Below are 115,343 nucleotides of genomic sequence, written 5' to 3' on the forward strand. Positions count from 1 at the left end.
ACCACCATCAACTTCAATAAATTTGTATCCTGCGAACTTGTCATTTTTTGATTGGGTTGGTGTTTCCTCTATTACTGGCTCATCATCCGTAGTGATTGTTTCTTCTTTTCCATTATTATTTGTATTAACTGTGGTTACTTCTTGTGAATCTGTTTCTTTATCTGCAACGGATGCATCTTCTACGTTAGTACAACCAACTATAAAGATGGCAGTTAAAAGTAAGATTAAATAGTTTATTTTCTTTTTCATTTTAGGACTCCTTATAGTATTTTTTACTGTTCATTCTAGAGCTCTTTGAATAAAACATAAATTAACATTGTTAACCTATTTATAATAGTATATTACAATATTAATTTTATTAGAGTAGATAATTAGTTCGAAGTATGTAGTATTAAATTCCAATAAAGATTAGTAGAATCCAATGCATTATATTTTTCAAATATAAAATTTAGTATGCAACTCAATGATCTTCAAGTAAAGCACCCGTTAGCTTAAGTACATTAGTTCACAAAGACTTCTTATAAGTAACAAGAAAAGGTGCCAACAAAGAACCAATTATAAAAATAAAAATAGCTATGCCAAGTATCACAAGACCATTGCTAAAAGGGGGCAGGGAATAACCAAAAATGAGCATTGGAAGAATAGTGAATGAGACAAAGATTAATCTGCTTGGTATTGTTATCTTATGCGTTGTATCGCATTCGTTACATTTGATCGGTTTATAATTCCTCCAAAAGGATTTATAGATTTCACTCCAACTAAAATGTGCATTGCATTTCTCGCATTTTTGCAAAGCTAATCACCTCCATTATAATTTTTAAATCTTCTTAGCGTTGATTTATTAACCTGCACCGTTAGCACAAAGAGAAAAAAAGAGCTGCATTGCAACTCAATGTTCTTCAAGTAAAGCACCCGTTACTTTAAGTACATTTCTTCACATTGTCTATAAAGTAAAATACATCTTTTGATTTTGTTACTATTTTTTCTTATTTGATAGTATATAAACACATACAAGTAGAACTGCAATGATTGAAGTGATTATAGAATATCTAAAAATATTAAAGAAAAACTCTGGATAAGGTGTTACAACAAATGAAGTCATCCCCTCTACATCAGTTGTGCTTTCTTCTATTTTCATAAAAACTACTAATAAGAAGAAAGAAACAACAAATGAATATATCCCTGTTTTCACTAAGATTTTCTCCATTTAAAAACCCCCTAAATAATGCACTTGGTTCAATAGAGGAAGTTGAACAAACTACGTTTAAGTTATTGTTTCTTTCAATTTTACTAAACCTTACCATATTTATACTAATATAGCTTATTAAACTAAACTGCTCCATTAGTTTAAGTACATTCTTTCACAATCTCAACCTTCCCTCCTACTCGGGTCAACGCAAAAGAATTACTGGCTTCACTGGATATGCAATCTTATAATCGCTGGGGCATTGTACGTAAAACACATGGAGTCATGGCAGACGATGAAATTTGGATTCGTTTTAAAGGTGAAACACTCACCCATCGAGATGTCTGCTTACGTAAAGATCTATATTATCCTGAGGAACCCAATTATTTTGAAGCTAATAAGTATTAACAGAGGCTCTGAGCCAAGCACTCTCATACTACCTTATTTCATTAGAAACAAGATGAATAACTTAAAAATCTTCAACTACAGAAGTAAGATATTTAGTAAAACAAAAAGGAGAGGGATATAAATTTTATCAAGACCTAATTTTTAAAAAAATAGAAAAATTAAAGGGTTCTACATATTAGATATGACTAATATGTAGAACCCTTTCTTCTTTTACTAAAGCCCCCGTTAGTTCAATAACAAAAATTAGTTTTTATTGGTTAACACCAATATTTACACCCCATAGTCTTTGAACATTCACTAGTTCCTGTTCATTGAATTCCATTCTATAAATATCAGGTTTTGATGTGCTATGTAAAAAATTCAAGTCATAAGTGCTATCGAAATGTCCCATCATCAAGGTCATAACTGCCCCGTGAGTACCTATCACTACTTTTTTATCTCTAAAGGTATCTAATAGTTCTTTTAAGACTTTGATAGCTCTTCTTTGACAATCAGCATTTGATTCTCCTCCCTCTAAAGAGAAATTTGTTTCGGAAAATGACTTCTCCAAAAGTGGAAACAATTCCTTATCAGATACTCTATTGTCTTCAGAAGAAAATATCCTCTCTTTTAAATCTTCAAACACTAAAACTTTTCGCCCTATTTGTTGAGCTAACTTTTCAACAGTTAAAATTGAGCGTACGTATGGACTTGAAACAACTGCATCAACTTCTTCATCTTTCATTATGTCAGTTACTCGTTGAGCATCTAAATAACCTTTTTCGGTTAATCCTCTTGTTCTTTCATTTCCTTCTTTTGGCGACTCACCGTGTCTCACCATATAAACAAATGTACTCATACTATATTTTCCCCCAATGATAAATGTATTGTATTCATCCTTTTGTGAAATATTGAAAATAATGAAGAATAAAGAAGCCTAATTCCTCCTTCTTTTAGAGAGAAATTAGGCTTCCGTATAGGATCTGTAGATTTATAACTTTTTAAGTTTACATACTTAAAAAGGGAAAGATTACTTATACGGAATATTAAATTCAATACGTGCCCCCGATAACACTAAGGGATCTACAACTTCAATGTTTCCGTATAGTTCATCAACAAGTTTTTTAGTAATAAACAAACCTAAACCAGCGTTACCCAACGAATTAGATCTTGATCTATCTTCCCTAAAGTGTTTGGAAAACACCAAATCACGGTGTTCCTTTTCTATTCCCACTCCCGAATCCTCAATGGCGAAATGAATGTAATTGCCTTTTTCCTTAACAAAAAAACGAATTTTTCCATTTTCCGGCGTATATTGAATAGCATTGGCAAAAAGATTCTCTAAGATTCGATTGACCTTTAGGTAAGGAATTTCCACGTGATTATTTATTTTCAAATTATGCTCATATTGAATATTTTTCTTTTCCATTAAGTGAATAAAATCATTTTCCACGTCTTTGATTAATTCATCAATAGATGTAACATCATAAATCAGTGTTGGATCCTTGATATTACTTGCTTGTCCCATACTTTCTAATATATTATTTACCTTTAAGACGTTTCTATTTATAATATCTATCTGTAATTGTTGATTAGGTGTTAAATCGTCCACATTATTTAACATTTCAGTACTTAAAGCAATGAGTGTAGCAGGTGTTTTTAGATCGTGTGACAAGCTAGACATCATAACTGCCCACTCTGAGTCGTGTTGCCAATTTTTATATAAGGACTTCTTTAGTTCTCCTTGCATTTGTCTAAATGACTGTGTTAATTCGCCAATTTCATTATTACTATTATAACTAAGGTTAAATTCCAAATTTTTATTTTTAATCATAATCGACGCATTTAATAACTCCTCCAAAGGAGCTTTTACGGAATAATAAAGCTTATTAATAAAGGATCTCGAAAATATAATGAAATAAATAATCGGTGATATTAAAGTGATACTTATTAACCCAAACATAATATAGCGAGAAACAGAATGCCGACTTTTTATCTGATAAGAATAAACCCAAAGTCCTTTAATTTGATTTTCAATTACTATTGGCTGGACGAGATGATAGTAATCTTTGTAAAAATGAGCACTATTAAACATATCAACAACATTTACTCCCTGAAATAAACCACTGAAATTTTCACTACCATCAATAAACTCACCATTGGGGCTAAATTTGTTTAGGATGATATCATTCTTTTTCAAATTCCTTTTCATCTCATTGAATTTAGACGACTTCATATATTCGGATGGATGATCCGTCATGCTTTTGCTCTGTTTATGAACTAGTTTTTCACTATTATTAGCTGTCCGTTCAATAGTTGCAAAAATAACCAAAATTGAAATAATAATTGTAAATACACTCATTATAATAGTCCATATTATGCTTTTGATATATAACCTTCTTATATCCTTGATTATTGACTGTTCCATTGGTACCCTATTCCCCAAACTGTTTGTAGATAATTTTCAGGAAAACCGGCAGACAATAATTTACTTCTTATATTTTTAATATGCTCCACTACAGAACTTGCATCTCCTTGTCCATCAATTCCACTTATACGCTCATATATATGTTCTTTGGTAAAAACCTGCTTTGGCGATGAAAGCAACAAGACCAATAAATCAAATTCTTTTTTAGTAAAGGGGATCACCTTTTTATTATGCATAATCTCTCGTGAAGTTATATCAACAACTAGGTCGTCAATCAATATTTTTTTTCGTTTACTTTCATCATGTTTTTGCAGAAGACGTTCTCTCATTTTAAATAAGGCTTCAACCTTATATGTTAACAGCTTCAAGGAGAAAGGTTTAGATATAAAGTCATCTCCTCCTAAAGAAAATGCCTTCATCTTATTCATATAATCTGAAGCAGCACTAATGAATATTATTGGGCAAATTACTTGATTACGAATTTGTTTGCACACTTCTAATCCATCATACCCTGGCATCATGATATCCAGCAGAATTAAGTCAACATCTGCTTCTGCTTTATCAATCGCTTCTATGCCATCTTTTGCTTCCGAAACTATATACCCCTTGGAAGTCAGATGAAGCGAGAGTATCTGTCTCATATCTTCTTCGTCTTCCGCAATCAATATTTTCTTATTCACTAATTGTCCTCCCCTCCCATTTATTAAACCATATTACAAATGCTACGAATAAAATCACACTCACACTAGTATATAGCCCCCACACCAAAGTGGAATATCCATAGTCACCAATGGTTAGCAGATGTAAATATCTTGTGCCATACAGTAAAGGTATGTACTGCCATATGGAATCCCCTAAACTGTTTGCACCAAAATAGATAATAAATATACTGAAAAAGATTCCCATACCGAGACATACACTTGTATTTATTTTTATTGCTATGAACCATAAAATAATTATAACAGGTAAAGAAAATATCGTTGTTAAAATTGAATATAATAAAATATCCCCTGTGAAATGATTACCAATAAGCATCCATAATGGTATGCAACTAACTAATGTACTGAACATAACCGAACCTAAACTTACCAAGATTAAATCCGTACTCCACTCTTTTCTGCTTCGCAACTGTAAAAGGTGATTGAAGTGTCCTATCTGTTCTTCGTATCTAACATACAGACTTATCATGAGCGAAATACCAAATGGTATTGCACTATTAAAATAGACCGTATAGTCAACGAATATATGGTTTAGAGAATCATACCTCTCAAGATATAAATATAAGCTAACACCATATATAATAGGAGCTAAAATCATTATAAGAAACCAAAAGGATTTTGCCATTTTATAAAGCATAACATTTAAATATTTCATATATACATCTTCCTTTTAAAAATTTTATTGGATAACCACATTAAAATTAGGAAATATACCACACTAACTCCCATAGCTATAGCTAAAACATGAAAGTCTGGTACTAAATTGAAGTTTTCAATGGGTGTACCATTAGGATGGATTCCCATTGTTTCCGCTGGTACCCTTAACATACTTCCACCAGGAAGAACCCAAAAATAAGATTTTAAAGCGATAAACACTGAGCCGACGGCACCAATCAGGTTTATTAGAGTCGTCATAAGTACACCGATATACTTGCTTACAATTAAACTGAAAGGAATTAATGGTAAAGCAACAATCATTATGAACGCTGTTGTCATAATTACTTGGGGTATGATTGGCAATTCATTATATATTAGCAATGAACCCAATATAGACGCAGCAGCTATCAATACTGCCGAGATACATTGGTAAATTAAAATTACAACAACTTTAGAAAAAAACATTTTGGATAAAGATATGTTGTTTGACAAAACGTTTTTATAATCACCAATTTTTTTCTCTTGATTAATATTCATCCCACATGCCATAGCCAAACCCACAGGCAGGAAAAATATAGGCCAAAGATTATAAATAATTGTTAAAAAAACATTTGTAGACGGCTGTTGCTCCGCATATATATTTGAAAAAATAGCAAAGGCTAGAAAGAAAATTGGAATAGCTAAAAGTAATTTCTTCGATAAAGATGATTTCATTTTTAATAATTCAGCTTGAATAAAATTAGACATACTTATACGTCCTTTCTAATGCCTGAAGTAATTTCAAAGAACAAGTCTTCAAGGCTATCTTGGTGATTAAATTTATTTTGATATTCCAACTTGCCATTATGAATAATACCAATGGTATCTGATAAGATTTGTATTTCATTTAAAATATGACTAGAAATCATGGTTGTAACACCATCTTTCTTTAACTCGTTCAAAAGGTGTCTTAATTCTCTTATTCCTGCCGGATCTAATCCATTTGCTGGTTCATCCAAAACTAGAAATACTGGTTTTTTTATTAAAGCTAGAGCAATTCCTAACCTTTGTTTCATTCCTAAAGAGAACTCTTTTGTCTTTTTCTTACCTGTATTAGAAAGATTTACTTTTTTTAAAACTTCACTAATTTCCTCAAAAGGAATACCTTCCTGTAAACAAAAGATTTTTAAATTGTCGTACGCACTTAGATTGCCATATATAGCAGGACCTTCTATGAGTGATCCAATCTTTTTTAAATCATCTCTTTTCCACTTATCACCCTCAAATAGCACTTCACCATTTGTTTTTTGGAAAATTCCACTTATTATTTTCATTAGTGTGGATTTACCAGCACCGTTTAGTCCGAGAAGACCATAAATTTCTCCATAATTCACATGCAGGTTTATGTCTGACAGCACTTTTTCGTTTTTGAATTTCTTTTCTAAATGTCTTGTTTCTAAAATGTAATTAGCCATTATTACAACCCCTTATCTTTATTTAATACAAGTATAGAAAATAAATATCAAGAAACTATAAGGAATGTATTTTTAATAAGGACAAATAAGAAATGACTTATCATTTTTCAGTTAAGCTCAAATTTCAGCATGAAAAAAATCCATCTTGAAAAGATTGATCAAAATGGATTTTAATTCTGAAATTATATATGACTTTAAATAAGTCCTATTTTCGAGTATGTTATTCAGATTCTGCAATACAAAACGCATTTCTTTATTCCAGATATGCGCCCTTTAACGGAATAAGCAGCTCTTCCATTTGTTAAAATCACCTTGCCTTGATGTCCATCCGAAGATTCACCAATCCGAATGGCTTCACTTATTTCCGATAAGTTGCAATATGATTCAGGTCTCATCAGCCTTATTTTTTTATCTCTAATCAATGTAATTAAGTGGTTAAATGTCTCCTGCCATTCATTTGCTGAGACTCTTTTATTCCAATGCCGTAAATGAAATAATTTTGCATTCACTTTTGTCTCATTTGTAATCTCGGCCAAATCCACTTGGATTCCTGATAAAAGACCTAAAGTTAAGAAAGCACCTTTAGAACGAACGCAAAATGCTAAGTCGTTACCATCTGGTCCTCCAATTGAATCAATAGTTGCATCGACTCCATCCCCACCAGTCAAAGGTATTAATCACACAAGAAGCACCGAGCTTTAGTAAATCCTTTGAATATTTATCATTCCGGGTTATCGCAATTAATCGGAAGCCCAGAACTTTTGATAACTGAGCAAAAATGTGTCCAATAGCTGAACCGCAAGCATTGACCAAAAGGACATCATTTAAATCCTTTTCATTTACTGATCCTATATCATAAAATTGAATATTCATTTTTTGCACCTCAAATTTTATGGTTACTATTACTTTAAATAAGTTCTTTACACTATAGAAGTATCCTTTAAATTTAGCAGCATTTTCTTCCCTTCTTAAACTAACCTGCCCCGTTAGTTCAAGAAGAAAAAGGCTCTACTCCTTATTGAAGTAAAGCACCCGTTAGTTTAAGTGCGATTCTTCACAAATTCTTAGATATTCACAATTAAAAGCGGCTTACACCATATTTATTAATCCTCAAAATGTTCAGTAGATCACTCATCATTTTAAACTTTTTTTCGCTGATCCATCTAAAAAAAGCTTTTATTTTTCTTTCATTTACTTTAACATCGATAAGGGCACCCCAAAAAAAGAGATAGAGGTGCTAAATGTACGGTATTATTAATTATGAAATGTTTTTATTAACTGGGATTTTATTGAATCTAATCCCTGGTGCGGACACTATGTATATTGTTGGTAGAAGTATTTCACAAGGTAGAAGAGCTGGTATTTATTCTGTGTTTGGTATTATTACTGGCTCCTTAGTTCATACGTTATTAGTTTCTTTTGGTTTATCACTCATACTTACAAAATCTATTGTATTATTTAATACCATTAAGATTATTGGTGTTATCTATCTCGTTTATTTAGGAATTAAAATGATACTTGATAAATCAAACATAGGTTTTGAAGCGTCATCAACTAAATTAAACTTAAGAAGAATTTATATACAAGGACTTTTAACAAGTCTAACGAATCCCAAAGTTTCGTTATTTTTTATTGCTTTTCTTCCGCAGTTTATAGATGTTAAAGCATCAGGTCCTATTCCTTTCTTAATATTAGGGCTTACTTTTACTACAACTGGACTACTGTGGTGTTTATTTGTTGCTTATTTCTCTTCTTACATTACTAAAAAACTAAGAGGAAACCAAAAGGTGGGAATAGTCCTGTATAAGATAACAGGAATGCTATTTATTTGTATGGGATTAAAGCTACTTCAAACTAAAGCTCCCCATTAAACTTGTAAAATAAAACAATGCCCCCAAATAAAAAGTCCTTTCAAATATGAAGGGACTTTTTCTTAATTAATATTAGTTCTTTTACTGCACAATATCTTTCAGATATTCATTCAATGTAGTGATAAAATTTAAAATTCCGCATTGGTATATCTGTTTAAAGTAACCTTTTTCTTCAAGTAAAGTACTCGATTGCTGAAGAAAGTTCTAGAATTTTAATATGAAATTACTTCTTGAATCTGGTCATGAATATTTCCCTTACTTAACCCTCCGTGGTAACAAACTTGCTGTTAGTCTCACTAACTCTTAAGAGTTAGGCAAGTTTCCTGTTTGTATAGACAGCCCATGTCATAAGAGTTTTCTTTCCTTATGACAAAAGGTGTATAATAGTATGAAGAAATTTTATATTATCGGAGGGTAATGAAAATGAAGATTTTGTTTGATGAAACATACACTTCAAATGACGGAAAGCGAACAAGCAGGAATATTTGGTATGGATATGCTGATATATCTGATGTTGGTGAGTATGGAAAAAACATTAAGCTTAATGAAGATTTTATGGATAATTTATGCGAAATAATAAAAAATGACTTATCTAAGAATGCAGCAAATGCCCCTACTGAAACTAACTGGTATTTCTATGGAAGTGCTGTAACTCAGGACGCTATTGGAGACAATATCCGTCCGACAATTATGGTTCGTGAGCGATCTGACGAGTTTATTACTAATTTTAATATCAGTGACCACGATTTTGCTGTAAATATTGATGCTATTCTGTTGTTTAAGGCGGATTTTGAAAAACGTTTAGCGCGTCATTGATGAGTAATATCAGTATAAGCATTTTCAAACTTTGAGGGGATGATTTCATAATGAATTCATTCTCCTTTTTCATGTGGGGTGAGTATTTTTGTGTGGAGGATAAGGACTTTTAAAAATACAGATAGTGAATAATTACACTTAAATTAAACTGCCCCGTTAGTTTAAGTACATTCTTTCACAATCTCAATATTGATAGTAACAAAAATCCCTAATATAAAATCAAGCTTTTTTACAAATCTACACTTTATTCAGGTTCAACTCGAGCGAAAACCGCTTTATCTTCATTTATTCCTTCTAATTTGCTCGATTTTCAGTCGTTTTTGCGTTAATCCTTCTTTAAGTTCCAATATATCACAACAAAAAAAGCGCCTAATCCCTTTTGTATCAAGGGATTAAGCAGATTTTAAACACTATAGTTTTAGTATAGTTAATTGTTATTTTGCGAACAATGACATTCACTCATTATTCACTATGTATAGTTTCCACAACATGAATCACTTTTATCCCTAAGGCTTCCCCTTTAGTTGAATGAAAAAAACTGTTTGAATAGCTCCAAGATCTTCAACTAAAGCACCCGTTAGTTGAACAAGATTTATATAATTAGTCCTTCATTTCCACCATAGTAATCAACGATTTCTTTTAATTCGGCTAACGTAGAAATCAAATAACTTTGTTCACTTTCAAATTCAAATTCTAAAAAATTCTCCACAGATAAATACTCTTGGAAAATACCTTGGATTTTAAATTTACCTAACCCAGTAAATTCAAGCACTAATTTAAGTTCTGATGAATCAGTATTTGGAAAATTAATAATGCCTTCTAACTCTTCGTAGCATTTAAGTAGTTGTTTATAGAATTCATATATTTGACCTGTTGAAAACCAAAGTTCGGCATCTTTTACGTAATAGTTCCCACTTTTAATTTGAATTTTCCCTTTAACATCATAGCCACCCAAATAACTTGTTTCTTTTGGGAAACCAAAAACTTCATTTAATTCAATTCTTATAAATCCTTGTTTGCCTTTAAGTTCAAATGCATACACTCAAATCATCTCTCTTCATTTAATTGCCTTGTTTCAACCATATCAAAATACAAGTTATTTTAACAGATTCTTATTCCACTAAACTGCCCCGTTAGTTGAATAAGACAATCGAGTATATTTTTTAAAATAAAGGATTCTAATAAATTATGTAGAATATTTACATTAATACTAAAAAAAGGTGTGATAAAATGTTGAATCAGGTTTGTGTTATAAGTATTTACGTGCCAAATTTAAACAAAGCAATTGACTTTTATACCAATACTTTAGGTTTTGAATTAAACAAGCAGTATGGACCTAATATTGCATCACTTGTACACGGAGAGTTACCAATTATTTTAGAGGAGAACAATAATACAACCTTTAATCAAGATAATAAAATTACAGGAGTTGTATTAGGTTTGAGAACTGAAGATATTTATGAAACGGTTAAATTCTTAAAAGATAAAGAAGTTGAATTTATTGTAGATGAACCAACTAATTGTCCTCCAGGAAAATATATTAGTTTCAGAGACCCCTTCGGAAATATTTTAGAATATCTCCAATTTGAAAATCTGTAACAAGCATTAAAAGTTCAACATAATTGTTGAACTTTTTTTAATCTCCTTTTATAACTAACCTGCCCCGTTAGTTCAATAAAGAAAAAAAGTGCTGCATATACAACTCAATGATCTTCAAGTAAAGCACCCGTTAGTTGAAGAAGAACCTTTTCTTCTAATGCACATTTTTTCGATTTCGGAATACGTCTCAGATTCCTAACAGTTCGTATTAACAATAAGCTTCTTCATTAAAAATAAAAAGTTCAAAATCGAAACTTAACTACATTATTATTCGTTATATTATAAATAGTCTGAAAATAAAAAGGAGCCTAGCTATGAAACATTTATCAATTTATGTTTTTATCTTTAACTTACTTTTTTATGCACTAACCTTGTTTAATATTGATCTTGTTCCAGGTATAGTATGGCGAAGTGTATTAATTACAGGACCTATAATAGGGATTATCTTAGCTTTGTTGTATTCTAAAGGAAAATTGAAAGTAATAGGATTATCAGGAAATTTGTTCGTTTTTGTCATTGCCATACTTATGCCGTATATTGTTACAACATTTATTTGGAACCGACCATAGCAAGTTCACTTCTACAGAGCCAATATCTAAGAGATGTGCTTAGATATTGGCTCATTTAATTTGAAATTCATTAATTATTCTCCTAAGTTTTCTGCCATCTGTATTACGCCGTATGTTCGAATTGTCTATTATCCTTCAATTTCAATTTTTTCTAATTCCAAGTGTTGAACAGTTTTATTCCATTCGTCATACTTATAGCTGCATTTATACATTTACAAATACTGCTTTTTTTATGAAATCGAAGAAATTCTCTAGATAGAAATTGACTTATCACTTAGATTGTATTGCATCTTAGTTTGTAGCTAAATATTCACTATTTCGGTATTCTCCAACTTTTCACTAATGCGATATAAAAACAAGGGAATTTATCAAATTTCTTATTGAACTAACCTGCCCCGGTAGTTGAAGAAGACAATCGAGTATATTTTTTAAAATAAATGATTCTAAATAACATCTGTAGAATATTTACATTAATACTAAGAAAAGGTATGGTAAAATGGTGAATCAGATTTGTGTTATAAGTATTTACGTGCCAAATTTAAACAAAGCAATTGACTTTTATACCAATACTTTAGGTTTTACATTAAGGCTGTTTTCGTAAACTTTGTTGTTTTGGTTAAATAGTGTTATTCAACAATCGGGCCAGATTGTTGAGGTGCTATATGTAAAGTGAACTTACCAAAAATTATTCTTATGGAGGTTGTAGAATGAGAAATGGTGTTATCTTAATGACCATAATTTCGGGGCTACTTTTCTGTTTTATAATGATTGCAGCTTCGCTATCTCCCTTTCCGGATCCTGGTGGATTCAATTCTTTAGGTATGTGGCTGAATATTATAATGTTTCTTGTCTTTTATATTCTGTCTTTAATTTTGTATTGGGTAGGAGTTAAAGGAATGAAATATGTTATGGCAGTTTTTTGCGGAGTAGGGTTACTTATATCACTTTCAATAATTGTACTGGCATTTGTAATGGGAACGGTTACTTATAATGTTTCTGATTTTCTATATGTGATCGTTCTTTGCATTATGTCACTAATTGCCAATATCGTTTGGTATATTGTTGCATTTAAAAAGTAGCAGATTTATAACGTTCTGTTTTATAAGGATGCAATGTATACAACAATCGGGCGCGATTGTTGTATAGCCAAACTTTTCTTTATAGCAACAATCTTTGAGAAAACAGCCTACATTAAACAAGCAGTATGGACCTAACATTGCATCACTTGTACACGGAGAGTTACCAATTATTTTAGAAGAGAACGATAATACAACCTTTATTCAAGATAATAAAATTACAGGAGTTGTATTAGGATTACGAACTGAAGATATTTATAAAAAGGTTAAATTCTTAAAAGAGAAAAAAGTAGATTTAATTATAGATGAACCAACTAATTCCTCCAGGTAAATATATTAGTTTCAGAGACCCTTTCGCAAATATTTTAGAATATCTCCAATTTGAAAATATGTAACATGAATTAAAAGTTCAACAATTATGTTGAACTTTTTTAATCTCCTTTTATAACTAACCTGCCCCGTTAGTTCAATAAAGAAAAAAGAGCTGCATATGCAACTCAATAATCTTCAAGTAAAGCACCCCGTTAGTTGAAGTTGATTTAACTATCTTCGACGTTTATAACTATTTCATCAAATAATTTATCATTAAAATATATTTCCAATTTCCATAATCCACTTGTAGGGAACAACATATTCGATGGGATATGGGAATCGGCACCGTTATTAGGGCTAATGGAAGTATTGGAATATTGCCATACTGTATCATTGCCAGATACCAAAACGGGATGTTCTTTCCCTTCTTTGTCAGTTCCAACTACTTTAAAATCACCACTGATACTATCTTTGTCTCCCCAAAAATGCCACATATACTTATTTACTTTATTAGCAATAATCTTTTCTTCTACTGCTTCACCTTTTTTACCAGAGCCAACCAAGAAACCAACTTTCCCTTCTTCACCAATCAACAAAAACTCACCTTTTGTCCCATCACCAAAAGTAACTTCAACCGATTGCGCAATTTTTTGCACATTGTTACTAATTTGTTTCGCAATATGGCTCGGTATCACTTGAAACGTAATAAATATCGCAATACATAAGCTAATCGCCAGCGTAATAATAAAGTTTAACAATAGGCGTGTCGTGAGATTATTCATGGCGTTCAACTAAGCGATAGCCGATATTACGCAGCGTCTGAATTTCGATTGGGATAGCGAGACTCTCTAAACGCTTGCGAATTTTCCGAAAGCATATCGACTGTACGCTCCGTTCCTTCGTAATCAAGGCCCCATATTTTTTCGAGTAAATGGTCGCGTGTAAATACTTGCTCGCAATTCGTTGCAAATAAAAATAATAACTCAAATTCTTTTAGTGGCAATAAGATTCTTAAGTAAATATATCCAGCGTTCATGTAGACAATCTTTTTTTTCAAACAGTACGACTTTATTTCAAAGACACAACGATCTTACTACCCACTTTTTATTTATCCCACACTCTCATCTGCTAGTACTACTATTTTTTATTACCAAATTAGCCGTTTCACTCGGATGGTTAAGAGGAAAATGATGACCATATGGAACAAAATCAACCTTACCAAGATGCGAAGGAGCAGAATAGCCTCTGTCATAATCCCCCCAAATAATGCGAAGATTATACTTTGTTACTTCATTGAAATCACCTTGATCGTTTTTCAATAGTAAACTGTTAAGCTGAACCGTAGTATTTAAAATTCTAGGAGAAGTAAAACTGCTACTTATTTTTTCAATATAATGTTCAGGGATGTTCTCCGTACTTTCAAATAAACCATTACTTAATAAATAACGCTCTATTAAATTAGTAGTTGCCAATTTCAATGTCCATTTGTTCATAAATTGAGGAACATTTATCGATTTAGCATTTTTTTTAGCAACAGGTGGCTGAAGTAAAGTAATTGTATACTTCTTATCTATGTACTTTTGTACTAATGCTTCCAAAAGAATATACGCACCAAATGAATGGCCAATTAGATGGGCACCATTAGTAGCTTTCTCCAATAACTTTTTCACTACATTCAAATAGATATTTAAAAGGTTTTTCTCTCGTTTAAAAGGAGAACGTCCCAAACCTGGAAGGTCCATGATCCATACAGGTCGACCCGTTTTTTCATGAAGCTCTTTTCCTAAAGGAAATAAATCCTCTCCATCACTTAATAAACCATGTAATAAAATAAACGGTTTACCCTCTCCTTGTGATTGGTAAATGGTAGTATTATTACATAATGTTCGTTTAAATAAATGACTGTGCTGGCCATTTTGATACATCATACGATAATCCAGATCAGCTATTACGGCTGGGAAAAACTTCATTACATTTGTCTCCTTAAACCAATCTTCTCCCATAACCTTTTTCGCTGAACCATTTGAAAATGTTCGATTTGTAATAAAGTTCAGCCCATCAGCAGGAATTTGGGTTATTTTGCTTACGCCACTATTCATAAGTGCTTTCATAAATGGCAATGGGGCAGAGATTTTAGGTGCAGTCATATTCATACTTTCTGACATAGCATCTAATAATTCTGAAATATTCTGATCATGTTGTTTATCTTCAACAAGTGTATATGTTTGTATAGTTGGTTGCTCCAATCTGAAAACCTGCACAATAAACTTTGCTAGTTCATCGTTTGCAATAAGTGGTAATCTATATTCCTTACCTCCAGGAATCACTGGCATGAGCCCTTTTCGTATACTCATCACAAGCAAGCCTAAGCCTCCTGTTTGCTCCGTACTCCCTGTTTTACTACTACCAACTACAGTTGGTGGATTAATTACTGAAAGCGGATAACCTACTGTTGATGCCTGCTGACGGATATAAAGATCTGCTAAAAACTTTGTTCTCTCATATGGATTTTTTATTTTCAAAAAATTGTTTCCTTCTTTAAATACATCTATCGCAATCTTGCTATTTTTATCATCAAAGGGACTCATATAGCCTACAACATGAATAAATTGTTGCAATCCCTTCAATTGATGAATATTTTTAGCGAATTCACTAATATGTTGGGCACCATTCAAAAATACGGAAGCTGCCTCTTTGCTTGTCGCTTGAATATCCATGGGGCCTCCTGCGTGAATAATCACATCCGTTTTCAATACCCACTCCTTATCTTCAGCACTTAGACCTAAGTCTATTTTCGTCAAATCACCTTCAATAAAGTGCATAACTGCCTCTTTTAAGATGCCTCTTTCTTGATAAATGCGTGTTGCTTTACTTTTCGATCTCACTAATAGAAGAATTGTAACATGCTCTTTGGCTAATTCCTTCACTAATTGCTTTCCAATAAAACCTGTTCCACCAGTTAAAAATACTGTTCTCATATAAATCCTCCTTTTAGTACTATTCAGTACTAATTTGATGTAAAAAAAATGCTTCTTTTATCGAAGCAAGTTAAAAAAATGATCTGCTGTTTTCATGATTACAGTTGCATCCTTCAGTGTTTCTGAAATAAATAGCGCTCCTTCAAGATTTGTAATAAAAAGAGATGCAACCTCGTCAATATTAATTGTCTTTCTAAATTCACCATTCTCTACCCCTTGTTTAAGTAATAGAGAAACTTTCGTTTGTAATCCTGCAAAAAAAAGACCTATTTTTTCTTTTACTTTTGTGGCATTTGTAGGGCTTTGAATATAAAGCGTAATAAATGGACAGCTCCCCTTATATTCTCTCGTCTGAACTCCTTGTGATAATTGCTTTAAAAACAGTTGGATACGATCTTCAACTAATAATTGGTTTTGAGATAGTAAGCCATCAATTGCAGATTGATACATTTCAATCCAATAATCAACGACCCCTTCCAACAATTCTTCCTTATTAGAGAAGTGATAATACACATTAGACTTTGAAACTTTGCTTACACGAACTAATTCATCCATGCTTGTATAAGCAAACCCTTTTTCTAAAAATAATGTTGCAGCTACTTCAATCACACGTTTTTGATTCATTAATTTTCCTCTTATCATAATTAGTACTGTACAGTACTATAATAGGTGTTGCAAGTATTTTTGTTAGTTTAATAAAAAAATTGATCAAAAAAGCTATACTTGCTCTTTGTCACCAAAATAAGCCTATTTTGTTAGATATAGATTTTTAAATTAGCGACATCCTTAAAGTTATCCTTATTGAACTAAACTGCCCCGTTAGTTGAAGAAGAAAAAGATGGGACCTGTTAAATCCCATCTTAAAGTAAAAGCCCCGTTAGTGTTTACGCTTTACGCATCCTAATTTTTTAATTGTTTGGTATTTATAAAAAATGCTGTTCCCATTATAAATATACCTAAACAAACGAACATAGCAATCCCTGAATATTCACCCTCAAAAATTGTTGTGTTAACCAAAATAACAAACATCATTAGTACAAGTGATACATATAAGCCTTTAATGTATTTCATAAGTTTTACCTCCACCTTAATAGTAGTCCTGTTCTTTTACTATTTAAATTATTGGCGATATTAATATTAACATTAATATCCTTTGTTAGAAATTAACATAGAAAAGTGCCAACGCTTATTCAACTAAACTGCCCCTTTAGTTCAATAAAGAAAAAAGAGCTGCATATGCAACTCAATGATCTTCAAGTAAATCACCCGTTAGCTTAAGAAGAACAGCGACGTTATTAAACAATCGCGCCTTGTTGTGGTATTAGTGCTCTTACAATGTAGTAATAATCGGTCCTTCCTTGGTAAGGATAATCGTATGTTCGTATTGAGCCACAAAGCTTTTATCGGTTAGGCAGGTCCATCCATCTTCGGATTGGAAAACTTCCTCTTCAAATGTAGAGATCATAGGCTCAAAGGCAATTACCATACCATCTTTTAATATTTCGTTATCCCAGTGAGAGAAGTAATTTAAAATGTGTTTTGGTTCTTCATGAATCGAACGCCCAATACCGTGTCCAGTAAGGTTTTTTATGACTGTTAAGCCATGCTGTTTTGCTACATTGTGTGCAGCTTTTCCGAGCGCGCTTATTTTTGAACCTGGCATTGCCTTCTTAAGTCCAGCATCGAATGCTCCTTTAGCAACGTCACATATTTTATGTAAAATTGCCTCTCCTTCCCCTACTACAAAGGAAATTCCGGTATCTGCGAAATACCCGTTTTTTGAACCTGAAACATCAATATTTACAATGTCCCCTTCCTGAATTGCCCGTTTCCCCGGAATTCCGTGCGCTACTTCTTCATTTATGCTAATGCACGTATAACCAGGAAAATCGTATTCACTTTTCGGGGCAGATTGAGCTCCTGCTTTTTCAAACATCTTTCTCGCAATTTCATCGAGTTCTTTTGTGGTAATTCCAGGTTTCGTACTATGGACTAATTCATCTCGAATAGCAGAACAAATTTCACCAATTACCTTTAATCCAGTAAAATCCTCTTTAGTCTTTGCAACCATTATATTGTATATCCTCTCTTTTTAACGTATTTTATGATTAGTATATCATTTAATTATTTGCAGCAATGGATTTTTCTTCAAAAATCACTCTTGGACTAACCTGCCCCGTTAGTTCAATAAAGAAAAAAGAGCTGCATATGCAACTCAATGATCTTCAAGTAAAGCACCCGTTAGATTAATAACAATTACTCATCTTTTTCGTAAATGTGAAAAAAATAAGGGTATGGATTTTCTTCATCAGTAATCCCTTTTTGTACATAAATTTCATTCCATTTTTCATAGTCTAATTCAGGAAAGAATGTATCCCCTTCAAATTCAAAATCAATTTTTGTAACGTACAGTTTATTAGCATATGGCAAGAATAATTTATAAATCTGTTCACCACCAAAAATGAAAATTTCTTCTTCATTTTCACACATTTTAAATACAAATTTTTTTCTTCCAATGATAAGTGAATGTCCTAAAGTAGTTTTCTTTACATACTCCAATTCTTTTGGCAATTTCCACGGAAGCTTATTGTCTTTGCCAATAACCCTATTGTTGTCCATAGCTACAATAAGTGAAATAATCATATCTTCACAGCCTTTATTTTCGGTTTTAATCCATTTTAAATCTTGTTTGTTGTTGGTTCAATCATTATTCCTTCTTCAACTAACCTGCCCCGTTAGTACAATAACAAATCTACTTATTTTAAGACATTCCAATCTTCATAAGCTTTAGCATCAATACCTAAACTTTTGGTTCTTAACCATTCAAAGGCTTTTAGAACAAGTGGTGAAGCATTATCCAAAGAAACGTCTTTTTCCGATACCCATAATGCCCCAAGTGAATCTTGTCCATCGAATTGTTCAGGAACGCTTAATTCTCCGCCCATTTTTTTAACAGAATAGTAAACTGCAATATGGTGCACATCCGTAAAATCTCTCCACAACCAAGGGAGTATGAAATCGATAACACCAATATTTTCTTCAATTTCAATTTCAAGACCCGTTTCTTCAATAAACTCTCTTTTCATTGCCTTAGATAAAGTTTCACCTTTTTCTAAGCTGCCTCCAGGAAGGTCATATCGGTTTATATAAGGACCACCGTTTTTATTTATCACCAATAGTTTTCCATCTTCCACACACATTCCATATACACCAAAAGCCCTGTGATATTTTTTTTCTGACACAAAAAACTCCCCCAATACTTCTAAAAGATTATTCAAGTAAATGCCTCGATAGTCCAAGAAGAAAAAGCTACCCTAAAGGCAGCCTTGTTCTGCTAAAGCACCCGTTACTTCAATAAGAAAATTACAATCTCTTTTCAAAAAAGGTTAAGGATAGTTGTTCATTTACAATGACCTCTTTAATATTTCGAAATCCATTCTTTTTATAAAAACTAACTGCTGGAATATTTTTAGAGCCTGTTGCTACTTTTATTGTTTCAATCTGGAACTTAGTTTCAATGAAATTTAAAAGCAACTGTGCAATTCCTTTTCTAAAATGGTTTGGATGTACGATTAACCTATGTATATCAACATCATCGTCTACTTTTATAGATATTACTCCGCATAATTCTTCATTTTCATAATAACCAAAGAAAGTTTCTCCGCAATGTTGCAAAGTATAAACTGTATCCTTTAATGGTGGTATTTCATATGAACCAATTATTTCTGCCTCTACCTTATATGATGGTATTTGAATGTTTAAAACATCTTCAGCGTTTTTACTATTACTAATGTCAATTATTTTAATCAATGGATCCACCTCATTCTGCTATTTTCTTCTTTAACTAAACTGCCCCTTTAGTTTAAGTACGTTTCTTCACAATCTTCATAACGACATTAACATAAATATCCAAAAATAAAGTCATCTCACTTCTAAGAAATCTATAGAGGAAAGATGATTTTAATCAAAATTTTTTATAAATCTACAGTTGGTTTGGAATAAAGTTTGATTATTTTTAGTAGTTCTTGTTCAACTAAAGTACCTCGTTAGTTCCTAGATTCTTCTTTAGTGAATTTTTTTATTTTTATTTCAAACACCCTACAATGGGTAAAAAACTAGACCTTTTTGTTATCAGTATGATAATATAATCATGTCGATAATATTTGGAGGTGAATATAAAATGGATATTAGCATTAAAGATATGATGGACTGCATTGTCAACCCTGTTAAAAATCAAATTATTCTTGCGATTCAAGCAAAGGGTGAGTGTACCGCAAAAGATTTATTATCATTACAATACGACATCCCACAGGCTACCCTCTATCGCACATTAAATCGTTTGGTAGATAGTGGCGTTATAAAGATTGTTGAAGAAAAAAAAGTTCGAGCCTTAACGGAGAAAGTTTACGCATTGAATGAGAGTTTTTTAAATGTCAACCAATCTATCATTGAGCAGAACGATGGTGGAGCATATTTTAAGTTATTTACGAACTTTTTAATTGTATTGATGAAAGAGTTTCAAAATTACACAGAAAAATCCTCTATAAATATTGTTGAGGATGGTTCAGGTTTCAGCGCAACTCCTATCTATGTAACCGTTGAAGAAATGGTGGATATAGGAAATAAATTCAAAGAAATAATTGCCCCTTATCAAACAAGAAACACATCGGTTGAGGAACAAAAAATGCATATTCTCGCAACTATCATTACGCCCCCAAACGATAAATAAATATGAGGTGACTGTTATGAAAACAAAGAATAAGAGGAGCAATCTTCGTATGATACTCATTAGCATTATTGGAATATTAATACTTTGTATCGGAATTATAGCCTTACGATTCGTATATTTATCGAGTGCCACAAAGGGCGACTCAATCGCCAAATATGATAGCCCCAAAAGCGCACTTCTGGTAACAGATATCCAAAATGATACCTTAGGTATATCCGAATACGGCAACACGGAACCGTTAATGGCTAACATCAATACAGCTATCAAATACGCAAATGACTCTGAAATGGAGATTATTTACGTCAAACAAGAGTTTATGAAAAACTCTTTGGATTCACTGCTTTCTGGTGGTATGTATGAGGCTGATAGTGATGGAGCGGACTTATATAATGAATTATCCGTTCAATCAGATAACATTTTTAGCAAGCTCCGCTCTGATGCTTTTTCTTCGGATCATTTTGAAAATTATCTCATAGAAAACGAGATTGATACCCTTTTTATTGTTGGTGCAGACGCCAGTGGTTGTGTTTACAAGACAGCTTTGGGCGGCATAAACAGAGGTTATCGCGTTATTGTTTTGGATGATTCCTTATTTTCTGTGAAAGAAAACGCACTGAATAAAATGCTTGTGAAATATCAGACAAATGGTATCGAGATAACTAATATTAAGGATTTTATCCAAACACGAGACTAATAGTTAGATTGTGTAACAAAGAACGGAACCCCTTTTACATATGTGTAAGTTGAGTAAGTAAATAACTTTTAAAGCACAATACTAAATTAACACTTGTAACATTGTTTTAAAAAAGCCAACAAAGGCTATAAACTAACCTTTGTTGGCTTTTTTTAATTAGATACTTGTTTCTTTTTCAAAATAACTTTTGTTGGTTTGGAATAAAGTTTGATTATTTTTAGTAGCTCTTATTCAACTAAGCACCCGTTAGCTTAATAAGGAATAATAACTTATAAACTAGGTTTAATGTATTCTCCTGTTGAAGCATTAAAGCCCGCTGCTTTCATTTCTGTCTGGTCACTATTCCAACCTATCACTAATATTAGGTTAATATTTCTCTCTGTGTCTTTTTTAAGCATAAAATTATAACCTTTCGCCCAATCTTTACCAGGATAAATACTACCCATTTTCAGTGCTGTTTTAAGCAACTCTGGTGAATCATACTTAATATCTTTTATTTGTATAAACTCCTTTTTGGGATAAGGAGATGCATCATGCGTTGTTAAATCATCTGCTAAATCAATTTTCCCATTATGAATGATTACCAAAAAAAACTTATTAGTATCTGGTACTCCAAAAGCAATATTCCAATATTTTCTTTTTCCGTTACTTCCAATAGACTTCTCAGCTTTATCTTCTAAATCTATATTTACTGCATGTAATAATTGTGCATTTTCATCCCATTTCAAAGCAGAAGGATATGCTAATTCAATCGCTTGCTTTATTGATAATTCTTGGTGTTCATCGATTTCAAATTTATCTTCAGTTGATTGTAACGAACGAGCAGATAATTTCTCAACAGCACCAAATGAAATTAATAAAAGTAATGCTACAAAAACTGTTTTTTTCATTTTCTCGAACCCCTTTTAGGGGTAGTTTTTCCAAACCTTGTTCAATTATCCTGCTCCGTTAGTTCAATAAGAAAAAAGATCTGCCTATGCAACTCAATGATCTTCAAGTAAAGCACCCGTTAGTTGAATAATACTACTTGTGAGATAAAGGTTTTTCTGGTCTATTAGGGCAATATTTGCAATTAGGATCACTACATTTAGATTCAATCCAACTATTACATTTAGGACAAAAATACGTTTCAAAATCATCATAATAAACTAAATTAAACTTGCATTTAGAACAATATTTCTCTTGTTCAATTTGACCATAAAATTCAAAGTCATCTATTATGACTTTGCTATCTACTTCTTTTATTTTCATAAAAAACCTCCATAAAATTAATGAACCTGTTGCGTTAGTTCAATAAGAAATAGACTCCACTCCTTCTTGAAGTAAAGCACCCGTTAGTTGAATAAGAAAAGCGATGCTTCTTCCACAATCGCGCCCGATTGTGGAAGATAGTTTTTCAACTAAAGCCCCTGTAATTGTAGTATAGGAGGAAAACTCAAACTTTCATAATTAAAGCTCAAAAAATTGTTTTTATAGTATGGTTGTGTGTTATTTTCATCACATAACGCACGAATCCAAGTACACCATTTTAATTATTGCTGTGTCATTAGAGAAAGTTATCTAGTTTTTGCGATGCAATAAAATCGTCTCCAAGGTAAAAAACGCCCTCTTTACTTTCCTTAAATAATACTATAACATAGTAAAAGTTAAGTGCTCTAATTAGAGTACTTTGAATGGAGTATATTTCTAGAAGGGAAGTAAAGTATGAAATTTAAACAGTTTACAAAGTTACAAGGCTTTGGTGCGTCTATCTTTATGGGTGTTTTTTATGCGGTCGCAATGCTATTAATCTTCTTACTAGGTTACACAGCATTACCAGGAAATATGGACGAGCTTAAAATTGCGCTTGTGAATGATGACGAGGGCGAAGCAGGAACTCAAATTGCAGATCAACTAGCAGAAAGCTTACCATTTGAAATCACAACGAATATTTCAAATAAAAAAGCGTTAGATAGATTAGGGGACAACAAATATTCGTTAGTGATTCATATTCCAGAAAACTTTTCTGAGAATGCACAATCAGGTAAGTCAGCTCAAATTGATTTCACAGTGAATGAAGCAAGCGCCACAATGGTATCTTCTTCAATGAAATCAGTCGTAACAGAAATTAATAATCAATTAAGTGCAATCTTCTCAACACAAACAGCGAAAGGCGTTCTTTTAAATATGAACGTACCTGAGGAGCAAGCAGATGCGATTGCAACACAAATTGAACAAGCTTATGTAGGCAACTACGTTATCATGAACGATGTGCCAGACGGAATGCAAAACAACATGTTACCAATGTTCTTAACGATGGCTTGTTACGTAGGGGCAATGATTGCAGCGATGCAGTTAGTACAAGCCTTCAATCAAAGCAAAGGAAAAACATCAAGAGCGAAACTTTTCGGTTATGTACAATTATCAGCCCTTATCATTGCAATTGTTTCATCTATTTTCGCAGTAGGTATTGCGGTCTTAATTGCAGACTTAGATACAGATGCTATTTTCAAAGTTTACGGTCAACAAGTATTGTTATACATGGTAGCGTTTAACTTCTGTGCAATCTTCACATTCTTAATCGGTGAAGCGGGAATGATTTTAAATATTCCAGTATTACTGTCACAAACTATTGCCAACGGTGCAACAATGCCACGTGATATGATGTACAGCTACTTCGATGTAGTAAGCTATATCACACCAATGTATCATTCGGTACAATCTTACTTTGCTGTGATGTTTGGTTCAACTGAACAAGCACCATTCCTATGGGGCTTAGTATTAGTAGGTGTAGTTGCAGTACTGATTAATGCGTTAATCGTTACACTTGTACACAAAAAAGTACCTGTAGAAGCATCTGAAGATGTACCTGTAAATGTACCTGTAAAAATACAACACCAATCTTAAAAGACTAGAATTGAAGGCTTCAATCATCGCAAGAGGTTGAAGCTTTCTTATTTGTTCGGTACAGTAAAGGAGGAGGTGCCTCATGTCAATCCAAATATATATTTTAAGTAAGTTATTAGAAGGAGAAAATTATCCTTATAAGTTGAAAAAGGAATTATCAAATCCTATTCCATTCGATAAAATGGGCAACTTAACTGAAAGTAAGCTCTATTACCATTTTGAGTCACTGACAAAACAAGGACTAGTCGAACCAGGTGAGATTATTAAGGAAGAAAATCGTCCAGACAAGCAAGTTTTTGCGATCACTGTCAAGGGCCGTGAACAGCTGCCGAACAAGATTTATGAGCTATTTAAAAAGGCGAATAATATTCGGGAAATGGTTGTAGGCATCATGTTTTTACGACATGTAGAAAATGCTCTAGTTATCCCGATTTTAGAGAAAAAGCTAGAATCTTTACAAGGGAAGCAAGAACAATTACAGGCAATTTACAACCAAATCCAATTAGATGATTCAATGAAAGAAAACGCGTATTTTATCCAATCATATTATTCAGAAAACATTGCGAATGAAATTCAATGGTTAGAAAAGCTTATTAGGAAATTGAAGGACATTAAAGAATAACGGCATTTTTCATAATTATCTTTATCAATCTAATAAGCGAAGATCAAAGCAAAATACCAACTCTGATGTCAGACATTATATAGTATAAAAATAAGGGATAGAGGAGCATAATAGGAATTGCTCCATCTATCCTTTTTTGTACTACAAATTACTTCATTTACTTCAACAAATTGATTATTTAAATAGGCTGTTTTCTCAACGATTGTTGCTATAAAATAGTGGGTCTTATTCAACAATATGGTCCGATTGTTGAACAACAAGTTTAAACACTCTTCAACTAAACTGCCCCGTTATTTCAATAAAGAAAAAAAGAGCTGCATATGCAACTCAATGATCTTCAAGTAAAGCACCCGTTAGTTGAATAAGAGTTGTAATATCATTACTAATCAAATTTATCTTTATTTAGAAAATACAATTAAATCATTCAATTACAATTACTTCTCCATCCCTTTCCCGTTTTTTTGTAAGAGCCCCTCTTATTGGTTATACTAATTTTATTAGGGAAAGTAGTGTTGAGAATGAAAAGAAAAATCTTATTCGGTCCTGCTGCTATTGCCGTTATACTTATTGCCACACTTGGAGTTCGTGAATATGGGGCTCTTAAATATTCAAGCGACAAAGATGACTCAACAAATAGCAACATTGTAGAAGCATCTGAATCCCAAATTTATAATGCTGAAATCGGAGAATGGGTTTCAAAGATGAACGTATTACTTTCCGAACCGATGAACGACCCAAAATTGAAAAAAGCGAGTAACGATGAAGGTTTCGAGTATTACTTGAAGTCACTAGTAGTCAATGAAGAAGCACCAATCCATTTAATTAAAGGAAATAAAGAATTGGAAAAAGATTATATAAATTTGTTCCTTTTAACAAGTTATAAATCTAATAAGCAAGCTGCCCGTACGGTACATTTAGATCCTAATGGTGAAGCAATGGAATCAACAGATTTAGTTAATCAATGGGCACCTACTGATGAAAATACGCGTATTGCATTCGAATACATGAAGCAAATTATCAATGATTTAGACTTTGCAATTAATCATAATGGAAAAGGTGAACTATATGGTGTGACGCATGTATTGAACACGCGTTTGGCTTCGAACAAACGAAAAAAAAGCCAGTCCTATTCGCTGTAGGACTGGCTTTCGTGTTGTCTTGCTAAATTTCATAACGTTTCGCACTTAAAGTATATCATGATTTAATTTCTCAATCAAAAGTATTGAGTATTCTTTTATCATACTTGTTACGTAAAAAAAGAACCTCTAAGCATACAAGACTTGAATAATATTTTTGTATATGAAAGATTAGTTCTTTTGAAAAGTTTTTTTAATGTATCATCATATTGTGTAGTGTAGAATGAAAAGAAACCTTATCTAAGGAGAACAAAATGAAAATAGAACGTATGTTAACCATTATTGTGATGTTACTTAATAGAAATCGTGTAACAGCCAATGAATTGGCTCAAAAATTTGAAGTGTCGGTTCGGACTATTTACCGAGATATTGAAACAATCAATCTAGCCGGAATTCCTATCATTTCCCACTCTGGAAACAATGGTGGATTCAGCATTTATGAAAATTATAAATTAAATCATCAAGTACTGACTCTTAATAATCTGTCCTCCCTTCTTTCTGTTCTCAAAGATATTAATTCCACGGTTGACGACATTGAGCTAGAATCATCCATAGAAAAGTTAGAAAATATCATTCCTAAAAACAAGGCAGATGAACTAAAGCTGCATATGGAACAAATCATCATTGATTTACATCCTTTTGGAGAATCTCTAGAACAAAAGTCATTAGTTAAAACGCTAAGAAAATCTATTACACAGACTGATATACTGATGATTGACTACAGAAATTATAATAATATTGTCAGTAAAAGACGAGTTGAACCTATGTCACTCATATTTAAAAATTATACTTGGTACTTATTTGCTTATTGTCTTTCAAAAGAGGATTTCAGAATATTTAAAGTTTCCCGTATAAGTGATTGTTATATCGAAACTCAATCATTTGAACGTCGAGAAAAATCGTATCATGAGATTAGGACATTATTAAATGAGCAAACAATAATGACAACAATTGTCTTAAAAATTTCCTCTATAATGCAGTCTCGTGTGGAGGATATTTTTAATAAAGAAGATATTTCGGTGTTAGAAACAGGTGAACTTCTTGTTAAAGCTACACTCCCCGAAAAAGAATGGTTGTTCTCTCTCATATTTAGTTTTGGAGAGCATGTAGAGGTCTTAGCTCCAAAAGAAATGCGTGAAGCAATTGCTTCAAAACTCAGATTGATGGCTGAAAAATATCGTTAATTGCGTTTCTCAAAGTTGACAGACTGTTGTCAAATCACCGTGATAATATTGTTGTTGTAAGACACATTTATTTTAATTAGGAGGAACGTTAAATGACAAACAATTATGAATTTCCAACACCAACACTTATCTCAGTTAACGGTGTGAAACTAGAAGTTTTTGAAGCTGGACAAAAAAATTGGGGGCGACCTATCGTTCTCTGCCACGGATGGCCAGAACATGCCTATTCTTGGAGACATCAAGTGACTCCTCTTGTAGAAGCAGGTTATCACGTTATTATTCCCAATCAACGGGGATATGGAGAATCTTCTTGTCCCAAAGAAGTTACAAAATATGATATTAAACATTTAACCGGTGATCTTGTTGCTCTATTGGATCACTATCAGTACAAAGATGCCATTTTTATGGGGCATGATTGGGGTGCAAGTGTTGTTTGGAGCATTGCTTTGCTGCACCCAGAACGTGTTCGTAAAATGATTAACTTATGCTTGCCCTATCAAGTTCGTGGAGAGAAACCTTGGATTGATTTTATGGAAGAAGTTTTTGGAGACGATTACTATTTTGTTCACTTTAACAAACAACCAGGTGTTGCAGATGCTATACTAGATGAAAATTCATCACAATTTCTTAATAACTTATACCGAAAGAATGCTCCATCACAAGTTCCTGGTAAAGGAATGGAAATGATTAATCTAGCTAAAGCAACCAAGCCATTAGGTGAACCTGTTATGAGTGATGAAGATCTTTCTGTTTATATCTCAGGGTTCAATAAGACAGGTTTCACTCCAAGCATCAATTGGTACAGAAATCTAAATCGTAATTGGTATTTATTAGGTGACGTCTCTCCTATTATTCATCAGCCAACATTGATGGTATATGGCGAGAAAGATATTATTCCGCCACTTCAAAATATAAAAGATTTTGTACCTAATATAGACGTTAAGAGTTTGGACACTGGTCATTGGATTCAAGAAGAAAGACCTGAAGAGCTTAATCAAATGATTTTAAAATGGCTGATAAAATGAGTGAAGCTTTATTTTTTATTAATCAAGCCTCTGGAGTAAAGTTAACGTGCAAAAGGTGCATAAATTAATAGAACTTAATCAAATGAAGCCTGAAGGATTGACTATTTTTAATCAAAGAAATGATCAAACAGGTTATTCTTCCGCTAATAGGAACGTTACTTTAATAAAAGAATATGAGGATGAAATTAAAAAAAATCAAAATTCTTGGAAATTCTTTAATAAGCTTCCATCTTCTTACAAAAGAGATTCTATTTGGTGGGTAATGAGTGCCAAAAAAGAAGAAACTAGGCTAAGAAGATTGAATCGATTAATCGATTCATGGAAAGAGGGAGACATGTTAAGACCGTAGTTTTATCAATCAACAGCATTAATTTATATATACCTGGATTGTTTAGAGAGAAGAATATGTAGCTTTTGAATAAAGTTCGATTAAAAGTAAGTTGCAAACGCTGATTTTATACAGAAAGAAACCAACTGTTTTGAAACAAAGTTTGATCAAAACAGTTGGTTCTTTATTTATCTAGATTGGTTTTTATAATAAAGATTGATTATTTCTGGTTGCGAATCTTCAATTAAAGCACCCGTTAGTTCAATAAGAAAGTTAAATGTTTTTCTGTAATAATTCTACCAGACCATTGGGATAAAGTATTTTCTTCCCATCAATAAAATCTTCTAAGGATATCCATTTCGCGAATGTAGTTTTACTCCCTTCTACAACTTTAAAACTTTCTTTTTGGTATAGAGTTTGGTCTATAAATTCCACCAAGTAAATCTGAGTTATTTCGTGCCCTATATTTCCGTCTATTCTAAAGATGTTTTCTAAGCAGGAAATATAACGTTTAATCTCTATACCCACTGCTATTTCTTCATTGTATTCTCTTATAATAGTTTCACTAGATTTCTCACCAAGTTCAATTGTCCCACCTATTGGTCGATAATATGTACCTGTTCCCTTTGAATGCTTTCCCCCTTGTACTTCTAAAAGAATTTTATTATTGTGTATTATTATCCCTAAAGTATTTGCCCTTGGATACACATGATTCCCCCCCTTTAATATTACCTACCACAAAATAACATTCTGCATAATTAAATCTTCTTAAACTAAACTGCTCCGTTAGTTCAATAAGAAAAAAGAGCTGCCTATGCAACTCAATGATCTTCAAGTAAAGCACCCGATAGTTGAAGAAGAAAAAAGAGACGCTTATCCTTGTTCAAGGATATCGCCGATTACAGAAAAACGTAAAAAACCACACTTCCTAGAATTGTTCAATCTCAGCTATTACACTTTTCAATACATCAATTGATTCCACGGCGTTTCCGTCATATTCCAAACTATGATTAACATTTAGAATTAACTTTGAGGTGATATTTGGATTTTCTATGACTTTAGAATATCTTTCCTCGGTGTAAAAACTATCTTTATCTCCAATTATGCACAAACCTTTATTCTTACTTCTTACCATCGCACCCAAAACATCTTCCCTTTGTATTAAAGGAGTCAACCAAATTGCTTTTGCATTCTTAAAGCATTCTCTGTTCAATTCATAACTCATAGCAATTGTCCCAAGTGATTTTCCGATCAGATAGAAATTTTCATATGTTTTGTTGGTTAAAACATCATCAAAAACAGTCTTTACATCCAATTTTATTGCTTCACTTATTTCTTCAATAGTAAAATCATCATAGACTTTGTTTTTGTATTGATAATTAACTTGCAAAACATCATACGCTTTATGTAAAAATACCCCTGTTGAGTAATGAAGAAGAGGTCCCTGCGTGGTATATCCCTCACCTGGTAGTATTATTGCTAAGTTCTTAGAATCTTCATTTCTGCTCAGTATTGTAAAAGGAATATCTAACTCCTTATACCCTTTAACTGTCCGCGTTTTAACATTAAACATTAAAATCCCCCCTGTTTCCCAAATATGTATTTGCTCGTTATTTGCATAACTTAAACTTTCAACGTAGGCCATCTAATTTCCTTTTTTCTTCAACAATCTGGCCCGATTTTTTATCACAAGTTAAACAACACTGTTCAACTAACCTGCCCCGTTAGTTAAATAAGAAGGCTGTTTTCTCATAGATTGTTGTTTTTAAATTAAAATTTCTGACTCCTTTAATTTTTTGTTAAAATAAGGATATCAAAAACAAAGTAGAGAAGAGAACGGGGCTGATTATGTTGAAATTATTATTAACTTCTAATGGTTTTTATACTGACGCTATTAAAAACCAATTTTTAATACTCATTGATGGTGAAGTTAACGAAATGAAGGTCGCTATTATCACAACTGCTTCACCACACAAGGAGAATAATAGGTATGCACAAAAGGCAAAAGAAGATTTTAGGGAGATGGGGTTCCAAAACATTGATTTCATTGACTTGGAATTTGATAATCCAGAAAGTCTTACACAGAAAGATGTCATATACATTAACGGTGGAAATCCATTTAACTTGCTTTTTCATACTAAACAGAGTGGTGCAGATAAAATCCTAAGACAGTTAGTTTCAAAAAATGTAGTTATTGTAGGTGTTAGTGCTGGTGCTGTTCTACTTGGTCCCAACATCAAAGTCGTTCATTCCTTTACTCCGCAAATGGATACACTAAATACTAAAGATTTTTCAGCATTAGGATTAACAGACCAACTTGTTTTCCCTCACTACGACAGAGAAGATTTGTTCAAGGATAGTACAAGCAAGACAATTGAAGATAGACTGAAAGAATTTGAAACCCGTGAAAATTGTGAAATTACGAGACTTAAAGATGACGAATATATCACAGTAGAAAAGTAATTTATTGACCTCTATTTTTAGGTCTCTTTATGCACTTCGCAACATCTCAACCGTTGTATAGTTCGACTTTTGACACGCTGTAATAAGCATTTGCTCTACTCTTTTATCAAATGCTAAATTCTTGCCTAATTCGAGCCAAAGGAACCAATAGAGGTAGTTGTCCTATAAAAGGAATAGCTCCACAATCTGGCCTAATTGTTGGACACAAGTTAAACAACGCTCTTCAACTAACCTGCCCCGTTAGTTCAATAAAGAAAAAAAGAGTTGCATATGCAACTCAATGATCTTCAAGTAAAGCACCCGTTAGTTGAGGAAGTAAGGGATTAATTCGTCAAAATTTCACCTAACAGCTTGATTTAGTTTATGTTCTTCGATTAAGTCAATGTTTCTACCGTTAGTGGTATAACTCTGTAAATAAGAACCAATATTAGCATAGATTTCAACATTTTGTAACTCTGATATAGGTAGCCATTTAACATATATTTGATTCGAATCTGGATTTTCTGGAAATTTTGGAGTCGTGTGATTTATTATTTTGCATTCAAACATCATAACTAATGTATGTATTTTCCCAAACTTTTCAAGATTAAGATGTGGTGTATATTCATAAACAAAGGCTAAAGGACCTACTTCTACATCTATACATGCTTCTTCTTTGGCTTCTCTTTTAACTGCATCAGTAATAGATTCATTTGGTTCTGTTCCGCCAGCAGGTAAATCATAGACGACACCTCTTATCGGGTCATTATATACTGTTAATAATATATTATTATTTTCTATGATAATTGCACCTGCTCGTACTCTGATATGATACTGCATTTAAAAACCCCCTATATTTAATTTCAATAAGTTACATTACATCGATGAAAGTGCACTTGATTAATTTATATAATTCAACGTTAAATAATTAAATCCTTTATTTGTTGTTATTCAACTAACCTGCCCCGTTAGTGTTAGTTGAACAACACAAATCCTTGAGAAAACAGCCTTAAATAAATTTAAACTAAAAAACTCGACCCATGGCTAATGGATCGAGTTTCTTATTTGATTTCATTTTATCTGCACTGTTTTGTTAGTTGAACAAGGAAGTTACTCTTACGCTGGACTTCTACATTGATTATTTTTTTCGGGGTCAAACTTCCTCACTTTGTATTCCTTAATTATCCAATCATTTGAATCCCAATCTTTTTTTAACGTAACAGTAAAAACATCTAAAGAGTTATGAGCTCCTGTAAATGTTGTAAATTCCAGCTTAGTTTGAAAAAGCCAAGACCCTGGATGGTCCAGCTTTTTTATATCAATAATTCTTTCACAGAAAGTTCCAATTTCAAAGGTTGTTCCATAATTGTTTTCTATCACTTTTCCAATCTGTGGTCGTAAAAGGTCAATTACCGCATCTTCTAACAAATTTTCTCTTGTAGCTTTTGTATTTGTAGGAAGGTTAGCAAACGCTATAGCCGATGTTGTAGTTAAAATAACAAAGATAATAAATGTAAACATTTTTTTCATTTAAACACCTACTATTTATTTTATAGGTATCTTGTTCATTGACATCCATAATTATTCTTATTCAACTTACCTCCCCCATTAATTGAATAAGAAAAAAAAGAGCTGTCTATGCAGCTCAATAACTTTTTGTTAATGCACCCGTTAGTTTAAGTGCAATTTTTCACAATGTATTAAAATTTTGTCAATCAGCCTTTTTTTGCACTAACTACTATATCTGGTTCGTTATTCTGTATATAATGGGTACTATTATCACCATTTGAGGATATTTCAAGAATCTCTTTTTCATCTCATTCCATAACCCTTGTGATTCCTCCTGCTTTCTTGCCCGGATTTAAGAAGAGAGTTAGTTTCCTAACTCTCTTGTTGTATGTGTGTAATCATATAACTTGTAAAATAGTTCTTTACTTTTTCGAAATTTAGTGAAGTGTATAGGATAATCCCTTGTGCATCATGATCGAATGTTAAAACCATTTCATCACCTGATTTGAAAATTCGATTACGGCCAGTTCGGATATCCAGCTTATTTTGAGACACGATGAATGTATCGTTTTGATAGGCTAAGTAAAATAGCTCTTCGAACACAACTTTTAATTCATCTGTGTTTTTTACTGTTAAAAAGAAGCCTGGGACTTCCGCATGATACATTCCTTTTGAAGAAAGGGTAAACACACGCTGCCCGGAGTCTATATATTCTACAGCATACTTCGCCCAATCCTTTTGCATTTGATGCTGCTCTCCATCGTGCGTTTCAATATAGATAGACAATGGATAAAAATAAAGGTTTTCAATTGTTTCAAAAGCAAGTTTCTCGATACAATCATATTCCGTACTAATATAATACGATTTAGCCTGGTCTTGTAAATCTACATCACACTCTCTATCTTTTTCACGAATATAAATTTCAAGTTGAATTGGTAGCTCTTTCACCGGCAACACACTACATGGCAAAGGCACTTTTTCATAAAACGACACATGTCTATAAAAATCCGCAATCGCTATGTCATTTTGATCATATATAACGCTTGTACATTCACTTATACTATTTGCTAAAATCCAACTTCTTGCTGCGTCATCTAAAAAGAACTTGTAGCATTTACCATGATGACCTATTTTTACTCGCTTATTTTTCATAAATTTCTTCATTTGCTTTATCATCTTCTCTTCATTTAAACCTTGGTATACCAATATATTCACAGAAGAGGCCTTCATAATAAAATAATCAAAAAGCATTTCCCGTTGATTTTTAACTTCGTCATTTCGCACATCGAACTCAGGTAAATTGACATCCCATTCGTTTGTTTGATCTAAAATATACACATCTTCACCTCAAGTTCCGTTCAAAAAAAATTTTTATTACATCTTCACATACCTATAAAGGTCTTTTTATTATTGAGTTATTCTCTACTCTTTATTGCAAATCCTTGTTCAACTAACCAGTTGCGTTAGCACAATAAGAAAAAAGAGCAGCCTAGCAACTTAACGATCTTTCACTAAAGTACCCGTTAGCTCAATAAGGTTTCTCTAAATTAAAGTCCCATTGTTCAAAAGTTAAATAGCATTTATCAGGGACCGACTTAGCAATCTTCATAAACCTTTCCGAGCAAAGCAAAATCCAGGTGCTTTGTATTACAAATAAATCCCCTGGAGGAAGATTTTTTACTATGTGAATTCCTTTTTTATCATTCCAGCCTTTCGCATTACATTGATTACACTTAATAACAGGACCAGGACCCTTTTCACTGTTTAATTCAATTTCATAGTTTGGTTTTATTCGAAAGTAAGGTTCTATAAAACCTCTTCTTCTATAGCTTACGACAGCCTCTTCTATAGAAAATCCGTGTAAATTATTATCCCTAAGATACTGAATGGCTTCCTTTGAACCAATAATTCCTCCAAGTGGTTCTATTAATCCGAAATTTTTATTAAATGTAGGTAAATAGGCTCCTAAGACACTTATATCAGTTTTATGTCTTCCGCATTTAGTACATTCTTCTGAACTGCTATAAATGGTATTACTATCATATATGGAAGGTGTATTTCTATTAGAGATTTTAAACAATTTGTCCATCAATATTCCCCTTTAACTATCTTACATAAAAAAGTTTTCGCTATCTAACATTCAAAACCCTTCTTCCACTAAACTGCCCCGTTTGTTCAATAAAGAAAAAAGAGCTGCATATGCAACTCAATAATCTTCAAGTAAAGAACCCGTTAGTTGAAGTAATACTTTGCTAAAACTGAAATGTAGCGCTGATTATAATAATCCACACGATTAAAAGAAATGATGTTATCATCAAAAATGTATTTATTGAAGTTTTTTCATCCGTTTTTATCTTTTTCAATATCCTAACTAAGTTTAAACAGAAAACAATACTCAAAACCCACAAATTCTTCTGCTTTAGTAGATCCAGTAAAGACACTAAAGAATGAGAGCATGACAATTGAAACTACCAAACTCAATTTCACTAAAATGTTTTGCGAAAATTCCATCAATTATTCCTCCTTATGTTAATAAGGATATAACATAATTTGGTAATAAATTAATGTGATTAAATGTCGTTTTTTTGTCTGTTATCATTCATTACACTTGTTAAAAACATAAAAATTACAGTTAAAAATAAAGTGATAAATAGATTTCTAATTAGATTAGGCTCTCCCCAATAAAAAATAACAAAAAAAAGTACGAAGTATACTACACTAGATATTATTTTCCTTAAATGATTTTCAAAGAATTTTTTCATTAAAAAATCTCCCTTTTAGCAAATTAAAGTTAAGCATCCATTAGTTCAATAAAAATTGATTAGAAATATAAGAAATATAAGAAATATAGAAATATGATAAAGAAAAAACTAAAACCATATACACACTATTTCTAATCCAAATGATTTTTTTACTTATTCCAGCTTTTTTTCTATGTAATTGATATAGTTAATCGTTAATAAAAATCCAAAAAATATCATTAAGTATCCCTTAGGTTCATTTAGCTTAACAAGATACCCTATTATACCTAAAGCAATGAGTATGGTTCCGATTGAGACCAAAATCATATAAAAATAAAGAACTTTCTTATCATTTTTCAAAAAACAACCCCTCAAAGTTTACCATATAAACCTAATTACACTAATCTGCCCCGTTAGTTCAACAAGAAAAAAGAGCTGCATATGCAACTCAATGATCTTCAAGTAAAGCACCCGTTAGTTTAATAAGAGTTTATTAACAAATATTGCATATCACTTTTATTTTTTCTAGTACATTGAAAATTAATTAACTACCTTTGATATTTTTATTGCACTCTAATTGTTTTTGAATTCCTGATCTATCAATTTGAATCCAATACTCTGAAATTTTTTCATTTTCTATTCTATACACCGCACTTGCCATTTCTATTACTGGAAGCCCTGTGGGTTTGTATCCATCGATTTCTCCTACGTGTGTACCTGTTTGTTTCCAACGTACATATACTTTATTTCCGTCTACTAATAATTCTTGAATTTCTATTAAAAAATCACCATATGCTTCAATCATTTCTCTTACGTGTTCAGCATAATCTTTAGGTGTCCTCAACACTATTTGTTCTTCTTCAGATACAATTTGATGTGCCAGTACTTGTTCTGCCATCAATTGATTTGAGTAATCTGGATTATTACCTGAACGTACTTTTTCAAAAAATTCTCTAACAATTTGTTCTGGTTTCATTAAAAAGCCCCCTTATGAATAAGCCCTTTGCTAATCATATCATAGTCGATTTTATTAAACTAACCTGCTTCGTTAGTACAAGAAGCGATTGTTCAAATAGACCAATCGCCTACGATAGTGAATAATGATTTTTAAAAATGATTAGAATTAGTATTCTGGGGTTACCTTATCAAAACTTTTTTATCAATACCGAACATACACTCCCAAACATCTCTTTCAAACACCTTTAAACAGCTAATTTCAAATCAGTAAAAATCTACGGATAATAAAACATGTTCTGAACAGACTAAATTCGGGAGGTGAAATCCATGCCAAATAATAACAACAACAAATACGTCAACCAAATCAAACAACAAATACAACAAGCAGAAGCTAACAAAAATCAAGCTTCAGGTCAATTCGCAACTCCGAATGCAATGAACGAAGAATTCGGGACTGAGACTGATGTTAACCAAGTCAGACAACAAATACAACAAGCAGAAGCTAAAAAAAACCAAGCTTCTGGTAATAATCCAAATAATAGTTAATAAAACAATACAAATTAATTTGATTGATCCAAAACCGGCAGCCTTTTTTCTGCCGGTTTTTTTGTTTTCACCTGCTGAACATTATCCTCATATGTGCAGTAAACAAATTAATCGAGACAGATTTAGACATACCTATGCCAATATTTATAGTTAATGATTCTAGGAAGTATTTTATTTACAACAAGTATATTTAAGTAATTTGGAACAAATATTATACCTGTTGCAAACCCAAAGGAGGTGGATAAAATGAACGCACAACGAGCAGAAGAAATTGCTTCTTCACCAATTATGGCTAATGTAACCTATAATGAGGAAAGTATCTACATTGAGCACGTGGATAAACAAAATGGAACAGCTACAATCCATCCCCTTGTTGACCTATCCTGCCCCGTTAGTTGAAGAAGAAAAAAGAGCTGTCTGAACAGCTCATAGATATTCTACTAAAGCACCCGTTAGTTCAAACAGGAGTTTCATTATTAGTAGGTTATATTATTTATACTTCCTTGAATATACAAACTCTGTAATCGGAAGTGTCACAAATGTAAGACCGACCACAATAAGCAAAGGATAATTCTCAATATCATTAAATTTAGTTGCTCCTTCAGAGATAAACAGAATTAAACCTGACAATATCATTAATGCAAAGTAACCTATCTTAGCACTTTGGGTTTCAATATGCTTATCTAATTCGTCCTTCTCTTTAGGACCTTCGTGGCTGCCCCAAGTAAGAGAATTAACAAAGTATGCTAAGGCAAGAAAACTAAAAAATATTAACCCACCATCTATAGTTCCCAATCGTACCCATCTGTATATAGTGATCCCCGCAAGCGTACAAAATAAAGTAAATGTTAAAACAACGATGATTTTTTTTGATTTATCCACTCTTTTTTCCTCCATTCTCCAATGGTATAAATAAATCCTCCATAGTGATTCCTAAATACTTCGCTATATCAAATGCCAACTGTAAACTTGGGTCATACTTGTTGTTCTCGATTGCGTTAATCGTCTGCCTACTTACATTACATAACTCTGCTAATTTCCCTTGTGAAAAACTGTTTTTTTCTCTGTATTCTTTAATTCTGTTTTCCATTCTATATGCCACCGCCATATCCCTAAGGTGTAAAAAACCTTTTACACCTATATAATAAAATAAGACAAAGGAAGTGTCAAACGTTTTTTACACCTTCTTTGTCTTGTGATTATAGAACTTGACTCTTATTCAACTAAACTGCCCCGTTAGTTTAAGTACATTCTTTCACAATCTCAATATTGATAGTAACAAAAATCCCCAATATAAAATCAAGCTTTTTTACAAATCTACACTTTATTCAGGTTCAACTCGAGCGAAAACCGCTTTATATTCATTTATTCCTTCTAATTTGCTCGATTTTCAGTCGTTTTTGCGTTAATCCTTCTTTAGTTCCAATATATCACAACAAAAAAAGCGCCTAATCCCTTTTGTATCAAGGGATTAAGCAGATTTTAAACACTATAGTTTTAGTATAGTTAATTGGTAATTTTGCGAACAATGACATTCACTCATTATTCACTATGTATAGTTTCCACAACATGAATCACTTTTATCCCTAAGGCTTCCCCTTTAGTTGAATGAAAAAAACTGTTTGAATAGCTCCAAGATCTTCAACTAAAGCACCCGTTAGTTGAAGAAGAAAAGTGAAGCTTATTCAACAATTGCGAGGGGAAACTTCATTTCACTTTAATATAAATATGCATTAAATCACTTATCCTTCAAAGCTCTTTTAACAAGTAAGTAATCTGTTACGAAAAAAAATATTATCGTTATAGGTATTAAAAATGAACTTATACTATGAGGAATCGAACTGAAATATGGCATCATTAAAAATAAAAGTATAAGCAGCGTACTTACTATTTTGAGAAATAAAAACTTACCTTGATAATATCTTCTACCCAAACTTTCCACCCCTTAATAAGTTATTCCGTTAAATGGCCCGATTGTTGAACACAAGTTATACAACACTCTTCAATCAATGATCCTCAAGTAAAGCACCCTTTAGTTAAATAATATTTTTAATCCAAGTCATCATTCGGAGAACTTGGAATGGTTCAAACCAAGTAACTAAAAATAATATAATGAAAAAAGTAGTAAGTGATATATATTTTACACTTCCTTTTTCCCTTTTAGAGATAGCAAAAAAACAAAATACAGTCCCTAGTATTATAAAAATAACTCCAGTAAGTACAATAGGTTCAAAATAACCGTCTATTAACCAGTTTAATGTGAAGAAAAGAAGCCCTAAAAATATAAAGACTATTGAGCTTATACTGAATCGTTTCATATACGTACACCCCTATTAGTTCAATTTATATATATGACTTTGAAATTCCATAAAAGTTCCAATTACTGTTCAACTAACCTGCCCCGTTAGTTGAATAATATCTATTTCTTTAATGGCATAAATAAGGAAGGATTTAACTCGACACTTTCAATTACAATAGCAGTTAATCCTTTATCTGATTTTGTTTCATGCCATTCATCTTTTTCCCAAAATACAGCATCTCCAGACTGAACTTTAAAATATTCTTCGCTATCATTACGAACATACCCTTCTCCTGTTATTACTACCAAAAGTTGAGGTACTACTGCTTGATGGAACCCTACAATACCATTTTGGTCTAAGTGCATACATCCTATATTAGTTGCTTTATCTGTTTGAATAATACGAGACATAATAAAATTCGAATCAAATTTTGAAATTCTCTTACCACTATCTTTACTAAATTTATAAAACTCCATTATGTACCCCCAATGAATTAGTATATATAATACTTATTCAACCACATTGAACGATTGTCCTTTAATTCTTCTTCAACTAACCTGCCCCATTAGTTGAAGAAGAAAAGTGAAGCTTATTCAACAATTGCGCCCTTTAATGGAGTAATGTAGGATAATCTATTAGCTCGGCTAGTAAAAGAAAAGATGTTTTTCAGGTATAAAAAATTTTCGATAAAATAAATCTCAAGCTATACTAGCTTAAATAAAAACAAAAAGGCTGTTCAATTGGAGAACGTTTTGAACAGCACTCTTCTTATTCCCTAAGCCATTTCAGTTTTACATCATCCTCTAAACAACCGAATTGATCGAAATGGCTTGCTATAATGCCAAAATACATATTTTCATCTGCGCTTACATCGACGTTACGTAGCGCATCATTAACGATATATGCAGCATCCTCTCCTAGTGCAAAAATTGTGTTGAAGGCACGTACTCGTATATTTTGGTCTAAATCAAACATAGCAAATAACAACTCATCAGTCGGAATAGGCTCACTAAAATGAGCATATGGATCTTCATAAGTAGCACAATAAATTCGCTCTCTTGCCTCCTCAAAGGTATCACCAAGTAATACCCCTCCAGCAAAAATCCCATTATCCGTTTGCGAAAGATTAGCCAAATCAATCTCTACAAAGTGCATATCTTTTACAATATAGTAATTGTCATCTAGATTTAGCGCAATAACATAATCATCCCACGTCGCGACTTCTTCCGGTTCAATATAAACTGCAGGACGATACAAGTATTTTGCTGTCACATCTTTAAAGAAAATCGTCCATTCAGCATAAGGGCTACCAAAACTAGATAAAACTCGTAATGCAAATCTACTTTTGATCTTTATTAGTTCGTCATACACGTAATAGCCTTCAAGATTACCTTCTGTTTGTGCATCATGAAAAACTAACTGCACAATTGACTCGACTGTAAACCCTCCACTCATATCTAATAGAAGCGTAAAATTATTTCCTTGTTGCTCAGCATTCAAAATTTTACCATCATGAAATGATTGTGAAAAAACGGTTTGTGCAGACGGATTAAAGCGTTCAACAATTGCTTCACGCTTTTCATAAATAGCATTACTCTTAGTTGTGAACTGCTCAATTGTCACATTGCACCATTCTTCAAACACTTCCATTAAAGTATCATTTCGAAATAAAGTTCGTTCAATAATTCCCGACTGAAACTTTTGTGGTAAAACATCTATATACTCGGCTAAATGCTCATATAAATGATTTTCAAATTCAGCATCGAACTCTTCCTCAAATGGATATGTATGTGCTGCGTTGAATACTTCCTGTCGTTCACGTGTTAAGAAAAACATCATTCCACTCCTTTTTAGTAGTATAGCGAATAATAATGAATAAATATTATAATAGATACTTCCGTTTATTCTTCTAAACTCTAAGGACTTGAACTTCAGAATCTTGTTCAACTAACCTGCCCCGTTAGTTCAAGAAGAAAAAGGCTCTACTCCTTATTGAAGTAAAGCCCCGTTAGTTGAATAAGAAAAGGGACGCTTATTCAACAATCGCGCTCGATTGTGGTAGATACATTATCCTCAATTACTTCTTTGAATTAAAAAAAGTTCATAATTAACCTCCTCGCATTATTTTTCTTTTAATATTGAATACTTTCGATAAGTTTTATAGAAATTGACACCCAAAAAAACAAACAGAAGTGTGGAAGACAACTTCAAAAGGACAAACGGAGTTTCAAATAAAAATGCCTTCCAAAATAATGAACCTTTCATACTCCAAAGACCTTCATGATATAATCCCGAATCCTTGTAAAACATATAAGAATAAGCTAAACACAGCATAACCATCCAAAATGAATAATTCATTAATTTTTTATAATGATTATCCTTTGATTGGCGATCCGAGAAGATTTCATTTTGATCATCATCTTCTTTTTGCCAATACCGTATTCCACTAAGCCAGGGCCCCTTTATATAGTTCCAACCGAAATCCTCATATATCCCTTTGTATTCAACCAACTTTTTCTTAGGTAAATAATCTTGATAATCAAGTCGTATAACATATCCCTTGTCAGTTTTTTTGAAAGTGTATATTCCTAATCCACTAATATTTGTACAACGATAGCCTTTTTGTAATTGCTCGTTCAGCCATTGCTCCTCTTTTTCGATATCAAAAAATATTTTAAATTTCTTCATTCGATTCACTTCCTTCGTACAGGGATAAAATATGCAATAACCTGTTTTGTTCCATTTTCAAAATGGCGCTTCCTTCCGCAGTTATCATATAAACTTTTCTTCGACCTGACTCTCCAACAGGTTCAATCCAACCATGATTATTCAAGTTTTCAATCGCACCGTATAATGTACCAGCTGCTAAAATAACAGTACCATTACTTATCTTTTCTATCTTCTGCATTACGGCATAGCCATGGAGTGGCTCACGCAGAGCTAATAAAATATAATGCATGGTTTCAGACAACGGTAATAATTTATGTTTCATATCCTCACCCTCTATTCAGTTTGACTATATAGTTCAACTTAACACCAATGTAATACAGTTCAACTGAATAGTCAACAACATTTTCAAAATTAGTCAAAGGAACTTAAAGTAAAAAGCCTGATAACAAGGGGGAAATCAATCTAAAAAGTCGCTTTCCTTACGTAAGGGAAAGCGACTTTTTGTGTAGTCTTATTCAATTAAATGGCCCGATTGTTGAACTAAAGTTAAACAACACTCTTCAACTAACCTGCCCCGTTAGTTTAATTTTATTTAGTGGGTTCCAACATAGCAGTACATTAGAGCAAAGATAAAAATAAACGTTAAGACTGCTCCTAAAACATTTTGGTTATGAGTGCTTTTTCCATTCTTTAGGTTCTTCAAAAAAGTAGTAAAATTTAAAAACCATAAAACGCCTAATAATGGTATGACAAGCCAAAGCATAAATAACATAAATTAGTCCTCTCCTTCCCATTAACAAAGTCTTCTTGAACTAACCTGCCCCTTTAGTTGAAGAAGAAGAAGGGATCAAGAATTACTTTTCGATATGTATTTATTTTCTCCTGGCAACTTCTTTATCTCTTTCCAAGCAGCAATAGCATCTTCTCGCTTTTTCCCTTTGTTTTCAGGATCAGTAAAGTAATCTCGTGTAAATTGATTATATTCAAATTGAGAACTAATTGTTGTGATGTATGAAGGGTCTTTCTTACGACCCTCTTCTTCATACCAGGCAGCAATTACTTCTTGATATGTCTTTCCTACATTTTCTTTAAAATAGTTTTGAATATGTGTGGAAAAATGAAATTTAGGAATTTGTGATTTAAAGAATGCCCTTACTGCCTGACTACAACGATGCTCTTCTGTAATAATTGTATATAGGCTCAATTCCTTTGATTTGGAAGACTTTTGGTAAGAATTTTGTTTTCTCGATGGTTTAACGATTTTTCCTGTTTGAAGAAAGAACACAATTCTATCTGTGATTTCAACTTTTGAACCTGAAGTACTTAACCCATTTTCTCTACAAAAAACCTGTAGTTCTTCTTTTAACCAGTAAAAATTTCTGAAATCTTTTTCATTCAAATCCTTTGATAATATGGGTCGCATTTCATTCACCTCTTTTGTATTTAAATCCCATTATAGAATATTGGTTTCCAAATGTCCTTGCTAATATTTTTTTTAACTCTTCTTGTACTAAACTGCATCTTTAGTTGAACAAGAAAAAATGAGCTGTATGAACAGCTCATTAATCTTTTGCTAAAGCACCCGTTTATAGAAGACAAAATCTAGATAATTGGTTGGGATGGTAATGGAGAATAACCGCAATAAATTTGTGGTATCTAATAAAAAATTAATATTAAATTCGTAAAAGTTCTTGAAGTATTTAACAAATTAATGTAATGTATAACTTGCATATGTAATATATAAATTACATCGTTAGGAGGTATATATGGTTAATAAAATTAAATTAGCTAGAATGGAAAAAGGGCTAACTCAGTCTCAATTAGCTGAGGCTGTCGGTGTTACTCGACAAACAATAGGTTTGATTGAAAAAAATGCCTATAATCCTAGTTTGCAACTCTGTCTTGCAATAGCCAAAAAACTTAATAAAACACTAAATGATTTATTTTGGGAGGAATAACATGAATATTTTCAACTTACTTGCGCAAGATGAATATCGTCAACAACGAACTTCAAGATTTATTGTAGAAGGTGCTTTGTTTCAGCTCATTTTATCTTTTATTATGATAGCGTTGTATCTTAATACAGAAATAAAGCCTTTGATTTTACTCGCTATTCCAGTATTTTTCTTTTTAATTTATATTGTTTTGCGTTATATTATATCTGGAATTGAATATTCGGAAGTATTTTCAAAAGATGAATATATGCAAATGAAAAAGAGAAATATCTTTCGATCAATTGGTTTTGCTACAGTATTTGCAGTAATGATGATACTAGTTAAAAGTTCGATTTTTGAAAGTATAGCTGTTGCTTTTATCGCTGGTGTATTGTGGTTAATAATGGATACTATATCGCTTAGTAAGTCCTATCGAAAAAATCAGGAACTTTAAACTTTATATATATGAAGTATGTGATACAAAAAATGTAATAATGATTAAAAGTTTATATTATAAAAAAAGACCACTCCATAACGGGCGGTCTTTTTTTTGTTGTCTTTTATATATGGTAGTGTACAGTAATGGGACAATGTTTACGTGAGGATATTGCAAAGATGTTTGGTAAGTTCCAATACTGCTTGCTGTACATAATTTAACAACCATTCTCAATCCCTTTACTTCTTCACGCTTTTCCATTCTATTCTTCTTTAATATCTAATATTAATCACTTCAAATTAAACTATCCTACCCTAAATTGAATAAAAAAGAGCTGTATAAACAGCTCTAAGATCTTATACTAAAGCACCCGTTAGTTTAAGTACATTTATTCACAAACATTAAATTTTAAAGGGCTATTCAACAATTTTACTTTTTTATAGTCGCAACTAGGAAAAGGTCGGATAATTTTTTTACAACAGTTAGTTTATTTTCAATTATCATTTCAGTCTCTTCACCATATTCATGATTTAATAAATAGACAGGAGGATTATTTCCTTCGTGTATATTTATTGCGTAAGGATTTCCAATACCTATTTCTAATCCAATACAAATATAACCGTTTTTATGTACTGCACATCCAGGAACATATAATGAACATTCTTCAATCATACACTGTGGATTCAAGAATTGTATTCGTAATTGAGCTTCTTCATCTTCCTCATCTAGAGGAACAATCAATTCACTATCACACACTTCTACCGTAGTCATTAATTCTATCAACCATTCTGGTAGTTTAATATCTAGTTTTTCATTTAGGTCATTTATTTCGCCAACTGTCGATATCCTAGTGGATGTTCCAGACCTTTGAATCATTTCTTTAGCATTTTTAATTACTTCATTAACCAACGTGACTCCTCCATACAATTAGATATATTTACTTCTTCTTTAATTAACGTCCCGTTTCTAATTTCTTTCCATAGAATACTTGACCTATCCAATCTTAACAATGTATTTCCTGATTTTATATATGTAATATTTTTCTTATTCAACTAAACTGCCTCGTTAGCACAATAAGAATAAAGTTATTATTTAATCCTTAAATGCCTTTGAACTCCGCAAATGGAGTAGCATAGGGGTCTTTAAACTTCTTAATATGATTTGTTAGAATAGACATATTCTCATCAAGGAAAGGATGTATTTCAGTGGTATCAGCAATACCATACAGTTTAATTAAAAAATAAAGGGTTTGCCATATCAAAAAGTCATCATCTAACTTCAATAAGACCTCAACGACAATCGGAATATAGTTAAATGCTTCGTCAGAAGACATTTCCTTTGTAATTAATTCAAAAGAATTACTAAAATACCACTCATCCTTGTCTAATTTTTCTTCCCATTCCACATATACCGCCAATAATCTGTTATCCGTTTTAATCACGTCCCAATGTTCAATTTGCTATACATATATTATCAATTATTCTTCAACTAAACTACATCGTTAGTTCAATAAAAAAAAGAGCTGCCTATGCAACTCCATGATCTTCAAGTAAAGCACCCGTTAGTTGAAGTAAAAAATGCACCAAAAGCGTGGTTTGGAAAGTTTTCTTCGTAGAGTCACCAAAGTATGATTTGGGAACGTTATGATAATTTAAATATGCATATAATTTACTTTAATCGTGCATGAACAACCATTGAAATACTATTTGCATCAAATAATGCTTTTTTCCATGAGCCATATATACTGATTAACTCAAAGCCATGTTGTTGCAAAACACGTTTTAGCTCTAATGGATACGTATATCGTAGTTTAATACTATCTTTATACTCATTTTTTGAAGATATGTATGTTGAAGTACACTCTAAAATTTGATTCAAAGGATTATATACTTCCTGACTGATAACTTTTGTTATTTCTCCATTTTGCTCAATCGATTCTTCAGAAATATCAACGTTTAAAAGTTCATGTAAAATAGGATTTCTCGTATCAAAAATAAATTCGCCTTTTGTGTTTAAATGCCTTTTGACTGAGATGAATAGGGCATCTTGACTCTCATTAGTTAAGAAATGTTGGAAGGAGTTACCCGTCATATATATAAAGTTTGATTTGATAGGCAAGTTTAATTTTGTACAATCCTGAACGCTTAAGTGAATGTTAAGACCTTCAGCATCAGCTTTTTCTTGTGCATACTTCAACATTCCTGCATCAATATCAACACCATATACTAAGTGTCCTTGTTTTGCTAAAGGTACTGCTAAACGACCTGTTCCACAAGCAAGTTCAATAATTGATTGATTACTCCCACCTAAATGAGCTTCGATGAATTCTAAATCTGCCGTATAACTTTTATAGGTCTCATCATATTCCCCTGGATTTGCATATTTGGACAAATTATCGCTAAATTCATTATTAGTCATAGATTAAGCTCCTTTTTGGATTTTTATGAATATTCATTATATCACTTTCCCAAGCCTTCCCAAAGCGCCGTTTGGTAACAATTCTTTCCTGAACGTTGTAAATCTGCATAAATCTAACGAGACTCCTTATTCAACTAAAGCCCCCGTTAGTTTAAGTGAAATTCTTCACAAACTTTAATTGTTATATTAAATCACATCTAGTATATAAATTAACGCTCACCTGAAGCTTTTAACTAGAACTATTCCAACTATTAGAAGCCTCCACTTTAGAAGGGTATTATCTGTAATAAATATTAGGAGAAATACACTAATGATTGGGACAGCTAGTTCAATAAGACATTGTTATGATATTGAAAATACGTTTACGCTTTTCCCTCCTAATATTATTTTCTTCTCCATTACCATTCCTATATTTTTAGCTACTTTTTGCGAAACGACATTCTCAGGCTGAATTAAAGCGATAAATCTTTGTTTATTTAGATGTTCTTTTCCATATTTCCAAAGTGCAATCGCAGCTTCTGTTGCATATCCTTGTCCCCAATAATCTCGAGCGATCCAATACCCTATTTCTATTTCCTCTTCATTTTCAATTACTTGTGGAACGAGACCAGCGTGCCCAATAAGAACATTGTCTTCTTTTCGAACTAACAGCAATAATCCCAAATTATCACCAAATTTGTATGTACTATATATCCAGCTTAAAAAATTCTTCCCACCGTATATGTTTCTTGTCTCTCCATTTCCAATAAATCGAACCATTTCAGGGTCAGTTAATAAGGACATAAGGAAATCAAAATCATCATCCGTATACGGACGAAATAACAGTCTTTCAGATTCAACAGGCAATAAAAACATCCTTTCTATCAGTAAATTAAGGGAATATTATTCAACTAACTTCCCCTTTAGTACAATCGATTCAACAAAAAGAGCGTTAATCCTTCTTGGATCAACGCACCCGTTAGTTGAATAAGAATAATTTTAAGTAGCAATATTTATAGAAAATAAAATACGGTCTTGTCCCGGACCAGCTTAATCAGTTTTTAAGGATACGGAAAAACCCATTGATTTATGAAATGAGATAGAACCCTCGTTAACTGGTGTAGTAATGCAACGGACAGTACAACAACCTTGCTATTGTTCTATGATTATATAGTCGTCATCTTCGGCAATTGGTGGATTAAATTTTTCGTTCCTCACACTCGAAAGGTTCTTCGCACGAGAAAACTTCATGGAAAAACCCAAAATACGGGATATCATCTTCAAGGCATTTTATTCTATATGACAACTCCTCATCGCACTTCAGCTCTTCACCGTTGTTCCGCATTACCTCGAATGCATCTACAATATTTTCTATGAGGGTTATTTGGATGAATAAGGACAATTTATCCAACATCAAATCCTCGATTTTGGTCTCGGATGTGTATCCCTCTAGTACTGTTCTGAAATAATCATCCATAAAGTTTTTTCGTTTACCGGCGTCTGGCTCAAATTGTATCCAGCCCATTCCGAGTGTCCAGAGATTTGCCAAGTCATACATATACCAACAGAAACATGAATTATCGAAGTCAAATACAGTGATTTGTCCGGTATCAAAGTCAATCATATAATTACCATCACTATAATCAAAATGTACCATCCCGAAAGACTCAGAGTTCTTGTCCAATCGTTCTAAAGTTTTAAGGAGCTCTACCATCTTCTCCTTAAGCAGTGATAGCGTACCAGGTATCAGTTTATCGATATACTCGACATTGTATTTATCGAAAAAACTATACCGGCGATGGACGGGAGCATAGCCTTTCGACAATTGGTGCAGCTTACCCAGAACTTTACCGCAGTTATAATAGTATTCCGTAATAGGAACTCCTTCGCGATACTGATAATGATTTTCTACCAGCCTTTTTCCCCTAGCCTTTTCGAACAGGCAGACAAAAAAGGTGTGATTATTATGAGTAATCTCTTCCAGTAGATTTCCCTTCCGGGAGCTGATTACATTCGAGACACTACCGCCATGCTCGAATAAATATTGGATATATTCAACTTCGCCCAACAAATCCTCTCGGCTCCTGTCATTTAAATAGGCGATTCTGAGTATTTTTGCACTAGCGCCCTCTTTCTCACAGTTATAAACGACATTCCGCCCTCCGGCATGAGCATTAATTAGACTTGTTTCATAGCCTTCCAACACGTACAACTCTGATACTAGTGGACTTAAATAAGCTTCGTATATTTCAGCAACTTCATTATGATTAATAATATCTCCTCCAACTGACTTCATTTTCACCCAAGGCGGGTGTTTGTTCAAAAGTTTACATGCTTTAACTTATTCAACACCTTTCCAAAAAAACCTTCTTATTCAACTAAACTGCCCCGTTAGTTCAATAAAGAAAAAAGATCTGCATATGCAACTCTATGATCTTCAAGTAAAGCACCCGTTAGTGAAAAAGCGACTGTTAGCTGGTTTAGTTTAACTAAGAAGTTATTTTTATCATATATTATAATTATTTTATATAGGGATTTTTTAATGGCATTATGTTGTAATTAATCATTCTTACTAAACCATGTATCAATGGATTTTATCATATTTTCAAATGCTTCTTCTTTAAATGGTGAAGCGATTCCTGAATTATCAAGTAAGTCTAGGAAAGATAAACGTCCCCCTTGTTTACAAATATCCATATATACATTCCAAGCAGTATACATATCTATTTGTGCGATTGACCAAATCTGCAATGCACAAATTTGAGCCATTGCATAGTCTATATAGTAAAATGGAAATTTAAATAAATGAATTTGTTGGTGCCACAAGTTCCCTTTTTTTAAGTAAGGGTGATTATAAGTAGTTTTATATGGCATATATTTTTGTTCAATTTCAACCCATTTTTTCTTTCGCTCCACTATTGATAAGTTAGGATTTGTATAGATAAAATGTTGAAACTCATCAATACTAGCCCTATAAGGCATTGCAAATATAGCATCCTCTAAGTGTGAATATCTATAATTCATTGCGTCATCCCCAAATATTTCTTCCATGTAGGGCCATATAAGAAATTCCATTGCAATTGAGCTAATTTCACAAGCTTCCTTAGTGGGAAGTATATATTCTGGTATAGTGTTATTTTGGTTAAAAATAGCCATCTGAAATGCATGACCAAATTCATGTGCTAGTACCTTTACATCCTTTCTTGATCCATTAAAGTTTGCAAAGATATATGGAATCTTTTCATTACATAAATAAGTAGCATAAGCACCTCTTGCTTTATTTTCTTTAATGGTTAAACCCATATATTTATTCGCATGCATTAACTTAAAAATCTCACCAGGTTGTTCAGATAATTGTTGGAAAATAGTTTTAAATTTTTCTATCATCCAATTAGAATCCCCTTTAAGGATAGCCTCTCCGGTTTTAAACCTCACTTCTTCATCATAGTAGGTTAAGTTCTCAATCCCAATCCGAATCCGTTGCTTTTCTCTTAATTTCTCGGATATAGGAGCCATATATTTCAAAATCATTTTTCTAAAGTCAGCCACCTCTTGTTGACCATAGTCAACCCTAGAAAGTCTAGCATACCCAAGTTCCACAAAAGAATTGTAGCCGAGCTCCTTTGCTATTTGAGTTCTTACTTGAATTAAAGAATCAAAAAGTTCATCAATTCTATTTTCGTATTGCTCCAATAGTTCATATTTTTTTTCGATAGCCTGCTTTCTAAGCATTCTATCTGGAGATGAAACAAATTTGTCTAATTGAGCTAGATTTCTCCCTTCTCCTTTAAATTCAATCTTGGCATTTGCCATCATTTTTGTATATTCACTTATAAGATTGTTCTCTCTTTTTAATTTATCAATAACTGATGAACCAATTGTATTTACATTAATCTCAGCTAGATTCAGTAACTGTTTTCCATACTTTTTACTAATTTGTTCTTTAAATGTGGACCTTATTAAACGATCATAATAACTCGCTACAACTTTTTCATATACTGGCCAATTTTTATTGATAAACTTTTGTTCTTCCTGATACTTCTTATCTGAGGTATCTAATTGCGCTCTTATCTCCGCAATAGTCAACATTGTTAAAACATGATTTCTAAGCGAATTAATCTTATCTATTAGCTTAAATTGCTCTTCAAATGAGTTTACAGAGTCAAACTTTCCTAATAGTTCAAATACCTCTTCTTCAAATTCAACGATGTTAGGCCTCTCATATAAAAGCTGATCAAAAATCATTCCTCTACCCCCATTCCATATTATGGTATATTTTATACAGCGGAATTAAAAGTCTTATAATTCAAAATAGTTTGTGCTATAATAGCAATATAAGATAATAACTACCGTTAACGTATACAAAAGGGCTGCTTTCATTAAAGCGGCCCTTTTTGTTTTCTTAGATATGGTTCGATTCAATCTATACTCTATTTTATTTCTTCAGCAATGGTATATATATTTTTCTACTTAAACTAAACTGCTCCGTTAGTTCAATAAAAAAAGAGCTGCATATGCAACTCAATGATCTTCAAGTAAAGCACTCCGTTAGTTAAATAAGAACAGCAACGCTAATTCAACAATCGCACCTATTGCGGAAGACTGTGGTCAAACTGTGCAACAAATCTTAGGGAACAGTCCTTCGTATAACTACTCCCTTAGGTTTAACAGATTATGTTATTAATTTGCTTCTTCTGGTCTCCCGGGAAAAATCTTTTCAAACAATGAAATCAGAGAAACAGTAACACAGACAATAAGCAATCCAGTTATTAACGATGATGTATTAATCCCGTAATGCGCGAATGCTGATGTTAAGATATAACTTACAACGAAACCGAGTAGTAAAACAGACAGAGAAATACCTATTTTCTTTTCCATAAATTTCACCTCCAATCTATATACGTTTATAAGTAAAACCAAGTTTCAAAAACTTCATTCAGAAATGTTTTTCCGTCGTTAATCCCTCTATACGCCCCGTTAATTCAATAAAGAAAAAAGAGCTGCATATGCAACTCAATGATCTTCAAGTAAAGCACCCGTTACTTTAAGTACTTTCTTTCACAATCCATTTCAAAAACAATTTTTTCAATATAACCACTCCAATATTATACAAAGGTCCCGTAAAGTTATTATCGGAAATTTAATGAATGCTTTTCCAGAATAAAATAGGCATCATACTAATCAATTTGTTGTTTTTCTGCGTAATACCATTTTAAATAATACATTATTCCAGACTTATCGACCCAGCTAAAATCTATTAGATCCTTCTCTAGTGAATGGTGTAGCTCATCTACTGGAATCCACTTTATATCCATAGTACCGTCGCCTTCTTTAACTAAATTACCAGAGGCTTGACATCGAAAATAAGCGCCTAATGAATCTACTGGACCATTTGTCGTTTGATATACAGCAAAAGGCTTCATAGCTTCAACATTTGAGTCCACATCATTAGTTTCAATTCTAGTTTCTTCCCCAAAAATCTTTGTTATATGAAGTCCTGTTTCTTCGTGCACTTCTCTTTTAAGTCCTTCCATAAATGACTCGAATTCCTCTAACCTTCCTCCAGGTAGCTCATAAGGTGTTTTATTCTCATTAGATTTAACCCTTTTTTGTATAACGATTTCAGTTCCATTTGGTCCATTTCTTTCAATTATTGCTCTAACATTTACATAGATCATACAAGTTCTCCCTCACTTTTCCTCTTCAACTAGATGGCCCGATTGTTGAATACAAGTTAAAACCTCTCTTGAACTAAACTGCCCCGTTAGTTAAAGAAAAAATGAGCTGTCTGAACAGATTAAAAATCTTCTACTAAAGCCCTCGTTAGCACAAAAAAGATTTGTTATTTCGCTCTTAATATGGGCACAAATGAATACGCTTAAGTTTATTCAGTATAAGTTTACTACAACTGTTTAAAAGAATGGCGAAGTGATTTCTCCGTTTGAGATAGTTTATTCTTAAATAGAATTTTCATAAAGAATAACGGATAAATCATTAAGTATAAATTAAATAACCACCAAGTAAAATCGAAGTCTTTGATAAATGCCCAAAAAGCAATTGCTTGCAATCCTGAGCAAAATGTTAAAACAAGAGAAATAAGCGCCATGCTTTCCCAAGTAGGATGATTCCTTCTACATAAATATAAACTGTACAATCCTGTAATTGAAATTAGAATATCCAAAGGGAAGAATGACCAGTTCCATGCAATAATCATTGGATTATCATAGTCCTTAAATGCAACATTTTTTGGTATAAGATAAAAATAGGTGGCAATCCAATAAAGGATAAAACCGACATCTGTTACAAGAAAAAATGGTTTTAATAGTTTCATTTATTCCCTCCAGTTATAGATTGCGACATATATTAGAAGTATATGTAACTAAATATTTTCTTTTATTTGTGATATTTCTTCGATAGAACCACTATGTTTACTTTCCATATTCAAAGTGACAACTCCTATTAAAATAAGAATAATCGATACTGCCTTTACTGTACTTAAACCTTCTTGAAACATGAAAAATCCAATTAAAGTTATAATTACTATTCCTACTCCAGACCAAATAGCATATGCAACAGATACATCTAGATTTTTTAACGATAACGTCAGAAAAATAAAACTACCAAGATAAAAAACTATCATTAAAATGCTTGGATATAGCCTCGAAAAACCTTCTGATAACTTCATACTAGTTGTTCCACCTACTTCAAAAATAATAGCTAAGCACAAGTAGATCCAATGCATTTCTAGTCATTCCTCCGTTCATTTATAATTCCTTGCAACAACATATCCACTACTGACTGAAATACTTCTCCAACTGCCATTTCATTCTTACTTGCAAATTTAGATTGATAAATTTGATTAATTGCCCCTAAATATACCTCAATGAATAAGGAAATATTAATGCTTTTTATTAAATTTTCTTTAATTGCCTGCTCCATTAAGTAAACGACACTATCCCACTCTTCTTTCAAAAAGCGATCTAATTTTATCCATTCCTCATAATGATATTTTTTTAAATCTGCAAGTAAACGTACATCCAATAATTCAAATTGTTTCGGTACGCAAATGAGTATTTGATGTATTTTTTCCAATAAAGAAAGTTGGGTGTCCTCAATAATAATTCTCTCTTGCTCCTTAATCTGACTAAATAAATGTTGAATTACTTCTTCAACTAGCTGATTCTTAGATGAAAAATATGTATAAATTGTTCTTTTACTTGTTGATAATCCGTTTGCAAGGTCACTTACAGTAAATGAGAATCCTTTTTCTTCAATCTGCAAAATTGTTTCTTTAATAATTCGTTCTCTCAAAATGGCACCTCCCAATACGTTTGGTACCAATAAAGTTTTACTGGTACCATTATTTAGTATTATACATTATTCATATTAAAATTCAACCAATTATTAACATCTACAAATAGGGAATATTGAAATATTAACTACACCTCTTTAAACTCATCTAAATTGGAAAATGGAATCGATAAGGCACTGTGAAGACTAAAAGGAGAAATACAGATGAAACATGTAGTGGCACTTGATGTCAGTATGGGTAAAAGTACAATCGTGATTTATAACCATTATCGTCAATGTGAATTTGAAGGAAAAATTTCACAACTTGATACAGAAATCAACTATTTATTTTATCGAATGCATGCCATTATCAACTAGTTTCCCAAAATTAAAACGATTGTTTTCTACACGATCGTCCCTCTTTTTAAATATTGTGCAACTATATCCGCACCTAGATGAAGTAGTAGCTTGTTCAAAACAGTGATTCGTAATTCCCTAAAAGCGAATACAAAAAAGAATCTCTCACTCGCACGTGATGAACAAAAAGGAATGGCATTATTAAAAGCTGCAAAGGATTCGTACCCAGCAATTTCAAAAGAGGATGTCCGTACAAGTACGAGAACCATCTTGTCAAGTACTTCGATATTCTTTCGTCACATTTGTATTTTCACGAAACAATCATTACTACCAAAGAATGTACAATCTAATTGACTAGTTTTATGTTCTACATTATGTAACACCTTTTCAAAATACTATTCATACAACACACTCATTTTTAAATATTGAACTAACCTGCCCCGTTAGTTCAATAAAAAAAGAGCTGTCTGAACAGCTCAACGATCTTTTACTAAAGCACCCCGTTACTTTAAGTACATGTAATTGGTATTTTGCGAACAATGACATTCACTCATTATTCACTATGTATAGTTTCCACAACATGAATCACTTTTATCCCTAAGGCTTCCCCTTTAGTTGAATAAAAAAACCTGTTTGAATAGCACCAAGATATTCAACTAAAGCACCCCGTTAGTTGAGTAACTTAAAATATTTTCTCTTCTTTATTTTCAGCTTAGAATGGATTTCCCCCTTTTATAAAAGGGATAAAAACTACATAATTTGAGCCAATAAAAATAAGCCAAAAGAGTACCGATGTAAGTCGCTGTTTAAAGAGAATACTTTCCCTAGATATAACCAAACCAACAATCAACGAGTATAAGACGAATAAAATATAAGAAACTCCAAACCAGTTTACCCATACATTTCCCGTAAATTGAATTCCAAAGTTCTCGTAAATAGGTCTTAAAATATAAATTGTGAAAAGTAAACCAATTGATAAGATTACAATGATTTCAATTATTTCAATTAATCTAAGTACAACTTTTTTCAATCCATCCAAAGAAATCACCCCCATTTCGAACATCTCTTAATGATACTTTATTCATCATTTTCAATGGGTATGTCCTTGTAATATTTGAGACTAGTTTATTGAACTAACCTGCCTCGTTAGTTCAATAAAGAAAAAAGAGCTGCATATGCAACTCAATGATCTTCAAGTAAAGCACCCGTTACTTTAAGTACATTTGAAATCGGCAGTTATCCAAATTAATTATGAAACCACCAACCTACAATAGATATAGCCCCTACTCCCCAAGCAGTTGTACCCAATATCCACCAAATTACAGATTTAGCTTTTGATGAATTTTCCTCGTCTTCCATATTTGCTTTTATAAAAGCAACCTTACTTTCCATACCTTTTTTCATAGAAATGAGAACAACTAAACCGATTAGCATGAAACCAGTAGTTATCCAGAGTAATAAGTCCACCTTCTCTACCTCCTTTTTTTTTATGAATTACTTTCCTTTCAATCTTCTTTATTCATTTAACCTGCTGCTTTACTTTAATACGTCTGTAAAATATAGTTGTTTCAATTTTATATAAATTTTCCATTTATAATATGTAAAAATCCATTTGGCTTATTGAACTAACCTGCCCCGTTAGTTCAAAAAGAAAAAAAGAGCTGCATATGCAACTCAATGACCTTCAAGTAAAGCACCCGTTAGTTTAAGTACATTCTTTCACAAACTTAGTCGATTCTGTCATATATAAATCCGTTCATTCATCACAGGAATGCTCTCTATTTGTTGATTAAAAAAACTGCGAACACAGCTCCTTAATGTACTATTAATCCGTTGAATTAAGTGTCGTTATTCACGAAGCCAACTTACAACACCTTGCATTATTTGTTTTTGGCTTCACTCTCATCAATATGAATCTTTTGAATCGGTTTTGAATCGGTTACCTGTATTTGAATAAACCATTGAAAAAACAATAAGACCTATGATTAAAATAAGACCTATGATAAGTAGAAATTGAATTTTAAAATATTCACTTAATGCAATTAATAATATGCTAAAGCAAATGCCAAACATTATTTTACTCATAAATTTACAAAGTTCTTCTTCTCTATATTTTTCTTTTTCGCTATCGGACATTGTATTATAACCAGCAAGCAGAAATGCTCCTTTTCCTTTTGACAAAACGATAGCGAATATTAAAAAAGGTACCAAAATTACTAAAATTGCACCAACCACATCGTACACCTCACTCATTGGCTAACTTTCTTATTTGGAATATTTTATCATATAAAATGATTCATTTCCTTATAAACTCTTATTAAACTAACCTGCCCCGTAGTTAAATAAAGAAAAAAGAGCTGCATATGCAACTCAATGATCTTCAAGTAAAGCACCCGTTAGTTTAAGTGAGACACTTCACAATATTACAATTTAATAGGTGTTAACAGTCTTCGTGTGCTTGAAAATTATTAAGAACACGCAGACTGAGCGACATGTTTTGTTAGTATCTTCCTTGCTGATAATATTCTGCGCCTTGGTTATCCACTAAAATACGCTCGCCTTTTCTCGTAAAGACGATGTCAAATCCATCTGCCGATAACCATAAAACTTTTCCATTATCTTTGTAGATAAGTCGAGGTTGTTGGAAATGTTTAAACACATTTTCCTTGCCAATCTCTTTTAAGTATAACTCGATGGCTGACTCTACTTTATTACGTGAACGAGAGCCACTCACAAGCAATTCTCCATCATCTATTGCCACAAACTGATTGTTATTATGACTATATCCACCGAAACCAAAAATGGCTTGCGCCTGCGCTACTTCAATATCAAAACGCTCGTATATATAAAAGGGTTGATCATAAACTGATTCATATATTTTGCCATCAACAATTTGGTAATACGTAACAACTTCGTTCCATTTTTCTCCTTCTTTATTCATCACCATAAATTTCATCCAAATGATGCCGTCAAGCTCCCGTAGAAATTCTGCTTTCGAAAAATCCATATTTTCATACTTTTTAGATAGCTCATCCACAGTCCCTTCATATGCCGGGGATGCTACTAGGTTTAGCGTTTCTGAATCCAGTGCATCAATTGCCTCGAAATACGTGTTAAAAAGTTCTCCATGGTCCCCAAGTGCATTTGTTGTGGCAGCACTTAAAATCCCTGATTGGGCTGACCATAATGTAATCGTAAGAAGCAATGCAGCGATTGAAACTATGCCTACCATTGCAAATATTGGAGTACGCGTCAACTTTTTTCTCGGTTTAGCCATTTTCCGTGCAAGGTCCTTCGTCATCCAGAACTCTTCGCCAATCACCTCATCAATACCCGTTTTCAATCGTTCCATCAAAGCCGTCCTCCTTAAGCACCAATTTAAGTTTTTTACGACCACGCGCAAGCCTTGTACGCACCGTAGCCGATGAACAATTTAGTAGCATACCAATTTCCTCTGACGAATAGTCTAAGTAATACGTAAGTACAATGACTTCACGGTATTTCAGCGGTAATGAAAGAACGGCTTGTGCGAGTAGACGATTTTCTGATTTCGTCACGATATCTTGCTCTGTCGATCGGCCAAATAAATGCTGAATTTTTTCGCCAATAGTCGTATTTTTATAATGCCAACTTCGCAAATAGTCGTAACTGCGATTGATCGTCATTCGATACAAATATGTACGATACGTGGCATCTTCACGGAACAACGATTGCTTTTCAAATGCTTTTAGTAGCACATCTTGGACAATGTCTTCCGCAGCTTGCTTATTTTTCACATATGTATAAGCAAGTCTCAACAACTCATCACCATGATCATATATAAATTTTTCGAGTCGGGTCATAGGGCAACTCCTTTTATTATTAAATGTTAGACGGAGCAAGAGGAATTTCTGTTTCAAAAATGAGTGAAAAGATCAAATGGGGTATACATCGGAGATGTGGCGATATGTGAGTATTACTAAATGTGGAAGATGTATCGTAATATATACAGTTTGATTCGAAATCTGCAATTCTACCTGTGATTCAATAACAGCTCATGTCATTTTAAATTATCTATTGGAGAATAACATTATTTTTTCAATCCTTCTGACAAGTAATTATTTGAAATTCTCATAGAACTATTATTAGATATTTAATTTTTTTGCTCTTTCACTGATTTTTCTTAGAACTAAACTGCTCCGTTAGTTGAAGAAGAAGGCTCTGTTAAATTTCAATATTGATAACGTAGCTACAAACTTCTTTTCTACTCACTCATCCTCTGTTGACTCACTTCTCCTCTACTTTTCATAAACGAGTAAAAAGAGAATGAAAAAGAAGGAATACTATTAAAAGTATTCCCTCTGCATAACAAATCTTTTAAGACACATATTTATTTAAATAAAAGCTATTTTACTCTGATTGTTCTACTTTTACTCTTGTTTCCGTATTTATCCTTCGCATATACCCGCACTACCGTGCCTTTCTTTTGCGCTTTGATTTTCACCGAATAATTCCCTTTACTACTAACAGATCCTCGTCCAATCTTCTTAACGCTGTTATAAACATAGATTGTCGTTCCCTTTGTACCTTTTCCTGTTACTTTTACCGATTTACTTGTTAGTTTATTTATAGTTGGAACAGAAGGAGCCGTTGCTCTATTCTTGTAAGTTGCCTTTAGTCTATAAGTAGCGCTTGTAATTCCACTCCCACCCCAGCCATAAGGATTAATCACTATATAATAAGTTCCTTTTTTGACCCGTGGAGAAAAAGTTATTTTTTTTCCCGCCCTTGCGGTGTAGGTACGAGCTACTTCAGTTCCATTGCTATCATACAGATATGCGGAAAATCCAGCCTTGGTATTATCCAAGGTAATACGTGCTTCTCCGTCCTTTTTTGTTGTGAATTTATAAACATCTCTATCAAGTGATGAAAAACTACTTGAGTTATAGTATTTATTTGAAATAATCGGCATAGATGTTTCAAACGTATCATTCGTCTCAAAAGTTTTAGCATCTCTTGTGAAGGTAGAAGCAAACGTCGCTTTTAATCTATAACTAGCGCTCGTAGTTTGACACTCCTCGCAATAATCGTTAACCACTATATAATAGGTTCCTTTTTGAATGTCTGTAAGTAAACTTATTTCTCCTCCAGCACTACTCGTATAGGCACTAGTTACTTCTTTCCTGTTGCTATCAAACAGAGTTACGTAGAAAGCTTCTGTCAAATTATCGAAGGTAATATATGCCTCCCCGTCCTTTTTTGTTGTAAATTGATAGACATCCCTATCTGTTGAAGAGATGTCGGATGTATACATTTTCCCTGATTTAATCGGCATAGATGTTTCAAGTGTATCATTCGGCTCAAAAGTTTTAGCATCTCTTTTAACAGTGGACGCCGCATATGTCGCTTTGAGTCTATAACTACCACTGGTGTCTCCATTTGCACTCCAGTGATAAGGTTGAAGTTCTACAGAATAAGTTCCTTTTTTTAGGTATTCAAGAAAACCAATATTTAATCCAGCCGTACTAGTATAGGTACTAGTTACTTCTTTCCCGTTGCTGTCATACAGATATGCGTAAAATCCACTCGTTGTATTATCTAAGATAATACGTGCCTCCCCGTCCTTATCCATTGTGAATCGATAGATATCTTTATCATTACTTGAACTTATCTTCCCTTGGACAGGGAGACCTGACGATATATTGTTTTCTTCTGCAAAAGTTACCTGACTAAAGACCACTGATAACAAAAAAACAAAAAAAACTGACTGTAAAATACGCACGATTGATAATTCCTCCTCTTTGTCTACTCTTCCAAAGTAAACCATTACATAATTATACTATTATCCCATAAAAGCATACACCTGCAAAAAATTCACTTCAACACTTCATGATTTGTTTTTACTTATTCCCATTCCTTTTAAAAATCATTTCATTTTTTCGCCCTCTAAAGGTAAATTATTAATTATTCTTATATCAAGGCAAGAAGAATGGGGAACCTCAACAAATCAGGTTCCCCTAATTATTTTAAAAAAACAACATTGAAATTTAACAGAGCCAAGAAGAAAAAAGAGTTGTCTGAACAGCTCATAGATTTTCTACTAAAGCACCCGTTAGTTGAACAAGAAAAACACTTCTTACTAAAGAATGTCACCTACTTATGTTACGATTCGCCGTGAAGTAGCGGCAAAATGCCATAATGCAATTTAGTATTCTACTAAGACCTTTAAAGGATTGATTTTTCCTTCAGCTATGTCCTCAAAACAGCTAATCAGTTCCTCTTTTTTTATTTTTTTCTCGAATATTTTATTTAATTTAGTATCATTTCGTACTTCATTAATAAACCATTCGGAATGCTTCTTATAATCCCAACCGTCACTTGAACCAACAATTTTTAGTTCTTTCTCATAAAATTCAGGTTGTAATTCAAACCTCTCTTTATTCCCATCTGAAAGAATACATATACTGCCTTCTTTCGTTAGTGATTTCTGTAATATATTAAATGCATCATTATGTCCTGAACACTCTAATCCATAATCATAATGATTTATTGGGCATGCAGATCCATAATTAATAACAGAGTCTGCCCCCAGCAGATTAGCCAATTTCCCTCTTGAGGTATTCGGTTCTATTACATCCACATGTTGAACTTTTACTTTTTGTTTTAAGAAATATAGAGTTAAAAGTCCTATTGTCCCCATCCCACTTACTATTACTCTATCTGACTCTTTAGGTTTGAGTTTCAGGACACCCTTTGACGAGTCACAGGATAAAATAGTGAGTAATGCGTAAGAATAGTGAATGTCTTTAGGAACTGGAATAGCTTTATATTCTTTAATTACTCCAAAATCCTTGTGCCCATAAAATGCTACTACCCTGTCTCCAAGATTTAATGATTTAACATTATCACCTATCTTAATAATTTCACCATAGCTTTCATACCCAGTCTCTTTCGGATAAATAGGAGATTTATCAGTAAAATCACTTTCCATATATTGTGGCAGTTCTGCCCCAATACTAATTGCACCCGCAATAGTTTTTATTAGGATTTCATCTTTTTCAAGAGGGGATAAATTATTTTGTATCCATTTCAGCTTTCTTTTTCCATACAACACCAGTGAATTTTGTTCTTGTTTCATTATTTTACCTTCTTTCAAGAAATTCTTATTGAACTAATCTGCCCCTATAGTTGAATAAGCTCCTGTAAATAAAATACCATAAAAATGTAAAAAAACTTATTTTATTTAGAAAGCAACAAACCTTACGAAATAGCCTTTTATCTATTCCTCTTCTTCAACTAAACTGCCCCGTTAGTTTAAGTACATTCTTTCACAATCTCAATATTGATAGTAACAAAAATTCCCAATATAAAATCAAGCTTTTTTACAAATCTACACTATATTCAGGTTCAACTCGAGCGTAAACCGCTTTATCTTCATTTATTCCTTCTTATTTGCTCGATTTTCAGTCGTTTTTGCGTTAATCCTTCTTTCCATAACTTTAGGAGGAAATAAAAAACAACCATATCCCTTGTTATATAAAGGTTTAGGTTGTTTTAATAAAGATGGTTATTTCGTTAATTACGATATTATGCGTTCTCTTGGGCATGAGCATTTGAAAACTACAGAAAAAACAAGCCTTAGAGAAATGAACTAAGGTAAGCATCGAAACATTTTTCTAAACATCGTAACTTAATTTCAAATCAACAATTATGGAAACTAAAACAACACAACTAACAACCATAATAAATTTTCCATCTATAAACAATGTTGGTGTAATGGATAATTTGTTATTTATAGTTTTCAAGATAATTCCCTTTTTCAAAAATTTCTTTAGAACTTAGGGCAGTCCATTCTTCTGGTGTTACATTAGGGTTCAAATCAAGATATGATTTAACCATTTTATATCCTTCACTGTAACCATAATATAACGGAAGGCCATTTCCTCCAAGAATAATTTCAAGTGCCCGATTCAAGTCATACTTTTCGAGATCTAATGCAACTTTTGACCAATAAACTTTGTTGTAAGTTAAATCAACTGGAGATAAAACAATTTCAGGATAAACTGATTTTTCAAACTTAACCGCTTTTCCTTCAAATATTAGAGTATCCAATACAGAAAAAGGTACTTCTTTACGTAGGTACTTCTCAGTCCAAACACTATGATGATATTCGTGAGCTACTCCAGCCCTTAAAACAGCATCATTAAAATATTTATCGTATAGGACTATTATTTTACCTGCCCCTACGGTTATCATAGATGCATTTACATTTGTGGAAGGAAAAACACATACAGTTGTTTCATTTTCAGATGTGATAAGATCAGAAGATTTTAAAAGAGCTTCTTTTATAATATTTTCTGTTTCTTCCCTGTCAATTTTTTCGCTTAATTTTTGATTTTCTGTTAAACGATCAGGAGCTACATTTAGAACTGGATCAGCCATATGAAGATATTCACCATTCTCAAAACAATCACTATATACTTGTTTAATTACCTCTTCATTATAAATTTCCAATTGTGAATGTTTTGGGTTACTTTCAACCTTATCTTTATAGTTTTGATAAAGTTCATAGGCATTGACGATTTTATACTTTTGATTTGTTTGAGGGTGTTCGAATGATAAAACTATACTATCAATATCTTGTTTTTCATTAGAATCGGCGAGTTCGCTTTTAGATTTTTCTGATTGTGTACAGGAAGCAAGCGTTAGAAATGTCATTATTAGTACTAATACCGCAACTATTTTTAGATATTTCACCAATAAAACCGACCCTTCCGTAAAACAAATTTATGAAAATTTCGACTATTCTATAAATAAATTTTACCATATTTTAGTTGGTGTTTATGGATTTGAAATAAAATTTGATTAGAAATTTCGTATGATCCTCATTTTTAGTCAAAAAAAGAATCCATTTTGAAAAATGATTGATCAGAAAGGATTCTTCAACTATAAATGATGATTCGATTATATAAAAAGAGTGATTATTTTAAATCTCCTTATGCCACTAATACCGCCGTTAGTTCAATAACTATAAAATATCTCACTTTTTCTTTTTGCTCTAATTCCAGCTCTTTTGTATCTTCCGAATATAAACAATTTGACCGATATGATATGCATTATGTGTCGTTACATTCCCCAATACTTGCCACCAATTAGCATCAAAGTACCCTTGAACATCGCTTTCTAGTTGTTCTTCAGTTAATATTTCTTGCCAATGTAAAAGAACTTCTAAAAGTTGTTTTTGAAGTTCATTGAATGTTTTATTTTTTGAAATGGTGAACGTACTGTCATTACTCCCTACTGCCGGAACTGCAATAATACTAGCTTCTTTATACCTTGTTTGCCACGTTTCATTCCAATAAAGCAAATGCTGTACAATTTCGGCAATACTATTACTTTCTTCACTCACCTTCCAAAAAGCTTCTTCATCTGTCAAATTTTTAACAGATTCTGAAAATGGTACATACCAACTTGGATCGTTTGCATTAGCTAACAACTGATCAGACAAAACATCTTTTGGGTGAAACATACCTTCCACACTCCTTCTTAAGATTTATCAGAATTTAAATGACTTTATTTATTGTTAATCATTCTCTTTGATATGGTTATTTCCCTCTTTTTTTACTCTTTCTACTATTAAACTGCTAATAGATACTGGATCGTACTTACGTAGAAAGTGACAATATCGTCACTTCTTTGTTTAATTTGTAACCCTAATCGAAGGCTACTACTTTTTATTTCTTGTAAAATGTACGAAAGAAGTAAATAAGGAGGAATTCTACGATGAAAGCATTAAAGATAGCAATTGGAACCCTGGTTGTTGCAGTTATAATAATATTGCTTATGTCTCTTTTGGTTAAGAACGAGCTTGCAGACATGTTAAACCCTTTTATTCATCAAAAGGATGTTTTTGTAAAGATTGATCAAACTGGAAAAAAGATTGATCAAAAAACATACGAGTATGCCCTAGACGGAATTAATGAAGATGGCAAAAAAATAAAGATTACTTTCACTGCCGGTAAACAATTACGTGAGGGGGCATACTTAAAAGTTGATACAAAGAGAACTTATGTGAAAGCTTGGGAAGAAGTGAAGTTGAATGATATTCCCTCCGTTGTCCGAGATAAGCTCAAATAAGACTTAAAGGAAATTGGTCTTAGTGTAAAGTATTTTGCATTATTTTTTATAGGGACGTACTATGTGCGAAAAGCGAAGAGACTTACTGTGTTTCAATGAAATTTATTCAACTAAGCTGTCCCGTTAGTTGAATAACAACAAACTTTTTAGAAAGCAGCATTAAAATATCAAAAATTACTCCAGATGTCTCCTCAAAACTCCCCCCAAGAAATTAAAGAGTTTTATACATATTAATACCAGCTATTTGGAAACCTATTGTTTCGTATAACTTAATTGCCTTACGATTTGTTCCAAAGACGTGTAATTTAAAATACAATATTTCTTTCAATGATAAATATTCTTCAATTTCTTCCATAACCTTTGTACCTATGCCTTTTGAACGGCATTCATCAAATATATAAATCTCATATAAAAATGCACTTTTTTTGGTTTCATCTATCTTTAGCCAAACGTAACCATATCGCTCATTTTCATTCACAATATTATAAAATTCATGTTGATCTGTAAGAAATCCATTTGGCAAATACCCTTGCAGCTGTTTCTTTGCTCGTACTGCAGCTGGTTCTGTAACTTCAAACGTATGTTCAGCTAAAGTTTCTGCGAATCGCTTTTCTTTATCTAAAATATATTCGTTAAACTCATTTCCATTCATATTCTTTAAATACTGCATATTGTCCCCCTATTGAAAATACTCCTTAACCTTTAGCAGCCTTTTGGTCATTGACTATAGTACCTTATAATTCAAAAACGAATTCTTTAGTACAATTAATTCAACATATAGGAGTATAGTAGAATGATTTTATTATTGTTTCCTATACTAAATCACTGGTATAAAACACTCAATTCTAAAATTTTCTTTTTTATTTCAGCTCTTAACTCTATGGGGTGAACTACTTTTGCATTCTTCCCCATTTGTATAAAATAATCAGCCAAAAAGTCCATTTCTGTTTCACTTATTGAGCCCTTTATGACTCCATGACCTTTACTGTCTATTGATATTCGATGATATGGCGAAACATTAGATTTATATTTTTCTACTCCTTCTGGCGTTAATTCCACAAAAAGCTCATACTCTTTTTTGATTGATAAAAGATTAATAATATCATGTAAGTTGGTTTCCTTTAGATTCATCTTGTCATTTCTGACACTTAATCCGATCTCTGATATTCGATCGCAACGAAAAAGTCTAAATTCCTTCCTAAGGTAGCAATACGAAGGGCAATACCATCTTCCATATTGAGAAAATAATCCAATTGGTTGTATATCTCTTTTAACCCCCAAGTAAGAAATCCAAAGCGTTTCATTTTCGATAGCCGCCATAAATAGCTCTTTTAATAGGGAATTTTCTTTATTCTGATTATCTATTTTGAAATCAATCTTATTTTTGATTAAATCAATTTCACCTTTCATCTTTCCATTTAAGTTCAGGTAGAATTTTTTTATGATTGAATTGTATTCTGATTCAAAAGGTAGGCTAATAAAATGTTTTAAAGATAAAAGAGCAAAAAAGATCGAGAAAGTTTCTTCTTTTGTAAAAGAGACAGCAAGTAGTTTTTTTTCTTCCAAAACTTGATATCCTCCATTAGGTCCTACCTCTGAAATTAATGGAACCCCTAAAATACTTAGTTCTTCTAAATCCCTAAGAATCGTTCTTCTTGAAACATTAAATTCATTTGCTAAATCATCTACTTTAAACTTTTTGACTCGATTAATATACAACCTTAATTCATTTAATCTAATTGCCTTACTCAATACTTTCCCCCATTTACTAATTGTGTCATCATTTGTCACTAATACATTATATACTGAGAACAGCATCGAATTAATAGAATTTTTGTAAACTAATTAGGAGGGCTTATGAATGAACCAAACTGAGAAAAAAGAGATTTTAATTGTAGTATTGGACGAATTTGCTGATTGGGAATTGTCTTATATAGCAGCTTTTTTAAATACTACAGACAAGTACATTACTAAAATAGTTAGTGTAAGCGAGGGTGTTATAAAGTCAATCGGTGGATTAAGTGTTCTTCCAAATTATACTTTTAGAAGTATACCTGAAGTCTTTTATGGTTTAATACTGATTGGGGGGAACTCCTGGCGAAAGTCGCTCAACAATAACGTCATTCCAATAATGGAAAAGGCACTTACTATGGATATTCCTGTCGGGGCAATATGTGATGCAACAGTTTTTATGGGCGCCAATGGATGGTTAAATGAAATAAAGCATACCAGCAATGATCTTAATGATTTGAAAACTTATGCAAAAGATAACTACCAAAATGAAAAAAATTATGTACTAGAGCAAGCAGTTTCTGATGGGAAAATTGTGACCGCAAATGGAACAGCTTCATTAGAATTTGCAAAAGAAATTCTTGAATTATTAGAAGCATATCCTAAGGAACATATAAATCAGCTTTATAATTTTCACAAATTAGGGTATTACGAGGCAAAAAAGGTGAATTCTTAAACATTCATAATGCACATAATCCTTAAGATAGGAATTTATGTGCATTTTAACTTTACAAGATATACTCGCAAGTACCTTTTTAAAAGAAAATTATTCATAATTTAATGCTCTTTTGAATTGGTGAATTGTGAATTTTCATGTATAATCTATTCTTACTTCTTCAACTAACCTGCCCTGTTCGTTTAAGTACATTTCTTCACTACCTTTTCATAGATTTCAATATAAATATCCAACAAAAAATCACCTCAAAGAAATACTAAAGAGGTGATTTTTATCGAACTTTTTTACTAATCATCAATTTTTTTAAAACTATATGTTTATTAACTATTTATTAGTCCCCACCACCACAAGAAGATCCTGAATCAGAAGAGTCCGAACTAGATGAAGAACTTCCACATGAATTAGATGTATCACCAAATACAGAAGCAAAAAAACCTGTATTTGTTTCATCATTATTGCTACCAGCTCGTGAATAATCAGCTTCTTTCTTTAGGCTAATACTTTTATTTTCTTTACGTTTTTTATTGAATGGCCACATATAATCACTCCTTTTAAATGAATTCGACCTAAAGTAAACTAATTAAAATCTTCTAAATAAGGTCCAGAAATTGAGATTTTCAAAAGAATTTCTGTGAGCTCTTCTGGCGTGTATTTATCTAGCTCTTCCAACCACGAGATGATTACTTCTAAAAAAGCACCCGTAGCATACTGAATCAGTATATCTTTAGGTACTATTACTGCCATACCTGATTCCTGTGCCGCTCCTATACCTTCTTCTACAAAAGATCGAATAATCCGCTTAAATTCTTTCGCAAATTTTGTCTTACGATTTTGCAATAAGAACATTTCATAGAAAGAATGATTATCCTTAATGTGTTTAAATAAGGACACCATATTTTCAGGCAAGTTGGTTGAACTTAAGTCCCGAATCGCCATTTTTTGTTGAACTGCAATATGAGATGTTAAATCACTTAACATCTCTTCAGAAAATTTATCCATTAGTTCATTAATAGAAGAATAATGTTTATAAAATGTAGGACGTGTAATATTAGCACTTTCACAGAGAGTTTTAATAGAAATAGTTTCTGAAGAAATGAGCATATTAAAGAATGCATTTTTAATACTTTCTAAGCTTCTTATTTCTCTTGGATCCAGTCCTTCTTTCATTAGTCGCGATGCCTCCGATCAATGTATGTATTCCAACATTATACAAAAATGCTATGAAAAAGCGAAATAACTTGAATTCAACAAATTTAATCATAAAAAAAGAGCTGACATTGGTTAATCAGCCCTTTTCTTTGAAATTCAAGACTACAGTGCAGTCCAACCACCGTCGATAACAAGTTCAGAACCAGTAACAAAACGTGCTTCATCACTCGCTAAGAATAATACACCGTACGCAACATCTTCTGGATTACCCATATAAGGAAGTTGAGTATGTGCTTCATAATAAGGCATAGCAGGTTCCATATATGGCTCTGTCATTGGTGTTACGATAATTCCTGGGTGTACTGAGTTTACACGAACTCTATCTTTACCGTATTCAATTGCTGCAGCTTTTGATAATACACGCAAAGCTCCCTTAGAAGCTGTGTAAGGGCTTGTACCAGCCATACCCACAAGTCCACCAATAGAAGAAATATTAACAACTGAACCACTGCCGTTTTTCTGCATCTCAGGAACAGCATATTTCATACCAAGAACACAGCTATTCAAGTTAATATCCATTACTCTATTCCATTCAGACATCTCGATATCAGCAATTACACTCGTGCAAGACACACCTGCATTATTAACAAGAATATCTACTTTACCGAATTTTTCAACAGTTAAAGCGACAACTTCTTTCCATTGTATCTCAGATGTTACATCATGTTTAAATGCAATTGCCTGACCACCAGCTGCATTAATTGCCTCAACTACTTCATTTAAAAGTTCTTCTTGAATATCCGTAGCAACTACAGATGCTCCTTCTTTAGCGAATAACTCACATTCTTTGGCACCCATACCCGATGCTGCACCTGTAATAATTGCCACTTTACCGCTTAAGCGTCCCATATAAAAAACCTCCTATAAATATGTAATTCGAACAATCTATTTTACACTACGCAAAATAGTTTCCGATTTCTTTATAACACGAATTTTCTGAAATAGCAAATAAGGGTATTTTAAAATGTCATAATAACTATTATTAAAAACAAAAGGCTTATAAAAATGGTTTAATAATACATTATATATTTATATCCTTTGCTGTTAATGGAAAGAATCCTACCATATATAGGTACTTGCCGCATTAATACTGATAACTATAATTCTATTACTAATAAGAGATCTAAAATCATCGATTTTCATTTTCCATTTCGACAAAAAATGAAATTACATATAAGTAAAAATTTTCAAATTATTACTTACTAATTTTTAGCTATTTATCCATCTTTCAAAAATGAAAACATCCATTTATACACCATCGCAAACTAGTGTTTTTCTCCGGAAATTTAAATAGGTCTAATCTCACATTTTACAAATATATTTCATCTATTATTCTATCTATTACATCTACCGATAAAAAAGAAAAAAACATATACACACCAACGTTTACAATACATTTCAAATGTTTCAGTACTGCGAAAAAGTTATTGAAATCAATAGTTCTAAGTACGGCTATCATTTGAAATGAAGTTTAGTAAACGATATAGTAATAAAGTAAACACTCTATTTTGCCCATAAAAAAATCCCTTATTTGATGTTGTTTTTCCCCTTTTTTCTTTACCCTCATCATCAACACATATCAAAAATTGGTAAAAATATGAGTAAAGCAAGCATAAATATAATGACTAATTTCCATTTACTTTATTAAACAATTGGAAATTCAAGTAAGAAGGATTGTTTTAGTCATCTTCGCACATGATAAACCAATAACTTCTTATTTATTTTTCGAGATAATTAAATTTAATAATCGTTATTTCATGACTGCTTCTGTTTTCAAAAAGAATATTAAGAACGAGGTGTTTAAATGGATCCTTTTGTAGAAGTAAGAAACGTATCAAAGATTTTTGGTAAGTCTCCCAAAGCAGCACTGGAGCTTTTAGAATTAGGTCGTTCTAAAAAAGAAATTTTGAAAGAGACTGGACAAACTTTAGGTGTAAATAAAGTAAACTTTAGTATTTACCCTGGAGAGATCTTCGTAATTATGGGCTTGTCTGGTAGCGGTAAATCTACGTTAATTCGAATGTTTAATCGTCTGATTGCCCCAACCATTGGTGAGATTTTAATTGATAATGAAGATATCGTAAAAATGAGTGCTTCCCGTCTGAGAGAAGTAAGACAACAGAAAATTAGTATGGTATTTCAAAACTTTGCTCTTTTCCCCCACAAAACAATTTTAGAAAACACTGAATTTGGACTTGAGATCCAAAACAAGCCTATAAAAGATCGACGTGAGAAGGCTATGCAAGCTTTAGAAATCGTTGGACTTAAAGGGTATGAACATCAATTACCTTCACAACTAAGTGGTGGTATGCAACAAAGGGTAGGTCTTGCTCGCGCACTTGCTAGTGACACCGATATCTTGCTAATGGATGAGGCATTTAGTGCACTAGATCCATTAATCCGTAAAGACATGCAAGATGAACTACTCGAGATTCAGGAGAATTTCAAAAAAACGATTATCTTTATTACACATGATTTAGACGAAGCACTAAGAATTGGCGATCGAATCGCTCTAATGAAAGATGGTAGCATCATCCAACTTGGTACACCGGAACAAATCATGATGAATCCAGCAAATGAATTTGTTGAAAAATTTGTTGAAGATGTCGATTTATCTAAAGTCTTAACAGCTTCACATATTATGAAACGACCAGAGAAAATTGGTGCCGATAGAGGTCCACGTGTTGCGCTAGAGATCATGCGTAAAGAAGGTTATTCAAGTATATTCGTGGTGGATCGTAAGCAAAAATTACTTGGCGCTATTTCTGCCGAACAAGCACGCCAAGCGATTGATCAAAACTTATCAATATCAGAAGTCATGACAACCGAAGTACCAACAGTACCTGAGGATGCACTACTCGTCGACTTAATGGATGTTATGGCAACGTCCGCTCTTCCAATATCAGTCGTAGATGATAAACACAGAATCAAAGGAATTGTTATTCGCGGAGCTGTCATAGGTGCATTAGCTGGTAACAAAGATTCCTTGAACGATTTGGAGAGTGAGTAAACGATGAATATAACAAAAATTCCATTAGGTGAATGGGTAGATTCTTTAGTAGATTGGATCACAGTCACGTTTGCTGCACTGTTTTCATTTTTTACAAATTTAATCGATGGACTGTTAAATATAATTGTTGATGTATTAAGTGTAGGTCCCCCAATTGTTTTAATTATTGTGTTAGCCTTACTAGTCGGCTATACGAGTAAATGGCCATTAGGCATATTTACAGTAGTGAGTTTGCTATTAGTTGATAACTTAGGTTATTGGGATTCAACGATTCAAACTTTAGCTATTGTATTAGTATCAGGATTCTTTATCATATTACTCGGTATTCCTATCGGTATATGGTGTGCACAAAATAAAACAGTACAAAATATCGTTACACCTATTTTAGACTTTATGCAGACAATGCCTGCATTTGTTTATCTGATTCCTTCAATACTATTTTTCGGAATTGGTGTAGTACCAGGTATTGTTGCATCGTTTATTTTCGCGATTGCACCTGCTATTCGAATGACTAATCTTGGTATTCAAGAAGTGCCAAAAGATTTGATTGAAGCATCAGATGCATTCGGATCAACATCCAGTCAAAAATTATTTAAAGTTCAATTACCTTTAGCAACACCAACCATATTAGCAGGTATTAACCAAAGTATTATGCTTGCCCTTTCAATGGTTGTAACTGCTTCATTAGTTGGTGCGCCTGGACTTGGTGCAGACGTTTACCGTGCCGTGAGCCAGATTAATGTTGGACAAGGTTTTGAAGCCGGTCTTTCTATCGTATTCATTGCCATCATTTTAGACCGCATTACTCAAAACATCCGTAAACCAGCGTATGAAAAACTTGTAAGTCGTAAAATTGTCCTTATTATCACAGGTATCCTCATTGTAGTAGCTGCATTATTTAACACATTTACAAAAGAGGACACTATAAAAGGGACTGGTTCTGCTATTGGTGAATCGACGGATTATAAAATTATCGGTATTGAACCCGGTGCTGGACTAATGGCACAAGCAAAAACTGCGATGAAAGATTATAAATTAGATAATTGGACGCTTGTTGAAGGTTCTTCTGCAGCAATGGTTGCTGAATTGAAGAAAGCATATTCAAAAAAAGAACCAATTATTATTACAGGTTGGTCTCCACATTGGATGTTCGCTTCCTTTGATTTGAAATATCTCGATGATCCTAATGGGACATTTGGTGGCGCAGAAGAAATTAATACAATCGTACGAAAAGGATTAAAAGAAGATGCTCCTGGTGCCTATACAATACTCGATCAATTCTCTTGGGACACAAGTGATATGGAGAAAGTAATGGTAGATGTATCAGGTGGTATGGATCCAAAAGAAGCCGCTGACAAATGGATTAAAGCAAATAATGATAAAGTAGCTAAATGGACGAAAGGAGCACAAGCGGGTAATGGTGAAGAGATCAAACTCGTTTATGTTGCTTGGGACACTGAAATTGCTAGTACAAACGTCATTGCGAAAGTACTTGAGCAAAACGGCTATAAAGTAAAAATGAGTCAAGTTGAGGTTGGTCCGATGTTTGCAGGTGTTGCAAACGGAAGTGTCGATGCAATGGTCGCAGCATGGTTACCAAGTACTCACAAAGATTATTATGAATCATACAAAAAAGATTTGGTTGATTTAGGACCAAACTTAAAAGGAACAAAAAATGGTATCGTTGTTCCTAAATATGTAGATATTGATTCCATTGAAGATTTAAAATAGAAGAAAACGAACCCAAAATAGTATCCACTATTTTGGGTTTTTGTTTATTTAAGTTACGGCTTCAATCTTCCTATGCACCGTAGTTACTAGTTCTTTTACGGTAAATTGTTCTAGGTTGAGAATTGTTTTTACGATTTGCACTCTTTGTTCAAAAGGTAAGTCGTTTGCAAGTGTCATAAATTTCTCAACTAACGCATCAGTAGACACTGGATTTTCTGGATCTCCAACTGGATATCTCGTTTTTGCTTTATAAATCGAACCATCATTAAAATGTATCGATAGATTTGTACCCCATTCTTCCGGATAGGCTGCATCTACTTTTTTGTCTACTTGAACTTCAATTTTTTCTACTATTGCGTGAATTGTTGGATCATGCAATATTTGTTCTGTAAATGCATGATAACCTCCGCTACCAGTTATTAGTGCAAGGGCCGCACAAAACTGAATACTAAATTTTGCAGCATAAATCGTATCAGGTGATGGATTATCCGTTATATCCAATGCTACTTTATAAGTTGAGATTACGATTTTCTTTATCTCTTTTAAATTCACATTATGTCCTTTATGATATTCAACTAGTAAATCCATAACATGATGTGTATGACGGCAAGAAGCATGTATTTTAAATGAGTTTTCAATAATTTTAAAGCTATCGCCAAAACCTTCTGTCATCTTGGACACATCATGCTGTTCACTCATGGCTTCAAAAAAGCCTCGACTTCCTTCTAAAATTTTCTTCGCGCCCGTAAATCCTTTTTGTGCTAGTAAACAACTTAAAACACCGTGCATAGCCGCTTTCCCCGGATGAAGTTGCTTGGACATTGCGCCATCTTCGATAAATTCCCAAAGACCAGCCGCTTGTGTACCAGCACTACCTAACGCGTCGACAATTTGATTTTCATTTAACTTCAGTAATTTCGCTACTGCAGCTGTAGCACCAAAAGTTCCACATGTAGCTGTATTATGGAAGTAATAATAATGTGATGGTGACACTGTTTCCCCAATTCTATACGCCACTTCATACCCTGCGACAATCGCTGTGATGAGATCTTTCCCAGAAAGCCTTTTCCACTCTGCAACTGCAATTGCGGCTGGCATCACAACTGTTGCAGCATGTACTATAGATACCTTATGGATATCATCAAGTTCAACAAAATGACTTGCCGCACCATTTAATAATGCTACATTCAACACTGAATTTTTAACATTAGTAACTGTTGTTGCTTGCAGTGCACCACCCATTTCACGAATGAGTTCATCAATCATTTGTATTGGTAACCCATCTCGTCCTTTAAGTGCAGATGCGTAATAATCTAGGATACAACGTTTTGTAAATGTAACGACTTCCTTCGGTAACTGCTCATATGTTAAACCTACAATGTAGTTTGCGATCTGAATGCTAAACTCCACACAACTACCCCCTAATCCATTTTAATAATAATGCGTGATGAATCCCCAGTTGCTAGTAAATCAAAGCCTTCGTTAATATCTTCGAGGGTAATAATGTTCGACATTAACTCATCTACAGGCAAACGCCCTTGCTTCATCAGCTCAATATAATGTGAAATATCACGCTTTGGCACACAACTACCTACATATGATCCCTTTAACGTCTTTTCTTCTGCTGTTAATGTCACGTAAGGAAAAGAAAATTGATGTTCTGGATGTGGTAAACCCGTTGTTGTCGTTACACCGCCGCGCTTTGTTACAGCGTATGCAACATCCAAAGCTGCTACTACCCCTGCTGTTTCAAATGCATAATCGACGCCGCCGTTCGTATACTTTTTGACTTGTTGAACGACATCATCGTCCCTTGAATTAAAGACAGCCGTAGCTCCCAGTTCTTTTGCTTGCACTAATTTTTTATCATTAATATCAATTGCAATCACTTCGCTAGCACCTGCCGCAATTGCACCAAGTAATGCGCTTAAGCCAATACCCCCAAGGCCAATAACAGCTACCGTACTACCAAGCTTCACATTTGCCGTATTCACGACCGCTCCTACACCAGTAATAACCGCACAACCAAACAATGCGAGTTTTTCAAACGGCAAATCTTCATCAATCTTCACCAAAGAATTCTCTGATACTACTGCGTATTCAGAAAAAGCAGAGACACCCACATGGTGATTGACATCTTCTGTTTCAGTATGAATGCGAATGCCTCCACTAATTAATGTTCCTGCTCCATTTGAAACAGCGCCTGGTTCACAAAGTGCTGGCCGACCTTCAGAACATGGAATGCAGTGTCCACAACTTGGTACAAAAACACAAACAACTTTATCGCCAGGTGAGAATGCTGTTACACCTTCGCCTACTTCAACAACAATACCTGCCGCTTCATGTCCTAGCGCCATTGGAAGAGGTCGTGGGCGACTACCATCAATAACGGATAAGTCCGAGTGACAAAGACTTGCTGCTTTAATTTGAACAAGCACTTCTCCTACTTCTGGTGAATCAAGCTCTACTGTTTCAATATGAATTGGTCGACTTTTTGCATATGGCTTTTGAACACCAGATGCACGTAAAATAGCTGATTTTACTTTCATTTGCAACGTCCCCTTTACGGTAAGATATTGATACCGATAAATTTCAACTCTGTCATACCTTCAATCGAATATTGAATACCTTCCTTGCCAACTCCACTCTTCTTCACACCGCCATATGGAATATGATCATAGCGTTTGACAGAAACTTCATTTATCCACACGCCTCCGGTTTCCAATTGTTCTGCTACACGAAGTGCACGATTAATATTATTCGTAAAGATACCTGCCTGTAAGCCAAACTCTGTATCATTCGCCCATTTTATGACATCTTCTTCTCTAGTAAATGGCATGATAGAAATTATAGGTGCAAATACTTCGGCACAAACCACTTTCATATCAAATCGAACATGATCTAAAATGGTTGCTTGCATCATTGTCCCGTGGCGCTTTCCACCAGTCAGCACAACTGCCCCTTGAGCAACTGCTTCATCTACCCATTCTTCTGCACGTTTTGCTGCCTCTTCTGTAATCATCGGTCCAAGTTCTGTTGATTCATCAAGTGGATCTCCCATTCTCAACTGAGACACTTTTTCAACAATCTTTTTTATAAACTCCTTATACACTGTCTGATGTACAAAAATACGTTGTGCTGAGACACATGCCTGCCCTGCAAATGTGAAGCCTCCCATTGTAATCGCATTGACTGCATGATCGATATCTGCATCTTCAAATACAATATTAGGTGCATTGGAGCCTAGCTCTAAAGTGATTTTTTTCCCTTTCGCCATCTCTTGTATTTTCCATCCAACGGTACTACTTCCTGTGAAAGTCACCTTTTTTACTAGTGGATGTGTCACTAATGTTTCAACTAATTGCTCTCCTGGACCATTCAATAAATTAAAAGCGCCCTTTGGTAAACCAGCTTGTTCAAACAATTTATATAACTTTATAGCAGACAATGGTGTTTTCTCTGCTGGTTTTAACACGATTGTATTTCCCGCTGCAATGGCAGGTGCAACTTTATGAAGTGACATATTTAAAGGGAAATTGAACGGTGTAATTGCTGCAACAACTCCAATTGGTACCCGTTTAGCTATACCTATTTGCCCTTCACCACCAAGTGCATTATCTAAGACAATTTGTTCCCCGTTTAAATTTTTTGCCCCTTCAGAAGCAAAGCGTAATACTTGAATAGCCCGAGCCACTTCACCTCTTGCTTCTACAATCGGCTTGCCTGCTTCTTGTGCTAACGTATTTGCAAAATCTGGTGCTTGTATTTCGAGTAGATCCGCAGCTCGTCGTAAAATCATACTACGTTCATATGCAGGCATTGATTTCATTTTTTGTTGGTAAATTTCATGAGCTACTTCAACTGCAAGTTCCACATCGCTAGTCGTAGCACAACTGACTATTCCGATTAGCTCATTATTAAAAGGATTACGCACTTCAATTTCTTCACGTAAATCACCTTTAATTTCTACACCTCTAATATAAGAACAAGATTCAATCATTTTTCATCCTCCTCTGTACTTTATAAAAATACCCTAAGACAGTAGTGGCCTTAGGGTTGTTATTGGTTTACTCGTAATAGCCTTCGGTTGATTTAATAAATGAGTTAAACTGATTCGAATCATGACCAAACCAAATGGTTGAATTATTTTGTTCTGCAAGTTTTCGAATACGTTCAGCTGTGCTACTATAGCCAACAGAATCATATATGATACCTGGTGGCTTAACAGGAGGGCCTAAGCTTTCTGCTGTATATAACGCATCTGAAGCAAGTAAAAGATTACCTGTACCTGGCAACTCAATATGCAAGCCCAGCATACCGTAAGCATGTCCTGGACCAAAGTTTAAGATTTTAATTCCTTTCACTAACTCCACTTCTTTTTCATGTGGCTGAATTGTGCGCCAGCGTAGCTGATTTTTTATCCATGCTTCTACATCACCCCATATATAAGCACCCATATCACGTGTCATCGCAAATGTTTTCATAACATTAGATAACTCTGAATCATGGACAATAATTTCGGCATTCGTAAATAACTCTAAGCAACCGGCATGGTCTAAATGCAGATGAGATGCGACAACATATTTTATGTCTTCTGGACGCACCTTCAGTTGTTCTAAACGATTGATTAAGTAGCATTCCTCACTTTGGAAAACAGGGAACAGCTTTTGTACACCTTGTGGCCAGCGTCCTTCTTCTCCCATACCATCAGGATTACAACCTGTATCAAATAAAATTTTCCCATCAGGATGATCAATCAAAACTGCATAAACTGGGAATTCTACAAACTCTGCTGGGGGGGAAGGATTATCAACACTTGCTGGGTTATGCATAGCAATCATATAGTTTTTATCCATCTTCATCGAACCTGTATCTAATACATACACTTTCGATTTACACATAGTCATTCCTCCAATTGATCAATTATTTAAAACTTCTTTCCATAACAAAAATCTGTCGTTAATTTTGCAATTCTTGCCTGTTCATTAAACGCTCAATTTCTACATCACTTTTCCCTAAAGCCCTCAGCACTTCAACTGTATGCTCACCTAGAGCTGGGGGCGTATTTCTGACTTGCAAATCCACTGATGATAATGTAATCGGTAAGCGGGTTAAGTGGATGTTTCCATTGCTTGGGTTCTCGGCATTTATAAGCATATGGTTACTAAGTGTTTGTGGGTGCTTTGCTACATCAGTCATTTGCTGAATCATGGCACTAGGTACACCTTGACGCTCTAAATCGGCGAGCCAATCTGCTGCTTTTTTTGATTGCAGCGCTTCCGTTAGTTTTTCATTGAGTAGTGTACGATTTTGAACACGCACTACGTTTGAAGAAAAACGCTCATCTATAAGCCATTGCTGCTTCTCTAACACTACACAGAGCTTGTCGAATAATCGATCATTAGAAATGCCTATCATAATTGGTATATCTGCAGTTTGAAAAGCGCCATACGGAGCGAATGAAGCGTGATTAGAGCCTAATTTTTCTGGATTTTCCCCTGTTAACATTGTTGAGAGTAAATGATAAGCGACCCAGTAGACTCCTGTTTCATAAAGTGAAGTTTCAACTTTTTGCCCTTGTCCATTTTCTTTACGCTGTAAGAGAGCTGATAAAATACCAAGTGCACCCCACACAGCACTGCCTTGATCTAAAATCGAAACAGGTACACGTGCTAATTGATCGCTTCCTGTCATGCTCATTAAACCTGTTTCAGCCTGTAATATAGCATCGTAACCGGGTTTATATTTGGAAGGCCCCATTTGACCATATGCTGTTAATGAACAATAAATTAAACGTTCATTTAAAGATTTCAAAGTATCATAGCCTAGGCCTAACTTATCAGCTTTACCTAATCGATAATTTTCAACAAAAATATCCGCATCACGTATTAGCTCATACATCACTTCTCTTGCTTCTTGTAATTGTAGATTTAATACAACTGACTTTTTATTGCGATTAATATTTAAGAAAAATGTTCCATCCTCTTTTACAAGTGGGGCCATTTTACGTGCTTCGTCACCAATACCCGGACGTTCAATCTTAATAACTTCCGCACCAAGATCAGCTAAAATCATCGTCAAACTGGGACCTGAAATGTTCGTCGTGACATCAATGACTCTCATTCCTTGTAATGGCAACATTCACTTCACCACCCTTCCAGTCTTACTCTCCTATTTCAAAACATCACTTAGTAAGATTTAGGCATTTTCAAAACATGCTCCCCTACATACGATAAAATAAGGTTTGTCGAAATAGGTGCTACCTGATATAATCGTGTTTCTTTAAATTTCCGTTCAATATCATACTCCGTCGCGAAGCCATAACCACCGTGTGTTTGTAATGTGACATTTGCCGCTTCCCAAGACGCATCCGCTGCAAGAAGCTTAGACATATTCGCCTCTGCCCCGCATGATTTTCCTTCATCAAATAATTGAGCTGCTTTAAAACGCATGAGATTCGCCGCTTCAATATTGATATATGCTCTTGCAATCGGGAACTGAATGCCTTGATTTTGACTGATAGGGCGATTAAAAATGACACGTTCATTCGCATAATTTGTCGCACGTTCAATAAACCAACGACCATCACCAATACATTCAGAGGCAATTAAAATACGTTCTGCATTCATACCGTCTAAAATGTACCGAAAACCCTTTCCTTCTTCTCCAATTAGGTTTTCTACAGGTACTTTTAAATTTTCGATAAACAACTCAGTCGTTGAATGATTCATCATCGTCTTAATCGGCCGAATTTCAATGCCATTTCCAACTGCCTCTCGTAAATCAACTAATAGCACGGACAAGCCTTCACTCTTTTTCGTTACTTGTTCAACAGAGGTTGTACGCACGAGTAAAATCATTAAATCTGAATGTTCCGTACGAGATATAAACACCTTCTGACCATTCACTATATAGTGATCACCTTGTCGCACGGCTGATGTTTTTAGACTTGTCGTATCCGTACCTGTATTTGGTTCTGTCACCCCAAAAGCTTGTAGGCGTAACCTACCATCAGCAATTTTTGGCAAATACATACGTTTTTGATCATCCGAACCATGACGTAAAATGGTTCCCATCGTATACATTTGGGCATGACACGCCCCAGAGTTTCCACCAGAACGATTGATTTCTTCTAAAATAACGGACGCTTCTGTAATGCCAAGGCCCGCCCCCCCGTATTCTTCAGGAATGAGTGCTGCTAAAAAGCCTGCATCAGTTAGCGCTTTCACAAATTCCGTTGGATATGCTTGCTGCTCATCAATTTTTCGCCAGTACGTATCGGGAAATGCTTTACAAACAGCACGTACACTTTGACGGAGTTCTTCTAAAAACGCCACTTTTTCTTCTGCTAATAACAACGCAATTCTCCCTCACTTCCCTGTGAAAATCGGCGCCCTTTTCTCATTAAATGCAAGCACACCTTCAAGACGATCATTTGAATTAACCGCTAGATTATAAATCTCTATTTCTCGTTTTCGCGCTTCACTATTTGATAACGCTCCTATCGTATTTGCACTCTTCTTACAACCTTGCACACCCAAAGGAGCATTTTTTGCAATTTTATTTGCAAGTCTTAGTGCTGTTTGGAACAACTCCGCCGGTGGAACGACCGCATTAAGTAGACCAGCATCACTTGCTTCTTCTACTCCAAAGATTTCACCGGTAAACAACCATTGTTTCGCTTTATGTAATGGCACTCGTTTAGGTAAAAGACGAGAACCACCACATCCAGGCATTATGCCACGCGTTACTTCCGGTAAGCCAAATTTCGATGTTTTTGCTGCAACGAGTAAATCGCAATTGAGCGCTAATTCAAAACCACCCGCCAAAGCATAGCCATTCACTACGGCAATTGTTGGCTGTGGTAGATCCTCAAGCGCATAAAACATTTGCTCAAATAACTCATGCTGCGCTTTCCAAGCCTCATCAGAAAGCCCTTGACGTTCCTTCAAATCTGCTCCAGAGCAAAATGCGTCATTATTTGAAGAAGTTAAAAGTACAACCCTAATGGACGAATCAGTTGATACAACTTTTAAAAGTGACAACATATACTCAGCCATTTTTGTATTAAAAGCATTGAGCATTTTCGGTCGATTTAAAGTTATGTTTAAAATCTGTCCGTTATCTCCTAATATTTCAGTTAGAATGGGATTCATAATTACACTCCTTCATTGACTAAAATTGAAGCTCGTGTTATTTCACGAGTTGCGGAAGTATCAAGTGCTTTTGCAATATCTGCTAACGTATAATCACAAGCTAGCATGTCATCAAATGGGTATACATCGCTTTTGTCACTTAAAAACGTGAGTGCTTTTTGCAAATACCATGGATTGTATCGAATAACTCCTAAAATCTGAATATTTTTTCGCGTCATTAGCCCTGGGTCAAACTCAGTCAACTTTCCTGGTGAGATATTACCAATACTAATGTACTTGCCTCCTGCTTTTAATAAATGGATACCCTCATTTAATGCAGCAGGTACACCCGTTAACTCCATCGCAATATCAGCGCCTCTATTATTCGTTAAAGCTAATAGGCGAGCTACGCGATCTGCTACTGAAGGATATTCTGCAAAAGAAATTGTATAATCGGCCCCAAACCTCTTCGCAAGTGCAAGGCGACTTTCAACTGCATCGATCACAATTACTGTCGCACCTAATGATTTCGCAACAGCGGATGCATTCAATCCAAGTCCTCCAGCTCCTTGTATGACGACTGTATCGCCATACTTAATACCCGCTTTTTCAACCCCATAATATACTTGAGACAATGCACAATTGGCACTGGCTGCAGATGCATCTGAGACATTTCCTGGTACTTTATAAAAATATTGATTTGGATGAATATAATAATGCGTTGCAAACGAACCATGGAAATGAGGATATTCATGAGCATCCTTACTCCAAAATTCGTATGCATTTTCGCACAAGTTAAACAAACCTTGCTGACAATGGGTACACTTGCGGCAAGTTAAAAAGTAAGCAGCTGCAATCCTGTCTCCAACTTTCACTGGATTTCCAGCAAAATCCGTTGTGACATTTTCACCAAGTTCCACAATTTCTCCCACCATCTCATGTCCCATTACACCTGATTTTTTTGTCGGATGTTGTCCTCTCCAAATGTGTAGTTCAGAACCACATACATTCGTTCGAATCACTTTCACTAACACGCTACCTTGTCCAGCTGTTGGTAAATCATATTCTTCAAAGATAAGTTGCTCAGGCTCTGTCATCACCGCGACTTTCCCTTTCATAGGAATCCCACCTTTTCTTTGATTTACATCTTATTAATTCTATTTCTATGAGATTCAAAAAATGAGTATAATCTAAAGTTTAATTTTTTCTATATCAATATTTTTACAAAAGATGCACTTAGAATGACCATTCTTACTATTTTTTTCTCAATAAGCTGCAAAATGCAGTGGTTTTGGCTTAAAAGCATATATTATACGTAAATTTATACACTTTTAGAGTTTTATTTACTGCCTTGCATAGCGTTCCATGATATACTTGAAGCATTGTGAAAAAAAGGAGGAACTTACATGATTCAAGTAAGTAATGTAGGTCTTCGCTATGGCGACCGTAAATTATTTGACGACGTAAATATTAAATTCACACCGGGTAACTGTTACGGACTAATCGGAGCAAACGGTGCGGGTAAATCCACATTCTTAAAAATTCTATCTGGTGATATTGAGGCACAAGATGGCCACGTATCAATGGGTAAAGACGAACGTCTTTCTGTATTAAAGCAAAATCACTTCGAATACGATGAATTTAACGTTTTAGATACAGTTGTTATGGGGAACAAACGTCTTTGGGAAGTAAAAGCTGAAAAAGACGCAATCTACGCAAAAGAAGAATTTTCTGATGAAGATGGCATGCGTGCTGCTGAATTAGAAGGTGAGTTTGCTGACCTAAACGGTTGGGAAGCTGAATCTGAAGCGGCAACATTATTAAATGGTTTAGGGATTGGTGACGAACTTCACTATATGCTTATGGCTGACCTAGAAGGTTCAGACAAAGTTAAAGTGTTATTAGCACAAGCTCTTTTTGGTAAGCCTGACGTTCTATTACTGGATGAGCCTACCAACCACCTTGACTTAAAAGCAATCCAATGGTTAGAAGAATTTTTAATCAACTTTGAAAATACGGTTATTGTTGTATCCCATGACCGTCACTTCTTAAACAAAGTATGTACACATATTGCTGACCTTGATTTCTCTAAAATCCAATTATATGTTGGTAACTATGACTTCTGGTATGAGTCTAGCCAATTAGCACAAAAAATGATGTCTGACCAAAACAAGAAGAAAGAAGAGAAGATTAAAGAGCTACAAGCATTCGTTGCTCGTTTCTCTGCGAACGCATCTAAATCTAGCCAAGCAACTTCTCGTAAAAAAATGTTGGATAAAATCGAGCTTGATGACATTAAACCATCTAGCCGTAAATATCCATTCATCAACTTCCAAACTGGTCGTGAAATTGGTAATGACGTGTTAACTGTTGATGGTCTAACAGCAAGTCATGATGGCGAAACTCTATTTAAAGACATTCGCTTCTCTATGAACAAAGAAGACAAAATCATTTTATTAGGTAGCCCGCAAGCAAAAACTGCTCTTCTTGATATCTTAATGGAACAAAAAGAAGCAGATGCAGGAACATATAAATGGGGTGTTACTACATCTCAAAGCTACTTTGAAAATGATCATGATAAATACTTCGGAGGCAATGAGAAATCATTAGTAGAATGGTTACGCCAATATTCACCAGAAGACGAAACTGAAAGCTTCTTACGTGGATTCTTAGGTCGTATGCTATTCTCAGGTGAAGAAGTGAAAAAATCTCCTTCTGTATTATCAGGGGGAGAAAAAGTTCGTTGTATGCTTTCTAAAATGATGCTTGCTTCTGCAAATGTTATTTTACTTGATGAGCCTACTAACCATCTTGACCTTGAGTCAATCCAAGCACTAAATGAAGGTTTAATCCGCTTCAAAGGCGCTATGATCTTCACATCTCATGACCATCAGTTCATTCAAACAATTGCTAACCGCGTAATCGAAATCCGTGAAGACGGTTCAATTTTAGATAAGCAATTAACTTATGATGAATATTTAGAGTGGAAAGAAAAAGAAGGTTTGAAATAATCCTTTAATCACTTTTAAGGATTTAAACCGAACAAAACCCCGCAATTCCCAATTTAATTGGAAAGTGCGGGGTTTTTCATGTCAACGCTTAGAATTTAATCTCCATTTATATGCTGAAATATATTACAAAACAAATAAATTGATGATTCGTTTAAACTTCTCTACTCCTATACAATTTCTAAAAGATCCGTCAGCTCATGTATTTCATACGTCGGCTTAATTCCTATTTTATTTTCTTTATAATGCGGATTAAACCAGCACGTATCAATCCCGTAATTTATCCCACCTTGAATATCAGAGGTTAAAGAATCACCCACGATCAACACTTTTTCTTTATCTGTAATCTGTAGCTTGGAAAATGCATAATCGAAAATACCTTTTTCAGGTTTCTGGAATCCAACTTCTTCAGAAATAAAGATATGCTCAAAAGCGTTACTGAGAGGAGAGCCCCCTATTCTTGATATCTGCACATCTTTAAAGCCATTTGTGATAATAGACAGCCGACACCCAGAAAGCTTGTCACATACTTCTACGGCTCCCTGTATAGGATGTATTTCCTTGCCCAAATATCCAAGATACACACAACTGAACTTATCAGCATTAATTTCAAGCTCATTTGTATAGAACAACTGCTTAAATCTTTCAACTCCCAGTTTTGGTAAAGTGATAAGTCCTTGTTCCAAATCTCTCCATAACATCATGCTAATCTCTTTGTAGTTTGCTTCATAATCCGCCAATCCCGTAGGTAATCCGAACTCCACAAAAGTTTTATGTAAGGCATTTTTTTCCGACTTACTAAAGTCGAATAGAGTATCATCAACATCGAACAAAATAGTTTCGTACTTCATATAGCTACCTCCATTAAACAATACCGACCTAACTAGGCCGCTTCACTCAATTTACATTCATAAAAAACATTGATGTACTCTCTGTTACTTCATTTGTAATATCTCTATCTTTTCCTCTATAGTGTGCAAAAATTAAAATGTGATATGACTTCGGAAGAATGCTTATTTTAATAGTTTAATTAATACAAGAGTACACCCTTATTATACGGTATATTTAGAAAGTCTTGTATAACAAACAGCTCTTTCATTTAATTAGCTTTAGTCAATTATTTAATTTTTATATGACCTACTGAAACAGAAATATCTAATTCGTTATCCGACTTTATGTTATTTACTATTCGATTTCCCGCCCCTTGTTTAATAATATTTTCGTTTAGTAATTTATCATTTTCTGAGGTTATCTTCCCATTCTTAGATGCAATATTAAAGCTAATTTCATTCATCTCTAGCTCTCTAGGTAGCGTTATGTGGACATTGCCGTTTGACAATTTTATCTTGTTCTTACCCTTAATATGTGTAAAAATCAAACCTTTTAATGAGCCTGTTTGGTTCTTTATATTAACCGTTCCATCCACAGACCCTATTTTAATAGAACCGTTTTTTGCTTCTATATTTAAGTCATCCCCTTTAAAAGAGTCTACAATAATATTTCCTACACTCGAACTAAGGCTTAATTGATTAATTTCACTTACATTTTTTGCAGTTATATTGCCATTTCGCGTATTTATTTGCACATGTTCTAATAATCTAGAAGGAATATTCAATACCAATTCCCCTCTTTTTGTTGAACCAGGCACTATGGTCATCCACTTTTTTTGAATTGCCTTTACCTTTATAATGGCTTGATCCTTCTCATAAACAATATCCATGCTAGGACTTCCAACTAATGATTTTTGACCTGTATATTTAACCTTCATCATTTGCTCACCAGTGACAATAACAATGTTTGAAATATCAGCATCAACATAAATTCTCTTTACGTAATCCAAATCACTCTTGTACTCAACATCTTTTTTACTCATATTCGATGCAACAATAGAGCCAGCTATCATTAAAATCAACACCCCAATCATCCATTTCATTCTTTTCATACTCTTCTCCTTATTTAGAATTAATAATAATCACTTTAACTTCAAAAATAAAATATTTTAATTACTAAAATATATATAAATTATAATATATAATCACGATACTAATTGTCAAATTTTTTAAATAAAAGATTTTCCACAATATCTAAGGATAGAAACCCCATCAAATAATAATGGAGGTAGATTGTTACCATATCATTAAATCGTTGTATCGACCTTTCCCTAGCCCTATATTCTGAGCATACATAAGGAAGGAAGATGCGATTTTTTTAATTCGATCAATCTCAATAACGCTATAATACTTTGCTTTTTAACGGGTAGATTTACAGTTTTCTTTTATAAAAGTCTAACTATGACATAAAGAAATGATGTAATATTTAGATATTGAGTTGAAAGGATGGATATATAAAATGATCAAACTAAGTGAATTACAATCTTGGATATCAAAACTTGGACTTATTCCACATCCAGAAGGTGGATATTACAAAGAAACTTTCCAATCTGAGGAACGCACTTCTGATAAAGAATTACAAGTAACTTTTAAAGGTCAAAAAAAGCTTTATACGAGTATTTATTTTCTATTAACGTCAAATGATATTTCTCATTTCCATCGTTTGAAATCTGATGAATTATGGTATTATCACGGTGGTAGTCCTTTAACAATCCATATCATTCATGAAAATGGAGAATATGAGGAGATTAAATTAGGATTAAATCTTGAAAAAGGAGAAGTTCCTCAAGCTTTAGTTCCTAAACATTCAATCTTTGGCTCTTCTGTTATGGGGGAAGATGTATGCTCTCTTGTTGGGTGCATGGTTTCTCCAGGTTTTGAATTCCAAGACTTCGAGTTATTTACACAAGACGAACTTTTACTAAAATATCCTCAACACAAAGATATAATTTTGAAGTTAGCGTACAAAGAAATTCCAAAATAATTTAGGGCATACACTACCTAAATATAGTTCTCCAAGATTATTTACATAGGGACAAAAAGAATATGTCTTTTTGTCCCTGTTTTCTATATCCACTACAAATATGATTGTTTGGATTTAAAATAAACTTTAATTATTATGCAGGATTTCATTATTTTATTTGCACAATAAGAGTTGGTTAGTTGGAAAATGCTATCAACTACATATATATTGAGATAACTAACTACTTTTATAAGGATTTTAAAATGCCCCTTCGATAAACAGTGATTTTAGTGACATAAGAATTTTAAAAAACAAAAAAACAGATTGGAAGTAATCTGTTTTTAGAATTGATTAATATTCGATTTTTTTAAATAGCTTATTTATCTCTACAAATGTGCTTGAGATTTCCTCTATCTTTTCTTTTGAGAATTTTGAAAAAATTAATGCAACTCTTTCTTCCCCTTTTTTAGTTAGAGATACCCTTACAACTCTTCTATCATCTTTTATCCTTATTCTTTCTACATAATCTAAGTTTTCAAGTTTATCACACATATTCGTTGCTGCTCCAGGTGTTAGCATAAACGCTTCTGAGATTTCAGTAATTTTCATATGTTTGAATAATTTTAGTCTAAGCAATAAGAGGATTAAATTTTCTGAGAGGTTTTCTTCATGCGTAAGTACCTTCATAAATTCATTTGATTTATTTTGAATATCAAACATTTCCTCCATTAAATTCTTTATAGCGTCTTCAAAAGATTTTTCCATCACAATCATCCCTTAGATAATTTTAGTTATTAAAATTTAAAATGATTAAATAATTTAAGAACTATATATGTATTATACAATCTACAGTAAGATTTTGCTAATTCTTAAGAGATGGTCATTTTCTAAAGTAACTCAAAATAAAAAGCCACACCTAGTAGATGTGGCTTAAATTACTACTCTTCTATACCAACAATTTCAGAGATATGTGCAATCGCTACCGTTGTAAAATCATCCAAATCAAGGTATGCATAACTTTCTACTGTTTCACTTAAATAATTTTCATAGAACTCGTCGGGAGATTCATCAACAACGTATGTATTCCCATTTCCCATAATGACCAGTGATTTCTTCATATCTCTTCCTCCTCCTAACATATTATTAATATCATATGCTAGTAATAGAGAGGTTCATGCCACATTTGATAAGTATTATTTAAAGTTTTAAGATACACATACAAAACTACTCGATTTTCATATCGATATATATTTTATGGATGAAGATACTCTACATTTGTTTCCAGTCCATTTTAGTTATCTTACTTGGTTCTCATAATATGTTCTATCCGCATATTTTTGATCAGTACCATTTAAATAAGCTAAAATCACTCTTGGATTTTTCAATAATCCCCAATCCCCGTAAGCATCAAATCTTCTACATGAAGTAATCATTCCATTTTTTATCGTTCCATACTTTTTATTATTTTTCTTTCCCCATTCTTTTAATCGTTTTGCAAAATCTGCGTCTTCAGCCATTAACATATTTTCATTAAATCCGTTGATTGCGTTAAAGTCTTTTCTATAACACCAAAAAATCCCCACTGATATTAACCCGTACTTAAAAAGTAAGGGAATAATTAATAACAATGCAGAGACGATGATTCCTAAAGACATCCTTTCAAACTGCCCGTTCACGCCACCTCCAATGTATTTTCCTGATGCTAAATAATTGTCTACATTCGACAGCATTCCCTCTGTCATCTGTGTATCGGCGTCAATGGTGATGATTATTTCACCTTGTGCTATTGCAACACCTGCATTTCGGATTTTAGATAAGTTTTTATCTTTATTTTCTAATGTAATACAATTATAAGACTTTGCAACTTCCTCCGTTTTGTCTGTACATCGATTTAATACGACAATGATTTCGATTTGATCTGCATATGCTTGTGATGCCTTTTTTATTGATTCTAAACATTTCCCTATGTACTTTTCTTCATTATGTGCAGGGATTATTACGGAGAACTTTATTTTCTCTTTATGTTCCTCTTTCGATTTTTGATTTGCACTCGTCATATGCCAACTCCTTTTTGTGTTTGCCACTGACTACCCTCTTCAATAATGTATATGCTTTAAATTATGGAAGTATCGCTTTCAAATATAATTAATACAATAAATTTCCAACTTCAATCTACTCAACGGTGAATATTCCAAAAAGCGACATAAGTAATTATTATAAATATTCATAATTTTAATCACATTTTCTTATCAAATGATTTGAGATAAAATGGAAGTATAACAATTCAAGGAGGTTTTACAATGTCATTTGTATTTAAATCGATTGCTCATATTCAACTAGCTGCTCCTAAAGGTTCAGAAGACAAAGCGAAAAGATTTTTTAGTGATATTCTAGGATTTCGAGAAATTGCAAAACCAGAACTGTTAAAAAAAAGAGGTGGTGTTTGGTTTGAATTCGCTCACTATCAAATTCATATTGGAATTGAAGAACCATTTACTCCCGCCAAAAAGGCACATCCAGCTTTTGAGATAGAAAATATTGAAGCTTTAAAATCCCATTTATCCAAAAACGATATTAAATTCATTAATGATGACGATTTGCCAGGAGCCAATAGAATTTATATAAACGATCCTTTTGGTAATCGAATTGAAATTTTAGAGTGGCTTTGACATCCTTTACAATTATATTATTTCGTATATACTAGCAATCTAAAAATTAAAGAGTATGTTTTGAAACAAATTCTTCAAAACATACTCTTTATCTATATTATTAAAAAATTTGTAATTGATTTGTTCTGCCTCTGTTAAGCTAAACTACCAGTTCCTAGTCATTGGATACAACTAACCGAATGTTTGAAGGTCGAAAAGCTACAAAAAACCAGCTAATATTGACTATTATTGCAGCTAAACAGATCGCAACGACGACTAAAACTTCAGGGACGATATTTTGAACAATGCCTAAGACAAACACTGTTCCTATTGTAGCCGTAAATATTAGAATGCCGAAGCCACAAAATATTGCCATAACGAATTTCATCGCATTTATTCCTGCTAAAAATAGGATTACAGGTAATAGATAGCAGAACAATATCATCAACATGCCTAACCACATACCTACCGAGCCAAATTTATTGGTATTCGGGCCCAAATCAGAGATAGGTGTAAGTGAACTAGCGATTATTAAAGAACAAAAGAGGATTGCCGATATAAGCGTCATTACAATAACGCCTTTTTTATTCACCATCAGTATTTCTAACCACCTTATTTTTTATAGATTATATCTATTTAATAGGTAGATACATAACATCCTCATCATCATATACTTCTCCTGTAATCAGAAAACCGAATTGTTCATATAAATGGCGTGCATTTATATTTTCTTTATGGACTGTTAAACGTATCTCCTTACAAATATCAAATCGATTTACTATCCACTGAACCATCTCATTTAATGCCGCTTTACCAAACCCTCGACGTTGATATTTGTTATCCACTATAAAACCGTTTATCCAATACATATCTGTCGTATTTTCTTCATAAGCATGCATTATAAAGCCAACCATTTGCTCATTGTCATAAATGGCGAATGGTATGTATTCAACAGAATCTCCATCTGGTTTGATATATACTTTTGCAAGAGAGACTGCAACTGACGGCACAAAATTCGTCTGTCCATTTTTAACACTTAACCTCATTGCTTCTTCCCAATTTTCTCTCGTTACGGGTTTTAATTGTACTTTTATATAAATCACCTCTATATCAATTAAATTATTAGTCATTTGCATTTCCACTACTTCATATATCCATAATACACAAATTAAGTAACAATAATCCATTTCAATTTAATAAACGACCTCTGTTTAATTACACAGTTGACATTCAACTTTTTTCAAACATTCGTTCTAAAATTGTTGTAAGAATATAAGTTTAGGTGCAGTTAGATTGGAGATAGTTGAAATTTCCAATAAAATTAATAGATTATCTGTTGTAGACAAAGAACGTCTATTATCACGTTTTAATTATTTCTTATTTCCACTTCAAGATACTCGACTTGTTTTTCAAGAAGTGATCTGGAAAAGTGAAATAATGGTATTTGAAAGGAACAATTATTAACACCCTCCTGTTTATTAAAAGTATATGTTTTATCCTTTATTTAGTATGATTCTTCTCTATATAGATTATCTGAAAAGTAGCAGGATTACTTGAATAAATAAAGCTAAATCTACTGATTGTATAAAACTTGAAGATTTTTTGAACTACCAATTATGGCATTATTAATATATTCACAAATACAAACCTTCGAAGTAAACCGAAGTGATGGTTTGAGCAATTTCTTCGATAGAACTTTGATGTTCGTTACGGACAATTTCCCAAAGATACATTTCATTTGTAAAAAACCATCCTTTTGCTACAAGCTCATGGTTTAGTTCAGCTCTTGCCAGTCCATTTTGCTGTGCATAGGCGACGTCCTTTGATATTCGCTGAATGAACTTCATCCGAATTACTTTCCATTTATCTGATATAACGGTTGAAATTCCAATAGCCTGTTCAAAAACTTGCATCATATTACGTTCAGCCTCTGCCATTTTCAAAAAAGCATTTGCTTGTTTGTTTATAATAAGCTGTGCTTCGTCTTTTGATTTTGGAAAGAAAGAGGTTTCGGCAATATCATAAAACTGCTCCATGATATTCTCCATTAATACAATTAAAAGATCCTCTTTTCCTTTAAAATGAACATATGCAGTTCCATAACCGATATTTGCCTTTTTTATCATTTGAGAAATAACCGCAGCTTGAAAACCTTCTTCAAGGAAAATTTCCTTTGCAACTTCTAATAACTTTTGACGTGTCATAATTGAGCGTAAATGTCGTTTATCCCCTACTTTACCATTATCCATTCCTATTCCTCCCCTTATCTACAAGCATAAAGGAAATCCCCCAAAATAAAAAACATTTATTGGAAAAAATATTAGAATAATTTAATATTAATAATTTTCTGAATTAACTTATTGACATTGTGTCATATTCTTTGGTACGATTCTTCTGGAATATTCAGGCAAACCAATTTAGGAGGATCATTATGGTTTCAAAATACACTTTGGATTACGCAAAACGACTGGATGAGAAAGATATCCTTAAAAGTTTTCGGGAAGAGTTTTATTTAAAGCCAGATACTATCTATATGGATGGAAACTCATTGGGACTTCTTTCGAAAAGAGCTGAGCGAACTCTTTTGGAATCCTTAGAGGATTGGAAAAAATACGGGATTGACGGATGGACTCAAGGGAATCACCCATGGTTTTACATGGCAGAGAAATTGTCCAAGAAGATTGCACAATTAGTTGGTGCATCTCACGAGGAAGTTATTGTAACCGGGTCTACAACTGTAAATCTGCATCAACTTGTAGCTACTTTTTATAAGCCGGAAGGAATACGCACAAAAATTTTAGCAGATGAACTAACTTTTCCGACTGATATTTATGCTCTTCAAAGTCAACTGTCTATACATGGATACGACCCGCAAACCAACCTCATTCGTGTGAAAAGTCGCGATGGCCGATTTCTTGATGAGGATGACATTATCGAAGCAATGACCGATGACATCGCTCTGATCATCTTGCCTACAGTACTGTATCGAAGTGGTCAAATATTGGATATGAAACGTTTAACTGAGGAAGCACATAAACGAGGTATCATGATCGGATTTGACGGATGTCATTCTATTGGTGCAATTCCGCATTTATTCAGTGAATGGGGTGTTGACTTTGCGTATTGGTGTAATTATAAACACTTAAATGGTGGTCCTGGCGCAGTTGGGGGCTTATACGTAAATCGAAAACATTTTGGAACGATGCCTGGATTGGCTGGATGGTTCGGTTCCAGAAAAGATAAACAATTCGATATGGAGCATACATTAACACCAGCTGAATCTGCGGGTGCATATCAAATCGGAACACCTCATGTTTTAAGTTGTGCACCCTTGATTGGGTCTTTAGATATTTTTATAGAAGCAGGAATCGAGAATATTCGAGAAAAATCTCTAAAAATCAATCAATATTTAATAGATTTAGTGGAATTTGAGTTGGAAAATATGGGATTTTTCATTGGAACTCCTAGAGAAGACATACGTCGCGGAGGTCATGTGAGCCTTGAGCATAAAGAAGCTGCACGCATTTGTAAGGCATTGAAAGAAAACGGTGTCATTCCGGATTTCCGAGCACCTAACATCATTCGCCTTGCTCCAGTTGCCCTATATACTTCCTACGCAGAAGTTTGGAAAGTGGTACAAATACTTAAGAATATCATGTTAGAAAAAAAATATGAAAAATTCAAGAATGAACGAGAAGTGGTTGCATAACGTGAAATCCAAAAGTGAGGGGATTGCAGAATGAAGAATAAGGATAACAATGAACATATAATAACTGGGCTAGAGAAAGAAATTCAAACCGATTTTCAAAAATCGATGTCTTACGGAGATTATCTCCACCTTGATAAGATTTTATCTAGTCAGCATAGACTTTCTGACCATCATGATGAAATGCTTTTCATCATTATCCATCAAGCGAGTGAGTTATGGATGAAGCTCATTTTACATGAGTTGGCAGCTGCTACTGAGTGTATACGCCAAAATAAGCTGGAACCCTCGTTTAAAATGTTGTCGCGCGTATCGAGGATTCAACAGCAATTGATTCAGTCATGGAGTGTCCTTTCAACTTTGACGCCTTCTGAATACATGGAATTTAGGGATAAACTAGGACAATCTTCTGGATTCCAATCTTATCAAAATCGTTTGATTGAATTTGCATTAGGAAACAAAAATATCCATATGCTATCAGTCTATCAACATCAGACAGATTTATCTGAGCAAATGATGCAGGCCCTTCATGAGCCAAGTATTTATGACGCCGCGATTCATGCCCTGGTGGCGCGTGGATTACCTATTGATCAAGAAGCAATTGACAGGGATTTTTCACAAAAATATGAACCAAATGCCAGTGTGGAGGCCGCATGGTTGACAGTTTACCGCGATGTTGAGCAATATTGGGACTTATATGAGTTGGCCGAGAAGTTAGTGGACATTGGTAATCAACAGCAATTATGGCGTTTTAATCATGTAAGTACAGTGGAAAGAATTATTGGTCATAAACAAGGAACTGGTGGATCATCAGGTGTTACGTATTTAAAAAGAGTACTTGATCAACAATTTTTCCCAGAACTTTGGAGTCTAAGAACAAAGTTATAAGAAGAAATAAAGTAGGTTTTACTTTTAAAAGAACGGCAAAGAAAATAATAGCCAAAAGAGATGGAGGTAAGATGCATGGGTATATGGATAGATATTTCACAACGTCTTGATGAAAACGTTGCAGTATGGCCAGGGGATACACCATTCTCATACAAAGTCAATTGGAGTAAAGTAGAGAGTGGATCTGTCAATGTAGGTCAAATCAATATGAGTTTACACACTGGTACTCATATTGATGCACCTTTTCATTTTGATAACGATGGAAAAAGAGTAATTGATCTGGATCTCGATTTATATATAGGGAATGCAACAGTCATCCATTTACCAAACAGAACTAGCATTGGCGTCAATGAATTATCCAATCTAAATCTACAAGGCGTGACGCGATTGTTAATCCGCACAGATGCATGGAAGGATCGAAGTGAGTTTCCACAAACCATTCCTCATATCCAACCAGAATTAGCGGCATATCTTTCAGAACTCGGTGTTCGTCTTATTGGTCTTGATTTGCCTTCTGTAGATCCACTTGATAGTAAAGAATTGTCTGCCCATCATGAACTTGCCAGTCATAGAATTCACATTTTAGAGGGGCTTGTATTAGACGATATTGGACCAGGTAATTATAAGTTGGCAGCCCTCCCACTTCCATTGGTTGAAGCAGATGGAAGTCCTGTACGTGCTGTATTGAAAAAGTTACTTTAAAAGAAATATAAAAATTTATACATCAATAAAAAAACACATATTAGCCATCACTAATATGTGTTTTTCTTTTTTATGGATTATTAGAAGGTGAGATTTATCGCTCCCATTAACAATATTTCAGATGATATGATAAAATTGCGAATCCAGAATACTCGTTTAGTCATCGACAAGATTCCACCAATTTGGTTGTACAAAACACTATTGTTTAAATGGCGTTTAGTTAAGAATTATTTTGGTTCAATAATAGCAAAGTAATTCTCTTCTACATCCGCAAAATTAAACACTTTCCCATGAGGTAATTCAACAATTGCTCCGACTTTTACGCCTTTTCCCTGTAAAGTTTGATAGTCTTTTTCAAGATCATTTGAATAAAGCAAAATAGATGGTGTACCTAAATGTAATTCCGGACTCATCTTAGCTATAAATTCTTTATCATGCAAAACAAAGCTAGTCTCACTGTCTTCAGTAGGTGCAAGCTCTACCGATAATGGTTCGGTGCTTTTTTGTCGAACTACAAAGTTTAATTTATCCTCCCAAAAAGTTGACACTGCCTCAACATCGTTTACATATAGCATTACTTGTCCAATTTTATTAATCATAACGCCACCTCCTATTTGATTAAAATAGTATAACATTTTGATTACGGTTATATAAAGACTATCACTTCCCTATAACCTCAGAAATCACGATTACTTCTTTTTTAATATCATTTATTTAATTATTCTGAACGTATTTGGATTCTTAGAAATCTTCTTCCAAAAATAATTTGTAATAATGTATTATTTCACTCATTTAAACTTATACTAGCAACAGAAGCTTTTCTGATACATATTTTTCAAAGAACACTTACCATATACATAAAAAAAGAACAAAAAAAGGAATATCCCGAAAGATATTCCTTTTTATTAGCTAATATTAAAGTTTAGTAACGTTAGCTGCTTGTGGTCCGCGGTTACCTTCAACTACTTCAAACTCAACTTTTTGACCTTCGTCAAGAGTTTTGAAGCCATCACCTTGGATAGCGCTGAAGTGTACGAATACGTCGTTTTCGCCTTCAACTTCGATAAAACCGAAGCCTTTTTCTGAGTTAAACCATTTTACTGTACCTTGTTTCATGTGAGAAAACCTCCAAAAAAATAAATGTAGACAATATGCAATTAATGACCGAAATCAAAAATTCACATATTACATAAAGTACCGAACTACTGCCGATCACTTTATGTAATATGTGAATGCGAGTTGCGGTTAATCAATTTCAATTGTTAAGATAATTATACGTACAGCTGGAAGTTTTGTCAACGAATGTTCATGATTTTTGGTAAATATTCTTATATTTTAGGTTGATTTTTCTCATCTAACCAAATAATACCGTGATAAGTTTGGATATCTTCATCACAAGCTTCACAAAACCCAATTTCATCATCAGACCAAAATGCCCAGAATCGTTCTTTTTTACTAGAGTCGTGATCATACTTTTCTTTAAAATTTTGTAATGTCTCAACCAAATATTGTTCGGCTTCTTCTTTTATTTCAAATGCATTTTCTTCAACAATATGTTCTTCCCAACCTTCAAATTGCCACCACGGCTCATAATCCGCTTTCATATAAATTATTTTATACATATTTTTCAAATCCTTTTATTTGTATTTTGAATATTCTATCGAAATCTTTTTTGTGCCTTTATTCCCTACTGTTAATGTGCTAAAATTACTATAAAAATACAATATTTTAACACAGGGGGATACGGATGTTTGCTACTATTAGACCCAAATTAGAAATGGCTCAACTACTCCAAAGAGGAACTGATATCAATACCATTGGGAGATTTAAAGATACACTAGCATTTAATAATTTCCATAAAAGAGATGAAGAAAACTTAAAAGAGCTGTATTCAAAATTATTGGAATGTACACCTTCTATGCGTGATATTTTCACAAAATACTTAGAAGAAATTGCACCTGAAAAGCATAATCCAATTTCTGATCAATATATAGAAAAATACTTAAATGCATTCTTTTTACATCCAAGAGATGAAAAGTACGTAGATGAAACAGTACGTTTCTTCTACTTATTCAGACACCATAAATTTGAACCAGGTAAAACTATTGTTATCTTCAATCAATTTGCTTTTTATGTGACTACACACATATTGTATAACTTTGGGTACAAACCTGCCAAAGCATTCGACTTGATGCGTTCATTTCAAGGTGCTGTGAATATCGATCAAGAACTATTATTTGAGGTAGCGACAGAAAGAATGATTGAACACGCAGTTAGTGAAGTTTCAGCTTTGATGGATACGAACTCACAAATTATGTATATGAAAGACCTTGTATATAGTTTGGATCGTCAAAACGAAGAAATTCAATCATCCACTGCTGCAACAGAGCAGATTACTGCCTCCATTAGTGAAGTAGCTAAAACATCCGCCCGTATTTCTGAAAAAACAGCTGACTCCGTTGAATATGCAACAAATAGTAAAAACACAATTGACTTAGCATTAAATGAAATCTTCAAAACAGAAGAAACCTTCACATCGATTGTAGAATCATTCAGTGAATTACAAAAACGAGTCAATGATATCGAGAATGTAGTAACTTTAATAAAAGAGATTGCTGATCAAACAAACCTACTTGCGCTAAATGCTTCTATAGAAGCTGCACGTGCAGGTGAACACGGAAAGGGCTTTGCTGTTGTTGCTCAAGAAGTTCGTAAGCTCGCTGAAAACACTGTATCAGCATTAGGAGAAGTCTCTTCAAACGTACAACATCTAAAAAGCTATTCAAGTAATGTAGCAACATCAATTTCTCAAACAACTACTATTATAAAAGAGGCAACAAATGAGGCAAAAGATTCCCTACCACTTCTTTCCTCAATCGTAGAAGCGATCGAAGAGATCAATGTGGATGTAACCAATACAGCAGCAATATCAGAACAACAAGCTGCAGCAATAGATGAAGTCTCTCATCGTATGGTACAAATTTCTGATTTGCAAGATGATATTCGCGAATTAGGACAAGCTACATCAGCTGGTATCCATCAACTAGGTGCTGAGATTAATCATTTCCGATTAAGCATTGTTGAAAATAATAACGTCCAACTTTCAAGTAATGCTCTATTACAATTATCAAAAGCAGATCATATTCTATGGAAATGGCGCGTCTATAATATGTTCTTAGGGCTAGAGAAAATTGAAGAAAGTGAAGTATCTTCACATAGAGATTGCAGACTAGGGAAATGGTATTCATCTGAAAAAGCACGCGATAGATTCGATAAAGAAAAAGCCTATATCGAGTTAGACGCATATCATCAAAAAGTTCATGAAGCTGCAAAACGAGCAGCTGTTTCCTATAATGCAGGTAAAATCTCCGATGCTGAATTAGCACTAAAAGAGGTTGAAAGTTCATCTCAGCAAGTACTCCATTTTATTAATGAACTCATTGAAAAATTGGAAAAAGAGCGCTTCATAATATAATATAAATATAGGTAAGCCGATAATATAGAAAATTCCGGCTTACCACTTCTGAATTTATTGGGGACAACAGTATGAAAAAGTGAGCGCATTTCGTATTTACTGGCAAAGTTCAAAATAACGGATATCGATTTTTCTTCAAACAAAAATCTATTGAAATCGACTTGAAGGGTGACAAGTTTTAATACCTACACCACCACGAGATTGAATTCTATATTCTTCTTGTACATGCTATTTAAATGAACGTAAACAAATTGAAGTTGATGTATACGACATAATATAACAAATCTAACAATTTCTACCATATGTACAACGTGGTGTTAATCCACAATCGGAAAATAATAGTTTTCGTGTTGAATTACATAATGATTTAAAAGGGTATACTTCTATGGAGTCGGATATAGTTTAAACCGACTCTTTTTTGTACGATAAAGTGAAACTTTCTTGTATCTATTTCGTACATAATATTAGGGTGTTTAAGGAGGAATTTAAAATGCTCAATTTCCGACACTTTCTAGCAAGATATGCAATCACAATCCCTTTTACTTTCTTCATGTGGTTTGTATTTCTATTTGGTTTTAAACTGAATTTTCTTGAATGTTCTGGCTTAGGTTTAATCACTTATTTTACAACAGCCTATATTGTGAAAAAAGTTCAAGTAAGAAAGCAATTGAAACTGGTAGGCATAACTCGCTCAGAATATCGTCACATTAAAGAACAAATGATGCTTGCAGAAGCACAAATTAAAAACTTAAATCGACACTACACAAAGGTTCGCTCTATCTCGGCCTTTAAACAACTATTTGAAATGAATCGATTAGCAAAACGGATTTTCCAAATCGTACGGACAAACCCAAAGAAATTTTACCAAGCTGAAGATTTCTTTTATGCACATCTAGAATCAGCTGCTGAATTAACTGAGAAATATGCCCTACTCTCAACGCAACCGATTAAAGACATAGATGTTCATATAGCTCTTCAACAAACGCGCGATACATTAGAAGACTTAAATCATACAATGCAAGAAGATCTACGAGCAGTTTTAGCATCTGATATAGAAGAGTTAAAAATGGAACTTGATTTTGCACAGATCTCAACGCAAAAAAACAAGCCTTTGCTAGCTCGAAAGGAGAATTTATATGACGAATAATCCATCTTCACCCGAACCAATTAAATCAATGGACGACCTACTTAGTAATCCGTTTGATATGCAACCAGAACTAGCGAAAGCACCATCTGTATCTCCTACTCCGGACATGCCCGTCAAACAAATTGACCGATTATCGGATGAGGATAAAAAGAAAGCGGAACAACTTGCTTCGCAAATTCCAGTTGGTAACTATGAATCCATTTTAACTTACGGTGCTAATGCTCAAAACGAACTTTCACGCTTTTCTCATCAAATGCTTGACCATGTACAACGTAAAGATATTGGTCCAGTGGGTGATGTCTTAAAAGATTTAATGGATAAGCTATCTGAAATCGATCCTGAAGAACTTTCTCAAGATAAAAAGTCAGGTCTTCGCAAACTTTTCGGTAAAATAGCACGTCCAATCCAAGAAATGATGACAAAATATCAAAAACTTAGCACACAAATTGACCGCATAGGCATTCAATTGGAACATTCTAAACGCGGTTTAGTAGAAGATGTGCAAATGCTTGATAAACTATATGAGCAAAACAAAACGTATTTCGAAGCATTGAATGTTTATATCGCTGCAGCTGAACTAAAACGCGACGAAATCACAGCCAAATTATTACCAGAATTACGTCAAAAAGCAGAATTTGCTAACGACCAAATGCTTGTACAAGAAGTAAATGATTTAGCTCAATTCGTGGATCGTCTTGAAAAACGTATTTACGACTTACAACTATCTCGTCAAATTACAATTCAATCTGCGCCACAAATCCGAATGATCCAACAAACGAACCAAACGTTAGCAGAGAAAATTCAAGCTTCAATTATGACGGCTATCCCTTTATGGAAAAACCAAATTGCTATCGCTCTTACTTTAAACAATCAACGAAGAGCCGTAGAAGCACAAAAACAAGTTACTAAAACAACGAACGACCTGTTACTTAAAAACTCTGAAATGCTAAAAGTAAATACCATTGAAACTGCAAAAGAAAACGAACGCGGTCTCATCGAAATCGATACTTTGAAAAAAACACAAGAAAACCTTCTTCAAACAATCGAAGAAACTCTTCAAATCCAAGCAGATGGACGTCAAAAACGAAAAGCTGCTGAAATTGAAATTGCTCGTATGGAAGGCGAATTAAAACAACGTCTACTAGCTATTCATACACAACAACAAAATAATAATCGTCCGAATTATTAATTACAAAAAGAGATCAATTCAGTTAACTGAATTGATCTCTTTTTTATGATTATTTTTCCGACCAATAATATCGCTGTGTTACTTCGTTCCAGTAAAGCGAATTGTCATTTCCCCTATGATAAGTATTAGTATGAAACTAATAAATGAAACTGTTTGTACAAAGCTACTTAACAAAACAATACTACTTTGTAATAGCATCAATGTACGTAATAGCTTATTCACGGCTATTTGTTGATTAGTTACTGGAATCGGATAAAAGGCATTCATTCGAACACCCCTCGGAGAAATGAACATATGTTTAATTTGGTATGTCGTTGCAAATGACAAGGCACTTACAATCACCCATACAACAAAAGGTACGTTTACAAAAGCTACTATAAAAGCTGAAATAATCGTTAACCTCAACCATAAATAGATAGACTCATCTGTTCTCATAAATGTACGAACTATTAAATAAAGAGAAGTATTCTTTTGATCGTAATGTATAAGTTTAGTCGCAAAATCTAGCCATGCTCTTCGACTAATATTTTCTTTTAAAAAAGGTACATCTGTAAAATAACTCACAAATCGATAAAATCGAGCCATTCGAGCACTTTCGATCTTCGAAAAATAGTCATACGGAATAGGTTCTAATATAGCTTTCTTTCTATCCTGTTTCTCATATGCTAATAATATGACAATAATAACAAAGAAGAGAATGATTTCACCCTCGATAGCAAGTTTCAATACAATAATTGAAATGCACAACCGAAGTAAACGATTAAAAAAGTGATATCTCCCCTGCTGCTTCCGATGATTTGAAAACTCAATTTGAACATTTAAATATTTTAAGATTAGTATCGTACAAAATCCCAATGAGATTTTCCATAGAGATGGACTTTCCACACTTAATAAAAGTGGAATTGCAGCAATATATATGACTAATACACCGAAAATTTGCGACCAGTATGTCCATATCAGTGCTTTTTTAAAATAGCTACCCATTCCGGACTCTAACTGTAAAAAATAGACCTGGTCAGGTTCACGAATTAATGTTGTCGGACTACTAAATGACAACAATATCCCACAAACATTGGATACTAGCAACTCAGAAGGGAAATCATGCGGAACCACCTGTAACCATTTCATATAATAAGCAACAGCAAAGCTTCCGGCAATAATTATAGCTATATAACTTGTAGCAAAGACAAACCGTAGGTATTTAAAAAGTTCTTTCAAATATTGTCGGAATCTTTTAGCCCATATTTCTTCTAGATTCTTCATTATATTCTCCTACATATTAAATGACTTTTTAATTTACGTTAGCCTGGAATTCTTTAACATAGTTATCTTTGTTATACCTCAACCTTAACTTCGGAAAACTGTTCTTCTGAGATTACTTGTAATCCATTTCTTTTGAGTAAAGCAGTTGTCACACCATTTCCGACAATTTTTTCATTTTCAAATTGTCCATTATAAATCATTGTACTACCACATGATGGGCTATATTCTTTGAGGACAATTATAGTTGCATTTAGCTCCTGTACCTTTTTAAGTGTAGCAAAAGCACCTTTTATGTATAATTCCGTAACATCTCTACCTGACTGTTCAATTACTTTAGCCTTCCCGTCCAGTACATCTTCCCCATTACCTCCTATTATTTCCGCAGGTTCTCTTGGTGTTGAGAAACCACCTAACAGTTCAGGACATACAGTTACAGCCTTTTTTTCTTCTATTAGTTTATGAATTTTATGATTTAAACTATGTGTACCGTTATATCTTACCTTTAATCCTGCCAAACATGAACTTACGACTATCATCGTTATCACCTCTATATTATATAATCTCAAGAAAAAAACACCTCTGAAAAAGAATCTTAATTACTTAGAGATGTTTATGTATATTAAGATTTTCTCGCTTTAATAAAACCCCTATTAATAAATATATAATTCAATTTTAGTCATACTCACTAAAGAATTTCTTTTTCGTATCAAACCATTCATCTGCAATAATACTAAAATATACATCATCTCTTTGCTTTCCATACTGATCTATATAATTGCTTCGAAAAATTCCTTCTTGTTTAGCACCTAGCTTTATAATTGCGTTTTGTGATTTTTTATTATCAATATCTGCACTAAATTGAACTCGGTTAAATTTCATTTGTTCAAAAACATATCGTAACAATTCATATTTACAAGCTTTATTGTGTCCTGTTCCTTGGAACTTTGTACCATACCAAGTCCATCCAATTTCCAAACGTTTGTTATGAAAATTTATATTTCCTAACCTTGTACTACCTATTACACTTTCACTTTCTTTATCAATAATAATAAATGGATATGCTTTCCCTTCTAGCTTTTCTAATAAGGTTGTATCTATATATTCTTCTAATTCATGTTCTGTGCGAATAGAGAAACCCATATATCTCCATATATGCTCATCGAAAACTATTTTCTTTAGTGGTTCTTTATATTTTAATGAAAAAGGGACAACCAATACTCTCGCATTTTCTAACATAATATCAGCTTGAAAAAAGTCATTCATCATCAATACACATCCCATTATTTATTTAATAGCCTTAGCACCTCTATATGGATAATAAGTAGAATTTTGATATTCCCAATATGCATTTACAATATACACCATTAAGAAGGTTGTCAATAACAAATACCCATTCAATTAATCCTACTACAAGATGTAATCAGTGTGTATCTAGATCTAACGTATTTGATGATTTTAGAGCACACTTTTTCCCCCTCCCGTTTTGGATACAAGGAATTATTTAGATAGATGCATATTTGATTTGGACTGAATAGACAAATGATTTCTTTATTATCAAAATATAAATCATTGGTATATCTGTTAAACTAATAGAAAATGATTAATTCAATTAATTCGAAAGGATATGAAAAAATGCTAAAAAAATTACAAAAATACGTATCTCAACACATAAAAAGTATACAAGAAATCGAAGACAACATTTTTGTAATTTTAGGGAGTCCAGCTGAAGGGACTCTGGAATTAGACGAACAAGGTCAACTCTTAAGTTTCTCTTTTCATAATGAAATTATAAAAGAGGAGTTACTTCCAATAGAAGAACTTATTAATGTTGCAAATCAATTTGTAAAAGAGTTTGATTGTCGTACGCTCACTTTAGATGGTTTTGTTAATGTAGAGAATTATTTTATGGCCATCTATGAAAAACTTGATGATAAATTGGGGTTGCCTATCCCTAATAGTGGCGCTATGCTTACGATTTCTCCTGAGGGATATATTTTGTCTGCTAATTTTTATAGGGAGCTGTATACATTGCTTTATCCTGAAATAAAGCTGACTGCTGAAGAAGCGAAGGGAATTATTATGAAAGAGCAATTGATTGAGTTAACGATTCAAACTGAACCAACATATGTCTATACATATACTCCTATACATACAATTTTTGGCATTACTGTAGATGGTCATTTATCTACGGCGAACGATATGATAGAAATCGAATTACCAACATGGGCACCATTGCCTGATATACAGGTGAATCAAACACTTACAGAACTTTTACAAGGCAATCATTTAACTGACGAAATACCGAAAATTATTAAAGTGGAAAACGATGCTGGTTACAATTATTCCGTAATAGCAGAACTTAATCATGAAGTAGGAGACCCACTTCCCTACAACACACTATATAATAAGGCTCTTCAAGTGCTGAAAATTCTTGTCGTCGACTACTATACACACTATAAACTTGAAGAACAAGTATACTATGATCATATATTCCAATATAGCCCGTTCCGTTCGATAAACAAGCCAATGGAAGGAACTGAAGATCAATTTATTTCATTTCGCTTTGTTTACCATTTTGAAAAAATATTATTACATGAATATGCGATAGAAATGACTATGGGACGTCGTTCAGGATGCTTCTACAATATTATCGTTAATACAATAGACTATGCCGCTTTAAAGTTAATCAAAAAACCTCGTATCTCATTAAAAACAGCTGATACTATTTTCAAAAATGAAATGAGCTTGTCACTATCTTTTGAACGAGTAAATCTTGTAAATAATGTTTATAGCCTTGTCTATTTAATTGATTTTCCAAGAACAAAAGCGCATATTGAAAAAATAGATGTGAATACCGGAGAAATCACTTATGTTGAGACAGGTTTTATCGAATATTGAATAAACAAATACCACATTTTTAAGGTATACGAAACTCTTTACTTATAAAGGAAACCATAGACATGTCATTTATACATTTCGAATCTAAAGTTTTAAGTGTCAAATCATTGTTTGTGAGTTATTTTGATTTCCCAGAAGTGCAACGATAATTATTATTGCGGGTGAGATTATCTCAATACCCCTTATCCGGCTTTACGGTGATACTATTTCTAGCGGTAACCCATATAAGTTTCGAAATGTTATGCAGGAATCATGAACTTCTACGTTTGAATCAACACCCTACTAAACATAGGAGTGCTTTCATTGAAAAATAAGATACTACTTATTTAATTCTTCTCCTAATGCATCTATTCCTTCAATTACTCTATTTACATTTTCACCATTATTTAATTCGTTCCTTGCATGAAGCAAAACTGGCCTAACTGATTCGACGGAACGACCAAACTCGTTCATCCATTCGTAGCGAGGAACCATCCAAGTGTGAAAGTGATGGGTGGTATCTTCATTATAAAAGTAATAAACATGTTCTATGCCCAGTACCTCTCTTTGTGCTTTTCTAATCTTAGATAATAAGTTTATGTAATCAATCATTTCTTCTTCATTTAATTCATCCAAACATTTAATATGTCGTTTCGATGCTAAAATAACTAACCCCTTTATCGGATATGCAACGTCTTGATGCGCGTGAAAATACTCTGTTTCAACTATTACACCACCATCAATTTCAATTAGACCATTTGTTATTGCACAACTCAAGCATTCAACGGCAACTGTTTTTCCATTAGATAAAGTGATTTCCCTCATAATTCCTCCTAAAAACATAAATATATAAAGCTAATAATTAGTTTACAACAATAAAGGGAATTATATCCATTAATAGGGCTGTAAAAATACCGTATCCTTATCATTTAGATTAGGTAATAATTGCTTTAAGATTATACAAGTATTATTACTTTCACTATGTTAATTACATGTACTTTCATCACTTCTTCTAATAGACATTATTCTATTCTGAAATTCCTCACTAATAGAATAAACTTTATTCTAGCTGTTGAAAAAGGAGCCATATAGGCTCCTTTCTTAAGAAACTACTTAATATAGGAAATGGAGTTTTACCAATAACTATTTTATAAAATAAGTTAAATATAGACCAAACTTTCCATAGAAAATAGTCAAATTATCGAACTTCATTTCAACTTATCAATACATTTAACTCTTTTTTATCCACTTTCGATACTGTAGAACAACAAGCATCCCTAGCATCGGCATCAATAATACATATGAACCTATAAATAGCCATGTACCTATTTGCTGAAACGGACTATTTGTAAATGTCATGATCACCCAAAATAACATAGCAATAAGTGCAACAAAAATGGTGGAAATATTAACTGGTCTAGCTAATCGTGCAATTTTATCAATATTCGATTCTACATCAGTGTAAATTGGTTTTGTTTTAGGTGTAGCTTTGAAAATATGCATTTCATAACTTGAACATACATGTGTCCAACCGGCTGTAGAAAATAATTCAAAATATTCCTCCTCTTCATCTTTTTCTAACTTACGATAATCAATACTATACTGTACATCCTCTGGGTCCTTTTTCTCTAAGTTGTAACCAAGTGTTGCAAAACTACTTAAATGCCATCCTTTTTGTGCATTCTTCTGTAACTTTTGCATATCCTTTTGCTCGGAAAATGCTAATCCCCCAGACATCATATATTTCATATTCGTCATACTTAGCCCCCCTTTGTAAGTTCATTTTCCGCTAACGTAATCATTATTTTGCGGCGTTCAATATCTTCTTTTAAAACGGTTCTCCCTTTTTCCGTAAGTACATATACCTTACGGCGAGAATCTGATGCGTCATGTAGCACTATCAATTCTTCAGCTAATAACTTTTTAATAATCGTATATAAAGTAGCAGGTCCAATGACAAATGCGCCATTCGTTGTTTCCTCCACTAAGCTCATCACTGCATAGCCATGCTTTGGTTTTGCCAATGCTGTCATAATATAAAAAACTGGATCTGTTAATTGTTCAAGTGATTTCAACTTAGCACCTCCAAATGTATCACTTAATGATATATCTAAAAGTAATATATCATTAAGTGATACAAAAAAGCAACCTCAGGATGAGATTGCTTTTTAAATGTTGATTAATTCCAAAATACATTTTCGCTTCTTGAAGTAATAACTTTATCACATAAACACCAGTTTCAATTGGTTATTGTAATTTAATAATGGATAACAATATAGCCAGCCCCTCTTGTAATTCAGCCAATGAAGCATATGCATAAGACAAACGTATATGATGCATATCATTAGGATCATATATGTAACCAGGATTGATAAGAACCTTTTGCTTTATAAGTTTTAAAAACAATCCTTTATTAACTATAGGCTCATTAAATCGTAGCCAAATATAAAAGCCCCCTTTTGGCTTATCCCATGTTGCTACTTCTTTAAAATCTTTTGTTAATATCCTTTCAACAAATGAAGTACGCTGTTGTAATTGTTGACGCAGTTGTCCAAGATGTTGATCATATAATCCAGTCTCTATCCAATGTGCGACGATTTTTTGTGAAAAAGCACTAGATCCGTAGTCGGTTTGCATTTTAATATCAGCAAGTCGATTAATAACCGGTTCAGGCGCGACTACCCAGCCAATTCGGAGTCCTGGACTTAAAGTCTTTGATACACTACCCAAATATAAAACTTGTCCTGAGTGATCAAATGATTTTAGAGCCGGAACAGATTCCTCAAATAATAATTCTTGGTATACATTATCTTCAATGATTGGTATTTGTAACGTACTACAGATTTCCAATAATTGATGGCGTTCCTCCACTGACATTATTCGCCCAGTAGGATTATGTAATGTAGGTACAGTATAAAAAAGAGATTGTCTTTTTCCCTTTAAAGTTTTTAATGTTTCAGCTAAACGTTCATTGCTTTGTACTGACACCATCTGCATTCCAGCAGATTGAAAGGGATGAATAGAATTCAAATAAGAAGGATGCTCTTGAAAAATAATGGATTGCTGTTCAAGTAATCCTACTGAAATTAATTGAAGCGCTTGTAACGCACCCGAAACGATTAATATACTTTCAGGAGACGTATGAATACCTTGTTTACCCAAATAATCACTTAATACCATTCTCAGTCTTTTACTCCCTTTAGGTTCTGAATAACCTATATCTCGAGCATTAAGTGTCATGGATTGTAGTGATTCTTCTAGTAAATTGGTTGGCAATAATTCTGGAGACAGTTCTCCCGTACCTAACCGTATCATGGATACATCTTGCTCATATTCATTGATTAGTTGAATTGTATGGTAATTAGGCTTATGAATACTCATCTGAATATGCTTTTGCCAATTAGGCTGTGATTTGTTTAGTAGAACATTCCAGCTATTATTAGCCACAAAAGTTCCCCCGCCTCTTTTTGTTTCAAGTAATCCATCGGCCTTTAACTCATCTAATACTTGAATAATAGTACTACGGTTCACTTCCAACATTTCAGCTAACTTTCGTTGGGGTGGGAGATTCATCCCTATTGTCCATTCACCTTGTTGTATAAGAGAAGTCATCCAATCAACAATTTGACTATGAAGTGATAATTGTGAATGTCGTTTTGGTTTCCATTGCAAAAAGATCTTCTCCTTTTTTAAAAAATTGGTTGGGTTAAAAACCAACCAATTGGATGTTTTCTTTTAGTTGTAACATAGATAAAGTTGTAATGGAAGGGAGTTTTTTGATATGGAAGCTATATTACATGGATTTTTACTAGCATTTGGACTTATTTTACCTTTAGGTGTACAAAACGTTTTTATTTTCTCGCAAGGTGCTTCGCAACCAAATTTATTGAAGGCACTACCTGCGACTATTGCTGCTTCACTTTGTGATACTTTGCTTGTTGTACTTGCGGTGTTTGGCTTATCTGCCATCGTATTGCAATTTGAATGGTTACGCTTGGGGTTAATGAGTGTTGGAATCATTTTTTTACTTTATATGGGGTATTCCATTTGGACTTCTAAACCGGCAACAGTTGAGACAGGAAAAAACTTAACGATGAAGAAACAAATCATCTTTGCATTATCGGTGTCACTATTAAATCCACATGCTATTTTAGATACGGTAGCTGTAATTGGGACAAGTGCATTACGATACACTGGCATGGAACAAGTTATTTTCACTGTTACTTGTATTGCCGTATCATGGTGTTGGTTTATCGGTATTACATTAGCAGGAGCAACGATGAAAAAAGTTGATAGCTCAGGAACACTAATGAATCTTTTCAATAAATGTTCGAGTATTTTTATATGGTGTACAGCAGTGTTCTTATTCAAAGGATTATTTTAAATTGATTGAACTACAAAATTTTTCAGAATTATTGATAAATTACTCTATCACCTATAAACTAGAAGAATACTAGAGTTGTTATAGTAACCCTATTTAAAAATAAAGAAGCTTTGTATATTGTTAATTCCGAAGAATATCTTATATAGTCGAAGTGCATTAAAGTAAGTTCCTTAAAAACACATAAATTCACAACTAATCATGTGAATTAATTTTTATTTATTGAAAGGCGGACTTGTATTGGCAATTGAAGATAACGATTCTAAAGCATTAAAAACCCAAGCTTCGTGGTTACAAAGTTATATTGAGTCTCCAGAAAAACAGCGACAATTGTATAAGCGAACATTATTCATTATTGTTATGTCACAAATATTTGGTGGTGCTGGGCTAGCTGCGGGAGTAACTGTTGGGGCACTTTTAGTTCAAGATATGCTGGGTACAGATAGTTTTGCAGGATTGCCTGTAGCATTCTTAACTTTAGGTTCAGCAAGTGCAGCGCTAATTGTAGGTCGCCTAACTCAACGGTTTGGACGTCGTATGGGTCTCACAACTGGCTTTTTAGCTGGAGGAGTTGGGGCATTAGGTGTAATATTAGCTGCTACAACAGATAACATCATTCTACTCTTTGCTTCACTACTTATTTATGGTGCTGGTACAGCGACTAACTTACAAGCACGCTACGCGGGTACAGACTTAGCAAATTCTACTCAGAGAGCAACTGCTGTCAGTATAGCTATGGTGTCAACGACATTAGGTGCGGTCGCAGGGCCCAATTTAGTAGGCGTAATGGGAGGGGTGGCTATCTCCATAGGTATTCCACCATTAGCTGGTCCATTTATACTTGGTGCAGCGGCTTTTATCTTAGCAGGGTTAGTAATACTTATTTTTCTTCGCCCAGATCCTTTCATCGTGGCAAAAGCAATTGCAGAAGCTAAGGACACTAATAATAGTAAAAATTCAAAAGCATATTCTACGACTCAACTAACGAATAAACGAGGTATAATAGTTGGAGCTACAATAATGGTCTTAACACAAATAGTCATGGTATCAATAATGACTATGACACCAGTACATATGGGACATCATGGACATGGATTAAATGCAATAGGTTTGGTAATAGGCTTTCATATTGGAGCAATGTATCTCCCATCCCTTATAACTGGAATACTCGTAGACAAAATGGGCCGCATCACTATGGCCATTGCTGCTGGTGCAACACTGCTAGCATCTGGCATTGTTGCAGCTTTAGCGCCTGGAGATTCGTTGCCTTTCTTAATCCTTGCGCTTGTTTTACTTGGCATGGGTTGGAACTTTGGCTTTATTAGTGGAACAGCACTTATTGTAGATGCCACGAATATTACTACTCGTGCAAAAACGCAAGGGACAGTAGATGTTTTAATCGCCTTATCTGGGGCATCTGCCGGAGCAATGTCAGGCATCGTCGTAGCAAGTTCTAGTTATGCTACACTTTCCTTTGTAGGAAGTACTCTCTCACTTTTACTGATCCCAGTAGTAGTGTGGTCTCGTAGTAAACCGAAAAAACAAGTACTTATAAATTCAGAAGAGTAGACATTTCACAAGGTTAATAAATATACAAAATTTCGAGAAAAAGCTCCTTGCTACGAAAAATTGCAAGGAGCTTTTGAATATTGTGATAGTATTTTAACACATTCTTATCTTACTTTGTTTTCTTATATTCCTTCTCTGTTCCATCCGCGAATTTCACTTCAAGTTCAAACGAAGTATAGTTTTTATCTATGCCAAAGACAGAAATCACATGATCGATTACTTCATCATTTGCTGTAGATGCATCAAATTTAAGCTTCTTAAACATAGGCTCTAACTTAGACAAAGCTTCGTCTCCTCTAAGCTTCACATTATTACGGTCATCATCTAACTCAACTTCTACACCTGTAGTTTCATTTTCGTAATCAACTTCATAAGATTCTGTGGGTGAATAATCAACATCTAACGAAAACTCTGCAAAATTATAAGGTAAATTTTCCGTTGTCCCTGCTTGTCCATTGTTATTCATATCTTTGTTTGTGTCCGTGTTTGTATTTGTATCTGTATTCGCATTTGTATCTGTATTAGTGTTAGTATCCGTTTCTTCCTGTTTAACAGTCGTGTCACCCGTTTTATCTGTTGCCTTGTCAGAACCACAACCGTACAACATACCAAACAAAAGTGGTACCCCTAATGCCATTTTCCAATTTTTCATTTACATTCATCCTTTCTGAATTTACTTCTCGGTTTTTAATATTCCCTATAATTTAAAAAATAAACTTTACACACAATTTATTATAAAAACTTGAATAAAAAAACGTAAATAATTTAACTATTGAATTCAAATTGAGGAAATCGTTTAAGAGATTTATTCGAGCTTGTAAAAAAGTTTTAGTTAATAAGGATATCTATAGAGATGAGCACGATTATTTTATCGACACAAAAAATAACTTATTAATCAAATCTCTTGATTATTTATATGTTTTTATCCCATATTAACAATGAGGGAAATTGAAAATCAAAACCTAACGTTATTAAAAGAACTTTGATAAAAAGTCTGGAAACGTTAAATGATAAGCCAATAGATTTCATAAAATACATATTTCTTGTGTCTCTTCCTCTGCAATAGCTTTTCCAACTTGTAGGGACACTTGTATATCTTTTAAGCCAATTTTTCAAAACTGGTTGATCACTTAATCCCTCTAAGACAGCTGTATAAACACGATTCTCAGCTAAAAAATAGGCGAAATTCATTGTAAATATAGTTACCCCTACCCTATAAATCGGGACCATATTGCTATTATTTTGTTATGTCCCATTTTTGACACATTAAACGAAACAGATGATTGAAAATATTTATTAAAACAGCAACACAACCAAAGAATGGCTATTTAGTCGGAGTTTAAACAAAATAATTCCATATGTATTTGATTCCATCCCATATAGCTAAGGCTAAGATTAGTGTTAGAATACCTTTAAATATATCTTTCATGTGGGCACCTCCATAGAAGTTGTTATTTATGTATTTACGTAAGAGTTTTATAAAAGTTTCATTTTGATAATTTCATTGAAACACAGCAAGTGGACGAGGGAAAACACATTTGGGAATAAACAAGCAAAATACGAAGAAAACCAAGCGCTTTTTGATTCCACGCGCAACAAGAGAATTGATCGAAGACTATACACGTGATATTACCTCTTCTGCATGGTTGTTTCCAATCAGAGAGCCAATAGTCCAATTTCGACGACACTATTGTACAAAGTTCTGGAAAAGGAGGCGGCGGAGTTAGACTAATAAGCTATTACGCAAAGTCCTGCATCATCATAACCCGGATGACTAGTGACTGCTACTTCAGTTGTTGATGATCCGAAAATTAAAATAGATAGAATTGTTAATCCTGCAAAAATAGTAATAAATCTTTTTTTAAGTTTCATTTTATACCACCACCTCTACCATTAATGTATAATAATATATTATCCATATAAACCAAAAAAGGAAGTTTTTATATGTTTTACAATATATTTATATTTTGGTGGCCAATTTTGACTTCAATGATTTTTATAATTTTGCAAGTAGAAGTAAGTCTTAAAAACAAACTTCCATTCAGTATTTTAGTCACCGTATTGTATACACTTTTTATGATTTTTATTATTTTAGTAGTAACTTCTTTTGACTTTTATATTATATTAATTTTAATATGTATGTATTTTTGGTTCATTTCTATTTCTGTTTATGTTGCTAATAGAAGAATTTAAGGTTTGATTAATATCTACGGTAAATCGTAAAGACTGAGGGTAAACACTATATGTATTTTTAGGTAGAAAAAAACACTTAGCCAGAACATGGCCAAGTGTAAAGTAATCTATCAACAAATGAGAGACTGCAAATCTCTAGGATAATATGTTAACATTTCGATGCCTTCGTCAGTGACAAGAACCGTATCTGAATGTCTGAATCCGCCTAGTCCCTTTACATAAATACCAGGTTCCACAGTAAATACCATTCCAGGCTTTATTTCTGTATGATCTCCTAAATCAAAGAATGGTGCTTCATGACCAAGTAATCCAATATTGTGACCTGTATGATGGCTGGTTAATTCTGTTATTCCAGCTTCTTTAAAGTATTTTTGAACCGACTCCTCAACTGCAGAGCATGGTATACCAGGTTTTATTGCTGAAAACGCCACTTCTTGTGCTTCATACATGTATTGGAAATATCTCTCTTGCTCTTTGTTTGCTTCTTCTACAAACATAACTCTCTCCAATTCACTCGTATAACCAAAGACGTCTGAAGCAGCTCCAGTTACTAAAGTATCACCTTTTTTCAGCACAATATTTTGAGTTACAGCATGCGGAAATGCGGATTGTGGGCCGATTTGTCCTCTGAAAATAGCATAAGCAGTACTCCCGTGAGGCTTATATTCTTGCCCTAATGTTTCAATCATTGCCATAGTAGCTTCCATAGAAGCTCTGCTAGTAATCTCAATCTCGCTCAATCCGGCTTTAGTATACTTTTGCAATAATCGATGTGCTAAATTACCCCAACGACAAGATTCTTTAATTAGCTCAATTTCATTTTTAGATTTAATAAAACGCATTTCCTCTATAACACCTTTTAATGTTACAAATTCTTTGACGGTAATTATTGCATCTACCGACTGACCACGATAGCCCATTGAGGAACCATACCCAATAGCATCATAGCCTACTGTTTTATTTTCAAATCCGTACTCCTTTAATACTTCCTTTAAGTACTCCATTGGATGTTTAATTCCTGGATATTCAGGATATGAGTGAACAAAATCTACAACACCGTATTCTTTAGCATGTTCATGCTCCAATGCAGGTACAAATAAGTGAACATTTTGGTTAGGGTCTATAAATACCCCGATTGGTCTCTCTGTTGGGTGGAAATGGAAACCAGTTAAATAAAAGATATCTGTTACTGAAAACACGATTGCAGCATCACAATTTTTTTCAACTAATTTCCCAAAAAACTTTTGTTGGCGCTCCTTAAATTCATACTTAGGAATGGCTAATAGCATAAGTAATCTCCTCCTTGTTTTGGCTATATAAATGGCAATTTACCGTGTGACCTTCTTCAAATTCAGCTTGATCTGGTAACTCTGTTTTGCATATCTCCATTGCGAATGGGCACCTTGGGTGAAACGTACATCCAGATGGCGGGTTAGCCGGACTAGGCACATCCCCTTTCAAAATAATTCTTTGTTTCTTTTCTTTTGGATGAGTTATCGGTACTGCAGATAGTAGGGCTTGGGTATATGGATGCTTCGGGTTATTAAACAAATCTTCTGTTTTCGCAATCTCCACGATTTTCCCCAAGTACATTACTGCTACACGGTCAGTCATATGCTGAATAACGCTTAAATCGTGTGAAATAAACAAATAAGTTAACCCAAATTCTTTCTGTAGTTCGAGCATCAGATTGATTACTTGTGATTGTACTGATACATCTAAAGCAGATACTGGTTCATCTGCAATAATAAAATCTGGCTGAAGTATCATCGCGCGTGCAATCCCGATTCGCTGTCTTTGACCACCAGAAAATTCATGAGGATACCGGTCCAAATGATACTCAGATAATCCGACTATCTGAAGTATCGAAATAACCTTTTGTAAAGATTCTTTTTTGTCAAATTTGCTATGAACCTTCAATGGTTCCATCAATATTTGCCGGATACTTTTTTTCGGATTTAGTGAAGCATATGGGTCTTGAAATACCATTTGCATATGTTTACGAAGAGAACGCATTTTCTCATATGGTAATAAACCTAAATTTGTTCCGTTGAATTTGACTTCTCCATCAGTTGGTTCAGTCAATCTTAATATCGCCCTGCCTGTTGTTGATTTACCACATCCAGACTCCCCCACCAATGCAAAGGTTTCCCCTTTCATTACCGTAAAGTTCACATCATCCACAGCTCTTACTACAATCTTTTCTTTAAACATTCCTTGGGAAATTTCATAATACTTTTTTAAATTTTTAACTGATAACAGTACTTGATTCTCCAATATGCTTCACCTCCATTCCCTCTGGATCCTGAAGCCAACATTTGCTAATATGCTTTCCCTTTTGAAAAGAGGGGGGAGTTTCTGTCAAACATTTTCCAAATACAAATGGGCATCTATTTGCGAATACACAACCTTCTTTAATTTCAGATGGTTTTGGTACTTGTCCTTGGATGGAAAACAGTTTACTCTTTCTTTTATTATTCGATGGCAATGATTGTATAAGTCCTTGGGTATATGGATGCAACGGTTGATCGAATAATTCAT

Annotated in this window: 132 protein-coding genes and 2 pseudogenes (2 of these 134 only partly in view); 39 read left to right on the forward strand and 95 right to left on the reverse strand. The window is 33.5% G+C overall.

The window, feature by feature from the left end:
- From MHH98_RS12955 to MHH98_RS12960, 3 genes are all read right to left on the reverse strand, one after another.
- On the reverse strand, positions 1 to 249 hold the beginning of the coding sequence (locus MHH98_RS12955) for a DNA/RNA non-specific endonuclease (RefSeq protein WP_340711300.1). 702 nt of this gene lie to the left of the window's left edge; only the first 249 of its 951 coding nucleotides appear in the window; it begins with the start codon at positions 247 to 249; its stop codon lies beyond the left edge, outside the window.
- 256 nt (positions 250 to 505) lie between these two features.
- On the reverse strand, positions 506 to 793 hold the full coding sequence (locus MHH98_RS22115) for a TIGR04104 family putative zinc finger protein (RefSeq protein ID WP_076035392.1): 288 nt from the start codon (positions 791 to 793) through the stop codon (positions 506 to 508).
- A gap of 183 nt (positions 794 to 976) precedes the next feature.
- Positions 977 to 1,207: a hypothetical protein gene (locus MHH98_RS12960; protein ID WP_038191278.1), complete on the reverse strand. Its 231-nt coding sequence runs from the start codon at positions 1,205 to 1,207 to the stop codon at positions 977 to 979.
- 216 nt (positions 1,208 to 1,423) lie between these two features.
- On the opposite strand from MHH98_RS12960, the gene MHH98_RS12965 reads away from it, so the two are divergent.
- Positions 1,424 to 1,594, forward strand: coding sequence for a hypothetical protein (locus tag MHH98_RS12965; protein ID WP_235175789.1), 171 nt, complete (start codon positions 1,424 to 1,426; stop codon positions 1,592 to 1,594).
- 250 nt (positions 1,595 to 1,844) lie between these two features.
- On the opposite strand, the gene MHH98_RS12970 is transcribed toward MHH98_RS12965, so the two are convergent.
- The 7 genes and pseudogenes from MHH98_RS12970 to MHH98_RS13000 all read right to left on the reverse strand — a co-directional run.
- Positions 1,845 to 2,432 (reverse strand): histidine phosphatase family protein, encoded by a 588-nt coding sequence (locus tag MHH98_RS12970; RefSeq protein ID WP_076035535.1) that lies wholly within the window; start codon positions 2,430 to 2,432, stop codon positions 1,845 to 1,847.
- A gap of 171 nt (positions 2,433 to 2,603) precedes the next feature.
- Positions 2,604 to 4,001 (reverse strand): HAMP domain-containing sensor histidine kinase, encoded by a 1,398-nt coding sequence (locus MHH98_RS12975; protein ID WP_076035536.1) that lies wholly within the window; start codon positions 3,999 to 4,001, stop codon positions 2,604 to 2,606.
- A complete protein-coding gene (locus MHH98_RS12980) occupies positions 3,986 to 4,681 on the reverse strand; it encodes a response regulator transcription factor (protein ID WP_038191270.1) in 696 nt (231 codons plus the stop codon). Before MHH98_RS12980 ends, MHH98_RS12975 begins: the two co-directional genes overlap by 16 nt.
- Positions 4,674 to 5,375 carry a BsaG family lantibiotic immunity ABC transporter permease subunit gene (locus MHH98_RS12985; protein WP_038191268.1) on the reverse strand — a complete coding sequence of 234 codons (702 nt, stop codon included), beginning with the start codon at positions 5,373 to 5,375 and terminating at the stop codon, positions 4,674 to 4,676. The genes MHH98_RS12980 and MHH98_RS12985 overlap by 8 nt, the downstream gene beginning before the upstream one ends.
- On the reverse strand, positions 5,372 to 6,124 hold the full coding sequence (locus MHH98_RS12990; RefSeq protein WP_038191266.1) for a lantibiotic immunity ABC transporter MutE/EpiE family permease subunit: 753 nt from the start codon (positions 6,122 to 6,124) through the stop codon (positions 5,372 to 5,374). Before MHH98_RS12990 ends, MHH98_RS12985 begins: the two co-directional genes overlap by 4 nt.
- 2 nt (positions 6,125 to 6,126) lie before the next feature.
- On the reverse strand, positions 6,127 to 6,831 hold the full coding sequence (locus MHH98_RS12995) for a lantibiotic protection ABC transporter ATP-binding subunit (protein ID WP_038191258.1): 705 nt from the start codon (positions 6,829 to 6,831) through the stop codon (positions 6,127 to 6,129).
- A 296-nt stretch (positions 6,832 to 7,127) separates the two neighbouring features.
- A pseudogene (locus tag MHH98_RS13000) lies at positions 7,128 to 7,656 on the reverse strand (zinc-binding dehydrogenase); the annotation flags it as partial.
- 416 nt (positions 7,657 to 8,072) lie between these two features.
- Between MHH98_RS13000 and MHH98_RS13005 the strand changes: the two are divergent.
- Together MHH98_RS13005 and MHH98_RS13010 are read left to right on the forward strand one after the other, a co-directional pair.
- Positions 8,073 to 8,702, forward strand: a complete 630-nt coding sequence (locus MHH98_RS13005; RefSeq protein WP_340713046.1) for a LysE family translocator — start codon at positions 8,073 to 8,075, stop codon at positions 8,700 to 8,702.
- A gap of 423 nt (positions 8,703 to 9,125) precedes the next feature.
- A complete protein-coding gene (locus MHH98_RS13010; RefSeq protein ID WP_038191254.1) occupies positions 9,126 to 9,518 on the forward strand; it encodes a hypothetical protein in 393 nt (130 codons plus the stop codon).
- Positions 9,519 to 10,110: 592 nt separating this feature from the next.
- On the opposite strand, the gene MHH98_RS13015 is transcribed toward MHH98_RS13010, so the two are convergent.
- On the reverse strand, positions 10,111 to 10,560 hold the full coding sequence (locus tag MHH98_RS13015) for a WapI family immunity protein (protein ID WP_038191252.1): 450 nt from the start codon (positions 10,558 to 10,560) through the stop codon (positions 10,111 to 10,113).
- A 188-nt stretch (positions 10,561 to 10,748) separates the two neighbouring features.
- Between MHH98_RS13015 and MHH98_RS13020 the strand changes: the two genes are divergently transcribed.
- The 5 genes from MHH98_RS13020 (at position 10,749) to MHH98_RS13040 (ending at position 13,093) form a co-directional block, all read left to right on the forward strand.
- A complete protein-coding gene (locus tag MHH98_RS13020; RefSeq protein ID WP_235175788.1) occupies positions 10,749 to 11,117 on the forward strand; it encodes a VOC family protein in 369 nt (122 codons plus the stop codon).
- Between the two features lie 314 nt (positions 11,118 to 11,431).
- The gene (locus MHH98_RS13025) at positions 11,432 to 11,686 is read left to right on the forward strand and encodes a hypothetical protein (protein ID WP_038191250.1); all 255 of its coding nucleotides are present in this window, start codon (positions 11,432 to 11,434) and stop codon (positions 11,684 to 11,686) included.
- A gap of 496 nt (positions 11,687 to 12,182) precedes the next feature.
- Positions 12,183 to 12,287, forward strand: a complete 105-nt coding sequence (locus tag MHH98_RS13030; protein ID WP_244898286.1) for a VOC family protein — start codon at positions 12,183 to 12,185, stop codon at positions 12,285 to 12,287.
- A gap of 106 nt (positions 12,288 to 12,393) precedes the next feature.
- Positions 12,394 to 12,765, forward strand: coding sequence for a DUF5391 family protein (locus MHH98_RS13035; RefSeq protein ID WP_076035486.1), 372 nt, complete (start codon positions 12,394 to 12,396; stop codon positions 12,763 to 12,765).
- Between the two features lie 94 nt (positions 12,766 to 12,859).
- A complete protein-coding gene (locus MHH98_RS13040) occupies positions 12,860 to 13,093 on the forward strand; it encodes a hypothetical protein (protein WP_076035487.1) in 234 nt (77 codons plus the stop codon).
- 208 nt (positions 13,094 to 13,301) lie between these two features.
- Here the strand turns inward: MHH98_RS13040 and MHH98_RS13045 are convergent, their stop codons facing one another.
- From MHH98_RS13045 to MHH98_RS13085, 9 genes are all read right to left on the reverse strand, one after another.
- Positions 13,302 to 13,856: a DUF4871 domain-containing protein gene (locus MHH98_RS13045; protein WP_051448881.1), complete on the reverse strand. Its 555-nt coding sequence runs from the start codon at positions 13,854 to 13,856 to the stop codon at positions 13,302 to 13,304.
- A gap of 26 nt (positions 13,857 to 13,882) precedes the next feature.
- Positions 13,883 to 14,131 (reverse strand): winged helix-turn-helix domain-containing protein, encoded by a 249-nt coding sequence (locus MHH98_RS13050; RefSeq protein WP_143691354.1) that lies wholly within the window; start codon positions 14,129 to 14,131, stop codon positions 13,883 to 13,885.
- A 64-nt stretch (positions 14,132 to 14,195) separates the two neighbouring features.
- The gene (locus MHH98_RS13055; protein WP_340713048.1) at positions 14,196 to 16,052 is read right to left on the reverse strand and encodes an alpha/beta fold hydrolase; all 1,857 of its coding nucleotides are present in this window, start codon (positions 16,050 to 16,052) and stop codon (positions 14,196 to 14,198) included.
- A gap of 57 nt (positions 16,053 to 16,109) precedes the next feature.
- Positions 16,110 to 16,676, reverse strand: a complete 567-nt coding sequence (locus MHH98_RS13060) for a TetR/AcrR family transcriptional regulator (RefSeq protein WP_036130195.1) — start codon at positions 16,674 to 16,676, stop codon at positions 16,110 to 16,112.
- 276 nt (positions 16,677 to 16,952) lie between these two features.
- A complete protein-coding gene (locus MHH98_RS13065; RefSeq protein WP_164491928.1) occupies positions 16,953 to 17,123 on the reverse strand; it encodes a hypothetical protein in 171 nt (56 codons plus the stop codon).
- Positions 17,124 to 17,382: 259 nt separating this feature from the next.
- Positions 17,383 to 18,123, reverse strand: a complete 741-nt coding sequence (map, locus tag MHH98_RS13070) for a type I methionyl aminopeptidase (RefSeq protein WP_038185081.1) — start codon at positions 18,121 to 18,123, stop codon at positions 17,383 to 17,385.
- Between the two features lie 185 nt (positions 18,124 to 18,308).
- Positions 18,309 to 18,695 (reverse strand): dihydrofolate reductase, encoded by a 387-nt coding sequence (locus MHH98_RS13075; protein WP_076066037.1) that lies wholly within the window; start codon positions 18,693 to 18,695, stop codon positions 18,309 to 18,311.
- Positions 18,696 to 18,808: 113 nt separating this feature from the next.
- Positions 18,809 to 19,294: an NUDIX hydrolase gene (locus tag MHH98_RS13080; RefSeq protein WP_340713050.1), complete on the reverse strand. Its 486-nt coding sequence runs from the start codon at positions 19,292 to 19,294 to the stop codon at positions 18,809 to 18,811.
- 121 nt (positions 19,295 to 19,415) lie between these two features.
- Complete coding sequence (locus tag MHH98_RS13085; protein WP_340713053.1) at positions 19,416 to 19,871, reverse strand: GNAT family N-acetyltransferase; 456 nt, start codon at positions 19,869 to 19,871, stop codon at positions 19,416 to 19,418.
- Between the two features lie 361 nt (positions 19,872 to 20,232).
- On the opposite strand from MHH98_RS13085, the gene MHH98_RS13090 reads away from it, so the two are divergent.
- Both MHH98_RS13090 and MHH98_RS13095 read left to right on the forward strand, forming a co-directional pair.
- Positions 20,233 to 20,781 carry a helix-turn-helix transcriptional regulator gene (locus MHH98_RS13090; protein ID WP_051448867.1) on the forward strand — a complete coding sequence of 183 codons (549 nt, stop codon included), beginning with the start codon at positions 20,233 to 20,235 and terminating at the stop codon, positions 20,779 to 20,781.
- Between the two features lie 16 nt (positions 20,782 to 20,797).
- Positions 20,798 to 21,475 carry an isochorismatase family cysteine hydrolase gene (locus tag MHH98_RS13095; RefSeq protein ID WP_340713055.1) on the forward strand — a complete coding sequence of 226 codons (678 nt, stop codon included), beginning with the start codon at positions 20,798 to 20,800 and terminating at the stop codon, positions 21,473 to 21,475.
- Between the two features lie 269 nt (positions 21,476 to 21,744).
- On the opposite strand, the gene MHH98_RS13100 is transcribed toward MHH98_RS13095, so the two are convergent.
- Together MHH98_RS13100 and MHH98_RS13105 are read right to left on the reverse strand one after the other, a co-directional pair.
- Complete coding sequence (locus MHH98_RS13100) at positions 21,745 to 22,365, reverse strand: hypothetical protein (protein ID WP_038185082.1); 621 nt, start codon at positions 22,363 to 22,365, stop codon at positions 21,745 to 21,747.
- Positions 22,366 to 22,498: 133 nt separating this feature from the next.
- Entirely contained in the window at positions 22,499 to 22,726 is a 228-nt protein-coding gene (locus MHH98_RS13105) for a hypothetical protein (RefSeq protein WP_038185084.1), read from the reverse strand.
- A 453-nt stretch (positions 22,727 to 23,179) separates the two neighbouring features.
- On the opposite strand from MHH98_RS13105, the gene MHH98_RS13110 reads away from it, so the two are divergent.
- From MHH98_RS13110 to MHH98_RS13135, 6 genes are all read left to right on the forward strand, one after another.
- Positions 23,180 to 24,361, forward strand: coding sequence for a YhgE/Pip domain-containing protein (locus tag MHH98_RS13110; RefSeq protein ID WP_076065485.1), 1,182 nt, complete (start codon positions 23,180 to 23,182; stop codon positions 24,359 to 24,361).
- A gap of 82 nt (positions 24,362 to 24,443) precedes the next feature.
- A complete protein-coding gene (locus MHH98_RS13115) occupies positions 24,444 to 24,983 on the forward strand; it encodes a PadR family transcriptional regulator (protein WP_038185086.1) in 540 nt (179 codons plus the stop codon).
- Positions 24,984 to 25,501: 518 nt separating this feature from the next.
- A complete protein-coding gene (locus MHH98_RS13120; protein ID WP_340713058.1) occupies positions 25,502 to 26,122 on the forward strand; it encodes a hypothetical protein in 621 nt (206 codons plus the stop codon).
- A 251-nt stretch (positions 26,123 to 26,373) separates the two neighbouring features.
- Positions 26,374 to 27,303: a helix-turn-helix transcriptional regulator gene (locus MHH98_RS13125; protein ID WP_076065488.1), complete on the forward strand. Its 930-nt coding sequence runs from the start codon at positions 26,374 to 26,376 to the stop codon at positions 27,301 to 27,303.
- A 92-nt stretch (positions 27,304 to 27,395) separates the two neighbouring features.
- A complete protein-coding gene (locus MHH98_RS13130; RefSeq protein WP_340713060.1) occupies positions 27,396 to 28,328 on the forward strand; it encodes an alpha/beta fold hydrolase in 933 nt (310 codons plus the stop codon).
- Between the two features lie 46 nt (positions 28,329 to 28,374).
- Complete coding sequence (locus tag MHH98_RS13135) at positions 28,375 to 28,677, forward strand: YdeI/OmpD-associated family protein (RefSeq protein WP_340713062.1); 303 nt, start codon at positions 28,375 to 28,377, stop codon at positions 28,675 to 28,677.
- A gap of 252 nt (positions 28,678 to 28,929) precedes the next feature.
- Here the strand turns inward: MHH98_RS13135 and MHH98_RS13140 are convergent, their stop codons facing one another.
- Entirely contained in the window at positions 28,930 to 29,364 is a 435-nt protein-coding gene (locus MHH98_RS13140; RefSeq protein WP_340713064.1) for an NUDIX hydrolase, read from the reverse strand.
- Positions 29,365 to 29,584: 220 nt separating this feature from the next.
- Positions 29,585 to 30,229, reverse strand: coding sequence for an alpha/beta hydrolase (locus tag MHH98_RS13145; RefSeq protein ID WP_340709127.1), 645 nt, complete (start codon positions 30,227 to 30,229; stop codon positions 29,585 to 29,587).
- A gap of 275 nt (positions 30,230 to 30,504) precedes the next feature.
- Here MHH98_RS13145 and MHH98_RS13150 point away from each other — a divergent pair, with 275 nt between their 5' ends.
- Positions 30,505 to 31,119 (forward strand): Type 1 glutamine amidotransferase-like domain-containing protein, encoded by a 615-nt coding sequence (locus MHH98_RS13150; RefSeq protein WP_340713066.1) that lies wholly within the window; start codon positions 30,505 to 30,507, stop codon positions 31,117 to 31,119.
- 27 nt (positions 31,120 to 31,146) lie between these two features.
- On the opposite strand, the pseudogene MHH98_RS13155 reads toward MHH98_RS13150, so the two are convergent.
- The 7 genes and pseudogenes from MHH98_RS13155 to MHH98_RS13185 all read right to left on the reverse strand — a co-directional run.
- Positions 31,147 to 31,281: pseudogene (locus MHH98_RS13155) on the reverse strand (IS1595 family transposase); the annotation flags it as partial.
- 177 nt (positions 31,282 to 31,458) lie between these two features.
- Positions 31,459 to 31,938, reverse strand: coding sequence for an NUDIX domain-containing protein (locus tag MHH98_RS13160; RefSeq protein WP_340713068.1), 480 nt, complete (start codon positions 31,936 to 31,938; stop codon positions 31,459 to 31,461).
- Positions 31,939 to 32,214: 276 nt separating this feature from the next.
- Entirely contained in the window at positions 32,215 to 32,628 is a 414-nt protein-coding gene (locus tag MHH98_RS13165; RefSeq protein ID WP_340709152.1) for a DUF3888 domain-containing protein, read from the reverse strand.
- Positions 32,629 to 32,979: 351 nt separating this feature from the next.
- Positions 32,980 to 33,945 (reverse strand): hypothetical protein, encoded by a 966-nt coding sequence (locus tag MHH98_RS13170; RefSeq protein WP_038185111.1) that lies wholly within the window; start codon positions 33,943 to 33,945, stop codon positions 32,980 to 32,982.
- A gap of 190 nt (positions 33,946 to 34,135) precedes the next feature.
- A complete protein-coding gene (locus MHH98_RS13175; RefSeq protein WP_038185112.1) occupies positions 34,136 to 34,696 on the reverse strand; it encodes a hypothetical protein in 561 nt (186 codons plus the stop codon).
- A gap of 826 nt (positions 34,697 to 35,522) precedes the next feature.
- Entirely contained in the window at positions 35,523 to 35,708 is a 186-nt protein-coding gene (locus MHH98_RS13180; RefSeq protein WP_038185115.1) for a hypothetical protein, read from the reverse strand.
- Positions 35,709 to 35,892: 184 nt separating this feature from the next.
- Complete coding sequence (locus MHH98_RS13185) at positions 35,893 to 36,324, reverse strand: ester cyclase (protein ID WP_038185118.1); 432 nt, start codon at positions 36,322 to 36,324, stop codon at positions 35,893 to 35,895.
- Between the two features lie 308 nt (positions 36,325 to 36,632).
- Between MHH98_RS13185 and MHH98_RS13190 the strand changes: the two genes are divergently transcribed.
- On the forward strand, positions 36,633 to 36,851 hold the full coding sequence (locus tag MHH98_RS13190; protein WP_081730089.1) for a gamma-type small acid-soluble spore protein: 219 nt from the start codon (positions 36,633 to 36,635) through the stop codon (positions 36,849 to 36,851).
- 246 nt (positions 36,852 to 37,097) lie between these two features.
- Positions 37,098 to 37,250: an H-type small acid-soluble spore protein gene (locus MHH98_RS13195; RefSeq protein WP_340713069.1), complete on the forward strand. Its 153-nt coding sequence runs from the start codon at positions 37,098 to 37,100 to the stop codon at positions 37,248 to 37,250.
- Positions 37,251 to 37,340: 90 nt separating this feature from the next.
- Here the strand turns inward: MHH98_RS13195 and MHH98_RS13200 are convergent, their stop codons facing one another.
- The 8 genes from MHH98_RS13200 to MHH98_RS13235 form a co-directional block, all read right to left on the reverse strand.
- Positions 37,341 to 37,733, reverse strand: coding sequence for a hypothetical protein (locus MHH98_RS13200; protein ID WP_210402675.1), 393 nt, complete (start codon positions 37,731 to 37,733; stop codon positions 37,341 to 37,343).
- On the reverse strand, positions 37,726 to 37,941 hold the full coding sequence (locus tag MHH98_RS13205; protein ID WP_038185121.1) for a helix-turn-helix transcriptional regulator: 216 nt from the start codon (positions 37,939 to 37,941) through the stop codon (positions 37,726 to 37,728). The genes MHH98_RS13200 and MHH98_RS13205 overlap by 8 nt, the downstream gene beginning before the upstream one ends.
- A gap of 946 nt (positions 37,942 to 38,887) precedes the next feature.
- Positions 38,888 to 39,169 (reverse strand): hypothetical protein, encoded by a 282-nt coding sequence (locus tag MHH98_RS13210; RefSeq protein WP_076066021.1) that lies wholly within the window; start codon positions 39,167 to 39,169, stop codon positions 38,888 to 38,890.
- 101 nt (positions 39,170 to 39,270) lie between these two features.
- Positions 39,271 to 39,627, reverse strand: a complete 357-nt coding sequence (locus tag MHH98_RS13215; RefSeq protein ID WP_038185132.1) for a cupin domain-containing protein — start codon at positions 39,625 to 39,627, stop codon at positions 39,271 to 39,273.
- A 292-nt stretch (positions 39,628 to 39,919) separates the two neighbouring features.
- Positions 39,920 to 40,987 carry a DUF4085 family protein gene (locus MHH98_RS13220; RefSeq protein ID WP_038185133.1) on the reverse strand — a complete coding sequence of 356 codons (1,068 nt, stop codon included), beginning with the start codon at positions 40,985 to 40,987 and terminating at the stop codon, positions 39,920 to 39,922.
- Positions 40,988 to 41,272: 285 nt separating this feature from the next.
- Entirely contained in the window at positions 41,273 to 41,839 is a 567-nt protein-coding gene (locus MHH98_RS13225; RefSeq protein WP_076066020.1) for a DUF2812 domain-containing protein, read from the reverse strand.
- Positions 41,826 to 42,143, reverse strand: coding sequence for a PadR family transcriptional regulator (locus tag MHH98_RS13230; protein ID WP_076066019.1), 318 nt, complete (start codon positions 42,141 to 42,143; stop codon positions 41,826 to 41,828). The genes MHH98_RS13225 and MHH98_RS13230 overlap by 14 nt, the downstream gene beginning before the upstream one ends.
- Positions 42,144 to 42,668: 525 nt before the next feature.
- Positions 42,669 to 43,244: a DUF6434 domain-containing protein gene (locus MHH98_RS13235; protein WP_038185144.1), complete on the reverse strand. Its 576-nt coding sequence runs from the start codon at positions 43,242 to 43,244 to the stop codon at positions 42,669 to 42,671.
- Between the two features lie 343 nt (positions 43,245 to 43,587).
- Here MHH98_RS13235 and MHH98_RS13240 point away from each other — a divergent pair, with 343 nt between their 5' ends.
- Both MHH98_RS13240 and MHH98_RS13245 read left to right on the forward strand, forming a co-directional pair.
- Positions 43,588 to 43,779 carry a helix-turn-helix transcriptional regulator gene (locus tag MHH98_RS13240; protein WP_038185145.1) on the forward strand — a complete coding sequence of 64 codons (192 nt, stop codon included), beginning with the start codon at positions 43,588 to 43,590 and terminating at the stop codon, positions 43,777 to 43,779.
- Between the two features lies 1 nt (position 43,780).
- Entirely contained in the window at positions 43,781 to 44,209 is a 429-nt protein-coding gene (locus MHH98_RS13245; RefSeq protein ID WP_038185147.1) for a hypothetical protein, read from the forward strand.
- Between the two features lie 411 nt (positions 44,210 to 44,620).
- On the opposite strand, the gene MHH98_RS13250 is transcribed toward MHH98_RS13245, so the two are convergent.
- The 11 genes from MHH98_RS13250 to MHH98_RS13300 all read right to left on the reverse strand — a co-directional run bounded on the left by MHH98_RS13250 (position 44,621) and on the right by MHH98_RS13300 (position 53,899).
- Positions 44,621 to 45,100, reverse strand: coding sequence for an SMI1/KNR4 family protein (locus tag MHH98_RS13250; protein ID WP_038185155.1), 480 nt, complete (start codon positions 45,098 to 45,100; stop codon positions 44,621 to 44,623).
- Between the two features lie 190 nt (positions 45,101 to 45,290).
- Positions 45,291 to 45,596, reverse strand: coding sequence for an ABC transporter (locus tag MHH98_RS13255; RefSeq protein WP_340713073.1), 306 nt, complete (start codon positions 45,594 to 45,596; stop codon positions 45,291 to 45,293).
- Positions 45,597 to 45,859: 263 nt separating this feature from the next.
- Positions 45,860 to 46,609, reverse strand: coding sequence for a class I SAM-dependent methyltransferase (locus tag MHH98_RS13260; RefSeq protein ID WP_038185157.1), 750 nt, complete (start codon positions 46,607 to 46,609; stop codon positions 45,860 to 45,862).
- A gap of 342 nt (positions 46,610 to 46,951) precedes the next feature.
- Positions 46,952 to 47,455 carry a GNAT family N-acetyltransferase gene (locus MHH98_RS13265; protein WP_340710999.1) on the reverse strand — a complete coding sequence of 168 codons (504 nt, stop codon included), beginning with the start codon at positions 47,453 to 47,455 and terminating at the stop codon, positions 46,952 to 46,954.
- Positions 47,456 to 47,786: 331 nt separating this feature from the next.
- Complete coding sequence (locus tag MHH98_RS13270) at positions 47,787 to 48,884, reverse strand: phosphotransferase enzyme family protein (RefSeq protein ID WP_340711693.1); 1,098 nt, start codon at positions 48,882 to 48,884, stop codon at positions 47,787 to 47,789.
- A gap of 263 nt (positions 48,885 to 49,147) precedes the next feature.
- On the reverse strand, positions 49,148 to 50,833 hold the full coding sequence (locus MHH98_RS13275; protein WP_076066015.1) for a M3 family oligoendopeptidase: 1,686 nt from the start codon (positions 50,831 to 50,833) through the stop codon (positions 49,148 to 49,150).
- Between the two features lie 435 nt (positions 50,834 to 51,268).
- Positions 51,269 to 51,466 (reverse strand): hypothetical protein, encoded by a 198-nt coding sequence (locus MHH98_RS13280; RefSeq protein ID WP_038185160.1) that lies wholly within the window; start codon positions 51,464 to 51,466, stop codon positions 51,269 to 51,271.
- A 299-nt stretch (positions 51,467 to 51,765) separates the two neighbouring features.
- The gene (locus MHH98_RS13285) at positions 51,766 to 52,266 is read right to left on the reverse strand and encodes an NUDIX hydrolase (RefSeq protein WP_038185063.1); all 501 of its coding nucleotides are present in this window, start codon (positions 52,264 to 52,266) and stop codon (positions 51,766 to 51,768) included.
- A gap of 224 nt (positions 52,267 to 52,490) precedes the next feature.
- On the reverse strand, positions 52,491 to 52,919 hold the full coding sequence (locus tag MHH98_RS13290; RefSeq protein ID WP_038189199.1) for a YvaD family protein: 429 nt from the start codon (positions 52,917 to 52,919) through the stop codon (positions 52,491 to 52,493).
- Positions 52,920 to 52,967: 48 nt separating this feature from the next.
- A complete protein-coding gene (locus MHH98_RS13295) occupies positions 52,968 to 53,330 on the reverse strand; it encodes a DMT family transporter (RefSeq protein ID WP_038189201.1) in 363 nt (120 codons plus the stop codon).
- Between the two features lie 2 nt (positions 53,331 to 53,332).
- A complete protein-coding gene (locus tag MHH98_RS13300) occupies positions 53,333 to 53,899 on the reverse strand; it encodes a TetR/AcrR family transcriptional regulator (protein WP_038189204.1) in 567 nt (188 codons plus the stop codon).
- A gap of 204 nt (positions 53,900 to 54,103) precedes the next feature.
- Here MHH98_RS13300 and MHH98_RS13305 point away from each other — a divergent pair, with 204 nt between their 5' ends.
- Together MHH98_RS13305 and MHH98_RS13310 are read left to right on the forward strand one after the other, a co-directional pair.
- Entirely contained in the window at positions 54,104 to 54,256 is a 153-nt protein-coding gene (locus MHH98_RS13305) for a hypothetical protein (protein ID WP_179078284.1), read from the forward strand.
- A gap of 90 nt (positions 54,257 to 54,346) precedes the next feature.
- The gene (locus MHH98_RS13310; RefSeq protein ID WP_038189216.1) at positions 54,347 to 54,589 is read left to right on the forward strand and encodes a hypothetical protein; all 243 of its coding nucleotides are present in this window, start codon (positions 54,347 to 54,349) and stop codon (positions 54,587 to 54,589) included.
- Positions 54,590 to 54,947: 358 nt separating this feature from the next.
- Here MHH98_RS13310 and MHH98_RS13315 read toward each other — a convergent pair whose 3' ends face one another.
- From MHH98_RS13315 to MHH98_RS13355, 9 genes are all read right to left on the reverse strand, one after another.
- On the reverse strand, positions 54,948 to 55,274 hold the full coding sequence (locus MHH98_RS13315) for a hypothetical protein (protein ID WP_038189219.1): 327 nt from the start codon (positions 55,272 to 55,274) through the stop codon (positions 54,948 to 54,950).
- A 206-nt stretch (positions 55,275 to 55,480) separates the two neighbouring features.
- Positions 55,481 to 55,702 carry a hypothetical protein gene (locus MHH98_RS13320; protein ID WP_038189222.1) on the reverse strand — a complete coding sequence of 74 codons (222 nt, stop codon included), beginning with the start codon at positions 55,700 to 55,702 and terminating at the stop codon, positions 55,481 to 55,483.
- A gap of 438 nt (positions 55,703 to 56,140) precedes the next feature.
- Complete coding sequence (locus MHH98_RS13325; protein WP_038189225.1) at positions 56,141 to 56,470, reverse strand: DUF3784 domain-containing protein; 330 nt, start codon at positions 56,468 to 56,470, stop codon at positions 56,141 to 56,143.
- 265 nt (positions 56,471 to 56,735) lie between these two features.
- Positions 56,736 to 57,587 (reverse strand): hypothetical protein, encoded by an 852-nt coding sequence (locus MHH98_RS13330; protein ID WP_340713074.1) that lies wholly within the window; start codon positions 57,585 to 57,587, stop codon positions 56,736 to 56,738.
- The gene (locus tag MHH98_RS13335) at positions 57,562 to 58,077 is read right to left on the reverse strand and encodes a sigma-70 family RNA polymerase sigma factor (protein ID WP_076065860.1); all 516 of its coding nucleotides are present in this window, start codon (positions 58,075 to 58,077) and stop codon (positions 57,562 to 57,564) included. The genes MHH98_RS13330 and MHH98_RS13335 overlap by 26 nt, the downstream gene beginning before the upstream one ends.
- Positions 58,078 to 58,619: 542 nt before the next feature.
- Positions 58,620 to 59,996, reverse strand: a complete 1,377-nt coding sequence (locus MHH98_RS13340; protein WP_340713075.1) for an Ig-like domain-containing protein — start codon at positions 59,994 to 59,996, stop codon at positions 58,620 to 58,622.
- Positions 59,997 to 60,419: 423 nt separating this feature from the next.
- Entirely contained in the window at positions 60,420 to 61,352 is a 933-nt protein-coding gene (locus MHH98_RS13345; protein WP_340713076.1) for an alcohol dehydrogenase catalytic domain-containing protein, read from the reverse strand.
- A gap of 650 nt (positions 61,353 to 62,002) precedes the next feature.
- A complete protein-coding gene (locus MHH98_RS13350; RefSeq protein ID WP_051448825.1) occupies positions 62,003 to 62,971 on the reverse strand; it encodes a DUF2268 domain-containing putative Zn-dependent protease in 969 nt (322 codons plus the stop codon).
- Positions 62,972 to 63,272: 301 nt separating this feature from the next.
- The gene (locus MHH98_RS13355) at positions 63,273 to 63,743 is read right to left on the reverse strand and encodes a DinB family protein (RefSeq protein WP_038189247.1); all 471 of its coding nucleotides are present in this window, start codon (positions 63,741 to 63,743) and stop codon (positions 63,273 to 63,275) included.
- A 254-nt stretch (positions 63,744 to 63,997) separates the two neighbouring features.
- On the opposite strand from MHH98_RS13355, the gene MHH98_RS13360 reads away from it, so the two are divergent.
- Positions 63,998 to 64,351: a YxeA family protein gene (locus MHH98_RS13360; RefSeq protein ID WP_076035121.1), complete on the forward strand. Its 354-nt coding sequence runs from the start codon at positions 63,998 to 64,000 to the stop codon at positions 64,349 to 64,351.
- Between the two features lie 211 nt (positions 64,352 to 64,562).
- On the opposite strand, the gene MHH98_RS13365 is transcribed toward MHH98_RS13360, so the two are convergent.
- Both MHH98_RS13365 and MHH98_RS13370 read right to left on the reverse strand, forming a co-directional pair.
- Complete coding sequence (locus tag MHH98_RS13365) at positions 64,563 to 65,021, reverse strand: GNAT family N-acetyltransferase (protein ID WP_340711334.1); 459 nt, start codon at positions 65,019 to 65,021, stop codon at positions 64,563 to 64,565.
- 152 nt (positions 65,022 to 65,173) lie between these two features.
- Positions 65,174 to 66,103 (reverse strand): helix-turn-helix transcriptional regulator, encoded by a 930-nt coding sequence (locus tag MHH98_RS13370; RefSeq protein WP_340713077.1) that lies wholly within the window; start codon positions 66,101 to 66,103, stop codon positions 65,174 to 65,176.
- A 109-nt stretch (positions 66,104 to 66,212) separates the two neighbouring features.
- Here MHH98_RS13370 and MHH98_RS13375 point away from each other — a divergent pair, with 109 nt between their 5' ends.
- Positions 66,213 to 66,818, forward strand: coding sequence for a DJ-1/PfpI family protein (locus MHH98_RS13375; protein ID WP_038189272.1), 606 nt, complete (start codon positions 66,213 to 66,215; stop codon positions 66,816 to 66,818).
- 331 nt (positions 66,819 to 67,149) lie between these two features.
- On the opposite strand, the gene MHH98_RS13380 is transcribed toward MHH98_RS13375, so the two are convergent.
- The 3 genes from MHH98_RS13380 to MHH98_RS13390 form a co-directional block, all read right to left on the reverse strand.
- Positions 67,150 to 67,356 carry a hypothetical protein gene (locus MHH98_RS13380; protein ID WP_038189275.1) on the reverse strand — a complete coding sequence of 69 codons (207 nt, stop codon included), beginning with the start codon at positions 67,354 to 67,356 and terminating at the stop codon, positions 67,150 to 67,152.
- Between the two features lie 38 nt (positions 67,357 to 67,394).
- Positions 67,395 to 67,985, reverse strand: a complete 591-nt coding sequence (locus tag MHH98_RS13385) for a TetR/AcrR family transcriptional regulator (protein ID WP_038189278.1) — start codon at positions 67,983 to 67,985, stop codon at positions 67,395 to 67,397.
- A gap of 144 nt (positions 67,986 to 68,129) precedes the next feature.
- Positions 68,130 to 68,876 carry an SDR family NAD(P)-dependent oxidoreductase gene (locus tag MHH98_RS13390; protein ID WP_340713078.1) on the reverse strand — a complete coding sequence of 249 codons (747 nt, stop codon included), beginning with the start codon at positions 68,874 to 68,876 and terminating at the stop codon, positions 68,130 to 68,132.
- A 955-nt stretch (positions 68,877 to 69,831) separates the two neighbouring features.
- Between MHH98_RS13390 and MHH98_RS13395 the strand changes: the two genes are divergently transcribed.
- Together MHH98_RS13395 and MHH98_RS13400 are read left to right on the forward strand one after the other, a co-directional pair.
- Positions 69,832 to 71,037, forward strand: a complete 1,206-nt coding sequence (locus MHH98_RS13395; RefSeq protein ID WP_076035120.1) for a quaternary amine ABC transporter ATP-binding protein — start codon at positions 69,832 to 69,834, stop codon at positions 71,035 to 71,037.
- 3 nt (positions 71,038 to 71,040) lie between these two features.
- Entirely contained in the window at positions 71,041 to 72,768 is a 1,728-nt protein-coding gene (locus MHH98_RS13400) for a glycine betaine ABC transporter substrate-binding protein (RefSeq protein WP_038189295.1), read from the forward strand.
- A 48-nt stretch (positions 72,769 to 72,816) separates the two neighbouring features.
- On the opposite strand, the gene MHH98_RS13405 is transcribed toward MHH98_RS13400, so the two are convergent.
- The 8 genes from MHH98_RS13405 to MHH98_RS13440 all read right to left on the reverse strand — a co-directional run bounded on the left by MHH98_RS13405 (position 72,817) and on the right by MHH98_RS13440 (position 82,021).
- Positions 72,817 to 74,178, reverse strand: a complete 1,362-nt coding sequence (locus MHH98_RS13405) for an MmgE/PrpD family protein (protein ID WP_340713079.1) — start codon at positions 74,176 to 74,178, stop codon at positions 72,817 to 72,819.
- Positions 74,179 to 74,189: 11 nt separating this feature from the next.
- Positions 74,190 to 75,317: a zinc-dependent alcohol dehydrogenase family protein gene (locus tag MHH98_RS13410; protein WP_038189301.1), complete on the reverse strand. Its 1,128-nt coding sequence runs from the start codon at positions 75,315 to 75,317 to the stop codon at positions 74,190 to 74,192.
- 14 nt (positions 75,318 to 75,331) lie between these two features.
- Complete coding sequence (locus tag MHH98_RS13415) at positions 75,332 to 76,768, reverse strand: aldehyde dehydrogenase family protein (protein WP_340713080.1); 1,437 nt, start codon at positions 76,766 to 76,768, stop codon at positions 75,332 to 75,334.
- Positions 76,769 to 76,835: 67 nt separating this feature from the next.
- Positions 76,836 to 77,669, reverse strand: a complete 834-nt coding sequence (ahlS, locus tag MHH98_RS13420) for an AhlS family quorum-quenching N-acyl homoserine lactonase (protein WP_340713081.1) — start codon at positions 77,667 to 77,669, stop codon at positions 76,836 to 76,838.
- Between the two features lie 58 nt (positions 77,670 to 77,727).
- Positions 77,728 to 78,909, reverse strand: coding sequence for a CaiB/BaiF CoA transferase family protein (locus MHH98_RS13425; protein ID WP_340713082.1), 1,182 nt, complete (start codon positions 78,907 to 78,909; stop codon positions 77,728 to 77,730).
- Between the two features lie 47 nt (positions 78,910 to 78,956).
- Positions 78,957 to 80,126, reverse strand: a complete 1,170-nt coding sequence (locus MHH98_RS13430; RefSeq protein WP_051448820.1) for an acyl-CoA dehydrogenase family protein — start codon at positions 80,124 to 80,126, stop codon at positions 78,957 to 78,959.
- Between the two features lie 12 nt (positions 80,127 to 80,138).
- Positions 80,139 to 80,924: an enoyl-CoA hydratase/isomerase family protein gene (locus tag MHH98_RS13435; RefSeq protein ID WP_051448821.1), complete on the reverse strand. Its 786-nt coding sequence runs from the start codon at positions 80,922 to 80,924 to the stop codon at positions 80,139 to 80,141.
- A 2-nt stretch (positions 80,925 to 80,926) separates the two neighbouring features.
- Positions 80,927 to 82,021, reverse strand: coding sequence for a zinc-binding dehydrogenase (locus MHH98_RS13440; protein ID WP_081730137.1), 1,095 nt, complete (start codon positions 82,019 to 82,021; stop codon positions 80,927 to 80,929).
- 288 nt (positions 82,022 to 82,309) lie between these two features.
- On the opposite strand from MHH98_RS13440, the gene MHH98_RS13445 reads away from it, so the two are divergent.
- A complete protein-coding gene (locus MHH98_RS13445; protein WP_038189310.1) occupies positions 82,310 to 83,914 on the forward strand; it encodes an ABC-F family ATP-binding cassette domain-containing protein in 1,605 nt (534 codons plus the stop codon).
- Between the two features lie 167 nt (positions 83,915 to 84,081).
- Here MHH98_RS13445 and MHH98_RS13450 read toward each other — a convergent pair whose 3' ends face one another.
- Complete coding sequence (locus tag MHH98_RS13450) at positions 84,082 to 84,762, reverse strand: YjjG family noncanonical pyrimidine nucleotidase (protein WP_076065854.1); 681 nt, start codon at positions 84,760 to 84,762, stop codon at positions 84,082 to 84,084.
- A gap of 266 nt (positions 84,763 to 85,028) precedes the next feature.
- Positions 85,029 to 85,853, reverse strand: coding sequence for a DUF4097 family beta strand repeat-containing protein (locus MHH98_RS13455; protein ID WP_076065853.1), 825 nt, complete (start codon positions 85,851 to 85,853; stop codon positions 85,029 to 85,031).
- A 407-nt stretch (positions 85,854 to 86,260) separates the two neighbouring features.
- Here MHH98_RS13455 and MHH98_RS13460 point away from each other — a divergent pair, with 407 nt between their 5' ends.
- Positions 86,261 to 86,785 carry a cupin domain-containing protein gene (locus tag MHH98_RS13460; protein ID WP_210402667.1) on the forward strand — a complete coding sequence of 175 codons (525 nt, stop codon included), beginning with the start codon at positions 86,261 to 86,263 and terminating at the stop codon, positions 86,783 to 86,785.
- Between the two features lie 330 nt (positions 86,786 to 87,115).
- On the opposite strand, the gene MHH98_RS13465 is transcribed toward MHH98_RS13460, so the two are convergent.
- From MHH98_RS13465 to MHH98_RS13475, 3 genes are all read right to left on the reverse strand, one after another.
- Positions 87,116 to 87,529 carry a MarR family winged helix-turn-helix transcriptional regulator gene (locus MHH98_RS13465; RefSeq protein WP_038189330.1) on the reverse strand — a complete coding sequence of 138 codons (414 nt, stop codon included), beginning with the start codon at positions 87,527 to 87,529 and terminating at the stop codon, positions 87,116 to 87,118.
- Between the two features lie 173 nt (positions 87,530 to 87,702).
- Positions 87,703 to 87,882, reverse strand: coding sequence for a hypothetical protein (locus MHH98_RS13470; RefSeq protein ID WP_038189333.1), 180 nt, complete (start codon positions 87,880 to 87,882; stop codon positions 87,703 to 87,705).
- A 177-nt stretch (positions 87,883 to 88,059) separates the two neighbouring features.
- Positions 88,060 to 88,821 carry a glycosyltransferase gene (locus tag MHH98_RS13475; protein ID WP_076035119.1) on the reverse strand — a complete coding sequence of 254 codons (762 nt, stop codon included), beginning with the start codon at positions 88,819 to 88,821 and terminating at the stop codon, positions 88,060 to 88,062.
- Between the two features lie 243 nt (positions 88,822 to 89,064).
- Between MHH98_RS13475 and MHH98_RS13480 the strand changes: the two genes are divergently transcribed.
- On the forward strand, positions 89,065 to 89,433 hold the full coding sequence (locus tag MHH98_RS13480) for a VOC family protein (protein ID WP_038189338.1): 369 nt from the start codon (positions 89,065 to 89,067) through the stop codon (positions 89,431 to 89,433).
- Positions 89,434 to 89,587: 154 nt separating this feature from the next.
- Here MHH98_RS13480 and MHH98_RS13485 read toward each other — a convergent pair whose 3' ends face one another.
- The 3 genes from MHH98_RS13485 to MHH98_RS13495 form a co-directional block, all read right to left on the reverse strand.
- The gene (locus tag MHH98_RS13485) at positions 89,588 to 90,007 is read right to left on the reverse strand and encodes a DUF5391 family protein (protein WP_038189341.1); all 420 of its coding nucleotides are present in this window, start codon (positions 90,005 to 90,007) and stop codon (positions 89,588 to 89,590) included.
- 37 nt (positions 90,008 to 90,044) lie between these two features.
- Positions 90,045 to 90,506 (reverse strand): GNAT family N-acetyltransferase, encoded by a 462-nt coding sequence (locus MHH98_RS13490; RefSeq protein ID WP_038189675.1) that lies wholly within the window; start codon positions 90,504 to 90,506, stop codon positions 90,045 to 90,047.
- A 540-nt stretch (positions 90,507 to 91,046) separates the two neighbouring features.
- Positions 91,047 to 91,661, reverse strand: coding sequence for a TetR/AcrR family transcriptional regulator (locus tag MHH98_RS13495; protein WP_038189344.1), 615 nt, complete (start codon positions 91,659 to 91,661; stop codon positions 91,047 to 91,049).
- Positions 91,662 to 91,843: 182 nt separating this feature from the next.
- On the opposite strand from MHH98_RS13495, the gene kynU reads away from it, so the two are divergent.
- From kynU to kynB, 3 genes are all read left to right on the forward strand, one after another.
- Positions 91,844 to 93,121 carry a kynureninase gene (kynU, locus tag MHH98_RS13500; RefSeq protein WP_076035118.1) on the forward strand — a complete coding sequence of 426 codons (1,278 nt, stop codon included), beginning with the start codon at positions 91,844 to 91,846 and terminating at the stop codon, positions 93,119 to 93,121.
- A gap of 30 nt (positions 93,122 to 93,151) precedes the next feature.
- Complete coding sequence (gene kynA / locus MHH98_RS13505; protein WP_038189349.1) at positions 93,152 to 94,006, forward strand: tryptophan 2,3-dioxygenase; 855 nt, start codon at positions 93,152 to 93,154, stop codon at positions 94,004 to 94,006.
- 75 nt (positions 94,007 to 94,081) lie between these two features.
- Entirely contained in the window at positions 94,082 to 94,708 is a 627-nt protein-coding gene (kynB, locus tag MHH98_RS13510; RefSeq protein ID WP_038189352.1) for an arylformamidase, read from the forward strand.
- Between the two features lie 227 nt (positions 94,709 to 94,935).
- Here the strand turns inward: kynB and MHH98_RS13515 are convergent, their stop codons facing one another.
- The 3 genes from MHH98_RS13515 to MHH98_RS13525 all read right to left on the reverse strand — a co-directional run bounded on the left by MHH98_RS13515 (position 94,936) and on the right by MHH98_RS13525 (position 96,330).
- Complete coding sequence (locus MHH98_RS13515; RefSeq protein ID WP_038189355.1) at positions 94,936 to 95,307, reverse strand: VOC family protein; 372 nt, start codon at positions 95,305 to 95,307, stop codon at positions 94,936 to 94,938.
- 316 nt (positions 95,308 to 95,623) lie between these two features.
- The gene (locus MHH98_RS13520) at positions 95,624 to 95,824 is read right to left on the reverse strand and encodes a cold-shock protein (RefSeq protein ID WP_038189357.1); all 201 of its coding nucleotides are present in this window, start codon (positions 95,822 to 95,824) and stop codon (positions 95,624 to 95,626) included.
- Positions 95,825 to 96,036: 212 nt separating this feature from the next.
- Positions 96,037 to 96,330: a DUF1033 family protein gene (locus MHH98_RS13525; protein ID WP_038189359.1), complete on the reverse strand. Its 294-nt coding sequence runs from the start codon at positions 96,328 to 96,330 to the stop codon at positions 96,037 to 96,039.
- 125 nt (positions 96,331 to 96,455) lie between these two features.
- Here MHH98_RS13525 and MHH98_RS13530 point away from each other — a divergent pair, with 125 nt between their 5' ends.
- The 3 genes from MHH98_RS13530 to MHH98_RS13540 all read left to right on the forward strand — a co-directional run bounded on the left by MHH98_RS13530 (position 96,456) and on the right by MHH98_RS13540 (position 100,519).
- On the forward strand, positions 96,456 to 98,183 hold the full coding sequence (locus MHH98_RS13530) for a globin-coupled sensor protein (RefSeq protein ID WP_076035116.1): 1,728 nt from the start codon (positions 96,456 to 96,458) through the stop codon (positions 98,181 to 98,183).
- A 490-nt stretch (positions 98,184 to 98,673) separates the two neighbouring features.
- A complete protein-coding gene (locus MHH98_RS13535; RefSeq protein WP_038189367.1) occupies positions 98,674 to 99,330 on the forward strand; it encodes a 5-bromo-4-chloroindolyl phosphate hydrolysis family protein in 657 nt (218 codons plus the stop codon).
- Positions 99,320 to 100,519 (forward strand): toxic anion resistance protein, encoded by a 1,200-nt coding sequence (locus tag MHH98_RS13540; protein ID WP_038189370.1) that lies wholly within the window; start codon positions 99,320 to 99,322, stop codon positions 100,517 to 100,519. Before MHH98_RS13535 ends, MHH98_RS13540 begins: the two co-directional genes overlap by 11 nt.
- A 78-nt stretch (positions 100,520 to 100,597) precedes the next feature.
- On the opposite strand, the gene MHH98_RS13545 is transcribed toward MHH98_RS13540, so the two are convergent.
- The 3 genes from MHH98_RS13545 to MHH98_RS13555 form a co-directional block, all read right to left on the reverse strand.
- On the reverse strand, positions 100,598 to 101,782 hold the full coding sequence (locus MHH98_RS13545; RefSeq protein ID WP_340713083.1) for an ABC transporter permease: 1,185 nt from the start codon (positions 101,780 to 101,782) through the stop codon (positions 100,598 to 100,600).
- A gap of 71 nt (positions 101,783 to 101,853) precedes the next feature.
- Complete coding sequence (locus MHH98_RS13550) at positions 101,854 to 102,318, reverse strand: DUF523 domain-containing protein (protein ID WP_038189376.1); 465 nt, start codon at positions 102,316 to 102,318, stop codon at positions 101,854 to 101,856.
- 136 nt (positions 102,319 to 102,454) lie between these two features.
- Positions 102,455 to 103,048 carry a GNAT family N-acetyltransferase gene (locus tag MHH98_RS13555; protein ID WP_076035115.1) on the reverse strand — a complete coding sequence of 198 codons (594 nt, stop codon included), beginning with the start codon at positions 103,046 to 103,048 and terminating at the stop codon, positions 102,455 to 102,457.
- Between the two features lie 366 nt (positions 103,049 to 103,414).
- Between MHH98_RS13555 and MHH98_RS13560 the strand changes: the two genes are divergently transcribed.
- Complete coding sequence (locus tag MHH98_RS13560; RefSeq protein ID WP_076035114.1) at positions 103,415 to 104,680, forward strand: hypothetical protein; 1,266 nt, start codon at positions 103,415 to 103,417, stop codon at positions 104,678 to 104,680.
- Positions 104,681 to 104,998: 318 nt separating this feature from the next.
- Here MHH98_RS13560 and MHH98_RS13565 read toward each other — a convergent pair whose 3' ends face one another.
- The 4 genes from MHH98_RS13565 to MHH98_RS13580 all read right to left on the reverse strand — a co-directional run bounded on the left by MHH98_RS13565 (position 104,999) and on the right by MHH98_RS13580 (position 108,331).
- Positions 104,999 to 105,484 (reverse strand): HIT family protein, encoded by a 486-nt coding sequence (locus tag MHH98_RS13565; RefSeq protein ID WP_340713084.1) that lies wholly within the window; start codon positions 105,482 to 105,484, stop codon positions 104,999 to 105,001.
- A gap of 405 nt (positions 105,485 to 105,889) precedes the next feature.
- Positions 105,890 to 106,417 (reverse strand): DUF2812 domain-containing protein, encoded by a 528-nt coding sequence (locus MHH98_RS13570; protein ID WP_076035113.1) that lies wholly within the window; start codon positions 106,415 to 106,417, stop codon positions 105,890 to 105,892.
- Positions 106,418 to 106,419: 2 nt separating this feature from the next.
- Positions 106,420 to 106,734, reverse strand: a complete 315-nt coding sequence (locus MHH98_RS13575) for a PadR family transcriptional regulator (RefSeq protein WP_038189386.1) — start codon at positions 106,732 to 106,734, stop codon at positions 106,420 to 106,422.
- Between the two features lie 172 nt (positions 106,735 to 106,906).
- Positions 106,907 to 108,331: an aminotransferase-like domain-containing protein gene (locus tag MHH98_RS13580; RefSeq protein WP_076065849.1), complete on the reverse strand. Its 1,425-nt coding sequence runs from the start codon at positions 108,329 to 108,331 to the stop codon at positions 106,907 to 106,909.
- A gap of 109 nt (positions 108,332 to 108,440) precedes the next feature.
- On the opposite strand from MHH98_RS13580, the gene MHH98_RS13585 reads away from it, so the two are divergent.
- Both MHH98_RS13585 and MHH98_RS13590 read left to right on the forward strand, forming a co-directional pair.
- Positions 108,441 to 109,043 (forward strand): LysE/ArgO family amino acid transporter, encoded by a 603-nt coding sequence (locus MHH98_RS13585; protein WP_076065848.1) that lies wholly within the window; start codon positions 108,441 to 108,443, stop codon positions 109,041 to 109,043.
- 243 nt (positions 109,044 to 109,286) lie between these two features.
- Positions 109,287 to 110,609, forward strand: coding sequence for an MFS transporter (locus MHH98_RS13590; protein WP_412104699.1), 1,323 nt, complete (start codon positions 109,287 to 109,289; stop codon positions 110,607 to 110,609).
- A 109-nt stretch (positions 110,610 to 110,718) separates the two neighbouring features.
- Here the strand turns inward: MHH98_RS13590 and MHH98_RS13595 are convergent, their stop codons facing one another.
- The 5 genes from MHH98_RS13595 to MHH98_RS13615 form a co-directional block, all read right to left on the reverse strand.
- Positions 110,719 to 111,261, reverse strand: coding sequence for a YusW family protein (locus tag MHH98_RS13595; protein WP_038189399.1), 543 nt, complete (start codon positions 111,259 to 111,261; stop codon positions 110,719 to 110,721).
- Between the two features lie 1,076 nt (positions 111,262 to 112,337).
- On the reverse strand, positions 112,338 to 112,481 hold the full coding sequence (locus MHH98_RS13600; protein WP_340713085.1) for a hypothetical protein: 144 nt from the start codon (positions 112,479 to 112,481) through the stop codon (positions 112,338 to 112,340).
- Positions 112,482 to 112,912: 431 nt separating this feature from the next.
- Complete coding sequence (locus MHH98_RS13605) at positions 112,913 to 114,091, reverse strand: M24 family metallopeptidase (RefSeq protein ID WP_038189407.1); 1,179 nt, start codon at positions 114,089 to 114,091, stop codon at positions 112,913 to 112,915.
- Positions 114,072 to 115,016: an ABC transporter ATP-binding protein gene (locus MHH98_RS13610; RefSeq protein ID WP_051448827.1), complete on the reverse strand. Its 945-nt coding sequence runs from the start codon at positions 115,014 to 115,016 to the stop codon at positions 114,072 to 114,074. Before MHH98_RS13610 ends, MHH98_RS13605 begins: the two co-directional genes overlap by 20 nt.
- A gap of 34 nt (positions 115,017 to 115,050) precedes the next feature.
- Positions 115,051 to 115,343 carry the 3' portion of an ABC transporter ATP-binding protein gene (locus MHH98_RS13615; RefSeq protein WP_038189413.1) on the reverse strand. It continues 721 nt past the right edge of the window, so 293 of the gene's 1,014 nt are visible here — the last part of the coding sequence; its start codon lies beyond the right edge, outside the window; it ends in the stop codon at positions 115,051 to 115,053.

Source organism: Viridibacillus sp. FSL H8-0110, from assembly GCF_038003565.1.
Classification (GTDB): Bacteria; Bacillota; Bacilli; order Bacillales_A; family Planococcaceae; genus Viridibacillus; species Viridibacillus arenosi.

Excerpts from the sequence above, each read along its gene's own strand:
- MHH98_RS13465 (WP_038189330.1), bottom strand. The coding sequence starts at position 87,529 with ATGGAAAAATCTTTTGAAGACGCTATAAAGAATTTAATGGAGGAAATG.
- MHH98_RS13150 (WP_340713066.1), top strand. The coding sequence starts at position 30,505 with ATGTTGAAATTATTATTAACTTCTAATGGTTTTTATACTGACGCTATT.
- MHH98_RS13410 (WP_038189301.1), bottom strand. The coding sequence starts at position 75,317 with ATGAAAGTAAAATCAGCTATTTTACGTGCATCTGGTGTTCAAAAGCCA.
- MHH98_RS13105 (WP_038185084.1), bottom strand. The coding sequence starts at position 22,726 with ATGAAAATAAAAGAAGTAGATAGCAAAGTCATAATAGATGACTTTGAA.
- MHH98_RS13475 (WP_076035119.1), bottom strand. The coding sequence starts at position 88,821 with ATGACGAGTGCAAATCAAAAATCGAAAGAGGAACATAAAGAGAAAATA.
- MHH98_RS13605 (WP_038189407.1), bottom strand. The coding sequence starts at position 114,091 with ATGCTATTAGCCATTCCTAAGTATGAATTTAAGGAGCGCCAACAAAAG.
- MHH98_RS13380 (WP_038189275.1), bottom strand. The coding sequence starts at position 67,356 with ATGTGGCCATTCAATAAAAAACGTAAAGAAAATAAAAGTATTAGCCTA.
- MHH98_RS13230 (WP_076066019.1), bottom strand. The coding sequence starts at position 42,143 with ATGAAACATAAATTATTACCGTTGTCTGAAACCATGCATTATATTTTA.
- kynB (WP_038189352.1), top strand. The coding sequence starts at position 94,082 with ATGGGTATATGGATAGATATTTCACAACGTCTTGATGAAAACGTTGCA.
- MHH98_RS13555 (WP_076035115.1), bottom strand. The coding sequence starts at position 103,048 with ATGATGAATGACTTTTTTCAAGCTGATATTATGTTAGAAAATGCGAGA.
- MHH98_RS13130 (WP_340713060.1), top strand. The coding sequence starts at position 27,396 with ATGACAAACAATTATGAATTTCCAACACCAACACTTATCTCAGTTAAC.
- MHH98_RS13210 (WP_076066021.1), bottom strand. The coding sequence starts at position 39,169 with ATGAAACGATTCAGTATAAGCTCAATAGTCTTTATATTTTTAGGGCTT.
- MHH98_RS13400 (WP_038189295.1), top strand. The coding sequence starts at position 71,041 with ATGAATATAACAAAAATTCCATTAGGTGAATGGGTAGATTCTTTAGTA.
- MHH98_RS13520 (WP_038189357.1), bottom strand. The coding sequence starts at position 95,824 with ATGAAACAAGGTACAGTAAAATGGTTTAACTCAGAAAAAGGCTTCGGT.
- MHH98_RS13075 (WP_076066037.1), bottom strand. The coding sequence starts at position 18,695 with ATGATTATTTCACTTATTGTAGCTATGGACAACAATAGGGTTATTGGC.
- MHH98_RS13020 (WP_235175788.1), top strand. The coding sequence starts at position 10,749 with ATGTTGAATCAGGTTTGTGTTATAAGTATTTACGTGCCAAATTTAAAC.
- MHH98_RS13435 (WP_051448821.1), bottom strand. The coding sequence starts at position 80,924 with ATGAATCCCATTCTAACTGAAATATTAGGAGATAACGGACAGATTTTA.
- MHH98_RS13470 (WP_038189333.1), bottom strand. The coding sequence starts at position 87,882 with ATGAAGAAATCACTGGTCATTATGGGAAATGGGAATACATACGTTGTT.
- MHH98_RS13535 (WP_038189367.1), top strand. The coding sequence starts at position 98,674 with ATGCTCAATTTCCGACACTTTCTAGCAAGATATGCAATCACAATCCCT.
- MHH98_RS13355 (WP_038189247.1), bottom strand. The coding sequence starts at position 63,743 with ATGTTTCACCCAAAAGATGTTTTGTCTGATCAGTTGTTAGCTAATGCA.
- MHH98_RS13450 (WP_076065854.1), bottom strand. The coding sequence starts at position 84,762 with ATGAAGTACGAAACTATTTTGTTCGATGTTGATGATACTCTATTCGAC.
- MHH98_RS13205 (WP_038185121.1), bottom strand. The coding sequence starts at position 37,941 with ATGGAAAACAGAATTAAAGAATACAGAGAAAAAAACAGTTTTTCACAA.
- MHH98_RS13530 (WP_076035116.1), top strand. The coding sequence starts at position 96,456 with ATGTTTGCTACTATTAGACCCAAATTAGAAATGGCTCAACTACTCCAA.
- MHH98_RS13570 (WP_076035113.1), bottom strand. The coding sequence starts at position 106,417 with ATGACGAATATGAAATATATGATGTCTGGGGGATTAGCATTTTCCGAG.
- MHH98_RS13485 (WP_038189341.1), bottom strand. The coding sequence starts at position 90,007 with ATGGTGAATAAAAAAGGCGTTATTGTAATGACGCTTATATCGGCAATC.
- kynA (WP_038189349.1), top strand. The coding sequence starts at position 93,152 with ATGAAGAATAAGGATAACAATGAACATATAATAACTGGGCTAGAGAAA.
- MHH98_RS13060 (WP_036130195.1), bottom strand. The coding sequence starts at position 16,676 with ATGAATCAAAAACGTGTGATTGAAGTAGCTGCAACATTATTTTTAGAA.
- MHH98_RS13335 (WP_076065860.1), bottom strand. The coding sequence starts at position 58,077 with ATGACCCGACTCGAAAAATTTATATATGATCATGGTGATGAGTTGTTG.
- MHH98_RS13055 (WP_340713048.1), bottom strand. The coding sequence starts at position 16,052 with ATGAGAACAGTATTTTTAACTGGTGGAACAGGTTTTATTGGAAAGCAA.
- MHH98_RS13235 (WP_038185144.1), bottom strand. The coding sequence starts at position 43,244 with ATGCGACCCATATTATCAAAGGATTTGAATGAAAAAGATTTCAGAAAT.
- MHH98_RS13280 (WP_038185160.1), bottom strand. The coding sequence starts at position 51,466 with ATGGAAAAGAAAATAGGTATTTCTCTGTCTGTTTTACTACTCGGTTTC.
- MHH98_RS13460 (WP_210402667.1), top strand. The coding sequence starts at position 86,261 with ATGATCAAACTAAGTGAATTACAATCTTGGATATCAAAACTTGGACTT.
- MHH98_RS13185 (WP_038185118.1), bottom strand. The coding sequence starts at position 36,324 with ATGAAACCAGAACAAATTGTTAGAGAATTTTTTGAAAAAGTACGTTCA.
- MHH98_RS13125 (WP_076065488.1), top strand. The coding sequence starts at position 26,374 with ATGAAAATAGAACGTATGTTAACCATTATTGTGATGTTACTTAATAGA.
- MHH98_RS13260 (WP_038185157.1), bottom strand. The coding sequence starts at position 46,609 with ATGACTAATAATGAATTTAGCGATAATTTGTCCAAATATGCAAATCCA.
- MHH98_RS13360 (WP_076035121.1), top strand. The coding sequence starts at position 63,998 with ATGAAAGCATTAAAGATAGCAATTGGAACCCTGGTTGTTGCAGTTATA.
- MHH98_RS13395 (WP_076035120.1), top strand. The coding sequence starts at position 69,832 with ATGGATCCTTTTGTAGAAGTAAGAAACGTATCAAAGATTTTTGGTAAG.
- MHH98_RS13440 (WP_081730137.1), bottom strand. The coding sequence starts at position 82,021 with ATGAAAGGGAAAGTCGCGGTGATGACAGAGCCTGAGCAACTTATCTTT.
- MHH98_RS13035 (WP_076035486.1), top strand. The coding sequence starts at position 12,394 with ATGAGAAATGGTGTTATCTTAATGACCATAATTTCGGGGCTACTTTTC.
- MHH98_RS12995 (WP_038191258.1), bottom strand. The coding sequence starts at position 6,831 with ATGGCTAATTACATTTTAGAAACAAGACATTTAGAAAAGAAATTCAAA.
- MHH98_RS13115 (WP_038185086.1), top strand. The coding sequence starts at position 24,444 with ATGTCAATCCAAATATATATTTTAAGTAAGTTATTAGAAGGAGAAAAT.
- ahlS (WP_340713081.1), bottom strand. The coding sequence starts at position 77,669 with ATGTGTAAATCGAAAGTGTATGTATTAGATACAGGTTCGATGAAGATG.
- MHH98_RS13165 (WP_340709152.1), bottom strand. The coding sequence starts at position 32,628 with ATGAAAAAAATGTTTACATTTATTATCTTTGTTATTTTAACTACAACA.
- MHH98_RS13305 (WP_179078284.1), top strand. The coding sequence starts at position 54,104 with ATGAAACATGTAGTGGCACTTGATGTCAGTATGGGTAAAAGTACAATC.
- MHH98_RS13065 (WP_164491928.1), bottom strand. The coding sequence starts at position 17,123 with ATGAAATACATTAAAGGCTTATATGTATCACTTGTACTAATGATGTTT.
- map (WP_038185081.1), bottom strand. The coding sequence starts at position 18,123 with ATGGTTGCAAAGACTAAAGAGGATTTTACTGGATTAAAGGTAATTGGT.
- MHH98_RS13480 (WP_038189338.1), top strand. The coding sequence starts at position 89,065 with ATGTCATTTGTATTTAAATCGATTGCTCATATTCAACTAGCTGCTCCT.
- MHH98_RS13495 (WP_038189344.1), bottom strand. The coding sequence starts at position 91,661 with ATGGATAATGGTAAAGTAGGGGATAAACGACATTTACGCTCAATTATG.
- MHH98_RS13095 (WP_340713055.1), top strand. The coding sequence starts at position 20,798 with ATGAAAACAAAGAATAAGAGGAGCAATCTTCGTATGATACTCATTAGC.
- MHH98_RS13190 (WP_081730089.1), top strand. The coding sequence starts at position 36,633 with ATGCCAAATAATAACAACAACAAATACGTCAACCAAATCAAACAACAA.
- MHH98_RS13030 (WP_244898286.1), top strand. The coding sequence starts at position 12,183 with ATGGTGAATCAGATTTGTGTTATAAGTATTTACGTGCCAAATTTAAAC.
- MHH98_RS13525 (WP_038189359.1), bottom strand. The coding sequence starts at position 96,330 with ATGTATAAAATAATTTATATGAAAGCGGATTATGAGCCGTGGTGGCAA.
- MHH98_RS13110 (WP_076065485.1), top strand. The coding sequence starts at position 23,180 with ATGAAATTTAAACAGTTTACAAAGTTACAAGGCTTTGGTGCGTCTATC.
- MHH98_RS13025 (WP_038191250.1), top strand. The coding sequence starts at position 11,432 with ATGAAACATTTATCAATTTATGTTTTTATCTTTAACTTACTTTTTTAT.
- MHH98_RS13100 (WP_038185082.1), bottom strand. The coding sequence starts at position 22,365 with ATGAAAAAAACAGTTTTTGTAGCATTACTTTTATTAATTTCATTTGGT.
- MHH98_RS13345 (WP_340713076.1), bottom strand. The coding sequence starts at position 61,352 with ATGAAACAAGAACAAAATTCACTGGTGTTGTATGGAAAAAGAAAGCTG.
- MHH98_RS13145 (WP_340709127.1), bottom strand. The coding sequence starts at position 30,229 with ATGTTTAATGTTAAAACGCGGACAGTTAAAGGGTATAAGGAGTTAGAT.
- MHH98_RS13220 (WP_038185133.1), bottom strand. The coding sequence starts at position 40,987 with ATGTTTTTCTTAACACGTGAACGACAGGAAGTATTCAACGCAGCACAT.
- MHH98_RS13245 (WP_038185147.1), top strand. The coding sequence starts at position 43,781 with ATGAATATTTTCAACTTACTTGCGCAAGATGAATATCGTCAACAACGA.
- MHH98_RS13550 (WP_038189376.1), bottom strand. The coding sequence starts at position 102,318 with ATGATAGTCGTAAGTTCATGTTTGGCAGGATTAAAGGTAAGATATAAC.
- MHH98_RS13540 (WP_038189370.1), top strand. The coding sequence starts at position 99,320 with ATGACGAATAATCCATCTTCACCCGAACCAATTAAATCAATGGACGAC.
- MHH98_RS13385 (WP_038189278.1), bottom strand. The coding sequence starts at position 67,985 with ATGAAAGAAGGACTGGATCCAAGAGAAATAAGAAGCTTAGAAAGTATT.
- MHH98_RS13090 (WP_051448867.1), top strand. The coding sequence starts at position 20,233 with ATGGATATTAGCATTAAAGATATGATGGACTGCATTGTCAACCCTGTT.
- MHH98_RS12985 (WP_038191268.1), bottom strand. The coding sequence starts at position 5,375 with ATGAAATATTTAAATGTTATGCTTTATAAAATGGCAAAATCCTTTTGG.
- MHH98_RS13330 (WP_340713074.1), bottom strand. The coding sequence starts at position 57,587 with ATGGAACGATTGAAAACGGGTATTGATGAGGTGATTGGCGAAGAGTTC.
- MHH98_RS13120 (WP_340713058.1), top strand. The coding sequence starts at position 25,502 with ATGAAAAGAAAAATCTTATTCGGTCCTGCTGCTATTGCCGTTATACTT.
- MHH98_RS13175 (WP_038185112.1), bottom strand. The coding sequence starts at position 34,696 with ATGGACAAATTGTTTAAAATCTCTAATAGAAATACACCTTCCATATAT.
- MHH98_RS13225 (WP_076066020.1), bottom strand. The coding sequence starts at position 41,839 with ATGAAGAAATTTAAAATATTTTTTGATATCGAAAAAGAGGAGCAATGG.
- MHH98_RS13390 (WP_340713078.1), bottom strand. The coding sequence starts at position 68,876 with ATGGGACGCTTAAGCGGTAAAGTGGCAATTATTACAGGTGCAGCATCG.
- MHH98_RS13240 (WP_038185145.1), top strand. The coding sequence starts at position 43,588 with ATGGTTAATAAAATTAAATTAGCTAGAATGGAAAAAGGGCTAACTCAG.
- MHH98_RS13585 (WP_076065848.1), top strand. The coding sequence starts at position 108,441 with ATGGAAGCTATATTACATGGATTTTTACTAGCATTTGGACTTATTTTA.
- kynU (WP_076035118.1), top strand. The coding sequence starts at position 91,844 with ATGGTTTCAAAATACACTTTGGATTACGCAAAACGACTGGATGAGAAA.
- MHH98_RS13375 (WP_038189272.1), top strand. The coding sequence starts at position 66,213 with ATGAACCAAACTGAGAAAAAAGAGATTTTAATTGTAGTATTGGACGAA.
- MHH98_RS12965 (WP_235175789.1), top strand. The coding sequence starts at position 1,424 with ATGCAATCTTATAATCGCTGGGGCATTGTACGTAAAACACATGGAGTC.
- MHH98_RS13565 (WP_340713084.1), bottom strand. The coding sequence starts at position 105,484 with ATGAGGGAAATCACTTTATCTAATGGAAAAACAGTTGCCGTTGAATGC.
- MHH98_RS12970 (WP_076035535.1), bottom strand. The coding sequence starts at position 2,432 with ATGAGTACATTTGTTTATATGGTGAGACACGGTGAGTCGCCAAAAGAA.
- MHH98_RS13425 (WP_340713082.1), bottom strand. The coding sequence starts at position 78,909 with ATGTTGCCATTACAAGGAATGAGAGTCATTGATGTCACGACGAACATT.
- MHH98_RS13290 (WP_038189199.1), bottom strand. The coding sequence starts at position 52,919 with ATGAAACTATTAAAACCATTTTTTCTTGTAACAGATGTCGGTTTTATC.
- MHH98_RS13610 (WP_051448827.1), bottom strand. The coding sequence starts at position 115,016 with ATGTTTAAAGAAAAGATTGTAGTAAGAGCTGTGGATGATGTGAACTTT.
- MHH98_RS13545 (WP_340713083.1), bottom strand. The coding sequence starts at position 101,782 with ATGAAGAATCTAGAAGAAATATGGGCTAAAAGATTCCGACAATATTTG.
- MHH98_RS13275 (WP_076066015.1), bottom strand. The coding sequence starts at position 50,833 with ATGATTTTTGATCAGCTTTTATATGAGAGGCCTAACATCGTTGAATTT.
- MHH98_RS12990 (WP_038191266.1), bottom strand. The coding sequence starts at position 6,124 with ATGTCTAATTTTATTCAAGCTGAATTATTAAAAATGAAATCATCTTTA.
- MHH98_RS13285 (WP_038185063.1), bottom strand. The coding sequence starts at position 52,266 with ATGATCTATGTAAATGTTAGAGCAATAATTGAAAGAAATGGACCAAAT.
- MHH98_RS13215 (WP_038185132.1), bottom strand. The coding sequence starts at position 39,627 with ATGGAGTTTTATAAATTTAGTAAAGATAGTGGTAAGAGAATTTCAAAA.
- MHH98_RS12960 (WP_038191278.1), bottom strand. The coding sequence starts at position 1,207 with ATGGAGAAAATCTTAGTGAAAACAGGGATATATTCATTTGTTGTTTCT.
- MHH98_RS13595 (WP_038189399.1), bottom strand. The coding sequence starts at position 111,261 with ATGAAAAATTGGAAAATGGCATTAGGGGTACCACTTTTGTTTGGTATG.
- MHH98_RS13445 (WP_038189310.1), top strand. The coding sequence starts at position 82,310 with ATGATTCAAGTAAGTAATGTAGGTCTTCGCTATGGCGACCGTAAATTA.
- MHH98_RS13160 (WP_340713068.1), bottom strand. The coding sequence starts at position 31,938 with ATGCAGTATCATATCAGAGTACGAGCAGGTGCAATTATCATAGAAAAT.
- MHH98_RS12975 (WP_076035536.1), bottom strand. The coding sequence starts at position 4,001 with ATGGAACAGTCAATAATCAAGGATATAAGAAGGTTATATATCAAAAGC.
- MHH98_RS13515 (WP_038189355.1), bottom strand. The coding sequence starts at position 95,307 with ATGATTAATAAAATTGGACAAGTAATGCTATATGTAAACGATGTTGAG.
- MHH98_RS13415 (WP_340713080.1), bottom strand. The coding sequence starts at position 76,768 with ATGATTGAATCTTGTTCTTATATTAGAGGTGTAGAAATTAAAGGTGAT.
- MHH98_RS13270 (WP_340711693.1), bottom strand. The coding sequence starts at position 48,884 with ATGAAGTCAGTTGGAGGAGATATTATTAATCATAATGAAGTTGCTGAA.
- MHH98_RS13455 (WP_076065853.1), bottom strand. The coding sequence starts at position 85,853 with ATGAAAAGAATGAAATGGATGATTGGGGTGTTGATTTTAATGATAGCT.
- MHH98_RS13600 (WP_340713085.1), bottom strand. The coding sequence starts at position 112,481 with ATGAAACTTAAAAAAAGATTTATTACTATTTTTGCAGGATTAACAATT.
- MHH98_RS13010 (WP_038191254.1), top strand. The coding sequence starts at position 9,126 with ATGAAGATTTTGTTTGATGAAACATACACTTCAAATGACGGAAAGCGA.
- MHH98_RS13045 (WP_051448881.1), bottom strand. The coding sequence starts at position 13,856 with ATGAATAATCTCACGACACGCCTATTGTTAAACTTTATTATTACGCTG.
- MHH98_RS13365 (WP_340711334.1), bottom strand. The coding sequence starts at position 65,021 with ATGCAGTATTTAAAGAATATGAATGGAAATGAGTTTAACGAATATATT.
- MHH98_RS13005 (WP_340713046.1), top strand. The coding sequence starts at position 8,073 with ATGTACGGTATTATTAATTATGAAATGTTTTTATTAACTGGGATTTTA.
- MHH98_RS13195 (WP_340713069.1), top strand. The coding sequence starts at position 37,098 with ATGAACGCACAACGAGCAGAAGAAATTGCTTCTTCACCAATTATGGCT.
- MHH98_RS13560 (WP_076035114.1), top strand. The coding sequence starts at position 103,415 with ATGCTAAAAAAATTACAAAAATACGTATCTCAACACATAAAAAGTATA.
- MHH98_RS13295 (WP_038189201.1), bottom strand. The coding sequence starts at position 53,330 with ATGCATTGGATCTACTTGTGCTTAGCTATTATTTTTGAAGTAGGTGGA.